Consider the following 112,941-nt stretch of genomic DNA (forward strand, 5'->3'; position numbering starts at 1 on the left):
TTAGGTCGCTTAGACTTGCATGTTCATGATGTCGTGGTAGGCCGAGACCAGCTTGTTCCTCACCTGCACCGTCGCCTGGAAGGTAATGCTGGCTTTCTGCATCGAGATCATGGTGTCGGACAGGCTGACCGAGTCGTCGCCCGCGGCGAAGCGCTTGCCCATGTCGTCGGCCTGGTTCTGGGCCTTGCTGACGTTGTCCAGCTGGGCCTTCAGGGCATCGGAAAAGCTGACCTTCGACGAGGACTCGGCCGCGTCCGCAGCGCCGGCCTTGCCCAGGCCGCCAATCCCGCCGATGCCGCCGGACGCCAGCGCCGAGGCCGCGGAGCCGGCCGAGGGCGTGGCCGGCTTGCTCGCCGCCGCCTTCAGTTGCGCCATCATCGCTTCGATACGGCTGCTGTCGATTCCGCCGATATTCATGTCCGCCTCTTGAGAACAGGTTCATTCAGGCTGTCAGAATATCAGCGCCGCAGCAAGGGTTGGCCTCGAGCAACGCCGTAAACATCCCCCTTTTCGAGGGTTTGAATGTTGCCCCACGGCTTCATAATGGCGTTCAACTACCCCATATCCCCATCCGACCACCACCATGGCAACAGCAGCGGAACCACTCCTCGACGACGACCTCGGCGCCCACGCCGAACCCAAGCCGAAATATTGGGAAACCCCGATGGGCAAGCGCGTCGTGATCGGCGGCGCCATCGCGGCTGCCATGGCCGTCATCGCCGCGATCTGGCTGTGGAGCTCGGCGCCCGACTACAAGGTCCTGTTCTCGAACTTCAGCGACCGCGACGGCGGCGCAATCACCGCGTCGCTCGACCAGATGGGGGTCAAGTACAAGTTTTCCGACGGCGGCACCGCGATCCTGATCCCGGCCGAGCAGGTCCACAACGTGCGCCTGAAGCTGGCCGCCCAGGGCCTGCCGCGCGCCGGCAATGTCGGCTTCGAACTGCTCGAGAACCAGAAGCTGGGCACCTCGCAGTTCGTCGAACAGGTCAACTACCAGCGCTCGCTGGAAGGCGAACTGGCGAATTCGATCCAGTCGGTGTCGGCGGTCGCCTCGGCGCGCGTGCACCTGGCGCTGCCGAAAGCCTCCGTGTTCGTGCGCGAGCAGCAGAAGCCGACCGCCTCGGTCCTGCTCAACCTGCAGCCGGGCCGCGCCCTCGACCAGGCCCAGGTCAGCGCCATCGTGCACCTGGTGGCGTCCTCGGTGCCGGAACTGACCCCGTCCAACGTGACCGTGGTCGACCAGAACGGCACCCTCCTTTCCGACACCAGCGCGAAGAACGGCAAGCAGCTCGACCCGAACCAGCTGAAGTACGTCGAAGCCCTGCAGCAGAACATCGTCAAGCAGGTCGAGTCTATCATCGCGCCCATCGTCGGCCAGAACAATGTGCGCGCCGAGGCCACCGCCGAAGTGGACTTCGCCCAGGTCGACACCGCCGCCGAGATGTACAAGCCGAACTCGCCGCCGGAGCCGCAGGCGATCCGCAGCCAGCAGACCTCGGAGCAGACCGGTCCCGGCAGCCAGAACCCGTCCGGCATCCCGGGCGCACTGTCGAACCAGCCGCCGGGCGTGGCCACGGCGCCGATCGACGGCGCCGCCCCGGCTGGCCAGCAAACCGCGAGCACCGGCCCGACCAGCAAGAACGCCACCACCAATTTCGAAGTCGACAAGACCGTGCGCTTCGAGCAGAAGCCGATGGGCGGCATCAAGCGCCTGACCGTGGGCGTGGTGGTCAACTACCGCCGCTCAATCGATCCGAAGACCGGCAAGGTCGTGATCAAGCCGCTCACCGCTGCCGAAGTTGCGCAGATCAACGAACTGGTCAAGCAGGCGATGGGCTACAGCCAGGCGCGCGGCGACACCCTGAACGTGGCCAACGCCCCCTTCGACGGCATCGACAAGCCGGCCGACCAGGCGCCGGACTGGTGGAAGGACCCGAACAACCTGCCGCTGGCGAAGGACATCGCGAAGTGGGTGTTCATCGCACTGGTGCTGCTGTTCCTTTGGTACCGCATCCTTCGTCCGCTGCTGAAGCCGGTGATGAAGACCTTCGACAAGGCGGTGGAAATGCCGCCGGAGCCGGAACCGGTGGAGCCGGAGCCGGAAGCGGAACCGGACCACGAGGAAATCGCGCGGATCGTCCGCGAAGCGGAAGAACAGAAACAGGTCATCGTCTACAAGAGCAACCTCGAGATGGCCAAGACCCTTGCGCAGAACGACCCGCGCATCGTGGCAAACGTGATCAAGGAATGGCTGGGCGCCGAATAAGACATGAGCGACAAGGACAAAGAGAATATCAACAAGGCGGCGATCCTGATGCTGGCCCTGGGCGAATCCGAAGCGGCCGAGGTGATGAAGTTCCTCGGCCCGCGCGAAGTGCTCAAGCTGGGCGCGGCGATGGCGCAGATGAAGGCGGTGCAGCACGAGGAGGTGACGGCCGTGCTGACCGACTTCCGCGAGCGCGTCGACCTGCAGTCGACCGTCGGCCTGGACTCGGACGAGTACATCCGCCAGGTGCTGACCAAGGCGCTGGGCGACGACAAGGCCGCGGTGCTGCTGAACCGCATCCTGGGCGGCAAGGACGCCTCCGGCATCGAGAGCCTGAAGTGGATGGACTCGCAGTCGGTCGCGGAACTGATCCGCAACGAGCACCCGCAGATCATCGCCACCATCCTGGTCCACCTCGAGCGCGACCAGGCCTGCGAGATCCTGGCCCACTTCACGGACCGCCTGCGCAACGACGCGGTGCTGCGTATCGCGACCCTGGACGGCGTGCAGCCGGCCGCCCTGCGCGAGCTGAACGACGTGCTGACCAAGCTCCTGTCGGGTAACGAGAACATCAAGAAGTCCTCGCTGGGCGGCGTGCGCACCGCGGCCGAGATCCTGAACTTCATGAGCGGCGATCAGGAAAGCTCGGTCATGGAGAACATCAAGAACTACGACAACGACATGGCGCAGAAGATCATGGACGAGATGTTCGTGTTCGATAACATCATCGACATCGATGACCGCGGCATCCAGCTGCTGCTGCGCGAAGTGCAGTCCGAGATGCTGATCATCGCGCTCAAGGGCGCCAGCCAGGACCTGCGCGAGAAGGTCTTCAAGAACATGTCGCAGCGTGCGGCCGAGATGATGCGCGAAGACCTCGAATCGAAGGGTCCGGTGCGCCTGTCCGAAGTGGAATCCCAGCAGAAGCAGATCCTGCAGATCGTCCGCCGCCTGGCCGACGAAGGCCAGATCGTCCTGGGCGGCAAAGGTGAGGACTCGTTCGTCTGATGGTGAACTCGAAAGACTTCCAGCCCATGTTCAAGCGCTGGGAAATGACCTCCTTCGGCGACGAGCGCGCCGGCGCCGTGGCCGAACGCCGCGCTGCCGAAGCAGCAGCCGCCGCCGCTGAAGCGCAAGCCGCCGCCCTGCGCGCGATGCAGCCGCCCCCTCCCCCGCCGGCGCCGACGATCAGCGAGGAAGAGCTCGAAGCGATCCGCGAAGCCGCGCGCCAGCAAGGCTATGCCGAGGGCTTCGCGGCCGGCCAGTCCACCGGCCACGCCAGCGGCTACGACGACGGCATGGCCATGGGTCGCGCCGAGGCGGCCGCCGAGCTGACCCACATGCAGGGCATCGCCGCCACCTTCGGCGACGCCGTCACCCAGGCCGACGAGGCGATCGCGGCCGACGTGCTGGAACTGGCCCTGCACCTGGCGAAGAACATGGTGCGCACCGCTTTCGAGGTGCGTCCCGAACTGATCCTGCCGGTGGTGCGCGAAGCGGTCGACTACCTGCCGAACCTGCAGCAGCCGGCCCTCCTGATCCTGCATCCGGAGGACGCCCTGATCGTCCGCGACAACATCGGCCACGAGCTCGAAAAAACCGGCTGGCGCATCGTCGAGGACGGCAACGTCGCGCGCGGCGGCTGCCGCATCGACACCGCCAGCAACCAGATCGACGCCCAGATCGCCTCGCGCTGGCAGCGCCTGGCGCATGCGCTGGGCCGCGACGTGGAGTGGCTGGCATGACGCTCGCCGGCGAAACGGGCCCGGACCGCCACACGGCGCGCTGGAAGTCCTACCTGAAGGACTGCGGCAATGTGCTCGATTTCGTCGAGCCGATGCTGGTCTCGGGCCGCGTCACGCGCGTGGCCGGCCTGGTGATGGAATGCGTCGGCCTGAAGCTGGCGGTGGGCAGCGCCTGCACGATCCCGGTGGCCAGCGGCGCGCGCATCGAAGCCGAGGTCGTCGGCTTCGAGGGCGAGCGCCTGTTCCTGATGCCGCAGAGCGACGTCGAAGGCGTGATACCGGGTTCGCGCGTGTTCCCGGTCGAGCCGAGCGTGCCGAAGCCCGGCAGTGTCGACCACCCGCGCCGCCGTCCGATGGACCGCGCACGCCACCTGCCGGTCGGCTGGGGCCTGCTGGGCCGCGTGGTCGACGGCGCCGGCCGCCCGCTGGACGGCAAGGGCCCGCTCGACACCCTCGAAGTGGGCCCGCTGAACGCACGCCCGATCAACCCGCTCGAACGCGCACCGATCTCGGAGACGCTGGACGTGGGCGTGCGCGCCATCAATTCCATGCTCACCGTCGGCCGCGGCCAGCGTCTCGGCCTGTTCGCCGGTACCGGCGTCGGTAAATCGGTGCTGCTGGGGATGATCGCGCGCTACACCACGGCCGACGTGATCGTGGTCGGCCTGATCGGCGAGCGTGGCCGCGAGGTGAAGGAATTCATCGAACAGATCCTGGGCGAGGAAGGCCTGGCCCGCTCCGTGGTGGTGGCGGCGCCGGCCGATTCGCCGCCGCTGCTGCGCATGCAGGGCGCCGCGTATGCGACCGCCATCGCCGAGCACTTCCGCGACGAGGGCAAGAACGTCATGCTGATCATGGATTCGCTGACCCGCTACGCGCAGGCGCAGCGCGAGATCGCGCTCGCCATCGGCGAACCGCCCGCCACCAAGGGCTATCCGCCATCGGTGTTCGCCAAGCTGCCGGTGCTGGTCGAACGCGCCGGCAACGGCCATGAAGGCGGCGGCTCCATCACCGCCTTCTACACCGTGCTGTCCGAGGGCGACGACCAGCAGGACCCGATCGCCGACGCGGCGCGCGGTATCCTCGACGGCCACATCGTCCTCAACCGCCGGCTGGCCGAAGCCGGCCACTACCCGGCGATCGACATCGAACAGTCGATCTCGCGTGCGATGCACGGCATCACCTCGCGCGAGCACCAGCAGGCGGCGCGCACGCTCAAGCAGCTGTACTCGCGCTACGAGCGCTCGCGCGACCTGATCAGCGTGGGCGCCTACGTCGCCGGCACCGACCCGGTGCTCGACAAGGCGATCGTCCTGCACGAGCGCATCGAAGCCTTCCTGTGCCAGGAAATCCATGACAACACCGACATGCTGCAGAGTTTGGGGGAATTGACCTCTCTGTTCGGCTGATTGGATGAGCTGCCCGGCCGATATACTCGATCATTATGGCCAATCCATCCGCACTCGACACCCTGATCGACCTCGCCCAGCGCGAGTCCGACCACCGCGCCAAGCGGCTCGGCGCGGCGCTGAAGGCGCTCGAGGAAGCCGAACAGAAGCTGCAGATGCTGCTGGGTTACCGCCAGGATTATGCGGACCGCCTGGACCAGGCCCAGGTGAACGGCATCACGCCCTTCGCCTACGCCAACTTCGTCGCCTTCATGGGCAAGCTGGACAACGCGGTCAGCGGCCAGCAGGAAGTGATCAAGCATGCCCAGTACAAGGCCGACACCGAACGCAATGCGCTGCAGGAGAGCGAGCGCAAGCGCCTCTCCTACCGCACCCTGAACGATCGCGCGGCGGCCCAGGCGCTGGCCGTCGAGACCAGGCGCGACCAGAAAACGATGGACGACTTCGCGGCCCGGACCGCACGATTCAAACGCTAACGCGACGCCGAACGAGATGACGATGCAGACCACTTCCTCCCTTCCGATCCAGCTGAACACCAACAGCCCGGCCCAGCGCAACGGCGCCGCCGCCAACGGCGACGCGGCGCAGTTCAGCGCCGTGCTGTCGAATGAACTGGAGCTGCGCCACGCCGCGCCGGAACCGGCCCCTGCACCGGCCGCGCCGAAAGCGGAAGCGCCGAAGCCGAAGGCCGCCGAGAAGCCGGCCCAGCCCGACGGCGCGGCCGAAGCGCAGCAGGCCGCGAAGCCGCAAGCGGCGGACAAGCCCGCGGCCGCCGACAAGAGCGCCGACGCCAAGGACAGCGACGAGGCCGGCGACGAGGACGGCAAAGCCGACGCGCAGCCGGGCCAGGCCGGCGATCCCGCCAGCGCCATGCTGGCCCTGATGGCGAGCCTGCAGCAGCCGGCCAAGGACGCGAAGGATGCCAAGGCGAGCACTGCCGCCGCCAACGCCTGGGACGCCCTCGGCGGCGCCGCCGGCAAGGGCAAGCGCGGCGACACCGCCCAGCTGGCGGCCCTGCAGGCGGCGATGAAATCGGTGTCGAAGGACGGCGCCGGCATCGCCACCAGCGCCGGCAAGGCCTTCTCCGATACCGCGGCCCTGCGCAACCCGGCCCTGGCCGCCGCCGGCGCCGCCCTCGGCGCGGACGACAAGCCCGCCGGCGCCGACGCCACGGCCAAGCTGGGCGCCGACCTGCGCGCCGCGCTGACGGCCACCAAGGGCGCCGCCGCCACGGGCCAGGGCGAGGCGCAGCTCGATGCGGCCGCACTCAGCCTGCAGCAGGCGCGCGAAGCCGCCGTGCACGAACCGCTTCCCGCGGCGGCCGCCCTGGCCCAGGCCCAGCCGGCCGTGATGGAGGCCGTGCAGGCCGCCGCCGCCGCCGAGGGGCTCTCCGCACGGGTCGGCACCGAAGCATGGGAAAACCAGGTCGGCCAGAAGATCGTCTACATGGCCGGCAGCGAGGAGCAGACCGCTTCGTTGACCCTGAACCCGCCGGACCTCGGTCCGCTGCAGGTGGTGCTCTCGGTGAGCAACGACCAGGCCAGCGTGAGCTTCTCGGCCAACCAGGAAGAGGTGCGCCAGGCCCTCGAGAACGCCCTGCCGCGCCTGCGCGAAATGATGAGCGAGAGCGGCATCACGCTGGGTAACGCCAGCGTCAACGCCGGCATGCCCGACGGCAGCCAGGCCCGGGAGCAGGCCGCGCGCAACAGCGGCGGCTTCGGCAACGGCGGCAATAACGGCCGTGGCCGTGGCAATGGCGGCAATACCGTCGAGGACAGCGTGGCCCGTCCGGTGACCCGCACCGCGATCCTTGGCGACAGGGGCATGGTCGATACCTTTGCGTGATCAGATCGCCATCAAATGCGTCAAGAAACAACGAGATAGCGCGCAATCGCCCTTCTTTTCGGCCATTGCTCCTGCTCACTTTTTCCCGATAATGACATAATGACGGGACGATCCACAGCAGGGACCGAGGTATCTTGAAAGCGAATCCAAAAATGAAGGCTGATCCGAAAGCGGACGCAGCGGCAGCACCGGCAGGCGGCAAGAACAAGTTGTTCATGATGATCGGCGCGGCCGTGCTGGTGCTCGGCCTGGGCGGCGGCGCCGGCTGGTACTTCATGCACGGCAGCGGCAACGCGGAAGCGTCCGAGCCGGCCAGGAAGGAGCATGGCGGCAGCAAGAAAAAGAGCAAGAAGGAAGCGCCGCCGGAGTACCTGGCGATCGAGCCTTTCACCGTGAACCTGCAGCCCGAAAACGGCGACCAGTACCTGCGCGTCGCATTCACGCTGCAGGTCGACGGCGCCGAACAGGCCGAGCTCATCAAGGCGAATATGGCCAAGGTGCGCAGCCGCGTGCTGCTGCTCCTGTCCGGCAAGAAGGCATCCGAGATCAATACGGTCGAAGGCAAGCAGCAACTGGCCGGCGAGATCCTGGCCGTCGTGAAGCAACCCTTCGAGTCGCATGGCGAAGAACAGGAAGTCTCGGACGTCCTGTTCACCGAGTTCATCATCCAGTAAACGGCAGCATGGCTGATAATTTTCTCTCACAGGAAGAAGTCGATGCCCTCCTCAAGGGGGTCAACGGCGATCAGGACGATGTCGCGACGCCTGAAGACACCTCGGGAGTCCGCACCTATAACCTGGCAACGCAGGAGCGGATCGTCCGCGGCCGCATGCCGACGCTCGAGATCATCAACGAGCGTTTCGCCAGGTATCTGCGGGTCGGCCTGTTCAACTTCTTGCGCCGCAGCGCCGAGGTCTCGGTCGGCTCGGTGCGCGTCTCCAAGTACAGCGAATTCATCCGCAACCTGGTGGTGCCGACCAACCTGAACCTGATCCACATGAAGCCGCTGCGCGGCACCGCGCTGATGGTGTTCGATCCGGGCCTGGTGTTCCTGCTGGTCGACAACCTGTTCGGCGGCGACGGCCGTTTCCACACCCGCGTGGAAGGCCGCGACTTTACCCAGACCGAGCAGCGCATCATCATGCGCATCCTCGATGTCGTGTTCGATGCCTATACCAAGTCCTGGGAACCGGTCCACCCGATCGAATTCGAGTACATCCGGTCGGAGATGAACACGCAGTTCGCGAACATCGCCACCCCGAACGAAGTCGTGGTATCTTGCACCTTCACCATCGAGCTCGGTTCGGTGTCGGGCCAGATCCATTTCTGCATGCCCTATTCGATGATCGAGCCGATCCGCGATGCGCTGACCTCCAGCATCCAGGGCGAGGCCCTGGAAGTGGACAAGCGCTGGATCCGCCTGCTGACGCAGCAGATCCAGGTGGCGGAAGTGGAACTGGTGGCCATGCTGGGCCACGGCAAGGCGAACTTCGACGAAATCCTGAACATGAAGGTCGGCGACGTGATCCCGATCTCGGTCCCGGAAGTCATCCAGGCCACCGTCGACGGCGTGCCCGTGATGGACTGCAGCTACGGCGTCTCGAACGGACAGTACGCGCTCAAAGTCGAACGGCTCATCGCCAATAGTGAAACCTTCCATAAAGACGGCGCCCTGCCTGGCAGCGCGGGCGCCGTGCAAGCGTAATACAGGAGCAGACCATGTCCGATACTCAAGACGACCAGAGCAGCCTCGACGATGATTGGGGCGCCGCGATTGCCGAACAGGCCGCTGCGGAAGCCGCTGCGCTGGCCAACCAGCAGCAGGCTGCCAGCGCCGCCGTGTTCAAGGATTTTTCGAACAAGTCCGCGCGCCCGGACACCCCGAACGATATCGACTTCATCCTCGATATCCCGGTACAGTTGACGGTGGAGCTGGGACGCACCAAGATCGCCATCAAGAACCTGCTGCAGCTCGCGCAGGGCTCGGTGGTGGAACTGGACGGCCTGGCCGGCGAGCCGATGGACGTGCTCGTGAACGGCTGCCTGATCGCCCAGGGCGAGGTGGTGGTCGTGAACGACAAGTTCGGTATCCGCCTCACCGACATCATCACGCCATCCGAGCGCATCCGCAAACTGAATAAATGACGACCACCGCCCGCCTGCTGACCATCCTTGCCATTACGCTGCCCCTGGCCGCCTGCGCGGCGCAGCCGGCGGCGCACAGCCAGGACCAGGTCGGCCAGGCGGGCGGCGCCGCCGCGGCGCCCGCTGCTGCAGCGGCCGCGCAGTCTTCTGCCATGCCGTCTTCCACCGCGACGGCGCCGGCGATGGCGCCTCAGCCGCAATCTTCCGATAACGCCCGGACGCAGACCGCCACGCCGGCTGCGCAGCCGCGCCGGTCCGCCGGTGCTGTCGGCGCGCCCCTTGCCGGCACTTCGGCTTCGCCCGCGCCTGCAGCAAGCGCGCCGGCAACGGAGCCGTCTGCCGTCCCCGCCGCGAATGCCCCGGCCATGAACCCGGCCAGCCCCGACGCGCCCGAAACCACGGTCGGCGGCGGCGCCGCGAACCGCGTTCCCGCAAGTCCCGCCGCGGGTCCGGTCACGATGCCCTCCGGCTCGGCCACCGGCAGCCTGCTGCAGACCCTGCTCGCCCTGATCGTGGTGCTGGCCGTGCTCGGCGCCCTGGCCTGGTTCCTGAAGCGCTACGGCCCGAAGGCCGGCGGCGGCAGCGCCAACCTGCGCGTGGTCGGCGCCCTCAACCTCGGCGGGCGCGAACGCGTGCTGGTGGTCGAAGTCGGCAACCAGTGGATCGTGGTGGGCGCCTCGCCCGGCCGCATCAACGCGCTGGCCACCATGCCGAAGCAGGACGGCGTGGACACCGGCGCCGGCGAAGGGCATGCTACCCTTGCTCCGCACGGCGCAAATGCGGCGCAACCCGCGAACAGCTTCGCCGACTGGCTGAAGCAGACCATCGACAAACGTAAGTAAATGCGCAAACAAAGAATCCTGCTGGCGGCGGGCTTGATCGGCCTGTCGCTGGCCGCCGCCGCAGCTGCAATCGCAGCGCCCGCCATCCCCGCCTTCACCACCAGCCCCGCGCCGGGTGGCGGCACCGCGTATTCGCTGCCGGTCCAGACCCTGCTCCTGATGACGGCGCTGACCTTCATCCCGGCGGCGCTGCTGATGATGACGAGTTTTACCCGCATCATCATCGTGCTGTCGCTGCTGCGCCAGGCGCTCGGCACCCAGACCGCGCCGCCGAACCAGGTGATGGTCGGGCTGGCCCTGTTCCTGACCCTGTTCGTGATGGGCCCGACGTTCGACCGCATCTACACCGAAGCCTATGTGCCGCTGCAGGAAAACCGCATCCAGATGGGCGAGGCGATGGACAAGGCCGCCGCGCCCCTGAAGGGCTTCATGCTGAAGCAGACCCGCCAGTCGGACCTGGCGCTGTTCGTGAAGATCTCGCGCACGCCGGCGCTGCAGGGCCCGGAAGACGTGCCGCTGCGGGTGCTGATCCCCTCCTTCATCACGAGCGAACTGAAGACCGCGTTCCAGATCGGCTTCGCGATCTTCATCCCCTTCCTCATCATCGACATGGTGGTCGCGTCGGTGCTGATGTCGATGGGTATGATGATGATGTCGCCGGCGGTGATCTCGCTGCCGTTCAAGCTGATGCTGTTCGTGCTGGTCGACGGCTGGCAGCTGCTGCTGGGTTCCCTGTCTCAAAGTTTCAATTAGCCAGAGCTTCAATTAAGGATAAGAGCATGACTCCGGAAAGCGTCATCGCGATGGGCCGCACGGCCATGGAAGTCACCCTGATGGTGTCGGCGCCGCTGCTGCTGGTGGCCCTGATCATCGGCCTGGTGGTCAGCATCTTCCAGGCCGCCACCCAGATCAACGAGCAGACCCTGTCCTTCATCCCCAAGCTGGTCGGCGTGTTCGTCGCGCTGGTGCTGGCCGGCCCGTGGATGCTGACCGTGATGACCGACTACATGCGAAGCGTATTCACCGGGATCCCCGGATTGATCGGTTGATTTCCTGCATATGATCAGCTTTACCACGACCGAGCTGTATGCCTGGATCGGGGGCCTGCTGTGGCCCCTGACGCGCATCCTCGGCCTGGTGACGGCCGCACCGGTGTTCGGCAATACCGGCGTGCCGATGCTGATCAAGCTGAGCCTGGGCGTGCTGCTGGCGGCGATCGTCGCACCGACCATCCCGAACATCCCTGCGGTCGACCCGACCTCCTGGGCCGGCATCCTGATCCTGGGCCAGGAAACCCTGATCGGCGTCTCGATGGGCTTCGCGATGCGCCTGGTGTTCGCCGCCATCGAATTCGCCGGCGAGGTCGCCAGCTCGACCATGGGCCTGGGCTTCGCCTCCTTCTTCGACCCCGCCACGGCCGGCCGCACCTCGGCCATCAGCCAGTTCCTGGCGCTGGTCGCGACCATGGCCTTCCTGGCCATGAACGCCCACCTGGTGCTGGTGCAGGCCCTGGTCGAGAGCTTCTTTACCCTGCCGATCTCGGCCACCCCGATGTCGCTGGCGGCGCCGCTGGAGATGGTGCGCTGGGGCGGCCGCATCTTCTCGGCCGGCCTGCAGATCGGCATGCCGATCATCGCCGCCATGCTGGTCACCAATATCGCGCTTGCCATCCTGACCCGCGCCGCACCGCAGCTGAACCTGTTCGGCATCGGCTTCCCGATCACGCTGGGCGCGGGCTTCCTGGTGATCAGCCTGACCCTGCCCTACCTCGGCACGCCGCTGCAGAACCTGTTCAACCAGGGGATCGAGGCCAGCCGCAGGATCCCACGCACCGGCGGCGAGCGGCCGGGGCAGCCAAGGCCGCCGGCGCCGCCGGCGTCGCTTGCGCCGGTGGGCTGATCCGGCTAGTGCCGCGCGCGCAGCAGCTCCACGAGCTCGCCCAGCTTCGACTCGATCGCGCGCAGCACGACCATCTGCTCGTCCTCCTTGCCGCCCTGCTGCGGATGGCGCAGGGCTTCGCGCGCCCGCATGATCTGCGCGCGGAAGGCCTGGGCATCGATGATGCCGGTCAGGTGCATGTCCGATGCCTGCCCGGCGCTGTGTCCGGCGGTTTCGAATTTCAGGGTGCTGAGGTTGAAGTGCCGCAGGATCGGCCCCTCGACGAAGGTCACGTCCTGGATATTCTCGAGCGGAATGGTCTTTTCCGTCGTCACCAGGATGCCCTTGCGAAAACGGATGTGGCGCTCGCCCAGCTGGCATTCGAGCCGGTCGAAATAATGCTGGGCCCACCAGCGGCCGACGCCCAGGAACCAGACGATGGCCAGCGGAATGCCGACCACCGTGCACATCATGCTGATGCCAATTTTCATGACCAGGAAGGGTTTGATCAGCGGATTGAATCGCGCGCGAATGACGATGGGATCGGATGTCATGGCTTGGAGAAAAATAAAGTGTTCTCCAGTGTATGCCAGCGGCGGCAAAGCCAGTAGATTAGTCGACTTCGCAGCCACGTTCGGGAAGGACGACTCATGCCTCACTCAGCCATCGCGTCCGCCTGCGACGAACTCGCCGAGCGCCGGATACCGGGCCTGCTGGACGTCATCAGGGAAGCGGGATGCATGTGCAGGCATCTCGAGTTCGATCAGACTCCGCAAAAGCATCTGTACGTGGTCGTCCAACGGCCGGTTGCGGTGCGCTGACGCTGACGCTGACGGGCGCTTCGGCGGGGGCTTCGTCGAATTCATAGGTGCCGGCGTCATGGACCTCCCATGCGCCGTCGCCCATCAGGTGCAGCACGTGGGTGTGGTGGCGCAGCACCGCGGGGCGGTGGGCGATGCTGATCAGGGTGGTGCCGCTGGCGCGCAGGCGGCTGTAGAGCGAGGCTTCGTTGCCGCTGTCGAGCGCGCTGGTGGCTTCGTCCAGGATGACGATCTCCGGCTTGTGCACCAGCACGCGGCCGAAGGCCAGGCGCTGCTGCTCGCCCACCGACAACAGCTTGTCCCAGTCGCGCACGGCGTCCAGGCCACCCACACGCCCGGCCAGGTTCGGCAGGTGCACCTGCTCCAGGATCTCCAGCAGCTGCTCGTCGCTCAGGGATGAATCCGCGCTGGGGTAGATGAGCTGGCTGCGCAGCGTGCCCTGCTGCAGGTAGGGCTGCTGGGGCAGGAAGAAGAAATCCTCCAGCGGCGGATGATGGATGGTGCCGCTGCCGTCATGCCACAGGCCGGCGATCGCCCGCAGCAACGAGCTTTTGCCGCAGCCGCTGTCGCCGGTGATGAGCAGCGCATCGCCCGCTTCCAGGCTCAGGCTCAGTTCCTTGATGAGCACCCGGTCGGATTGCGGCGGATGCAGGGTCAGGGATTCCAGCGCCAGATGCTGGCCCGGACGGGTCTGGATGCGCGCTTGCGCGCCCCCGGTCGCGTCCGCGGACGCCGCCTCCGGCAGGACCAGGTTGGACAGCGCCTTCAGGCGGTCGATGCCGGCGACGAAGCGGCTCAGGCTCTCGAAGTTATCGACGATCACGCCCACCGCGCCGAGCACCGCGGTAAAGGCGCCGGTCGCCTGGATCGCCCGCCCCACTTCGAGCTCGCCCGACAGGACGCCATTCGCCAGGATCACGCCCGGCAGCACCAGGGTCAGCTGGCTGAAGCTGCGCTGGAAGAAGTTCAGGGAGCGCTGTTTCCGGATCAGCCTGGCGAAGTTATTGATGACCTTGTCGAGCTTCCTGTCGATGTGCGCGCGCTCCTGCGCTTCGCCGCGGTAGAACGCGATCGACTCGGCATTTTCACGCACGCGCATCAGGCTGAAGCGGAAATCCGCCTCGCGCCGCAGCTGCCAGAAATTCAGGTGGATCAGCGGCGTACCGAATACCCAGAGGGCGACGACGGTGCCCAGCAGCGCGTACACCGCCAGCACGCCGACCAGCAGGTGGGATATCGACCACAGCACGGCGCTGAAGGCCACCAGCTGCATGAGCGAGCCCAGGAAGATCAGCAGGAAGTTGATGGACCGGCCGGTGAAGGTATTGATGTCTTCGCTGATGCGCTGGTCGGGGTTGTCGATTTCGCTGTCGGACCCGAGTTCGTAGTACTTGCGCCCTTTCAGGTAGCCGTCGAGGAAACGGCCGGTCAGCCAGCGCCGCCACTGGTTGGCGAAGACATCGCGCATGTAGTAGTAGAACGCGTAGGTCGGGACCGCGAACGCCAGGATGAACAGGCAGGCCCGCACCGATGTCCAGAAGCGGCCGCCATCCTTGGCCGCCAGCGCCGAGGTCATTTCGCCCGACTGGTCGTTCAGCATGACGGCCAGCCGGGTGTCGACCAGCATCAGCACGATCAGGAGCAGCAGCAGGAGCCAGGCCTTCTTCCGCTCCTCCCCCAGCCAGTACGGCTTCGCCACATTGACAAATTGCTTCCATGCAGCCAGGGACAAGGGGGCTGTGCGGCGTTTGGCGGTATTCGCTGAAGTCGGCGTAGTCATGCCTCCAGAATACGTCCGCACCCGAGGCCGCTCAGTGCGGCAACAGACATAGCATTCCGGAACGATTAGCTTATGTAATTGAACAACGACAAGCCCGACATCGTCTTGAAGGACATCTGCGCCGCCTGCAGGGTCTGCTGCTGCTGCGAGAACAGCGAGATCGCCTTCACCATGTCCAGGTCCTGCAGGTTGCTCAGGGTGGTCTGGTACTGGACGTTGAGGTCGTCGCCGGTACTGTCGAGGTTGTCGAGTTCCTTCATGCGCGCGCCCACCGAGGCCTGCACGGTCAGCACATTGTCCAGCGCGTTCTTCATGTTCGCACCTGCGCTGGCCAGGCCATTCGCCAGGGCCGCCTTGCCGGTCGCGCCATCGGCCGGGGCGCGCAGGGTGTTGATCAGGTTCGTGATGGTGGTGAACACCGACTGCTTCGCGCTCGGCGCGGTGCTGAAGGTATCGCCATCGGCGGGTGCGCCCTTGATGTCCATCGACATGCCGGCGAAGGCGATGCTGGCGCCTTCGGTGTAAGGCTGGTCCGTCGGCAGGGTCGGGTCCGGCGTCGCCGCCGACGGGTCGGTGACCGAGTAGGTGGTCACCGCGGGGGTGCCGGCCACCTTGAAGGTGATCTGGTAGTCGTGGCCGGTCAATTTACTGCTGTCGACCACCGCGCCCGGCGAAATGATGCCCGCGCCCTTGTTGTTGCTGCCCGCGGCGGTCGTGAAGCTGCCGTTGCCGGTCGGGATGGCTTCGAAGATGGCGCTTCCGGTTTCGCTGATCGCCATCTTGCGCGACGAGCCGACCTGCAGCATGCGCTGGCCCTGGTCGCCCTGGTAGGAAGCGCCGGTCGCGGTCTTCGAGAACGGCTGGGTGGTCGAGGCGTAGCCCGAGAACAGGTAACCGCCGGTGCCGTCGGCGGTGTTGGCCAGGCCCATCAGGTCGGTCAGGCGACCTTCGAGTTCGGTCGCCAGGGCTGCGCGGTTGCTGGCGTCGTAGCCGCCGTTGCCGGCGGTGACGATCAGGGTCTGGATGTCCTGGACCTGCCCGCTCACGTCCTGCAGCGTCTTGTCCACCAGCGACAGCGAGGCGTTCGCATTGCTGCGGTTGGTGCCGAACTGCGTGTTCATCGACTGCGACTGCGTGACCTCGAGCGCGCGCGCGGTCGCGATCGGATCGTCCGCCGCGGTCAGGTTGCGCTTGTTGGTCGACAGCTGCATCTGGGTCTTGGCCATCTGGCTCTGCAGCGTGTTCAGCTGGGTGGTGCCGGCGTTGTAGATCGCGTTGGTGCTGATGCGAAGGACCATGGTTCAAAACTCCCTTATTGCGCGATCTGCAGCAGCGCGTTGAAGATCGTGTCCGCCACCTGCATCACCTTGCCGGCCGCCTGGTAGGCCTGCTGGTACTTCAGCAGGTTGGCCGCCTCCTCGTCCAGGTTCACGCCCGAGACGTTTTCCGCCGCCTTGCTGGCCTGGTCCAGCTGGGCCGCGCTGGCTTCGGAATTGACCTGCACTTCGCGGGTCTTGTTGCCGATCGCGCTGACGACGTGGGCATAGGCCGACTGGTAGGTCGCGCTGCCGTTCTCGAGGATGTTCTTCGACTGCAGGTCGCCCAGCAGGCTGGCGTTGCGGGTGTCGCCGACGCCGGTGTTGTGGGCGATGGTGAAGGTGTCGCCTTCCTGCGGCGCGCCGCTCATCGAAAAACTGATGCCGGCCACCGTATAGGTCGCGCCGTCCTGGAACGGGACCGGGTCGCCGATGGGGATGGGCTGGTCCTTGCCGCCCACCGTCATCGTCACCTGTTGCCCTGCCGGCAGGCCGGTCAGATTGCCCGATACGATCTTGATATCGATCTTGGCGCCGGCGGCCAGCGGCGAGGCCAGGTAGGCCTGGGTGACCGAACCTTCGCTGATCTTGGCGGTGCCGGTGTTGGACAGCGGGATGCTGGTGGCGATCGGCGCGCCGGCCGCGACCTGCGAGACGTCGCTCAGCGCCAGCTTCAGGCCGGCGGCGCCGTTGATGGTCGGGCGTACCAGGAAGTTATCGCCGGCCGCGACCTTGGTCCCGGTGATCGAATAGGACATGCCGTCGATCACCTGCGGATTGGTGGTGATATCGTAGGGCTGGTTATCCGACAGGCGGATCACCTGGTAGTTGGAGCCGTTGTACTGGACCTTGTAGTCGCTGGTGGTCAGCTTGGTGGCGTCGCTCACGGTGGCGACGATCTTGGTATCGGTGGTCGGGTTGTTGTTGACGTTCTTGGTGACCTCGGCCGGCGTCACCGTGAAGAAGTCGCCGCCCGGATTGCCGTTGGCGTCCAGGCCCAGGTGGTGCTGGTCGTTGAAGGTCTGCGCCAGGCCCAGGGCGATGCGGCCCAGCGAATTCTGGGCCAGGTCGAGCGACTTGGTGCGGAATTCCAGTACCCCGCCCAGGGCGCCGCCGGTCAGCGCGCTCTCCGGCAGCGGCGACAGCTTGCCCCCGGTCTCGTAGCCGACCGTGATGCGGGTCTGGTCGGTCGGCGAGTTCATGGCCACCAGCTGGAAGTTGTTCGAACCGACCACCAGCGGCTGGCCGTTGCCGATCGAGACCGTCAGCATATTGTTATCGCCCGGCATGACAGTCGCCTTGACCTGCTTGTTCAGGTCCATGATCAGCTGGTCGCGCTTGTCGACCAGGTCGTTCGGCAGGTTCAGGCTGTCGCCCGCGGACAGCTTGCCGATCTGGTCGTTCAGCTTGGCGATCTGCGAGGCATAGGTGTTGACCAGGTTGACGCTGGAGGTGACCTGGGTGTTCACGCCCTGGCGGATCTCTTCCAGGCGCCCGTTCATGCTCTGGAAGCGCGCGGCCAGGGTGTCGGCCGAGCTCAGCAGCGCGCCGCGCGAGGGCACGCCGGCGCGGTCGCCGGTCAGGTTCTGCACCGCCGAGAAGAAGTCCTGCAGCGCCGGCGACAGGCCGGACGTGGTGTCGGCCAGCAGGTTGTCGATCTGGCTGACCTGGGCTGCGTAGGCATCCAGCCCGCTGCTCGACGCCTGGGCGGTGCGCACCTGGGCGTTCAGGAACTCGTCCGAATAGCGCTTGACCTGGGCGATCTGGGTGCCGGTACCGATGAATCCATTGCTGCCCCCCATCGAGATCGACGTTTCCTGCACCACCGCCTGGCGGCTGTAGCCCGCCACGTTCGCGTTGGTGATGTTGTTGCCGGTCGTCGCCAGCGCCGCCTGGGCGGCGTACAAACCGGACTTGCCGATGCTAAGGAGGGACATGTGCTGTTTTCCTGTCTACTTTATTGTTGTCGGCACAATGCGCAAAAACTTTAAGCCAACGAGTGCTTGATGATCCGCGACAGCTTGGCTGCGTATTGCGGGTCGGTGGCGTAGCCGGCGCGCTGCAGGCCGTGGGCGAAGGCCGAGGCGTCACCGCCGTGGGCCAGCACTTTTTCGTAGCGCGGATTATTGCTGAGCATTTTCGCGTAATCCTTGAACGCTTCCGCATGCGAGGCGTAGGCGCGGAATTTTTCGACGCGGGCGTGCGGCTTGCCGTTCACGTATTCGGTGGTGACGGCGGTGGCGACCTTGCCCTTCCAGCCCGGGCCGGCCTTGATGCCGAACAGGTTGTTGCTGGAGCTGCCGTCGCTGTTGCGGATCACGCGCTTGCCCCAGCCGGTTTCCAGCGCCGCCTGGCCCAGCATGAACTTGGCCGGCACGCCGGTTGCCTTTTCGGCTTCCTCGGCGGCGTCGGCCAGCTTGTCCTGGAAGGCGCGCACGTGGGCCGGCTTGCCGGCATCGCTGGTGCTGCGCGCACTGCCGGTGACGCCGGATGCGGCGGCCGTGCCGTCGGTCGACATGCTGTCGTTGTCGAATTTCAGGTGCGCCGCATTGCTGCCCTGCCCGCCGGCCGGATTGCTGCCGATCGCCAGCGCGCCCGACTGCATCTCCTTGGCCAGCGCCGCGCCGGACTGCTGCGCCGTCAGCTGGCGCACCAGCACGTCGGCCAGGCCGATGCCGCGCTTGGCCAGCTTCTGGCTCATCTGCTGGTCGAGCATCGTGGTGAAGGTCTTGGTCTCCTGGCTGTCCATCATGCCGTCCTGCGGCGTGGCGTCGCGCATGCTCTTCATCATCATGTTGATGAACATGGACTCGAACTGGGTCGCCGCGCCTTTCAGGGCTTCCGGCGAACCGGCCTTGGCGGACTGCTTCAGGTCGCCGAGGCTGTTGGTGTCGAGCGCGAATTTTCCGGACAGGTCAGAGGTCGAGCCAAGCATGGGGGCCTTCATTTTTTAGATGATCTCGAGTTCCGCGCGCAGCGAGCCCGCGGCCTTGAGGGCCTGCAGGATCGCCAGCAGGTCTTGCGGGGTCGCGCCGATCGCGTTCATCGCCTTCACGACTTCGGCCAGCGAGGCGCCGTTGTTCAGCATGATGACCTTGCCGGCATCCTTCTTGACCGAGACCGACGGGTTCTGGGTCACCACGGTGGCGCCGCGCGAGCCGGCGGGCGGCTGGCTCACGGCCGTATCGGCGCCGATCGTCACCGACAGATTGCCGTGCGAGATCGCGCAGCTGTCCAGGGTCACGCTGCGGTTCATCACGACCGAGCCGGTGCGCGCATTCAGGATCACCTTGGCGGCCGCCTCGGCCGGCTTGACGTCCATGTTTTCCAGGATGCCCAGGAAAGAAACGCGCTGGTCGCTCGACGAGGGCACGCGCACGCGGATCACGCGGCCGTCCAGCGCCGTGGCGACGCCCGGGCCGAACTTGTCGTTGACCGCTTCGACCACGCGGCTGGCGGTGGCGAAGTCGGTGGTGTTCAGCTCCAGCTTGACCTGGTTGTCGGCGCCGAGGTTCGACGCGACCGCGCGTTCGACCGTGGCGCCGCTCGAGATGCGGCCGACCGCCAGCTGGTTCACCTGCACCGAAGCGCCGCCGCCCGAGCCCCCTGCCCCGCCGACCAGCACGTTGCCCTGGGCCATGGCGTAGACCTGGCCGTCGGCGCCCTGCAGCGGCGTCATGAGGAGGGTGCCGCCGCGCAGGCTCTTCGCGTTACCCATCGAGGACACGGTCACGTCGATGGTCTGGCCCGGCTGGGCGAAGGCCGGCAGCGAGGTGGTCACCATCACGGCGGCCACGTTCTTCAGCTGGAGCTGGGTGCCGGCCGGCAGGCTGATGCCCTTCTGCTGCAGCATCGCCATGATCGACTGGACGGTAAACGGGGTCTGGGTGGTCTGGTCGCCGGTGCCGTCGAGGCCGACCACGATGCCGTAGCCGGACAGCTGGTTCTGGCGCACGCCGCCGAAGCTGGCGATGTCCTTCAGGCGCTCGGCCTGGGCCGGGGTCGAGAGCATCGGGCCGATCAGGGCAGCGGCCAGGATGAGCAGCTTGCAGTTCATATTCATGTTCTAGTCAGTCGGGGTCAGAGCCCACCCGTGTGAACCGGGATCTGACCCCAAGTCATCAAAATGGCAGCATCGATTGGAAGAAGCGCGACATCATCGAGGTGAACTCGGCGCGGTCGATCTGGCTGTTGGTGCGGTACTCGACGCGGGCGTCGGCCACCAGGGTCGACGACACGACGTTGCCCGGCTGGATCGTGTCCGGGTTGACCATGCCCGAGAAGCGGATGAATTCGACGCCCTTGTTCATGGCGACCTGCTTCTCGCCGACCACGACCAGGTTGCCGTTCGGGAGCACCTCGGACACCGTCACGCCGATCGTGCCGGTGAAGGCGTTCGAGGCGGTCTGGGTGTCGCCGTCGGCGTACTTGTTGGCGGTGCTGGCGGAGACGTTCGCGCCCAGCCTGCCCTGCAACGGCCCCGGGACGCCGAAGCTGGCGCTGCCCGACTTGTTGCCGGTGCTGGCGCCGCTCTTGTTGGCCGAAGTCTTCTCGACGATGCTGACGGTGAGGATGTCGCCGATATGGCGCGCGCGGCGGTCCTCGAACATCGGACGGAAGGTGCTGGCGTTGTAGATCGCGCCTTCGGACGGCGTGCCGGCACCGGCCATCATCGGCCGCACCGAGGTCGGGCCCTTGACGATCGAGGTCGGCGTGGCGGCGCAGCCGGCCACCAGGGCCGAAGTGATCGCCATCGCCGCCCGTGTGCGACGATGGCTTCCCGCGCAGGCGGGAATCCAAGTGCCTTTAAAAACCATTTTCATAACTGTGCCAGCTTCTGCAGCATCTGGTCGGAGGTCGTGATCGCCTTCGAGTTGATCTCGTAGGCGCGCTGGGTCTGGATCATGTTGACCATTTCCTCGACCACGTTGACGTTCGAGGTTTCGACATAGCCCTGCATCAGGGCGCCGGCGCCGTTGGTGCCGGGGGTGTTGGTGTTCGCGGTGCCGGAGGCGCCGGTCTCGACGTACAGGTTCTCGCCGCGCGATTCCAGGCCGGCCGGGTTCACGAACGTGGACAGCTGGATCGAGCCGATCTGGGTCGGCGCGGTCTGGCCCGGGGTGGTCACGGAGACGGTGCCGTCGCGGCCCACGGTCATCGACAGCGCATTGTTCGGCACCGTGATCGGCGGCTGCAGCACGTAGCCGCTGGAGGTGACCAGCTGGCCGTTGGCGTCGCTCTGGAAGGAGCCGTCACGGGTGTAGGCCTGGGTGCCGTCCGGCAGCAGCACCTGGAAGTAGCCGGCGCCGTTGACCATCACGTCCTTGGAGTTGCCGGTCTGCTGCGGGTTGCCCTGGGTGTGGATGCGCTCGGTGGCGACGGTGCGCACACCGGTACCGATCTGCAGGCCCGAAGGGAGCTGGGTCTGTTGCGAGGACTGGGCGCCGGGCTGGCGCACGTTCTGGTACAGCAGGTCCTCGAACACCGCACGCGACTTCTTGAAGCCGTTGGTGCTGACGTTGGCGAGGTTGTTGGTGATGACGTCGAGGTTGGTCTGCTGGGCTTCGAGACCGGTCTTGGCGATGAATAAGGAACGGATCATGGTGGAGTTCTCCTGACGGCGACGGAACTCCATCGCCCACCATGAAATTATGTCCCAGCAGCAATCAACTCAAAGCGAGGATCTGGGTGGCTTTCGCCGCGTTATTCTCGGCGTTCTTCAACAGGCTCATTTGGGTTTCGAAGGAGCGCGCCAGCGAAATCATGTTGACCATCGAGTCGACCGCCGACACATTGCTGCCTTCGAGGGCGCCGCCGGCCACCGTCACGGCCGGATCGGCCTGGGCGCTGCTGCCGTCCTTCAGGCGGAACAGGCCGTCGTCGCCGCGCACCAGGTCGGCCTCGTTCGGATTCACCAGCTTGATCCGGCCCAGCACGGTGGGCGCGGCCGGGGTGGTGGTGGTCGACAGGGTCGAGATGGTGCCGTCGCTGCCGACCGACACGGTCACGTCCGGTGGAATCGTGATCGGACCGCCCTCGCCGGCGATGGTCTGGCCGTTGGCGGTCTGCAGGATGCCGTTCGGGCTGAGCTGCAGTGAACCGTTGCGCGTGTACGACTCGGTGCCGTCCGCGTTCTGGAGCGCGATCCAGCCCTTGCCCTTGACCGCGACGTCGAGGTCGCGCCCCGTCACCTGCAGCGGACCGGCAGAGAAATCGGCGCCGGTCGTGTTGTCGACCACGAAGGCGCGCGTGGGCAGGCCCTCGCTCTGGACCGGCACCGCGCGGAAGGTATCGAACTGCGCGCGGAACCCGGTGGTGCTGAGGTTCGCGAGGTTGTTCGACGTGGTCGCCTGCTGCTCCATGATGTGCTTGGCGCCGCTGGCTGCTGTGTAAATCAAGCGATCCATGATCTCTCTCTGTCTTCCATCAAACCGGGGTCAGACTCCGCTTTTTGGCAACTGATCGTTAGCCATTTCCAAAATCCGGAGTCTGACCCCGGTTTTTGGCAATTAGCTCTTAGCTATTAACGCAGGTTCACCAGCGTCTGCAGCACCGAGTCCTGGGTCTTGATGGTCTGCGCGTTTGCCTGGTACACGCGCTGCGCGGTGATCATGTTGACCAGCTCGGCGGTCAGGTCGACGTTCGAGGCTTCGGTGGCCGAGGACTGCAGCACGCCCAGGCTGCCGGTGTCGGGCGTGCCGACCAGCGGGGTGCCCGAGGCCGAGGTCTCGGCGAAGGAGTTGTTGCCCAGCGGTTCCAGGCCGCCCGGGTTGGTGAAGTTCGCGAGCACGACCTGGCCCAGCGGCTTGGTCTGGCCATTGCTGTACTGGCCCAGGATGGTGCCGTCGGCGGCGGCCGAGAAGCGCTGCAGGTGGCCGGCGGTGTAGCCGTCCTGGGTCGTCTTCTTCTCGCTGGTGTCGGCGCCGTACTGGGTGGTGCCGGCGAAATTCAGCTTGATCGCCAGGTTGTCTTTCGCGCCGGTCGGCGGGTAGATCGGCAGGTTGACCGTCAGCGGCAGGGTCTGCGGGCTCATCAGGGTAGCCGACAGTGCGCCGTTCGAGTCGAAGTTCAGGTGGCCGACCGGCACCGAGGGCACGGAGACGGCGGCGGAGATGTCCTTGTCGATCTGGTCCGGGCTGTAGCCGGCGGTGCCGCCGGCGCTGCTGGCCGCGGCCTTGATCGCGTCGATGGTCACGGTGCTGGCGCCGGCGGCGGTGGCGGCGGCCACCACGGCGCTTGATGCCTTGTCGCCGTAGTCCTTCAGCTTGGCGGCGATGTCGGTCGCATCCGGCGGCACGGCCTTGGTGGCGGTCAGCCAGGCGTCGCGCGCGGCGGTCACGGTGGCGTCCTTCTGTCCTGCCGCAGCCACGTTCACGTTGGTCAGCTCGGTGCCGTCGCTGCCGGCGTACACGTCCCAGGTGCCGGCGCCCGTCTTCACATAGTACAGCGACATCACGTGCGCATTGCCCAGGGTGTCGTAGACGTCGACCGGGGTCTGCTTGTTGTAGGTGGTCGGGTCGTTGGCGTTGAACGGGTAGTTGGACGGCGCATCGACGCGCGAATCCAGGTTCAGCGAGGTATCGACCCTGGTGGTGGCCACCGGCTTCAGGTCGGCGGTGCTGATCTGCAGCGGGGTCGGCGCACCAGCCAGGATCTGGCCGCTCGGGCCGACGCCGTAGCCGGTCAGGCTGGCGCCCTGCGGGGTCACCATGAAGCCGTTCTTGTCGAGCGAGAACTGGCCGTTGCGGGTGTACTGGACCAGGCCCGAGGTCTCGGTGCGGAAGAAGCCCGCGCCGTTGATGGCGATGTCGAGCGGGTTGGCCGTGGTTTCGATATTACCTTGCGTGAACTGCTGGGCGATGCCCGCCACCGCCACGCCGATGCCGGCCTGGTTGCCGCCCGCGCCGTTCAGCGAACGCGCGTAGACGTCGGCGAACACGGTGGACGACCCCTTGAAGCCGACCGTGCTCGCGTTGGCGATGTTGTTACCGATGACGTCCAGCGATTTCGCGGCGCCGTTCAAGCCGCTCAGGCCCTGTTGGAAAGACATGCTCTGCTCCTAGATTTGTCGAATGCGATTACAAGACCTGCTTGACGTCGGCCAGCGTGACCGCGCCCTTGCCGGGCAGGTTCAGCTTGACGCCATCAAGGCCGTTGGTGGTGACCGAGGCCACGCTGTCGAAGGCCAGGCTCTTGGCGTCGCTGACCTTGTCGCCGCCCTTGGTGGCGACGACCTGGAAGGTGTAGTTGCCGTCGGCCAGCGCGACCGGCTTGCCGTCGCTGCCGACATTGCTCGCGTCGGGGACGCCGTCCCAGGCCAGCGGCAGGATGCCGGCTTTTTGCGCGCCCAGGTCCATGGTCTGCACTGCCTTGCCGTTCTTGTCGCTGATGACGACCTGCAGGTTGTCGACGTCGCTGCCCAGCTCCACCCCCAGGATGCCCTTGCTGCCCGACAGGCTCACGTTGCTGCCCTCGACCAGCACGCCGTGGCCGATCAGGCCGGTCGCCTGCATCGCTTCCGAGCTCTGGTAGCTGGACTTCAGCGACTCCAGGGTATCGTTCAACTTGTTCACGCCGGTGACGGTCTGCAGCTGGGCCAGCTGGCTGGTCAGCTGCGCATTGTCCATCGGGTTCAGCGGATCCTGGTTCTTCAGCTGGGTCACCAGCAGGGTCATGAACTTGTCGGTGCTGGCCTGCACGCTTTCGGCGCCGCTGCCGCTTGTCGGGGCCTTGGCGTTCATGGTCGCCATCAGGTCGTTGATGGAGGTGGGCGAACCGGAGGTGGTGTTAACTGTGGACATGGTTGAGGGTCTGGGTGGATTACTGGCCGATGGTCAGGGTCTTGAGCAGCATGGTCTTGGCCGCGTTCATGGTCTCGACGTTGGTCTGGTAGGAACGCGAGGCCGACAGCATGTTGACCATCTCGTCGACCACGTTCACGTTGGGCATGGTGACGTAGCCCTTGTCGTCGGCCAGCGGGTTTTTCGGGTCGTACACCTGCTTCATCGGCGACGGATCCTCGACCACTTCGCGCACCTTGACGGCGGTCGAGCCGGCGGCGACCGGCACGGCCTCGAACACGACCTGCTTAGCGCGGTACGCCTCGCCGGTCGCGCTGGTGGCGCTGTCGGCGTTGGCGAGGTTGCTGGCGGTGGTGTTCAGGCGCTGCGACTGGGCGCTCATCGCCGAGCCGGCCACGTTGAATACGTTAAATAGCGACATGGATTATTGCCCCCCCTGGATGGCGGCAAGCAGGTTATGGATCTGGTGGTTGATCATCGTGATGCCGGCTTCGTAGCGCAGCGCGTTGTCGGCGAACTGGGTGCGTTCGGTATCCATGTCGACCGTGTTGCCGTCGACCGCGCCCTGGCTCACGTTGCGGTACAGGACCGGGGTGCCGTCCGTCAGGGTCTTGCCGTCCGCCGCCGCCGGACCGTTGGCGATATGGCCCTGGGCCGTGGTGGCGAGCTGGCCCGGCTGCTGCGCGGCCTTCGCCAGCGCACCCTGCAGCGCATTCGAGAAATCGATGTCGCGCGCCTTGTAGTTGGGCGTGTCGGCGTTCGCGATGTTCGAGGCGAGCAGCTCCTGGCGCTGCGAGCGAAGGCTCAGCGCGGTTTCGTTGAAACGCAGGTAATCGTCGAGTTTGCCGATCATGCCGCCTCCGGGACACATAACTTATTGGACAGGATCGATCATACGGGCCTGTCGAGTCTTCCAATCGGGCAATAAGGGGTCCCAAACCGGGGCTATTCCGAGTTTCAGTACGGAATCAAGAGACCTAAGATGGCAGGGTCGAATAGGATTTCTGCCCATGAAGCGCTTCATCTCCACCGTTTTCGCCTCTGTCCTGCTGGTTCCGCTGCTCGCCCAGGCCGCCGCTGTCGCACCGCAGTCTGCGTCTGTTGCGCCGGCGCGCCAGGATCCGAACGCGCTGCGCGCCGTGGCCGAGCAGTTCCTGCGCACCCAGGCCGCAGGCCTGCCGGGCGAGGTGTCGGTGAAGGTCGGCGCGGTCGATCCGCGCACCGCGCTGGCGCACTGCCCGGCGCCGGAAGCCTTCCAGCAGCCGGGCGCGCGGGCCTGGGGCAAGACCACGGTCGGCGTGCGCTGCACCGCTCCCTCGGCCTGGACGGTCTTCATCCAGGCCCAGGTGAACGTGAAGGCCGATTACGTGACGGCGGCGGTGCCGCTGGCCCAGGGCCAGCCGGTCGAGCAGGGCCAGCTGGTGTTGGTAAAAGGCGACATCGCGGCGATGCCGAACGGCATCATCACGGACATGGCGCAGGCGATCGGGCGCACCCCGACGGTCTCGCTGGCGGCCGGCACGCCGCTGCGCCTGGACCTGCTCCGCAGCAAGCCGGTGGTGCAGCAGAACCAGGCGGTGCGCCTGGTGTTGAACGGTAACGGTTTCAGCGTATCGGCCGAGGGCCGCGCGATCGGCACCGCCGGCGAAGGCCAGGTGGTGCAGGTGCGCACCCCGGCCGGCACGGTGGTCAGCGGCACGGCGAAGGCCGGCGGAATGGTCGAGGTGGCTTTTTAGCCCTCACATGCTAAAGTTTTCGGCAAGACCGCCGATAACCCTGGCAGATCCCGGGCTTTCTGTTCCGACCTGCAAAGGATGATGCTGTGAAAATCAACGATACCCTCAAGAACAACGCAGGCGTTCAGGCGAATACCACGCCGCCAACGACTGCAAGGACCGCCGACAACGCAGCGGCAGCCGCCGCCAGCGCGTCCACCCCTGCCGCCACCGACACCGTGCGCCTGTCCCAGCAAGGACAGGCCATGGCCGCTGGCAGTACGAATCAAGTGTTCGACAGCAAGAAAGTCGAGCGCATCAAGGCGGCCATCGCGGATGGCCAGTTCCAGGTAAATTCGGAGAAAGTGGCGGACGGCCTGCTGGAAACGGTACGCGACCTGCTGCATTCCCGCAAACGATAGATAACACATGGCCATTGCATCCCCAGGCGCAACGCTGCGCGACGAACAGCAACTGATCGGCTCCATCGTGGCGCTGATGAAAACGGAACAGCAGTTCCTGGTCAGTGCGGACGCCGATGGTCTCGCTACCCTCACCCCCCAGAAGCTGCAGCTGGCCCAGAAGGCGGCCGAGCTGTCGCGCCTGCGCCACCGCGCCCTCGCGGCCGCCGGCTTCCCCGCGCTTGAAACCGGGATGGAACCCTGGCTGGCGGTCAGCGGCAACGACGATCTCCGCAATCAGTGGAACCGCTTGCTGGAACTGACGCGCGAAGCCAAGGAGCTCAACCGCGTCAACGGCATGCTGGTCAACCGGCAGCTGGCCCACACCCAGAACGCGCTGAACGAACTGCGCCCCGCCACGGCCGGCGCCGGCGTGTATGGGCCGGGTGGGCAGGCGATGTCGAGCGGGCCGTCGCGCAGGTTCGTGGTCGGTTAAGGCCGCTCCCGCCAAGCTTGTTTGCGCACCCGCTACCTTAGCTTGCGCCCTTGCGGTTGATCGACGAGCTTGGGTCCCCGCCTTCGCGGGGACGACGTTTCAAGGCGACGTCTACGCTTCCTGCTCCTGCAACAAGGCCTCCACCTTCTCCGCCGTCACCGGCCGGCTGAAGTAATACCCCTGCATCCGCCTGCAGCCATGCGCGCCCAGGAAGTCGAGCTGGGCGGCGCTTTCCACACCTTCGGCGATCACGTCCAGCTTCATCGACTGCGCCAGCGCGATCACCGCCTTGACGATCGCCGCGTCGTCGCCGTCGATGCCGGTGCCGGCGGCGATGTCGGACACGAAGGAGCGGTCGATCTTCAGGCAGTGGATCGGGAAGCGCTTCAGGTTGGCCAGGCTCGAATAGCCGGTGCCGAAATCGTCGACCGCCAGGTGCACGCCAATGCTCGACAGGCGCGCCATGGCCGCGGCGACGTCGGCCGTATTCTCCATCAGCATGCTCTCGGTGATCTCGAGCGTCAGCCAGGACGGCGCGCAGCCGGTGTCGAGCAGCAGGCGCTCGACTTTCGCCGCCAGGTCCTGCTCGCGGAACTGGCGCGCCGACATGTTCACGCTCATGCGCGGCGGCGCGCCGCCGGTGAGGCGGGCGAAGCGGGCCTGCTGGCGCAGCGCTTCCTCGAGCACCCACTCGCCGATCGGCACGATCAGGCCGGTCTCCTCGGCCAACGGGATGAACTCGTCGGGCGCTACCATCGCCCCGCCCTCCGGCTGCCAGCGCAGCAGCGCCTCGACGCCGACGATGCGCCCGCTGGCGGCGTCGACCTGCGGCTGGTAGTGCAGCACGAACTCGTTGCGCAGCAGGCCGCGCTGCAAGCCGTTCTCGATGCGCAGGTGCTGCTCGGCCTTGGTGGCCAGGTCGGCCGCGTAGAAGGCGTAGTGATTGCCGCCGCTGGTCTTGGCGCGGTACATCGCGCTGTCGGCCGCCTTCAGCAGGGACGCGCTGTCGCCGCCGTCGTCCGGGTACATGGCGATGCCGATGCTCCCGGACGGGAACACTTCCTGGCCGCACAGCGGCAGCGGCTGGAACAGGCTGTCGAGCAGCTTGGCCGCGACCAGCGCGGCATCGTCCGGGCCGCCCAGGTCGGGCAGCACCACCACGAATTCGTCGCCGCCCTGGCGCGCCACGGTGTCGCTGTCCCGCAGCGCGCCGCCCAGGCGCCGCGCGATCTCGACGATCAGGCGGTCGCCGGCCTCGTGCCCGAGGCTGTCGTTGACGTGCTTGAAGCGGTCGAGGTCGATGAACATCACGCCCACCTTCCTGCGCGCGCGGTGGGCCTGGGCGATCGCCCGGTCCAGGCGGTCCTGCAGCAGCATGCGGTTCGGCAGCCCGGTCAGGGCGTCGTGGCTGGCCATGCGCAACAGCGCTTCCTCGGCCTCCTTGCGGCGCGAGATGTCCTCGACCGCGACGATCAGCCGGAGCTGGCCGGACGCCGCCTCGCGCATGCTGGAGGCGCTCAGCGCCACCCACACCGTGCGCCCGTCCTGGCAGCGGTAGCGCGTCTCGCGCCGGAAGTCGCGCTCCTCGCCGGCCACCAGGCGCGCGAACTGCGCCTTGTCCTCGTCCAGTTCGTCCGGATGGGTGATCTGGTGAAAGAAGCGCTGCAGCAGGTCGATCTCGGTATAGCCGACGATGCGCGACAGCTTGCGGTTCACACGCAGGAAGCGTCCTTCGCGCGACAGCAGCGCGATGCCGATCGCGGCCTGGCTGAAGATCAGGCGGAAGAACTCCTCGCTTTCCTGCAGGCGCAGCCTGGCCTGGCGGCGGAAGGTGACGTCCTGGCCGATCAGGAGCAGCAGCGCGTCGCCGGCCTGGCGCGTGCGGCGGATGTTGAACTCGAACCAGCGCACGCCGTCGGCGTGACCGTCGACCGGCACCACCACCCCATCCTGCGCCGCGCCGGTCCCCCGCGCGGTCTCCAGCGCGGCCGCCAGCCGCTCGCCCGGCGCGGCGGCCGGGATCAGCGTCTCGAGCGGCGGCAGGCCGGCGAGCGCGTCGTCGGGAATGCCGAGCATGGCGCTCATGGTGCTGTTGATGGAGCGTACGCGGCCTTCGGCGTCGACCACCAGCAGGCCCGCCGGCATGCCGTCGATGACCTGCTGCGCCAGGTCTTCGCCGATCCCGCCGGCAATCGCTTCCATTGAATTATCTGATCCGCTCATGACACCCGTTGCTCGATGAATGCGCCCACGCGCCGTCTGAAGGACCGCGCTGCGGCAGGCGTTGGCGCAGCGGGCCAGGTGCGCCCTCTTCCGAGGCAGCGCATGAGCGATCAGGAGGGAAATTCCGTCGTGAAACTCTTGTGTTCTTCCAGCATCGTCACATTCTAGCGATCGCTACCTGTACATACGAACAATTGATTATAAAAGCTCGTCAATTGTTGCTACAAAGCCTCATCAATAAGCTGGCCTTTTGCGCTTAGGCAATATTCCCTGCGACCGGCCTGCTACAACCGACACCTGGACCAGCACTGGGAGAAAGGCATGAACTGCAAGTCGATCATGGGAGCGGCGCTCATCGTCAGCGCAATGGCCGGAGCGGAGGCCGCGCTGGCCGCCGCCGCGGGCGAAGTCACGGTCAGCGTCACGCCGGAGCGCCAGAACCTGGCGAAGAGCGACGACGTGGTGGTGCGCGTCACCGTCACCAACGCGAGCGCGGCTACCCAATACCTGCTGAAGTGGCAGACCCCGTTCGGCGCGATCGAGGCGCCGCTGTTCGAGGTCACGCGCGACGGCCTGCCGGTGCGCTACCTGGGCATGCAGGTCAAGCGCCCCGCCCCTGGCGCCGCCGACTACGTCGCGCTCAAGCCGGGCGCCTCGCGCAGCGTGCGGGTCGAGCTGTCCGCGCTGTACGACATGGCCATCACCGGCGCCTACAGCGTGCGCTGGCGCGCCGATGCGACGCAGGTGTTCAGCCGGCCCGGCGTGGCGCGCGCGAGCGCCAGGCCGGAGACGGGCCCCGCCGCGGTGTGGATCGATGGCCGCCTGCCGCGCGGCGCGCCCGAGGCGTCGGCAGCGGCGCCCGAGAGCCCGGCTGGCCTGTCCTTCAACCGCTGCTCGAACGCCCAGCAGGAGACGATCGCGAGCGCCGCCCAGGCCGCCCAGGCGATGGCGCAGGACGCCAATCTCTACCTGCAGGCCAAGGCCCTGGGCGCGCGCTACGGCAGCTGGTTCGGCGCAGTCGACGCCGAACGTTCGGCCACCGCGCTGCGCCACTTCCAGGCGATCGGCGACGCCTTCGCGAACAAGCCGGTGACGGTCGACTGCAGCTGCAAGCAGGCCTACTACGCCTACGTGTATCCGAACCAGCCGTACAGGATCTACGTCTGCAAGGCCTTCTGGAGCGCGCCGCCGACCGGCACCGATTCCAAGGGCGGGACCCTGGTGCACGAGATGAGCCACTTCACGGTGGTGGCCGGCACCGACGACCTGGCGTATGGGCAGGCGGCGGCCGGACAGCTGGCGGCCAGCGATCCGGCCCGGGCGCTGAATAATGCCGATTCGCATGAGTACTTTGGGGAGAATACGCCGCATCTCGAACTGCGCTGATGTGTAGGGTGGGCACGCCGTGCCCACGCGGATGTCAACATGGCGTCAACGTCACGCGTGGGCTCGGGGAGCCCACCCTACTAGCACGGCCTCAGCAGCTTTTCCAGCGCACGATTCAGTGCTCTGAGATTTATCAATCGTATATACAACAGTGGCGGATTTCGTTTGCGCGCGCTCATGAATTCTACGAGGATGGTTGCCGGGCTTTGGGGTACGAGCCCATCACTAGAAGCGCTGCTTCGCAGCAATAACGACATCTACGGAGAGCAAACATGAGCAGGAATCAGCTGAAATCGGCCGCCGGCGCCGCCGTGCTGGCAATGTCGATGGCCGCCCAGGCGGGGAACAGCGGCGTCGCCGTCTCGGTCGCGCCCGAGAAGGCTGCGCTGGGCAAGCGCGACGATGTGGTAGTCAAGGTCACCTTCACCAACACCTCGGGCAGTCCGCAGTACGTGCTGAAGTCGCACACCCCGTTCGAGGAAGTCGAAGCGCCGCTGTTCGAGATCACGCGCGACGGCAAGCCGGTGCGCTACCTGGGCGCGATAGCCAAGCGCGGCGCGCCCACCGCCGCCGATTACTTCCTGCTCAAGCCCGGTGCCTCGTACAGCGTGAAGGTCGAACTGTCGGCGCTCTACGACATGGCCACCACCGGCGACTATGCGATCCGCTACCACGTCGGCCGCGAGAAGGACGAGCTGAAGTCGGACGCCGCCACGGTCTGGATCGACGGCCTGCGTCCGCGCGGCTCGACCGAGGAAACCAATTCGCTGGCCGAGATGAAGGCCCAGGCCGGCGTGGTGACGACGGCAGGCGGCGCCCTCTCCTTCAACAAGTGCACGACCTCGCAGCAGTCCGACATCACCAACGCGGTGTCGGCCGCGCTGTCGATGGCAAGCAACGGCGACGCCTACATGGCCAAGGGCACGATGGGCACGCGCTACACGAAGTGGTTCGGCGCGGTCGACACCGGCCGGGTCGCGACCGTCAAGTCGCACTTCGCGGCGCTCAAGGACGCCTTCGCGACCAAGCCGATCAAGGTGGACTGCGGCTGCAAGAAGACCTATTACGCCTACGTCTATCCGACCCAGCCCTACACCATCTACGTGTGCAAGGCCTTCTGGAGCGCACCGATGACCGGCACCGATTCGAAAGGCGGCACCCTGGTCCACGAGATGAGCCACTTCAACGTGGTGGCCAGCACCGACGACTGGGTGTACGGCCAGTCGGGCGCGGCCAGCCTGGCGATCAGCGATCCGGCCAAGGCCATCGACAACGCCGACTCGCACGAATACTTTGGCGAGAATACCCCGGCGCTGCAGTAAAAAAACGTCGTCCCCGCGCAGGCGGGGACCCAAGTTTGCTTGCGTTGTCGGCGGCTCCAAGAAACTTGGATCCCCGCCTTCGCGGGGCGACGACGATTTCGCGGGGACGACGACGATTAGCGCTCCGTGTGGCTGAACATCACTGCATCGGTCTTGATCCCGTTCACTGACCCGAGCTGCCGCACGTCCCCCAGCGCCTCCCCTTCGTAGCGGATCACATAGGTATGCGTGCCCGGCTTGAAGGCGTAGGCATGCGTGATGTCGATGGTATGCGCGTGCGCCGAGTGCGGCGCCAGCTCGACGTAGTCGTCCAGGCCCAGGGGCCCGCGCTTGACCATGCGCCCGGTGTAGGGCACCTGGGCGTCGCCGGGATGCTCGCGCAGGTCGAACAGGCGGCGCGCCAGCTCGGTATCGGAAGCGATCTCCCGCGGCAGGCCGACGCGCCGCTCGCCGCGGTTCTCGATCCTGAAAGTCACCAGCACCTTGTCATGCCTGGCGTCGACGCTCAGGCTCGCATGCACATTCATCGTCTCTCCTTTTTCGGCGCCGGCAGCGCCGGCGGCAAGCGCTGCCAGCAGCACGGCAGCCATTGTGGTTCGTCTAAGTCTGTTCATCGCTGTCTCCGGCCACGTTCACCCCGACCCACTTGCGTACCGTACCGTCGATATTAAACAGGGGGAAGGCGCGGCCCCGGCAGCGTCGCCAGCCGCCGCCCGGGATACGCAGGCGGTAGCCGATGTCGATCGGGCCGCGCCGCGCCACCGCGTTCTTCCATTCCCGCATGACCACGGGACGGTCGTCTGGGTGGAGCGCATCGAGCCAGCCCTCGCCCATCCATTCCTCGACACGCTGGCCGGTGACGTTGCGCCAGCTCGGCGAGTCGGTCACGACCCTGCCCTCGGCATCGGTTTCCCACACGGCCAGCGCCAGGTCGCCGAGCAGCTCGCGCAGGCGGGTCTCGTTCTCGCGCAGCGCCTCCTCGGTGCGCTTCAGGTCATCGATGTCCATCACGACCACCGTCAGCTCGCCGGTGGCGCCGCCCTGGTCGTCGCTGACCGGCGCGGAAGCGACCTGGGTCCAGGTCTCGCGGCCGTCGTCCTGGCGGTACAGCATCTCGATGCCGGGCACCACCCGCTCGCCGCGCATCGCACGTGCGCCGGGAAAATCCTCGAAGGCGACCGGGCTCCCGTCCGCGCGCCAGGCGCGCCAGCGCGGGCCGCGGTCGCGATCGCGCGAGGGCATGAGGCCGGTCGGCAGGTAGCGATGCATGATCCGGTTCGCCATCAGGGCCGTCCCGGCGGCGCTGTAGACCCCGACTCCGACCGGCAGGCTCTCGAACATCGTGTGCAGCCGGGCCTCGCTTTCGCGCAGCAGTTCCTCGTCGCGCTTGCGGCGGGTGATGTCGACCACCGCCCCGAACCATTCGACGATGCCGCCACCGGCGTCGAGCAGCGGGATCGCGCGCGAAAACGTCCAGGCAATGGCGCCATCCTTGCCGATCACGCGGTGCTCGCATTCGAAGGGGCGGCGCCCGGCGATGGCGCGTGCGATCTCGGCCTGCACCCTGGGACGCTCGTCGACGGGGATATAGGTATCGAGCCAGCCGTCGCTGGGCGTGCCGGTGGTGGCCAGGAAGTCCCTGCCTTCCAGGCTGCGCATCTGGCGCCAGTCGGCGCTCATCCGGTACAGCACGTCCGAGCTGGCCGTGACGAACAGGCGGAACCGTTCCTCGCTCTTGCGCAGCGCCTCCTCGGCGGCGCGGCGGCCGGTGATGTCGAAGAAGGTCATCACCGCGCCGTCGATGCGGTGCTCGATGGTGCGGTAGGGATGCACGCGCACGATGTAGTCGCGCCCGTCCTTGCTGCGCACCTCGCGCTCCATTGCCTGCAGGGTGACGAAGACCTCGGCCGCGTCCTCGGCCAGGCGCGGATAGTCGAGCCGGGTGGTGATGTGGTGCAGCGGCCGCCCGAGGTCCGCCGGGATCACGTTGAAGAACCCGGCGACGCGCGGCGTGTAGCGCAGGATGCGCATCTCGCGGTCGAGGAAGATGGTGGCGACGTCGCTCGATGCGACCAGGTTGACCAGGTCGTCGTGGGCCTTGGCGGTTTCCGTGGCGCGGCGCTGCAGCTCGCTATTGGAGGCGCTCAGTTCCTGGTTGGCCGACAGCAGGCTGGCGCGGCTGCGCTCCAGCTCCGCCGCGGAGCTGCGCAGCTCCTCGACCGTGGTCTGCATTTCCTCGCTGTAGAGGCGCATCTCCTTGCCGGCCGTCTCGGCCTGCTCGATGGTCTCGCGCAGCTGCCGGCGGGTCCGGTGCAGCTCCTCGTCGAGCTGGCGCAGCATCGCCTGGTCCTGCGGCGATGCCGGCGCCGCCTGCGGCGCGGCGTCCGGCAGCTCGACGAAGCGGACCAGCACCAGGCCGCCTTCGGCATGCGGATCCTGGAAGGGCAGCACCTGCAAGTCCACCGTGCACGCTTTCCCCGCTCGCTCGCAGCGCAGTGCGCCGGTGGCGGCCTGGCGTCCCGTCTGACGGGCCTGGAACAGGGCGACCCGCAAGGCCAGCTGCAGCTCCGGCGGCAGCAGCCGGGCCAGTTCGCGGGTCGGCTCGCCGCCGGCCTGGCGCAGGAAGTCCACGGCCTGCTCGGAGATGTGCAGGATGTCCCCTTCCGCATCCAGCAGGACGCTGGGCGGGGCCAGCTCGGCCGCCTTGTGCAGGTGGATATCGGCGAAGGAAAACAGGCGCCCGCGCCGCATCGCGGAGGCCGCCGGTTCCGGACCGGCTGGCGGCGCGGCGGGCTGGGGACCGGTTGCCATGGCCGGCGTGGCCGCTGCACGGCGCGGCGCCGGCACGGCCGGTGCGTGGACGACCCGCGCGACATGCCGGGCCCGGTAGATCTTCTGCGCCGCGTCGACCGGCACGAACAGGTCGGTGGCCGCCTCCACCGACTCGGCGCTGCCCAGCATCAGGTAGCCGCCGGGGTTCAGCGCGAAGTGGAACTGCTGCAGCAGATGGCGGTGCATCTCGCGGTTCAGGTAGATCAGGAAGTTGCGGCAGCTGATCAGGTCGAGGCGCGAGAAGGCCGGCTCCTGCAGCAGGTTGTGGCGGGCGAACAGGACATGGTCGCGCAGGCTCTTGCGCACCTTGTATTGCTCGCCCTCGCGGGTGAACCAGCGCTCCAGCTGCGGCGCGGGCACGGATTCGGTGATCGATGCCGGATACAGGCCGGCGCGCGCCACCTCGATCGCATGCTCGTCGATGTCGGAGGCGAACAGCTGCCACTGGCGGTCCTCGTCGCCGTGCGCGGCCTGGCCCGCCAGCAGCATGGCGACCGTGTAGGCTTCCTCGCCGGTCGAACAGGCGGCCACCCAGGCGCGCAGCGGCGCGCGGCCGGTCTGGAACAGGTCCGGCAGCGCCACCCGGTCGAGCGCCTCGAAGGCCTCGCGGTCGCGGTAGAAGCTGGTCACGCCGATCAGGAGGTCCTTCAGCAGCGCGTGCGCTTCGGCCGAATCCTTCCGCAGCAGCTGGTAATAGCCGGCCAGGTCGGGCGCGGCGCGCACCTGCAGGCGCCGCTCCAGCCGGCGCAGCACGGTCGGTCGCCGGTAGTGCGTGAAATCGTGGCCGGTGCGCTCATGCAGCACGGCCAGCACGTCGCGCAGGGCCACCTCGGGACGCGGCCCCAGGTCGAGCGGCACGCCGTCGAGCCGGGTGCCGGCGCTGGCCTTGCGGCGGATCGCCAGCATGGTGTCGCGCAGTTCGACCAGCTTGTGCGGCATCTGGTCCGCCTTCAGCACGAAATCGGCCATGCCGGATTCGATGGCCGAGCGCGGCATGCTGCCGTGTTCTGCGTCGCCCGGCAGCTGCACGATGGTCACGCCGCCCATCTCCTTGATGCGGCCCAGGCCGGCGGTGCCGTCCGAGCCCATCCCGGACAGCACGATGCCGATCGCATACTCGCGGTGCGCCTCGGCCAGCGTGTGCAGGAAGATGTCGATCGCGACCACGCGGCCGCCGCTGCGGTCCAGGCGGTCGAGCACCAGCTCGCCGTCGCGCATGCCGAGGCTGCGGTCGGGCGGGATCACGTAGACCTTGTCGGGCAGCACCGGCATGGTGTGGGTGACCTGCACCACCGGCATGTCGGTCGCGCTCTGCAGCAGGCGGTCGGCGTTGCTCGGCTCGTCCGCGGCCAGGTGCAGGATGACCACCAGCGCCATGCCGGGGCTGGGCGGCATGTTCTGCAGCAGCGTCATCAGGGCCGGATAGCCGCCCGCCGAGGCGCCGATGCCGACCACCGGAAAGGGCACGCGGCCGGGCCGCTTTTCGATCTCCATGCCGTGACATTAACGCAAGCGGCATGGTATCGGGCGCACAGCTCAGTCGCTGCCCGAGCCCGACAGGATGGTGACCGCCACGCGCCGGTTGCGTGCGCGTCCGACCGGGTCGGCGTTCGAGGCGAGCGGCTGGTTGGCGCCGCGCCCGACCGCGGCCAGGCGGCTTTCGCCGACGCCGCTCTCGACGAACAGCCGCACCACGGTGCTGGCGCGCACCGCCGACAGTTCCCAGTTCGAGGGAAAGGCGGCGTTGCTGATCGGGGTGGTGTCGGTATGCCCTTCGACCTCGATCGCGTGCGGATCGTCCTTCAGCAGGCCGGCCACGGTCCGCAGGGTCTCGCGCGCATTGCCGACCAGGGCGGCGTCGCCCTCGTCGAACAGCACGCTGGCGTTGATCTCGACGGTGATGCCGCGCCCGGTCTGGATGATGCGGACCTTCCCGCTGTTGACCAGCGGCGCCAGCACGCTGTTGAGTTTGCGGGCCAGCAGGTCCAGGCGTTCGCGGTCGCGCTTGGCCGCCTCGAGCCGCCGGTGCGCGACGATGTTCGACAGCGGCAGCGCATCGGGGCTGGCCAGCGAAGCCGAGGGGTTGACCGTGCTGGCCGCGCCGTGCCGGCCGAAGGCGTCGCCGAGCGCATCCGACAGCACCTTGTACTTGCCGACGTTGACCACCGAGACCGCATACATCACCACGAAGAAGGCGAACAGCAGGGTGATGAAGTCGGCGTAGGAGATCAGCCAGCGCTCGTGGTTCTCGCTGTCTTCGACAAAGTGCTTGCGGCGCGCCATGTCGGGCCGGCCTCAGTGATGCGCCGTCAGGCAGGCGATGCGTTCCTCGAGTACCCGGGTGTAGTCGCCGGTGGCGATATCGTGGAACACGTCGGTGAGGATCTCGTACTGCATCACGCGCTCGGCGACGATGCTTTTCAGCTTGTTCCCGATCGGGTAGAACAGCAGGTTGGCCAGGCCCACGCCATACACCGTGGAGACGAAGGCGACCGCGATGCCGGCGCCCAGGCGCGACGGGTCGCTCAGGTTTTCCATCACGTGGATCAGGCCCAGCACGGCGCCGAGGATACCGACCGTCGGCGCATAGCCGGCCGCCGATTCCCAGATGCGGGCGGCCTGGCGCTCGCGCATCTCGTAGGCGTTGATCTCGGTTTCGAGCAGGCTGCGCAGCTTGTCGGGCTGGATGCCGTCGACCACCAGGCGCAGGCCCTTCTGGATGAAGGGATCGGCTTTCGCCATGTACTGTTCCAGCGACAGCAGGCCGTCGCGGCGCGCCGACAGGCTCCACAGGTGGATTTCGCGCGCCAGGTCCTGGCGGCGGTCGGGCGGCGGCGCGAACACCCAGCGCACCATGCGCACCCCGCGGATGAAGGCGGATTTCTTCGTCTGCAGCAGCACGGCGCCGAAGGTGCCGACCACCACGATCGCGAAGGCGGCCGGCTGCACCAGGGAAGAGAATTTGCCGCCGTCGAGGGTGTGGCCGATGACGATGCCGGCAATGGCCAGCAGCAGCCCGAGCAGGCTGGCTATGTCCACGCGCGCTCCCGCAGGTAGGAACGCAGGCGCGCCACGGCCTGGCTGTGCAGCTGCGAGACGCGCGATTCGGACACGCCCATCACCGCGCCGATCTCCTTCAGGTTCAGCTCTTCCTCGTAATACAGGCCCATCAGCAGTTTTTCGCGCGGCGGCAAGGCGTCGATGGCGTCGATCACGGCCTGGCGGAAATCGGTTTCCATCAGCGCGCGCAGCGGGTCGTCCTCGTCGACGGCATAGCGGTCGAGCCAGCTGTCGTTGCCGTCCTCGTCGTGGAAATCTTCGTAATAGACCAGCTGGTGGCCGCCGGAATCGCCCAGCATGTCCTGGTAGTCGGCCAGCGACAGCTTGAGCGATTTCGCCACCTCGGACTCGCTGGGCGGGCGGCCCAGCTGCTGCTGCAGCGCGGCCATCGCCTGCTCCACCTTGCGCATGTTCTGGCGGGTCGAGCGCGGCATCCAGTCGCTGCTGCGCAGCTCGTCGAGCATGGCGCCGCGGATCCGCAGCACCGCATAGGTCTCGAACTGGGCGCCGTGGTTTTCCTCGTAGCGTTGAATCGCATCGAGCAGGCCGATCATGCCTGCCTGTACCAGGTCATCGACTTCGACGGACGGCGGCAGCTTCGCCTTCATCTGGTGGGCGAGACGCTTCACCAACGGCATATGCTCCGTCAGTAAATTATTCTTGTCCGCTTTCCCTTTGACCGTGTACATTTTTCTGTTTGTTCGTGTTCGCTTATGCCGCGCGGCCCATGCCAGCCGCAAAACGTCCCGCCAGCCGGCGGAACGCCACCGAGGCCCCCGCCAGCGGGAAGGCGTCGACCACGGCGCGGCCAAGGCGCGCGGCGCGGTGCAGGTACTCGTCGGCCGGCACCGAACCCATGGAACTCAGCGTTACCGCCAAGTAACGAGTTGCTGCCGATGACATATTATCGTATACCACCTTGGCCTCGGCCTCGGTAGCGCCCGTGACAAGGATGCCGAAGGGACGGCGGCCCAGATGCAGGGACAGGCGCTTGATCAGCGCGTAGGCGTTCGTGATCGAAGTCGCGCCGGTCGACACCTGGACCACGATCTCGGACGAGGCCATGATCGGCACCGGGAAGCCGCCCTCTTCGCTGAACTCGCCGTCGACGATGACGATGCTGCCGGCCGACTGCTTGACCAGCACGTCGAAGGCCTTCGCCAGGCGGCGCGTTTCGTCGCCCGTGCGGCCGGCATCCATCTTCACCACCGAAAAACCCTGCGGCGCCGGATGGATCACCTGGTTCAGCGCACACTCCTGGCGCGCCACCTGCAGCAGGCCCGGACCGCGGTCCACGCCCAGGCGCTGGGCCACGCCGTAGTCGCGCTCGCAGGCGTCGACGATCAGCACGTCGTTGCCGCTCTGCGCCAGCGAGGCGCCGAGGTTGATCAGCATGGCGCCCTTGTCGTCCTGCGAGCTCGCCGAGAGGAAAGTCACGATGCGCGGCTTGGGGCCGGCCAGCATCCGGCGCAGGCCCTCGGCCTGGTCGAAATCAAAACTAGCCAAGGTACACCTCGCGCAGCGAACGGTCGTTGTTCAGGTTGCCCAGGCCGGACATCATCAGCGGCAGGTCGGCGTCGCTGTACTGGGCGGCTGCTTCCTTCTTGTTGCGGAAGGCGCGGTCGATCAGCATGGCGCGGTCGGCCAGGTGCAGGTCTTCCGGCACGCGCTGGCCGTTCGAGATGTAGTACAGGTTCAGCTTCTGGCGCACCAGCACGTCCAGCACATTGCCGATCGACGCCGCTTCGTCCAGCTTGGTCATGATGCAGCCGGCCAGGCCGGTGCCCTGGTAGGCGCGCACCACTTCGTTCAGGGTCTCGTTGGTCGAGGTCGCGTTCAGGCACAGCAGGCGCTGCACGTTGGCGCCGCTGTCGGTCAGCATCGCCACCTGCTCCGTCACCATCTGGTCGCGCTGCGACATGCCGATGGTGTCGATCAGCACGGTGTGCTTGTTGCGCAGTTCCTTCAGGGCGATCCGCAGGTCGGCCTCGTCCTTCACCGAATGCACCATCACGCCCAGGATCTTGCCGTAGATGCGCAGCTGTTCGTGGCCGCCGATACGGTAGGCGTCGGTGGTGATCAGGGCCAGCTTTTCCGGGCCATGGCGCATCACGCAGCGCGCGGCTAGCTTGGCGGTGGTGGTGGTCTTGCCGACGCCGGTCGGGCCGACCAGGGCGAACACGCCGCCGCGGTCGAGGATGGCATCTTCATCCGACATGGTGGTGATATTGCGCGCCAGGACAGTCCTGATCCAGCGCATGGATTCGGCGGCGTCCTTGCCGGCCGGGAGCTTGTCGACCAGATAGCGCGACAGGCTGGCCGAAAAGCCGGCCGCCAGCATGTCGCGCAGCACGGCGGCCTTCTGCGGCTCGCGCTGCTGGGTCGTGCCCCAGGACAGTTCGGACAGCTGCGATTCCATCATGCCGCGCATCGCGCGCAGCTCGCTCATCATGCCCTGCATCTCGGCGGCGGCGGCGCTGGCGGCCGACTCCTTCGCCTGGGCAATCGCGGCCGACATCATGGCGGTCATCGCGGCCATGTCGAAGGCGGCCGCTTCCGGCTGGGCGCGGCGGTTGGCATAGGTCTGCGGGCTGGCGAAGGCCTGCGGCTCGTCGAGGTCCTGGAAGGACGGCATGGCCGGGCGCGACATCGGCGCGCGCGGCCGCTCCGCCGATGCAAGCGGCTCGGCCGGGGCCTCGAAGGAGCGTGCGGCCGGCGCGTCGTAGGGACGCGGTGCCCCGGCCGCGTGCAGCGCGCGGGCTGCCGGCGCGGCGGCCGGCTGCGCCAGCCCCTCGTCCAGGTGCTGCAGGTTCGGGCGCGGGGCCGCCATTTCCGACTCCGGCGCCGGCGACGCCAGCGAAGCGACGTCCTCGTTGTCCAGCGCCAGGATCTCGACCACGCCATCCACCGGGCGGTTCGACAGGATGACCGCGTCCGGACCCAGGGCATCGCGCACCTTGCGCAGGGCCTCACGGGAAGTCGGGGCAGTAAATTTCTTCACGTTCATCGTTTGTCTCCGCTCTTGCAGGCAGGTGTTTCGTCTATCGGTCGCTATCGGTACGGCGGGCACAGTGCCCCATTCACGGATAGGATTATTGACGATGCCGTCAGGAAACCATCGGAGGAAAAGGATGGGGAAAAGCACCTATTTCAAACGAGCACTTTTCCCGGCTCATAGCCGCATGTAATTAATTGAACAAGAATTGTGTCCAAATGTAACGCCATCGCCCACGCTCGTGGTAGACTCGACAACAGTATCGAGGGGGCCGGACATGACAAGCAAACGACCGAAACGCGAAACCAGCAAGCTGGGTACGAAAGCCCTTGCCGCACGGCTTTGCGAAGCGCTCGACCATAGCATTCCCGGCCTGCGGACCGTGCTCATGATCGGCGGCCTCGTCGCTGCGGCGGCGCAGGTCGGCAAGGCCGCCGACTTCCTGTTCGTTACCGGTCTGCTGTTCCAGCTGGCGATCTGGTTCGAGAATCTGCAGCTATCAAAGAAGCGGACCGGCTGAGAGGCCAGCGTCCCCGCACCAGCCGGCCATACACGGCCACGTACACCGCCACCTGCACCGCAACGATGGCGGCGCTCAGCAGCGCCGAGGCGCCTGCGGCCACGCTGCCCGCCACGCACGCCGCGACCGCCGGCACGATCACGCAGGCGACGCCCGCGTTGCGCTTCCACGGCCGGCGCGCATCCCGGTCCACATGCCGCGGGACGAAGCGGCGGAATACCAGCGTATGCAGGTGCAGCGCATCGGGGGCGCCGGGACTGACTTTCTGGATCATCCCGCGGCGGTAAATGCTGAACAGGACTTCGATGACCGGATAGGCGCAGATGGCCAGCACTTGCCAGGGGCTCACTGCCGGGTGGCGGACCAGCAGCAGCACCGCCATCTCCGACACCCAGAAGCCGAGGAAATAGGCGCCGCCGTCGCCGAGAAAGAGCTTGCCGAAGGGATAGTTCAGGGCCAGGAAGCCGAGCGTGGCGCCGATGCACAGCACGCCCAGCGAGGCCACGAACACATCCCCGTTCTGCAGCGCGACCGCCGACAGGCCCGCCGCCATGATCACGATGGTGCTGCCGGACAGGCCGTTGAAGCCGTCGATGATGTTGATCGCGTTCGAACCGCCGGCCACGGCGATGGCCGTCAGGAACACGGCGACCGGTGCGACGAGGAGCAGCGCATCCACGCCCCACAGGTCCAGCTTCCTGAGCGTCGCACCGAGCACGGCGCTGGCGATCACGGCGCTCAGCGCGGTTGCGGCGAGGCGCGTCTTGACGGACACGCGCTTGGTCATGTCCTCGACGATGCCGGCGCCGAAGGCCGGCAGGCTTGCCGCCAGCAGGAGAAAAATGTCGCGCACATGGAAAACATGCAGCGCCGCCGGCTGCAACTGCCGGACGAGGAGGAAGCCCAGCAAAATGCCGGCGACGACCGCGAGGCCGCCGATCCGCGGGGCCGCCACGGTGTGCACTTTCTGCACGCCGCTCAGGTCATGGTCGTGCGACAGGCTGCCATGCCATTTTTGCGAAAAGACGATACATGCGCTGACGACGATGCCGATGGCGAAGGCTGCCCACCCGAGCTGCAACAACAGGAATTCCGGCATTGACGTTCACTTCCTCCGCTGATAACGGAGGAAATGTTAGCACAAATCAACATTGTTAATTTTCCTGTTAGGCTGTGCCCACCAGGCTGGTGACGCGGATAGTCTTGGTTTCCGGGATTTCCGAATGCGCCAGTACCTTCAGCTGCGGCAGCGCGCGGCGCAGGAAGCGCGACAGCAGCGTGCGCAGCGGCCCCGGCACCAGCAGCACCGGCGTCAAACCCATCGCTTCCTGCTGCTGGGCCGCATTGGCGGCCTGCTGGACGATGGTGTCGGCCAGGCCCGGCTCGATGCCGGTGCCGTCGCCGCCGGCGTTCAGGGCCTGGACCAGCAGGCGCTCAAGGCGGTTGTCCAGGGTCATCACCGACAGCTCGTTAGTGCCCGGGAACAGTTGCTGCACGATGGCGCGGCCGAGGGCGATACGCACCAGCGCCGTCAAGTCGTTCGGATCCTGGGTTGCGCCGCCATGTTCGGACAGGGTCTCGATGATGGTGCGCATGTCGCGGATGTGCACGCCTTCCTGCAGCAGGTTCTGCAGCACTTTCTGCAGCGTCGACAGCGGCACGACCTTCGGCACCAGGTCCTCGACCAGCTTCGGGGCGTCCTTCGCCAGGTGGTCCAGCAGCGCCTGCACTTCCATGCGGCCCAGCAGTTCCGAGGCGTGGGTGGTGATCAGGTGGTTCAGGTGGGTCGCGATCACGGTGCCGGCGTCGACCACGGTGTAACCCATGCTCTGCGCCTCGTCCTTCAGGCCGGCGTCGATCCAGATCGCCGGCAGCCCGAAGGCCGGATCGGTGGTCACCAGGCCCGGCAGCGTGCCGCTGGCCATGCCCGGGTTGATCGCCAGGAACTGGCCGTTCATCGACTCGCCGCTGCCCACTTCCACGCCCTTGAGCGTGATGCGGTAGCTCGATGGCTTGAGCTCGAGGTTGTCGCGGATGTGCACCGGCGGCGCCAGGAAGCCGACTTCCTGGGCGAACTTCTTGCGGATGCCCTTGATGCGCTTGAGCAGTTCGCCGTTCTGGCCCTTGTCGACCAGCGGAATCAGGCGGTAGCCCACTTCCAGGCCCAGGGTGTCGACCGGCATGACGTCCTGCCAGGTCGCCTCTTCCTGCTCGGCCGGCGTGGTGGCGGCAGCCGCCGCCCCTGCGGCGCCCCCTGCCCCACCGGCCTGGCCGCCAGCGCCCGCCGCGGCCGACGAACCGGCCGGCGGCGCGTTCTTGTTGCGCTTCTCCAGCATCCAGCCGGTGCCGAACAGGGCGCTGCCCAACAGCAGGAACACCAGGTTCGGCATGCCCGGGATCAAGCCCATGCCGCCGATGATGCCGCCGGTGATGTACATGACGATCGGGCGCGAGAACAGCTGGCCGATGACCTGCGCGCCGACGTCCTTGTCGCTGGCCACGCGCGAGACCACCATACCGGCCGCGATCGAGATCACTAGCGAAGGAATCTGCGCGACCAGGCCGTCACCGATGGCCAGCAGCGTGTAGTTCTTGATCGCGTCGCTGAAGGCCATGTCGTGCTGCAGCATGCCGACGATCAGGCCGCCGATCACGTTGATCAGGGTAACCAGGATGCCGGCCACGGCATCGCCGTGCACGTACTTCGAGGCACCGTCCATCGCGCCATAGAACTCGGCTTCCATCGCCACTTCCGAGCGGCGCGCCTTGGCTTCCTGCTCGCCGATCAGGCCGGCGTTCAGGTCGGCGTCGATCGCCATCTGCTTGCCCGGCATCGCGTCCAGGGCGAAGCGCGCGCCCACCTCGGCGATACGGCCGGCGCCCTTGGTCACGACCATGAAGTTGATGATGGTCAGGATGATGAACACCACTAGGCCGACGGTGTAGTTGCCGCCGATAAGGAAGTGGCCGAAGGCTTCGATGACCTTGCCGGCCGCCGCGCCGCCGGTATGGCCTTCGGTCAGCACCACGCGGGTCGAAGCCACGTTCAGCGCCAGGCGCAGCATGGTGGTGACCAGCAGCACGGCCGGGAAGGCCATGAAGTCGAGCGGCTTGACCGTGTACAGCGCGGTCAGCAGCACGATGACGGACATCGCGATGTTAAAGCTGAAGAACAGGTCGAGCGCGAATGCCGGCAGCGGCAGGATCATCATCGCCAGCAGCATGATGATCAGGATCGGCGCCGCCAGCGCGTTGCCGCGTCCCGCGATCGCCTTGGCCCAGCCCGGCAGTGTGAAACCGTTCATTGCTTGATTCCTCGATTACGCTTAATGTTTTTGCTGGGACGCCGGGTTGAACGGGTCCATTTCCGGCGGCACCGGCAGCTTGCTCGGGCGGTCCGGATAGTGGTCGCTGCTGCCCTTGGTGTAGGCGCGCAGCTGGTAGACGTAGGCCAGCACTTCGGCCACGGCCGAGTACAGCGCTTCCGGGATCTCGTCGTCGATGTCGGTGTGCTTGTACAGCGCACGGGCCAGGGCCGGCGCCTCCAGCAGCGCGACCTTGTTTTCCTTCGCGATCTCGCGGATCTTGGCCGCGACTTCGTCGGTACCCTTGGCCACCACGCGCGGCGCGCCCTTCTGGCCGTCGGCGTACTTCAGCGCCACCGCGAAGTGGGTCGGGTTGGTCACGACCACGTCGGCGGTCGGGACGTTGCTCATCATGCGCTTCTTCGCCATCTCGCGCTGCAGCTGGCGGATCTTGCCCTTGATCTGCGGGTTGCCGTCCGATTCCTTGGATTCCTGGATGACTTCCTGGCGCGTCATCTTGAGCTTGTTGGCGTAGTGCCATTTTTGGTACGGACCGTCCAGTATGGCGATGGCGCCCAGCGAGCCGACCATGACCAGGAAGGCCCTGGCGACCAGGCTGCCCAGGTGCGCCACGGCGACGCCCAGCGGCTCGACCGCCAGGCCGATCACGGCATCCTTCTCGCTCATCACCACATACCAGGCGACGGCGCCGACCAGCAGGGTCTTCGCAACCGCCTTCAGCAATTCGATCAGCGCATTGCTCGAGACCATATTGCCCAGCCCGTTCAGCGGATTGAGCTTGGCGAAATTCGGCGTAAAGGATTTGGCGCTGAAATTCCAGCCGCCGATCAGCAGCGGCGACACCACGGCGACCAGCATGATCGCGATCGCCAGCGGCAGGCAGGCCAGCATCACGCCGCCGATGTCGGCGGTGATGCGCTCGATCAGGACGGCCGGGTTGTAGATCTGCTCACGGTCGAGCGACAGGCCGCGCTCCAGCGTGGTGGACAGCTTGTTGATGACGCCGCCGCCCAGCATCCACAGGCCCGCGCCCGCGGTCATCAGGACAGTGAACGTGGCGACTTCGCGCGAACGGGGAATGTCGCCGTTTTCGCGCGCCTGTCTCAAGCGTTTGGGTGACGCTGGTTCTGTCTTTTCTGCGTTGCTGCTTTCTGCCATTTCCTGCCCCTGTTGCGCCGGCTGCGCTACCTACTTTTGCTCAGGGTAGGATTATTCCAGATGTTGCCGTGAAGCTATATACCAAACAGGAGGGGAAATCAGGGTCTTTTCCCTCAGTCGAACAGCTCAACCGCCCCCAGCCCAGCAGCAGCAACATCCTTTACCGCCAGCCGCGGCTCCCCCTCCACCGGCCATTCGATACCGATCGACGGATCCTTCCACAACAAGCTCCGTTCATGCTCCGGATACCAGTAATCGGTCGTCTTGTAGAGGACTTCCGCCGTGTCGCTCAGGGTCAGGAAGCCATGGGCAAAGCCAGGTGGAACCCATAGTTGCCTGCGGTTGTCCGCGCTGAGCAGCGCACCGACCCAGCGCCCGAAAGTGGGCGAGGATTTGCGCAGGTCGACGGCGACGTCGAACACGCTGCCCTGCACCGCCCGCAACAGCTTTCCCTGGGGATGCTGGATCTGGTAATGCAGGCCGCGCAACACACCCTTCGCCGACATGCTGTGGTTATCCTGGACGAACTCGACCTGCAATCCGGTCGCTTCCTGGAAGTCGCGCGCGTTATAGCTTTCGAAGAAGTAGCCGCGCTCGTCGCCGAAGACCTTGGGCTCCAGCAGCAGCACATCGGGGATCGCGGTGGGTGTGACGGTAAAAGGCATGTGTCAGGAGGATTTCAATAACTTCAGCAGGTAGTCGCCGTAGCTGTTCTGTGCCAGGGGCGCGGCCAGCTTTTCGAGCTCGGCGCCGCTGATCCAGCCCTGGCGATACGCGATCTCCTCCGGACAGGAGACCTGCAGGCCCTGGCGCTTCTGCAGCGTGGCGATGAAACTGGCCGCTTCGAGCAGGCTGTCGTGGGTGCCGGTATCGAGCCAGGCCAGGCCGCGCCCCATGATCTCGACGTTCAGCTTGCCCTGGTCGAGATAGGCCTGGATGACGTCCGTGATCTCCAGTTCGCCGCGCGCGGACGGCTTGATGTCGGCGGCGATACTACACACATCCTTGTCGCAGAAATACAGCCCGGTCAGCGCATAGTTCGACTTCGGCGCCGTCGGTTTTTCCACGATGCCGACCACGCGCCGCCCGGCGTCGAATTCGACCACGCCGTAGCGTTCCGGGTCGTGCACGTGGTACGCAAATACCGTGGCGCCGTCGATGCGCGCGTTGGCGCGCTTCAGGTGGCTCGCCAGCTCGTGGCCATAGAAGATGTTATCCCCCAGGACGAGCGCGGACGGGTCGTTGCCGATGAAGTCGCGGCCGATGATGAAAGCCTGCGCCAGGCCGTCCGGCGAAGGCTGGACCGCGTACTGGATGTTCATGCCCCACTGGCTGCCGTCGCCGAGCAGCTCGTAGAAGCGCCCGGCGTCGTGCGGGGTGCTGATCAGGAGGACGTTGCGGATGCCGCTCAGCATCAGCGTGCTGAGCGGGTAGTAGACCATCGGCTTGTCGTAGACCGGCATCAGCTGCTTGCTGACGGCCTGGGTTACCGGATACAGACGCGTGCCGGAGCCGCCCGCCAGAATAATGCCTTTGCGTTGGGGATCAAACATCGTTTTCCCTTGGAAGAATGTGCCGCAGCACCTGGCGTACCCCTTCCTGCCAGGGCGGCAGTCGCAGGCCGAAGGTGCGGCGGAACAGGCTGGTGTCGAGCCGCGAATTGGACGGGCGTTTTGCCGCGGTCGGGTAGGCCGCCGTCTTCACCGGCAGCACGTCCCCGGGACCGGCCCGCAAGAGGCTGCCCGCATCGCGCGCGCTACCGAGCACGAAGCGGGCGTAATCGCACCAGCTGGTCTCGCCTGTGGCCGCGACATGGTAGGTCCCATAAGGGAAGCCGTCCTTGCCTTCACGCGTGTATTGCCGGACCAGGTGGGCCGTCAGGTCGGCCAGCAAGGCGGCGGAGGTCGGGGCGCCGAACTGGTCGTCGACGACGGTCAGGTGGTCGCGTTCGGCCGCCAGGCGCAGCATGGTCTTCGCAAAATTGCCGCCGTGCGTACCCACCACCCAACTGGTGCGCAAGATCAGGTGGCGCGGGCAAGCCTGGGCCAGCGCGCGTTCACCGGCCAGCTTGCTGCTGCCGTACACGCTTTGCGGCGCGGCTGGATCCGCTTCCGTATAGGGCGCCTGCCCGGCGCCGTCGAACACGTAGTCGGTCGAGTAATGGACGACCAGCGCACCGAGGCGCGCGGCCTCCTCGCCCAGGATGCCGGGCACGCGGGCGTTGATCGCAAACGCCGCATCGCGCTCGGCTTCCGCCTTGTCGACGGCGGTGTAGGCGGCCGGGTTGACGATGAGCTCAGGCGCAATGCGGCGCACCAGCGCGCGTAGTGCCTCGGCATCGCCCAGGTCGCAGTCCGCGCGGCCGATCGCGGCGACCTCGCCGAGCGGCGCCAGCGCGCGCACCAGCTCGAAGCCGAGCTGTCCGTCCTTGCCCGTCAACAGGATCTTCATGTATCCCCGCCTTGCGTCCCATACTGCCTGCCGACCCAGTCGCGATAGGCGCCGCTGGTCACCTTGTTCACCCAGTCCTGGTTGTCGAGATACCAGCGCACCGTCTTGCGGATGCCGGTCTCGAAGGTCTCGGCCGGCTTCCAGCCCAGCTCGCGCTCCAGCTTGCCGGCGTCGATCGCGTAGCGGCGGTCGTGCCCCGGGCGGTCGGCAACGAAGGCAATCTGCTCGCGGTAGGACCGGGCATCGGGGCGCGGCTTTAGCTCATCGAGAATATCGCAGAGCGTTGTGACGACCTCGAGGTTGGCCTTTTCGTTCCAGCCTCCCACGTTGTACACCTCGCCGACCTGCCCTGCCTCGAGCACGCGGCGGATCGCCGCACAGTGATCCTTCACGTACAGCCAGTCGCGCCGCTGCTGGCCGTCGCCATAGATCGGCAGCGGCTTGCCGGCCAGCGCATTGTGGATGCACAGCGGGATCAGTTTTTCCGGGAAGTGATAGGGGCCGTAATTGTTCGAGCAGTTCGTGGTCAGCACCGGCAAACCATAGGTGTGGCGCCAGGCGCGCACCAGATGATCGCCGGCCGCCTTGCTGGCCGAGTACGGGCTGTTCGGCTCGTAGCGGCTGGTTTCGCGGAAGGCCGGGGCGTCCTTGCCTAGCGAGCCGTAGACTTCATCGGTCGATACGTGCAGGAAGCGGAACGCCGCCTGCCCCGCCGGCGTCAGGCCGCTCCAGTACGCGCGCACCGCTTCGAGCAGGCGGAAGGTGCCGACGATATTCGTCTGGATGAAGTCTTCGGGGCCGTGGATGCTGCGGTCGACGTGGCTCTCGGCCGCGAAGTTGATGAGCGCGCGCGGGCGGTGCTCGTCCAGCAGGCGGGCCAGCAGCGCGGCGTCGCCGATATCGCCCTGCACGAAGATGTGCCGCGGGTCGCCGCGCAGGCCGGCGAGGTTCTCGAGGTTGCCGGCATAGGTCAGCTTGTCCAGGTTGAGCACGGGCTCGCTGGAACCGGCAAGCCAGTCCAGCACAAAGTTACTGCCGATGAAGCCGGCGCCGCCGGTGGTCAGGATCATGGATGGAGGTTCCTCGCTCTGTCAGCCAGTATTGTACGTGGCGGAAGATGGCAAAGCGCAAAGCATCTGGACCTTGTCTGTGGGATAGATATGAGATGACGAAAATAAAATCCCTTGTCTCTCCTGTCGGCCTGGCGTTTTGCCTGGCGACCGGCGCCTTGCCATTCCCGGCGCATGGCGCGGCCGGCACAGCCTCGCCCGACCTGCTGGCCGCCCAGCGCGACGCCGAAGCCCGCGCCGCCATCGCCGAAGCCGAACGCGCCGAACTCCTGGCCCGCCTGCCGCCCTCCTCCATCAAGCCGCTCCAGGGCAGCATCGACACCCGGCAGTTCGGTGCGGCGGGCCTGGTCAAGGCCTTCGATCTGGCGCGCGAGCTGGCCGTCGAGGTCTGCGCCGCCCTCCCGCCTGAGCGCAAGACCGCCATCTACGAGCCGGCCGCCACCCAGGGCGTGCTGGCCGCGCGCCAGGTGCTGGACGCCATCGAACGGCTGAAGGACGACCTGGTCAAGCAGAACAAGGAGCTGCAGCAGGTCATCGAGGCGCATACGCCGCAGGGCAGCGCCGCCGCCATCGGCCTGGCCGTGCTGACGGCGGTGCCGGCGACGCTGAAGGCCGGCGCCGACCTGTCCGCGCTGTTCAAGACCGACGTCTCGGTGCAGGGCATCGGCTACGGCGACGGCGCCAGGAGCCTGTTCGCGACCTCGCTGGCGCAGCGCTGCCCGGACAGGCTGGCGGGGCTCGGCGCCGGCTACCTGGGCGAGCTGGACGGCAAGCAGGTCGCGTCCCTGCTCGCGCGCGTGCGTGCGCTCGCGGCGCAGCGCGGCGAGCTGGCGCAGCGGGTGGCGGCCCTCGACAGGCTGGCCGATGCCGCCAAGGGCGAGGAGAAGCGCGGCCTGGCGGCGCTGGTGGCGGGCGCCGGCGCGCTGCTGAAGACCGTCGACACCTTCATCGATTCGCTGAAGGCCGGCGAGACCGGAGACCGCAGCCCGCTGTTCAACGCGGCGCGCTACCTGGGCTATGCGGCGCGCACCGAGGGGATGCTGGTGCTGGACTTCGACCTGCGGCTGGAGGGGATGACGATCGTGAAGGATGCCTTGTTCACGGGGCAGAAGCTGCGCCTGTCGGGGGTGGCCTTCCTCTGGTACCGGCTGCACGAGCCGGACGGCACCTTGCGGCGCGCGGATGCGCTGCGCAGAGTGACGAAGCCGGTGGAGGTGGATTTAAGAGGGGATCAGGCAGAACCGGCGTTTTTTGGCGGCGGTAAGTGAACTTGGAGGGATTAGTGCCACCAGCACTAATCCCGCCTGCGCGGGGAGTCGTTTCCGGCAATGCCGGGAACGACGACTATTTTTCCAGGCGCGCCACCTTCTGCTCGATCGCCCCGAAGATCGACTTGCCCTTCTCGTCCAGCATCTCGATGCGGATCGTGTCGCCGAAGCGCATGAACTGGGTGACCGGCTGGCCGAATTCGATCGTCTCCAGGCAGCGCTGTTCGGCGATGCAGGAGTAGCCCTTCGATGCGTCCTTGTTCGACACCGTGCCCGAGCCGACGATGCTGCCGGCGCGCGCGTTGCGGGTCTTGCACAGGTGCGCGATCAGCTGCGGGAAGTTGAAGACCATGTCGACGCCGGCCTCGGGCTGGCCGACCAGGCGGCCGTTCCAGGTCGAGCGCAATGGCAGGTGGAGTTTGCCGCCCTTCCACGCATCGCCGAGTTCGTCGGGCGTCACCGCGACCGGCGAGAAGGCGGTCGCGGGTTTCGACTGGAAGAAGCCGAAACCCTTGGCCAGCTCGGGCGGGATCAGGTTGCGCAGCGAGACGTCGTTGGCCAGCATCAGCAGGCGGATCTGCTGGTGCGCTTCGTCGGGCGTCGCGCCCATCCCGACGTCGCCCGTGACCACGGCCACCTCGGCTTCGAAGTCGATGCCCCACTCTTCATGCGCCAGCACGATGTCGTCCATCGGGCCGAGGAAGTCGTCGCTGCCGCCCTGGTACATCAGCGGCTCCTCCCGGAACGAGGCCGGCATCTCGGCGCCGCGCGCCTTGCGCACCAGTTCGACGTGGTTGATGTAGGCCGAGCCGTCCGCCCACTGGTAGGCGCGCGGCAGCGGCGCCATGCAGCGCGCCGGGTCGAAGTCGAAGGGACGGCGCGCACGGCCGGCATTCAGCTGTTCGTAGAGTTCCGCGAGCTGGGGCGCGATGAAGGTCCAGTCGTCCAGCGCGGCCTGCAGCGTGGGCGCGATGCCATCGGCGATGTGGGCGGTTTTCAGGTCACGCGAGACGACGGCCAGCTGGCCGTCGCGCGATCCGTCGTTGAGGGTGGCAAGTTTCATGTCGGCGCAAAGTGTGTTTGGCCGACATTGTATTAGAAGGTACCCAGCAGTCCTACTCCCAGCACGTTCTGGTAATAGTTGTAGTCGATCAGGCTCTGCCCGTAGCCGGAAAAGTATTGCATGTAGCCCTTGAAGTGGCCCGCCAGCGGGAAGGCCCAGCTGAGCTGGACGGCGCCGCGCCCGGTCGAGAAGTTCCGGCGCAGCAGGGCCGAGTAGTCGTGGCCGTTGCTGCGGTAGGTGACATTCAGGTCGCCGCGGCCCATGTAGTCGACGATGTCCGGATTATCGTCGTCGCTGGCTGTCTCGTTGACGCGCTTCCATACCCGGCCGACCATCGTGAAGCCGGCGCGCTCGAGGCCAAGCTGGGCATAGACCCGGTTCCAGCTGCGCGACAAGGTCGAGGTCTGACCGTTCGACTGGTGCACCATGCCCAGGTTGAGGAAGCTCGCGTGCACCCCCAGCAGGTTGAAATTCAGCGGGGTGACCAGCATCAGCTCGGGCTGGTAATTGGTCTCGCGGAAGGGACTGGACGCCTGGCGGTTGCCGGCCTGCCAGAAGCTGTTCTGGGTGTAGCCGAACCAGAGGTCGACCGGCTTGCTCGCGATGCCCTCGGCCACCTTGGTCTTGAAACTCAGCTGGTACACCAGTTCGTTGTGCGACAGGTCGGTGTTGAAATCCGCCAGCTTGCGGAAAGGCCGGTAAGGCTCGTCGTTCGGGTGCGCGGTGCGCGTGACCATCAGGTAGTTGGCATGGTGCGGGCGAAAATTGAAGATGCCGCGGCGGTGCTGCTGGTCCAGCTCCCAGTGATCGGCCAGGCTGAAGCCGCGGCTCTTCTCGGGCGACAGGTCGAGCGATGCTTCGACCTCGCGATCGACCGACGCCGCCGACGTGGAGGCGGAAGCGGAGGCGGATGCAACCGAGGCGGCCCGGGCCGGCGACTGGTCGGCGCCGGCCAGGCGGTCGTAGCAGGCCAGGCGCAGCGCGCCGTCGGGAATCCGCGCGCAACCGGACAGGTCGGGAGCGCCCTGCTGAGCCAGGGCCGGAATGACTACGAAGAAAGGTAAAAGGGGAAGGAATCGGCGTGGGTTCGTGGGCATTTGTTCTTATCTTGTAAAGTACGATAAGAAGTGTCGCGGAAAAACCTCTTCCACGTCGCACGGCAGTTTAGGGAACCAGCAAATCCAGCTGTGCCTGCTCCAGGAAACACCACTCCCCTTCCTTCAGCCCGAGCGCATCGAGCGTCAGGCCGCCGATCTGCGAACGGTGCAGCGCCACGCAGTGGTTGCCGGCGGCCGCCAGCATGCGCTTGACCTGGTGGTACTTGCCCTGCTCCAGCACGATCTCGAGCTGGTGCTCGCCGCGCTGGACGCAGGTCAGGGCCGCCAGCGGGGCCGGCTCGTCGTGCAGCTGGACGCCGGCCAGCAACTGGTCGACCAGGGCCTGGGTAACCGGCTCCTGGGTGGTGGCCTGGTAGACCTTCGGCACGTGGCGCTTGGGCGAGGACTGGGCGTGGATGAAGGGGCCGTCGTCCGACATCAGCAGCAGCCCGGTGGTGTCGTGGTCGAGGCGGCCGACCGGCTGCACTTCGCGCCAGGTAAATTGCTCAGGCAGCAGGGTCAGCACGCCCGGATGGTGGCTGGGCTTGCGCGAGCATTCGAAATTGGCCGGCTTGTACAGGGCGAGATAGACGCGCTCGCGGTAGACCCATTCTTCGTCGAAGACGGTCAATACGAGGCCGTCGGTCTCGACCGCCGTCTTGTAGCTGTTCTGGACTTCGCCGCCGATCGCGACGTCGCCGTCCTCGATCAGGGCACGGCAGTATTTGCGCGTGCCAAAGCCTTGCGATTGCAGCACGCGGTCAAGGGAAAGTTTGCTCATGGGGCGGGACTTTAACAGAACCCATGTATATGGCAAAGCTCAGCTGGTTCGACGTTTTGAATCCACACCAAGAGCACGTTTGATGCAAGTCAAGCGTACACAGGGTTCTGTTGTTAGACTGAAACCTCGTTAGGAATCGGCCTACACACGATGAGCGTAGGACTACGATCCACCAGCTTGTAGGACTAACGCTCATCGAAACACAACCTGAGAACGAGGTAAAAGTGCACATCCAACAAGAGCAAGACCGACTATGCCGTACCCCTGCCGAGTATGTCGCGGCATTCCCGACCCATCTGGCGCTGGCGCGCTGGACCCGCGGCGGGGATATCCCGCATGTGTTGTCGTCGACCCAGCACGCTCCCATGCGCGCTGCCTGGTATGCCGAGGCCCAGCGCCAGTTTCAGGCATGGCTCGAGGATGGCGGCTTTCACCGCCCCGAGACCATTGCCGACAAATGAAAACGACGGCTTTCGCCGTCGCTTTCTCCCGTCGCGGGATCCAACCTGAGGAATGGAGTTCACTCTAAACCGCACGTATGCGGGTCTGTAGTTGTCAGCTACAAAACAACTATAGTCGACAAGCTGGAAGTTTCAAGGCAAATATTGATATTGATCAGCGTAAGCTCGGCACGGCACCGCGATAGATCGAATGCACGGCGCCGGACCCCACCGAAGCGCCGAATTTCTTCAGCACACGCTCCGGCAAGCCCTCATGGGCGGTGTAGTCGATGATGTCCTCGGCCTTCACCACGTCGCGGGCCACGGTGTCGACGGTGCCGAAGCCGTCGGCCAGCCCCATCTCGACAGCCTTGGCGCCGGTCCAGTACAAGCCCGAGAAGATTTCCGGATTTTCCTTCAGGCGTTTGCCGCGGCCGGCGCGCACCACGGCGATGAATTGCTCGTGGATCTCGTTCAGCATGGCCAGCGCGTGCTGCTTCTGCTTGTCCGACTGCGGGCTGAAGGGATCGAGGAAGCCCTTGTTCTCGCCCGCCGTCAGCAGGCGGCGCTCGATGCCCAGCTTGTCCATCAGGCCGGTAAAGCCGAAGCCGTCCATCAGCACGCCGACCGAGCCGACGATGCTGGCCTTGTTAACATAAATCTTGTCGGCCACCGCAGCGATGTAATAGCCGCCCGAGGCGCAGATTTCGTCGACGACCACGTACAGCGGCTTGTTCGGGTAGCCCTTCTTGAGGCGCTGGATTTCGTCGACGATGATGCCGGCCTGTACCGGGCTGCCGCCGGGGCTATTGATACGCAGCACTACCGCAGCCGATCCAGCATCGGAGAACGCCTTGTTCAGGGACGGGATCACGGTGTCGGCGGCGCCGCTGCCTTCGTCGTCGATGGTGCCGTCGATCTCGATCAGGGCGGTGTGGCGACCCAGGGATTCGATGTCGGAACCGCCGAAGTTAAAGTCGAAATACGCCCAGATCGCGAAAAATGCCAGCAGCAGGAAGGATAGTTTGAAGAAGATCCCCCAGCGCCGGGCAGCCCGCTGTTCGCGCACCGTGGCGAATACGAGCCGTTCCAGGGTAGCGCGCTCCCAGTTGCCGGGGGTGCTTGCGTTGCCGTCGTTCGCGTTCTGACTCTCGTTCCTGTTGTTTTCGCTCATAAATATCTGATTGATTTACTTCGGCAACTGGAAATCGCGGTCCGGCTGCCAATAGACACCGTCCGCGGTTTCATGCACGGCGATCGGCCGCAGCCTGCCGCCACGGCAGGGACCGCCCGTGCAGACGCCGGTCTCCGGCGCATAGGTCGCGCCGTGCGTCGAACACATCAGGTACAGCTTGCTCGACTCGAAGAATTCGCCCTTGAACCAGTCCAGTTCGATAGGAACGTGGGCGCAGCGGTTCAGGTAGCCGTAGACCTTGCCGTCATAACGCACCACGAATCCCGTCGCGTCGTCGCCGAAGGCCCGCACCGGGAAACGCACCCCGGCGCCGCCATCGACCAGGGCATCGGAGCCGCAGATGAAGACCTCGTTCGCGTCGCTCATCCGTTGTCGATCAGCCACTGGTGGAGTTCGGGCACATTCTTTGCCGTGAACACCGGGTGGCATGCCTGCAGTTGCTGCACAGGATGCGCTCCATACTCGACCGCAATGCCGGCGGCGCCCGCATTGTTGGCCATAAGCAAGTCATGCGTCGTGTCGCCGATCATAACGGTACGCCGCATGTCCTGCCCCAGTTCCCTTGTCAATTCTTGCAACATTGCAGGGTGTGGTTTGGAAAATGTCTCGTCCGCGCAACGGGTCGCATCGAAGGTCGACAGCAGGCCGCAGGCGTTCAGCGCACGGTTCAGGCCGACCCGGCTCTTGCCGGTGGCGACCGCCAGGAAATAGCCGAGCTGCGAGAGCTCCTCCAGCATGGCGGGAACTCCCTTGAACAGCACCAGTTCGTGGTCTTTTGTCAGGAAATGGTAGCGATATCGCTCCACCATGCGCGGATACAGGGCCGGATCGATGTCCGGCATCACCGCCTGCATGGCTTCCGACAGCCCGAGCCCGATCACGTGCGCGGCCGCAGCATCGCTAGGGACGCTCAAGCCGAGATCCCGGGCGGCGGACTGTATACATTTGACGATGGTGGCGGTGCTGTCCATCAGCGTGCCGTCCCAGTCAAAGACGATCAGATCGAATTGCTTTCTAGCCATGTGTATGTTTGCTCGTGGGTTGCCCCAAGCTTACCAAGAAACGCTCGCACTCTGGCGGCAATGGCGCCGTCAGGGTCAGCGGTTTGCCGGTTTCGGGGTGCTGGAACGTGATCCGGTAGGCGTGCAGGAACATGCGCTTGAGGGCGCCGCGCGTGTCGTTTGCCTTCTGAAGCTGCTTGTTCAATGCAAAATCGCCGTATTTCTCGTCACCGGCAATGGGAAAGCCACTCGAGGCCAGGTGCACGCGGATCTGGTGCGTGCGCCCGGTCTTGAGCTCGGCTTCGAGCAGGGCAAAGCCCTCCCACTTGCGCAGCAGGTTGAACACGGTATGCGCTTCCTGGCCGCCGGCCTGCACCACCACGCGGCGCTCGCCGTCCCCCGTCGTGAATTTGTGCAGGGGCAGCCTGACGTGCTGGCGCGGGTTCTTCCAGTCGCCGCTGACCAGGGTCAGGTAGCGCTTGTCCGTTTTTCCATCGCGCATTTGCTCGTGTAAATTGGTCAGGGCCGAACGTTTCTTCGCGAGCAAGAGCAGGCCCGAGGTTTCCCGGTCCAGGCGGTGCACCAGTTCCAGGAACTTGGCGTCCGGACGCGCTGCGCGCAGCTGTTCGATGACGCCATAGGACACGCCCGAACCGCCATGCACGGCGACGCCGGCCGGCTTGTCGATCACGAGCAGGTGACTGTCCTCATGGACGATCGCGAATTCCGCGCCCGGCACCGGCGCATTGCCGGCAGCCTTCTCGGCGATGCGGATCGGCGGAATGCGGATCACATCGCCCGTTTCCAGGCGGTATAACTGATCGATACGTCCTTTGTTCACACGCACTTCGCCGGAGCGGAGGATGCGGTAAATATGACTTTTTGGGACACCTTTACAGACGCGCAGCAGGTAGTTGTCGATGCGCTGTCCAGCTTCCTCTTCGGAGATTGTTACAAGCTGGACAGAATTTCTCTCTAAGTCCTTCATTTTGAATATATAATCGACAGGCGGCGGTCAAACCTCTGCAGGTGTAAGAATTAAAACGATATTTTACACAGGGGCGCCTTCGTCGGCCCCGCAATAATGCGAATTCGATGAAGAAAAGAAGGAATCTTACAAAACCGTAGCGAGCGGAAGCAGTATTGACCGAGAAGCGCAGCTGTACGCGAGTACGGCGGGCATCGCAGGCCGGTAATGCGACGCGCAGCAGGTTTGGTGAGATTACAAAATGTGTACGCACGATCTTGTTCGCACCAAGGTTGCACCGCAGTTGTAATCGGGTAGCGCACAGGACTGCAGGATTGGATTGTTTGGAATCATAAGGATAAGTACCGGCAAGCCGGCTTCAGGCTTGGCTCGCCGGGTGATGGCGTCGATAACGCTTGTCGTTTTCGCCCGACCCGATGCAAGGAAGCTGACAATCGTGCCGATCGCAGGTTGTTCATGGTTCCGGCAGGCTTTATCGTGAGAACTTGCAGGCCAAGGCTGATAGATCGCCTGGCCCAAGATCCCGAGATGGCTGCCCTGGTCTGGCTGTGGTCGCTTTTTGCACCCGCCCAGAAGGCCCTGCGCCGCCCTGACCGGGCCGTGCCGGCCGATTGAGGTTGCGGCGTGCGCGCGACAATGACGTTCGATGCCATTTGCGCCCTGTGGCCGGCAATGCCGTGCCACACCCCGGGCATACCACCGCCAACACTCCCCTCCCGCGTACATCCCTGGCATCTACTACGGCCCCCGGGTCGCGGAGTTAATAAAAATGAAACGTATGTTGTTTAACGCTACGCAGCAAGAGGAGCTGCGCGTAGCGATTGTCGACGGTCAAAAACTGATCGACATCGATATCGAGACCGCTGGTCGAGAACAGCGCAAATCGAATATCTACAAAGGTGTCATCACCCGCATCGAACCCTCCCTCGAAGCTTGCTTCGTCAGCTACGGCGAAGACCGCCACGGTTTCCTCCCCTTCAAAGAAGTCGCCCGTTCCTATTTCCGCGACGGCGTCGACGTCCGCAATTGCACCATCAAGGAAGCGCTGCGCGAAGGCCAGGAAATTATGGTCCAGGTCGAGAAAGAGGAGCGCGGCAACAAGGGCGCGGCACTGACCTCCTTCATTTCGCTGGCCGGCCGCTACCTGGTCCTGATGCCGAATAATCCGCGTGGCGGCGGCGTCTCGCGCCGGGTCGAAGGCGAAGAACGCCAGGAACTGCGCGAGACCATGGACAAGCTGGACTTGCCGCAAGGCATGTCGGTCATTGCCCGCACCGCCGGCATCGGCCGCACGGTCGAAGAACTGCAGTGGGACCTGAATTACCTGATGCAACTCTGGCGCGCGATCGAAGGCGCCGGCAAATCGGCCCCGGGCCCCTTCCTGATCTACCAGGAATCCTCCCTCGTCATCCGCGCCATCCGCGATTACTTCCAGCCGGACATCGGCGAAGTCCTGATCGACACCGACGAAATCTACGACCAGGCCCAGCAGTTCATGAGCCACGTGATGCCCGACATGGCGCACCGCGTGAAGCGCTACAGCGACGACGTCCCCCTGTTCTCCCGTTTCCAGATCGAACACCAGATCGAGACCGCCTACGCGCGCACCGTGCCGCTGCCGTCGGGCGGCGCGATCGTGATCGACCACACCGAAGCCCTGGTCTCCATCGACGTCAACTCGGCGCGCGCGACCCGCGGCTCGGACATCGAGACCACCGCCTTCAACACCAACTGCGAAGCGGCCGACGAAGTGGCCCGCCAGCTGCGCCTGCGCGACCTGGGCGGCCTGATCGTGATCGACTTCATCGACATGGAAGTCGCCAAGAACCAGCGCGAAGTCGAACAGCGCCTGAAGGACGCCCTGCACCATGACCGTGCACGTGTCCAGATGGGCAAGATCTCGCGCTTCGGCCTGATGGAACTGTCGCGCCAGCGCCTGCGTCCGTCGCTGTCGGAAGGCTCGCACGTCACCTGCCCGCGCTGCTCGGGTACCGGCCACATCCGTGATACCGAATCCTCCGCCCTGCAAGTCCTGCGCATCATCCAGGAAGAGGCGATGAAGGAAAACTCGGCCGCGATCCACGTCCAGGTCCCGGTCGACGTTGCCGCGTTCCTGTTGAACGAGAAGCGTGGCGAAGTGCTGAAGATCGAGAACCGCCACCGCATCACGGTCATCCTGATCCCGAACAAGCACCTCGAGACCCCGCACTACAAGCTCGAGCGCATCAAGCACGACGACCCGCGCCTGGAAGACGCTGCCTCCAGCTATACCATGGCCGAGTCGGCTGACACCGACATGGCCTACGCCAAGCGCCAGAAGGAAGAAGCCAAGCCGCGCCAGGAAGCCGTGGTCAAGACCATCACCCCGGCCCAGCCGGCCCCGGTGGTGGAGCGCCGTGAACCGGTCAAGGCGGAAGCCGCCCCGGCCGCCGCTCCGGTGCCGCCGGTCGCGCCCCCTGCCCCGCCGGCAGAGGAAGGCTTCTTCACCAAGCTGCGCAATTTCTTCTTTGGCCGTCCGGTCACCGTGACCCCGCCGGCCCCGGCCGCAGCGCCGGTCAAGCCGGCTGAACCGGCCCCGGCAGCCGAACGCGGCGAGCGCGCCGGCCGTGGCCAGCAGCGCAATGGCCGTGGCGGACGCAACGGTACCGCCGGCGGCAAGGGTCGCGAGCGCGAAGACCGCGAACAGGTCGCGAAAGGCGCCCCGGTCGACGAGAGCACCAAGCCGGCGGAAGCCGAAGGCAAGCCGGCCCGTCCGCCGCGCAAGCCGCGTGAACAGCGCGAGCCGCGCGAAGGCCGTGAAACCCGCGACGTCCGCGAACCGCGCGAGCAGGCCGAAGCACAGGCCCAGCCGGCCCCGCGCGCCGAACGTGGCGAGCGTCCGGAACGCGCCGAGCGTGCGGAACGCCCGCCGCGCCAGCCGCGTGAACGTGCCGAGCGCGCACCGGTCGCCGAAGCGAAAGCCGAGGAACTGAACGTGGTGCAAGCCACCACCGCGACCAGCGTCACGATCGCGTCGACCGGCCCGAATGGCGAGCAGGAAATCGTCCAGGAGCAAATCGTCAAGACCGTCACTGCGATCGGTCCGAACGACGAGGACGCCGATCACGGCGATCAAGAGGGAGGCGACGAGCCGCGCCGCCGTCGCCGTCGTGGCGGCCGCAACCGTAACCGCCGCGACCGCGACCAGGCCGACGTCATCGAGAACGAAAGCGGCGAAGAAGGCGCACCGGCATTTGCCCCGGTCGCCGACGAGGAAGCCGCCAAGTTCCAGGCCGAAGCCAAGGCTGCGAAGTCGAAGGGCGCCAAGCCGGCCAAGGGTCAGCCGAAGGGTGAGGCCCAGGGTCCATGGCCCTTCCCGACCGCTGCTTCGGTGAAAGCCGCGGCCGACAAGGCCGCAGCTGAACGGGCTGCCGCCGAGCAGGCCGCCACCCGGGCGCGTGCCGAACAGGCCGCCGCCGCCGCGCTGCAGGCTGCCGCTGCCCAGGCTGCCGCCGAGGCCGCCAAGGCATCGAGCCAGGGTCCGTGGATCTTCCCGACCGCGAAATCGGTCGCCGAAGCTGCTGCCCGCAGCGCTGCCGCCCAGGCGCCGACTGCTCCGGCTCCGGCCCCGGCTCCGGCCCCAGCTCCGGTTGCACCGGCCGCTCCGGCTGCGCCGGCACCGGCTCCGGTCGAAGCTGCCGCTCCCGCGCCGAAGCCGGTCGTGATGCCGGCGCCGGTGGCGCCGGTGGCGCCGCCTGCTCCGGCGCCGGTTCAAGCTGCTGCTCCGGCACCGGCCCCGACTGCTGCCCAGGCCGATCTGGGTGAAGTGCTGGCCCAGGCTGGCCTGCAGCTCGCCGCGACCGATCCGGAAAAGCTGCGCGCCGCCCAGGAAGCGGCCGCCCAGGCCCAGCAGCCGGTCCGTCTCGGCCGCACCCGCAAGCTTGCTCCGCCGCCGGCACAGGAACCGCTGATCCAGGTGGATACGCGCCAGTAAGCTGATCGCGGTGCTCGAACGAGCACCCGCATCTGCTCAAAAAGGAAGCCCTCGGGCTTCCTTTTTTTTTGATCTGGCGCCGCTGCGTAGCCTGCCGGCGCGCGGGAAAGTCTCGACATGGCAGGGCAATCGCCTTCACAATGTGGCAACAATGCCCCTATGATCCCGATGTCCGCCCTGCCCACCCCGATTGCCGCCGCGCCGCCGCCCGCCCTCTCCTTCCGCACCGCCCTCGCTTACTGGCTGAAGCTCGGCTTCATCAGCTTCGGCGGCCCCGCCGGACAGATCGCCATGATGCATGCCGAGCTGGTCGAGCGGCGGCGCTGGATTTCGGAGCAGCGTTTCCTCCATGCCCTGAACTACTGCATGCTGCTGCCCGGTCCGGAAGCGACCCAGCTTGCCGTCTACATCGGGTGGCTGCTGCACCGCACGCGCGGTGGGATCGCGGCCGGGGTGCTGTTCGTGCTGCCCTCGCTGCTGATCCTGATCGGGCTGTCCTGGATCTACATGGCGTATGGCCACCTGCCCGCCATCGCCGGCATCATGAACGGCATCAAGCCGGCCGTGGTCGCCATCGTGCTGGGCGCGGCCTGGCGCATCGGCAGCCGGACCATCCGCAACTGGCTGCTGGCGGCGATCGCCGCCAGCGCCTTCGTCGCGATTGCCGTGTTGAAACTGCCCTTCCCGCTCATCGTGCTGGCCGCCGCGCTGGCCGGGCTGGCGGGCGGACGGCTGCGGCCCGCATTGTTCGTCCTCGGCGGCGCGCACAAGGCCGCCGGCACCTCGTACGGCCCGGCGCTGATCGACGACGACACGCCCACTCCGCCGCACGCGCGCTTTTCCTGGGCCGGCCTGGCGCGGGTGACGCTGCTGGGGGGCGGCCTCGGGCTGGCGGCCTGGCTGCTGCTGGCGGCGCTGTACGGTCCGTCCGGCGCGCTGGCCCAGATGGCCTGGTTCTTCACCAAGGCCGCGCTGATGACCTTCGGCGGCGCCTACGCGGTCCTGCCCTATGTCGTGCAGGGCGCCGTCGAGCACTACGGCTGGCTGAGCGCCAGCCAGATGATCGACGGCCTGGCGCTCGGCGAAACCACACCCGGTCCGCTGATCATGATCGTGGCCTTCGTCGGCTTCGTCGGCGGCTGGACCCATGCGCTGTTCGGGCCGGACGCCCTATTCACCGGCGGCGCGGCGGGAGCGGCGGTGGCGACCCTGTTCACCTTCCTGCCCTCCTTCGTGTTCATCCTCGCCGGCGGACCGCTGGTCGAGTCCACGCGCGGCGACGTGCGCATGACGGCGCCGCTGACGGCGATCTCGGCGGCGGTGGTCGGCGTGATCGCCAGCCTGGCCGTGTTCTTCGGCGGCCAGGTCTTCCTGGCGGGCGGCCAGCCGCAGTGGCAGGCGATCGCGATCGGGCTGGCCGCCAGCATCGCCCTGCTGCGCTTCAAGGTCGGCACGATCCCTCTCATCCTCGCCTGTGCGGCGTCGGGCCTCGTGCTATCGTATTGGCATGTCTGAAAAAATCATCATGCTGGGCGATGCCCGGTCGCCGGCAATGCCGATTCCCGAGACGCTGGCCGAACCGTCCGGATTGCTGGCGGACGCGCTCGGCCGGCCGCTGCACGACCTGCGCATCTCCGTCACCGACCGCTGCAACTTCCGCTGCGTCTACTGCATGCCGAAGGAAGTGTTCGACAAGAACTACGCCTACCTGCCGCATTCCTCGCTGCTGAGCTTCGAGGAGATCACGCGGGTGGCGCGGCTGTTCGTGGCCCACGGTGTCGAGAAAATCCGGCTGACCGGCGGCGAACCGCTGCTGCGCAAGGACCTGGAGCGCCTCGTCGCCCAATTGCGCGAACTCCGGACCGCGTCCGGCCGCCCGCTCGACCTCACCCTCACCACCAACGGCTCGCTGCTGGCGCGCAAGGCCCGCAGCCTGAAGGACGCCGGCCTGGACCGCGTCACGGTCTCGCTCGACGCCATCGACGACGCCGTGTTCAAGCGCATGAACGACGTCGACTTCAAGGTATCGGACGTCCTGGAAGGCATCGATGCCGCGCACGCCGCCGGCCTTGGCCCGGTGAAGGTCAACATGGTGGTCAAGGGCGGCATGAACGACGCCCAGATCCTGCCGATGGCGCGCCACTTCAAGGGCTCGCCGACGATCCTGCGCTTCATCGAATACATGGACGTGGGCGCCTCGAACGGCTGGAACATGGACGAGGTGATCCCGTCCAGCGAAGTGGTGCGGCGCATCGCGGCCGAGATGCCGCTCGCGCCGATCGGCGCCAACTATCCGGGCGAGACGGCGGCGCGCTGGCGCTATGTGGACGGCAGCGGCGAGGTCGGCGTGATCTCGAGCGTGACCCAGGCCTTCTGCCGCGACTGCTCGCGCATCCGCCTGTCCACCGAGGGCAAGCTCTACACCTGCCTGTTCGCGACCCGCGGCCACGACCTGCGCGCCCTGCTGCGCGAAGGCCGCAGCGACCTCGAAATCGCCTCCAGCGTCGCCCTGCTGTGGAGCCGGCGCGCGGACCGCTATTCCGAGACGCGCACCATCAATACCGAAGGCCTGTCGCGCGGCGCCAAGAAAATCGAAATGTCTTATATCGGTGGTTAATCAAATGAATACTGCATCGATCAGCGGCCTGGTCCTGGCCGGCGGACGCGGCACGCGCATGGGCACCGTCGACAAGGGCCTGCAGCCTTTCGGCGCCTCGACCATGGTGGCGCATGTGCTGGAACGCCTGCAGCCGCAGGTGGCGAGCATCGCCATCAACGCCAACCAGAACCTGGACGCCTACGGCGCCTTCGGCGTGCCGGTGTGGCCGGACGATACGCCGGGCTTTGCCGGTCCGCTGGCCGGACTGGAAGCGGGCCTGCGCCGCTGCGCCACGCACTACCTGCTCACCGCGCCCTGCGACTCGCCCTTCCTGCCTGCCGACCTGGCTGCGCGCCTGCTGGCCGGCCTGGAGGCGGCCGGCGCCGACCTCGCGCTGGCGGTCACCGAGGAAAACGGCCTGCGCCAGCCGCATCCCGTGTTCTGCCTGGTGAAGGCCGACAAGGCCGAGGTGCTGTCCAGCTACCTGGCCGCCGGCGGACGCCGCATGGACGGCTGGTACCCGCAGATCAAGGTGACCGAGGTGCTGTTCGAGGACGCCGGCGCCTTCCGCAACATCAATACCCGCGACGAGCTGCAAGCGCTGGATCCGTCCCGCCCGCCGCGCCTGGCCGACGTCGTCAGCTGCCTGTCCAGCTACGACCCGGACGCCCTGCCCGTGCGCGACGCGCAAAAGATCATCCGTGATTTCGTCGCGCCGGTGCGCTCGACCGAACAGGTGGCGCTGCGCGCCGCGCTGGGCCGCGTGCTGGCGCTCGATGTCATCTCGCCGATCAACGTCCCGGCCCATGACAACTCGGCGATGGACGGCTATGCGCTGCGCGGCGAGGACCTGCCTGCCGACGCGCCGGTACGCCTGCGCGTGATCGACACCGTCTACGCGGGCCGCAACTCGAATGCCGTGCCCGGCCCGGGCGAATGCGTGCGCATCATGACCGGCGGCGTGATGCCGGCCGGCTGCGACAGCGTGGTGCCGCAGGAATTCGTGACGGAAGCCGAGGGCATCGTGACCATCGCCCCCGGCACCATCCGCCCCGGCGACAACCGCCGCTTTGCCGGCGAAGACCTGAAGGCCGGCAGCGCCGCGCTGCGCAAAGGGAAGGTCGTGCGTCCGGCCGACCTGGGCCTGCTGGCATCGCTCGGCGTGGCCGAGGTGCCGGTGCAGCGGCGCCTGCGCGTCGCCTTCTTCTCGACCGGCGACGAGCTGCGCTCGATCGGCGAGCCGCTCGACGAAGGCTGCGTCTACGACAGCAACCGCTACACGATCTACGGCATGCTGCAAAGGCTGGGCTGCGACATCATCGACATGGGCGTGGTGCGCGACGACCCGCAGGCGCTGGAAGCCGCACTGCGCGAAGCCTGCGAAAACGCCGACGCCATCATCACCTCGGGCGGCGTCTCGGTCGGCGCCGCCGACTACACCAGGCAGATCATGGCGCGCCTCGGCGACGTGACCTTCTGGAAGATCGGCATGCGCCCGGGCCGCCCGCTGGCCTTCGGCCGCATCGCCTCGAACGGCCACAGCGCCTTCCTGTTCGGATTGCCGGGCAATCCGGTGGCGGTGATGGTCTCGTTCTACTTCTTCGCGCGCGAGGCCTTGCTGCGCATGATGGGGGCGGAGGCGCCCCTGGAACTGCTGCGTGCGCGCTCGGCAGCTTCGATTCGCAAGAAGCCGGGCCGTACGGAATACCAGCGCGGTGTGCTGTCGCGTGGCGCGGATGGGCTGCCCGAAGTGAAGATCACCGGCTCGCAAGGTTCGGGCATCCTGCGCTCGATGTCGGAGGCGAACTGCATGGTGGTCCTGCACGACGAACAGGGCAGCGTGCAGGCGGGCGAGATGGTGGATGTGCTGCTGTTCGAGGGGCTGGTCTGACCCCCTGACTACATTCGGGCGCGGGGCGCCCACCCTGCGTTCATGGCGACTGCCGTTTCAGCTGTCTTATTCGTCGCCGTCCGCCGCAGCCGCCCCCAGCATCAGCTGCGCCGCCTCGCTCGGCAGCGCCTCCACCGACTTCAGCTTGCGCGCCATCTGCCGGCTGCGCACCTCGGCGTTTTCGATGTTCTTGGCGGCGCGCTCGAGCGTGGTCTTGGTCGCGGCCAGCACATCGCCGAACTTGCCGAACTCGGTCTTCACCGCGCCCAGCACCTGCCAGACTTCGGACGAGCGCTTTTCCAGCGCCAGCGTGCGGAAGCCCATCTGCAGGCTGTTCAGCAGCGCCGTCAGGGTCGACGGCCCGGCGATCGTCACGCGCAGCGTGCGCTGCAGGTCGTCGGCCAGGCCGGGGCGGCGCATGACCTCGGCGTACAGGCCCTCGGTGGGCAGGAACAGGACCGCGAAATCGGTGGTCTGCGGCGGCGAGACGTATTTTTCGCAGATCGTTTTCGCTTCGTTACGCACGGCTCGTTCCAGCTCCGCCCCGAAACGCAAGACGCCGTCGGCATCGGCGGAATCAGCCGCCTCGACCAGGCGCTCGTACTGCTCTTTCGGGAACTTGGCGTCGATCGGCAGCCACAGCGGCGGGCCGCCGTCGACCGTGCCCGGCAGCTTGATCGCGAACTCGACGCGCGCATTCGTGCCGGCCACGGTCTCGACGTTCTTGGCGTACTGGTCGACCGTCAGCACCTGCTCGAGCAGCATCTCCAGTTGCACTTCGCCCCAGGTGCCGCGCGTCTTCACGTTGGTCAGCACGCGCTTCAGGTCGCCCACGCCGACGGCCAGCTGCTGCATCTCGCCCAGGCCCTGGTGCACGCGCTCGAGGCGGTCCGAGACCTGGCGGAAGGATTCGGTCAGGCGCGTTTCCAGCGTCGCGTGGAGCTTCTCGTCGACGGTCTGGCGCATCTCTTCGAGGCGGCGCGCATTGTCGTTCTGCAGGTCGCGGATCTTGGTCTCGAGCGTGCCGCGCACCTCCAGCATGCGCTGGGCGTTCGATTCGGTCAGGGTGGCGATCGCCGTGTTCATGCTGTCCGCGAAACGCTTCAGCACGCGCGCCTGTTCCTCGCGTCCGCCGGCGGCGTGCATCTGGATCTGCTGGCGCATGGCGTCGAGCTGCTGGGTGGTCGCGGCCTGGTTCTGGGCCAGGTGGGCGGCCAGCTCCTGGCGCGTGGCCTGGGCGCTGGTCTGCAGCTCGTGGCGCAACTCGCGCTCCAGGCGCTCGAAGGCGTGGGCGGAGCCGTCGCTGCGCCCGCTGCGCGCGAACAGGACGAACTGCAGCCCGAGCACGGCCAGCAGGCCGGCTGCGAGAACGATGAACTCGATCGTGGACATATCAGTGAAGCCGCTTAGTGTGGTCGATTCCGCATCCAGTCGGCGGTCTGGTAGAACGCACCCATCAGACGCAGGCGCAGGTCGTAGTCGTAGCCGAGGTCTTCCAGCGCCATCGCCATGCAGCGCAGCCACTGGTCACGTTCGGTGGTGCCGATCGCGAACGGCAGGTGGCGCGCGCGCAGCATCGGGTGGCCGTAGCGCTCGATGAAGAGGTTCGGGCCGCCCAGCCAGCCGGACAGGAACATGAACAGCTTGTCGCGCGAGCTGTCGTTCGGCACCGGGTGCATGGCGTGGATGCCGGCGAAGTCCCCCTCCAGCTGCATGATGTCGTAGAAGCGGTCGACCAGTTCGCGCAGGCGGCTTTCGCCGCCGATCAGTTCATAGGCGCTGCGTTCGTCCGCGGCTTCCTGGTCTGCTTGGGTATTCTGAGATTCTTGCATCCGTCCATTCTATCTCAGGCTTCCCTCAGCGTCTGCAGGGGTGGCTGCCGCAACACATTCCGCAAGCCCAGCCAGCCGCCGATGAGCGCGCAAACCGCACCGACCACCAGTCCCGCCGCCCATACCTGCGGTTCGAAGTGCCAGGGGAACTTGAACTGGTACTCGGCCAGCGCCCAGCCCAGCCCTGCTGCCCCGGTCGCCGCCAGCAGGCCGGACAGGCCGCCCACCAGCGCGAACTCGATGCGCTGCGCGGTCGCCAGCTGGCCGCGGGTGGCGCCCAGCGCGCGCAGCAGGCCGGCTTCGCGGGTGCGCTCGGCCGTCGATCCCATCAGGGCCGCGTACAGCACCAGCACGCCCGACGCCAGCGTGAACAGGAACAGGAACTCGACCGCGGTCACGACCTGGTCCAGCACTTCCTGCAGCTGCCGGATGATGCCGCTGACGTCGATCACGGTCAGGTTCGGATACTGGCGCGTGAGCGCATTGGCCAGCCCCACACCGCCCGCCGGCAGGTGGAAGGCGGTCATCCAGGTAGTCGGCGCCTCGCGCATCGCGGCCGGGTTGATGATGACGAAGAAATTGGCGCGCATCGAACCCCATTCGAGCTTGCGCAGGCTGGTGATCCTGGCATCGACCAGCAGGCCGCCCATGTCGAAGCGCATCGTGTCGCCCAGCTTCAGGCGCAGGGTCTGCGCAATGCCCTGCTCGACCGAGGCTTCGGCCACGCCGGGTCCGTCGCGGTACCACTGGCCGGCCACGATGTCGTTCCCCTCCGGCAGGTCGTTCACGCTGGAGAGGTTGAATTCGCGGTCCGACAGCGCCTTCGCGCGCTCGCCGGTATAGGTGCTGGCGGTGATCGCATTGCCGTTCACGGCCACCAGGCGGCCGCGGATCATCGGGTACAGCATCGGCTTGTCGACGCCGGCCGCGCGAATGGTCTTTTCCACGCCCGCCTTCTGGTCGGGCTGGATGTTGATGATGAAGCGGTTCGGCGCGTCGGCCGGCGTGGCCAGGCGCCAGGCGCTCATCAGGTCGCCGCGCACCACGGTCAGCACCAGCAGCGCCATCAGGCCCAGCGACAGCGAGACGATCTGCACCACGGTCGCGCCGGGCCGGCGCTGCAGCGAGGTGATGGCGAAGCGCCAGCCCTGGTTCTTCGAGACACCGCGCAGGCCGCGCAAGCCCAGCAGGGCCAGCCAGCCGACCAGCGCGAACACGGCCAGGCCGCCGAGGAAACCGCCGGCGGTCAGCAGCGCCAGTTTGAGGTCGCCGGCCTGCCACAGCAGCAGGCCGACGAACACCGCCGTGCCCAGGCCGTAGGTGGCCAGCGCCATCGGGCGCGGCGCCGCCTGCTCGCGGCGGATCACGCGGTTGTGCGGCACGTTGCGCAGTTGCAGGACCGGCGGCAGCGCGAAGCCGACCAGCAGCAGCAGGCCGGTGGCGATGCCCTGCAGCGCCGGCAATGCGGACACCGGCGGCAGCTCGGTCGGGATCAGGTTGCCGATCAGCGCCAGCAGCACGTAGTGCGCGCCGAAGCCGACCAGCACGCCCAGCACGCTGCCCGCCAGGCCGACCAGTGCGAACTCGATCAGGAACAGCAGCCCGACCTGGTTCTGGGTCATGCCGAGGCAGCGCAGCATGGCCACCGAATCCAGGTGGCGCTGCATGAAGCGGCGCGCCGCCATCGCGACCGCGACCGCCGCCAGCATCGCCGACAGCAGCCCGACCAGGGCCAGGAAGCGTTCCGCGCGGTCGAGCGTCGAGCGCATTTCGGGGCGGCCGTTTTCCAGCGTTTCGATGCGCACGCCCTTGACGTTATTGGCGGCGATGCGTTCGCGCACCCAGCGCTCGTAGGCGGCGACGGCAGCCTGGTCGTTCGGCGAGCGCGCGGCGACCTGCATGCGGTAAGTGATGCGCGCGTAATTGTCGACCAGGCCGGTGGCCTTCAGGTCGGACAGGGCCAGCATCACGCGCGGCGCGAAGTTCGAGAAGGAGGCGCCGCGATCGGGTTCGGTGGCGATCAGGCGGGCGATCCGGAAGCTCTTGTCGCCGAGCTGGATGATGCTGCCGACCTTCGCCTTCAGCGGCGGCAGCAGGTTGACGTCGACCCAGACCGTGCCCGGGCTCGGGGTCGCGCGGGTGATGTCGCCCAGCGCTTCGCTGGCATCGTCGGGGCTGGTGGTGACCTTCAACTGGCCGCGCAGCGGATACGTCGGCGACACCGCTTTCACGGACGCCAGCAGGGCCTGCGAAGCGTCGCCCTGGCCCGCTTGCGCCATGCTCGGGAAGGTGACGGTATCGGCCAGCAGCAGGCCGCGGCGCTGGGCCTCGATACGCCAGTCCTGGGGCAGCGGCTGGTCGGCGTTGATCAGGAGGTCGGCGCCGAGCAGCTGGTGGGCGTCGCGGTTCAATCCCGCGCGCATGCGGTCGACGAAGAAGCCGACGGCGGTGAGCGCCGACACCGCGACCACCAGGGCCACCAGCAGGAAGCGTAGTTCGCCGGCGCGCCAGTCGCGCGCGGTCATGCGCAGGGATTGCGTCAGCATCGATCGGGGCTCACTCAGGGTTCTCGTCGAAGAAGCGGTCGACTTCCGCCAGATAGGCGCGCTTCTGCTCCGGCTCGAGGAAGGCGGCGGCGAAGCTGTTGCGCGCGAGCTGGCGCGCGTGCGAGACGTCGAGCGGCAGCGCCTCGAAGGCGGCCAGGTAGTTATCGTTGACGTAGCCGCCGAAGTAGGCCGGATCGTCCGAATTCACGGTGGCGGCCAGGCCGACGTCGAGCATGCGGCGCAGGTTATGCTGTCCCATCACGTCGAACACGCGCAGCTTGATGTTCGACAGCGGGCAGACCGTCAGCGCCATCTGCTCGCGCACCAGGCGCTCCACCAGTTCGGGATCGTCGAGGCAGCGCACGCCGTGGTCGATGCGCTCGACGTTCAGCACGTCCAGCGCGCTCTCGATGTAGGCCGGCGGCCCCTCCTCGCCCGCATGCGCAACCAGGTGCAGGCCGAGATTGCGGGCGCGCTCGAACACGCGCGCGAATTTTTCGGGCGGGTGCCCGACCTCGGACGAGTCCAGGCCCACGCCGATGATCTTGTCGCGGAAGGGCGTCGCGTCCTCCAGCGTGGCGATCGCCTCCTCTTCCGACAGGTGGCGCAGGAAGCACATGATCAGGGTGGCGTTCACCGGGCTGTCCTGGCAGGCGCGCCAGATTCCCTCGATCACGGTCTTGATCGGGACGCCGCGCGCGGTATGGGTCTGCGGATCGAAGAAGATTTCGGCATGGCGCACGTTGTCGGCTTCCGCGCGGCGCAGATAGGCCGCGGTCATGTCGTAGAAATCCTGCTCGGTCAGCAGCACACTGGCGCCTGCGTAATAAATGTCGAGGAAAGACTGCAAATCGGTAAATGCGTACGCTTGCCGCAACGCTTCCACTGAGGGATAAGCGAGCGAAATGCCGTTTCTTTGCGCTAGCTCAAAAATCAGCTCGGGTTCGAGAGAGCCTTCGATATGGATGTGCAATTCTGCCTTCGGCATTGTCCGCAGGATGCGGCGCAGCTCTTCATTCAGCATGGGGAATTCTCCTAGTGGACAGGCATTTGTCGCCTTCAGGAGCAGTGTAGCGCATGCGCCTGTAAGGCTCCTTTCACTCTGGAATTTTGTAGAAAGCCGGCACCATATGCGTGCGCCACTGCTTAGCAACTTGGTGCAATATTCACTTACCTTTTGAGAAACATGACGTCATCTACCGGGGTCAAAAGCCCTGTCAACATAAGCTCACCAAGAGCCGTTAAAGCGGTGTCGGGATTGAATCGGCAGACGCGTCGGAATGACTGTTTTTTCTTTGTTTACAGACACTTGAAATCAGTGTGATGCAACGCACGACACTGTTTTGACTTCGAGAACTAATAGGCACATAATAAATTTCATAAGCGTAAGAAGACGCTCTCAGCGGGCGCTAACAAAACCGGTCCCCGGGCCGGATGAGAACAAGATATCGCCCTCCGTTTCCAAGTCAGTCCGCCCTGGCCTGACCTCTCGAACACAGACGGCGACCCCACGACAGATATGTCAAACCGGGACCTGGACAGCCGTCTTTTATCGGCTGCCGCGACAGTGATCAGTGTTAGCACATTAAAGGACATTCACATGACCATTTTTGACAACTACGCAGCCCGCTATGAGCGTACCCGGGAAGAGGAATATTCCCTGTCGGAGTACCTGCAACTGTGCAAGAAGGATCCTCTGACTTACGCCAGCGCTCCCGAGCGCATGCTGGCCGCCATCGGCGAACCCACCCTGGTCGATACCCGCCTCGACCCGCGCATGTCGCGTATCTTCGCCAACAAGGTCATCAAGATTTATCCCGCCTTCCGTGAGTTCTACGGCATGGAGGAAGTGATCGAGCAGGTCGTTTCCTACTTCCGCCATGCGGCCCAGGGCCTGGAAGAACGCAAACAGATCCTTTATCTGCTGGGCCCTGTGGGCGGCGGCAAGTCGTCGATCGCCGAAAAGCTCAAGCACCTGATGGAGCAGATTCCCTTCTACGCGATCAAGGGCTCGCCGGTGAACGAATCGCCGCTCGGCCTGTTCAGCGAAGAAGAAGACGGCGCCATCCTCGAAGAGGACTACGGCATCCCGCGCCGCTACCTGCGCAACGTGCCGAGCCCGTGGGCGGTCAAGCGCCTGCACGAGTTCGGCGGCGACATCAACAAGTTCCGCGTGGTGAAGCGCTATCCGTCGATCCTCAAGCAGATCGCGATCGCCAAGACCGAGCCGGGCGACGAGAACAACCAGGACATCTCCTCGCTGGTCGGCAAGGTCGACATCCGCAAGCTCGAGGACTATTCCCAGGACGATCCGGACGCCTACAGCTACTCCGGCGGCCTGTGCCTGGCCAACCAGGGCCTGATGGAATTCGTCGAGATGTTCAAGGCCCCGATCAAGGTCCTGCACCCGCTGCTGACCGCGACCCAGGAAGGCAACTACAAGGGCACCGAGGGCTTCGGCGCGATTCCCTTCGAAGGCATCATCCTGGCGCACTCGAACGAATCCGAGTGGAAGACCTTCCGCAACAACCGCAACAACGAGGCTTTCCTCGACCGTATCTACATCGTCAAGGTGCCCTACTGCCTGCGGGTGTCGGACGAGATCAAGATCTACGACAAGCTGCTGCGTAATTCCTCGCTGGATAAAGCGCCCTGCGCACCGGGCACGCTGCGCATGATGGCGCAGTTCGCGATCCTGTCGCGCCTGAAGGATCCGGAGAATTCCAGCATCTACTCGAAGATGCTGGTGTACGACGGCGAGAACCTGAAGGACACCGATCCGAAGGCCAAGTCGATGCACGAATACGTCGACTATGCCGGGGTGGACGAAGGCATGAACGGCCTGTCCACGCGCTTCGCGTTCAAGATCCTGTCGAAGGTCTTCAACTTCGACAATACCGAGGTCGCCGCCAACCCGGTCCACCTGCTGTACGTGCTCGAGCAGCAGATCGAGCGCGAGCAGTTCGCGGGCGAGACCGAGCAGCGCTACATGTCCTATATCAAGGAACACCTGGCGCAGCGCTACGTCGACTTCATCGGCAAGGAGATCCAGACCGCCTACCTGGAAAGCTATTCCGAGTATGGCCAGAACATCTTCGACCGTTACGTGACCTTTGCCGACTTCTGGATCCAGGACCAGGAATTCCGCGACCCGGACACCGGCGAAAGCTTCGACCGCGAATCGCTGAATGCCGAGCTGGAAAAGATCGAGAAGCCGGCCGGCATCTCGAATCCGAAGGATTTCCGGAACGAAATCGTCAACTTCGCCCTGCGTGCACGTGCGACGAACGGCGGCAAGAATCCGGCCTGGACGAGCTACGAGAAGTTCCGCACCGTGATCGAGAAGAAGATGTTCTCGAATACCGAGGAACTCTTGCCCGTCATCTCCTTCAATGCGAAGGCCAGCACGGAAGATGCGACCAAGCACGCCGACTTCGTGGCGCGCATGGTCGAGAAGGGTTACACGCCAAAACAAGTCAGGCTGTTGTGCGAATGGTACCTACGTGTGCGCAAGTCGTCATAAGGAAACCTGCACGCTTTGAGTCAGCTTCACAAGGGCGCGAGAAACCATAGCGAGCGGAAGTCCAGGTAGCAGAGAAGCAGCCGTACCGACGGTACGGCCGGTCCGCCATAGCGGAGCATCTCGGGCCGCCTGGGCGACGCGCAGCAGGTTTATCACGCCCTCCACCAAAGCGCGTTAATATGGGGGCACGGTGGTATCCGGCCCGCCGCGATTTTGAGCAGGAGGCCTGTTTTGACTTACCTCATCGACCGACGCTTGCAGGGCAAGAACAAGTCTGCGGTCAACCGCGAACGCTTCTTGCGCCGCTACAAGGCGCAGATCAAGGATGCGGTCGGCCGGGCGATCAAGGGTCGCTCGATCACCGACATCGAAAACGGCGAAAAGGTCTCGATTCCCGTCAAGGACGTGAACGAGCCTCACTTCGGGCACGCCCACGGGGGTGTCTGGGAAGTCGTCAACCCCGGCAATACCGAATACCAGAAAGGCGACCAGATCAACCGTCCACGCGGCGGGGGTGGCGGCAGCGGCCGCGGCCGTGCCGGCAACAGCGAGCAGACCACCGAGGATGACTTCATCTTCGAACTGAGCCGCGAAGAATTCATGAATTACTTCTTCGAGGATCTCGAGCTGCCGAACATGATCAAGACGCAGCTGACCCAGGTCGTCGAATTCAAGAACCAGCGCGCCGGCTACAACATCTCCGGCACCCCGTCCAACATCCACGTGCTGCGCTCGCTGCGCGGCGCGCTCGGGCGACGCATCGCCGTCGGCGGGCCGAGCCGCAAGACCCTTGCCAAACTCGAAGAGGAGCTCGAGGAAATCCAGGCCTTGGGCGCGGAAGACGACGACCCGCGCGTCATCGAACTGAAGCACAAGATCCACGCACTGCACACGCGGCTGCTGGCGATTCCCTTCATCGATCCGATCGACCTTCGCTACAGCAACCGGATCAAGGTGCCCAAGCCATCGACCTCGGCCGTGATGTTCTGCATCATGGACGTGTCCGGCTCGATGGACGAAAGCCGCAAGGACACCGCCAAGCGCTTCTTCATCCTTCTCTACCTCTTCCTCAAGCGCGCCTACGAGAAGATCGACGTGGTCTTCATCCGCCACCACACCGCCGCGGCCGAGGTCGACGAAAACGATTTCTTCCACTCGCGCGAATCGGGCGGCACCGTGGTGTCCTCGGCGCTGCACCTGCTGAACAAGATCATCAGCGAGCGCTACAGCAGCGGCGACTGGAACAGCTATGTCGCCCAGGCCTCGGACGGCGACAACTGGGACAACGACTCGGTCCTGTGCCGGCAGATCCTGAGCAACGCCATCATGCCGCGGGTCCAGTACTACACCTATGTCGAGATCACGGATGGCCCGCCACAAAACCTGTGGGAGCAGTATTCCGAGGTCGCGTCCACGCATGCGAACTTCGCGATGCAGAAGATCGTGACCCCGGCCGATATCTATCCGGTGTTCCGCGAATTGTTCAAGAAGCAGCCCAAGTAGACGAGGCCCGCTCATGCCAAGAGATCCGAAAAACCCGCGCGCGTTGCCCGACCAGTCGGAGTGGACCTTCGACCTGATCGAGCAGGCGCACGAGGAAATCCGCCGGGTGGCCAGGAAGTTCGGCCTGGACACCTACCCCAACCAGCTCGAAATCATCACCGCCGAACAGATGATGGATGCCTACACCTCGGTGGGCATGCCGGTGTCGTACAACCACTGGTCCTTCGGCAAGCATTTCCTGACCACGGAAAAGAGCTACCGCCGTGGCCAGATGGGCCTGGCCTACGAAATCGTGATCAACTCGAACCCCTGCATCGCCTACCTGATGGAGGAAAACAGCCTGACGATGCAGGCGCTGGTGATCGCCCACGCGGCCTATGGCCACAATTCCTTCTTCAAGGGGAATTACCTGTTCCGCACCTGGACCGATGCCGACGCCATCGTCGACTACATGGTCTTTGCCAAGAACTACATCGCCGAGTGCGAGCAGCGGCACGGCATCGACGCCGTCGAGGAACTGCTCGATTCCTGCCATGCGATCCAGAACTATGGCGTGGACCGCTACAAGCGTCCGGCCAAGCTGTCGGTGGCGCAGGAACAGAATCGCCAGAAGGAGCGCGAGGAATACGCACAATCGCAGATCAACCAGATCTGGCGCACCCTGCCGCGGCGCGAAGAAACCCGGCAGGACGCGCCGCCGCCGCGCTTCCCGGTCGAGCCCGAGGAAAACCTGCTCTACTTTATCGAGAAGTACGCTCCGCTGCTGGAACCCTGGCAGCGCGAGCTGGTGCGGATTACGCGCAAGATCTCGCAATACTTCTACCCGCAGCGCCAGACCCAGGTGATGAACGAGGGCTGGGCCACCTTCTGGCACTACACGATTCTGCAGGAACTATATAAAGAGGGGATCGTCGGCGACGGCTTCATGCTCGAGTTCCTGCAGAGCCATACCAACGTGGTCTACCAGCCGCCCGCGACCAGCCCTTATTACAATGGCATCAATCCCTATGCGCTCGGCTTCGCGATGATGACGGACATCAAGCGCATCTGCGAAGACCCGACCGACGAGGACCGCGCCTGGTTTCCGGACATAGCCGGCAGCGACTGGATCAAGACGCTCGATTTCGCGATGCGCAATTTCAAGGACGAGAGCTTCATCGCCCAGTACCTGTCGCCCAAGCTGATCCGCGACTTCCACTTCTTCGCCGTGCTCGACGACGACCGCAGCGACAAATTGACGATTTCGGCGATTCACGACGAAGCCGGCTACCGCTACGTGCGCCAGCAGCTGGCCGAGCAGTACAACCTGGGCAACCGCGAGCCGAACATCCAGGTCTGGCAAGTCAATACACGGGATGACCGCGCCCTGACCCTGCGCCATACGCAGTTCCAGCGCCGTCCGCTGAACCAGCAGGCGCATGAAGTGCTCAAACACGTGGCCCGGCTGTGGGGCTTCGACGTCCGGCTGGAAACCGTGGACCCCTCCGGCCGCGTGGTCAGCAGCCTCGAGTGCCGCCGCGAAAAGCGCGCACGCTACTAATATATAGAAGCGCTGCCCGGCGCCTGCAGGCCTGCCTCATTGGGGCAGGCCTTTTTCTTGTGTCAACGCAAAATTCTTTCCACGTGGCTGCTGAGCCATATCAAAGAGGGGTCTGCACATAAGTGCGTCTTATGGCTTTGCCCCTTACCACAAGGGCGAAGCCGTTTCAACAGTACGCCCCCCATTACTGAATCTGGCTATAGTTTGCAGAAACGCCATGAATGGAACATATGATATTTGCCAACTGGCAAAATCGGCATGAAATATTTGGCGAAAAGGGATGGACCGCCTCATTTTCCACACATTAAGAAAGGGTTCGTGCCAATGTTATCCAACTACTAACAATATTCCTCATCATGCACCACATACAAGTCCCTTCCTGATGAGCTTGTTTGCTTGTTTTTACAGGCACTTAGGCCCTCTTTGGAGGTATAAAAATGTATGTGCAAAAAAGAATTCGTAGGTATAATTCGCCGATGTCCCGGATGCGGCTCTGAGTTTTTCGTCGTGTCTTGCGGGTTTGGTAGCAACAAAAAAGGTTGGTATTGGAGAAAGCAGGATGAATTTTTCGCATGAGAAGAACCCCGGGAAAAATATCACTGGTATCGCCATTGTCGTCGTCTTGCACCTGATCGTTGCTTACGGGATCGTTACTGGTCTCGGCAAGCGAATGGTCACCAAGATGGCCGAGGCAGTGGAAACCAAGATTGTCGAGGACGTGAAACCGCCGCCACCGCCGGAAACGCCGCCCCCGCCTCCGCCGCCGGAAATGAAGGCCCCGCCGCCTCCATTCATCCCGCCGGTCGAAGTGCAGGTGCAGACTCCGCCGCCGCAGCAGAATGTGATCGCTAACACGACGCAAGCGAAGCCTGCGACGACGGAAATCAACCGTGCACCGCCGGCTCCGCCAGCGCCGCCGGCGCCGGCAGCCCCGAAGGGCCCGGCAAGAACTGCAGCGGTTGTAGATTTCAATACGTGCTCGAAACCGGAATATCCGAAATCGTCGCTGCGTAATGAAGAAACGGGTGTTTCGACCATCCTGTTCAAGATTGCGGCGGATGGTTCGGTGCAGGGAGCTTCGATTCAAAAATCGAGTGGCTTCCGTGACCTGGACAAGGCCGCAATGGCAGCCTTGAGCAAATGCCGATTCAAAGCGGCAACTGAGAATGGCCAACCGGTAGAATCCTCGCAGCCTGTGCAGTATGTCTGGACGCTGGACTAACCCGAGGCAGTAACATCGTCTCAAACTGTGATTTTCGTTGTCATCTGTTCAGCGAACTGTTCATTTTAAATTTTTGGAGGAAGCATGTTTAAGAATACCCGTTTGTCCGCTCTGCTGGCGGCTGTCCTGTTCTCGGTTACGGCAGCTTCGGCGCTGGTGTCCGCACCGGCCTTCGCCGACGCTCCGGCATCGGCAGCGGCAAGCGCTCCGGCGGCTGACGCAGCTGCACCGGCAGCAGCACCGGCAGCCGACGCCGCAGCTCCGGCAGCAGCAGCTCCGGCCGCAGCCGGCGCGAAACAAGAAGAAGTCGAGAACCCGTACGGCTTCAGCGCGGTGTGGGCTGGCGGCTTCGTGTCGCGCGGCACCCTGATCATCCTGGCCCTGATGTCGATGGGTTCGTGGTACATCATCATCACCAAGCTGCTGGACCAGATGAAGATCTTCAAGCAGTCGAAGGAAACCAACCAGAAATTCTGGAAAGCCCCGTCGATCGCTGCCGGCTCGGCACAACTGACCAATGGCTCGCCGTTCCGCTTCATCGCTGAAACCGGCACCAAGGCAACCCAGCACCACGACGGCGCCCTGCTCGAGCAGATCGACCTGTCGACCTGGACCACCATGCAGATCCAGCGCGCCGTGGACAAAGTCCAGTCGCGTCTGCAAGATGGCCTGTCGTTCCTGGCAACCGTCGGCTCGACCGCACCGTTCATCGGTCTGTTCGGTACCGTCTGGGGTATTTACAACGCACTGATCGGTATCGGTATGTCCGGTAACGCGTCGATCGACAAGGTCGCAGGTCCGGTGGGTGAAGCACTGATCATGACCGCCTTCGGTCTGTTCGTCGCAGTCCCGGCCGTTCTGGGTTACAACTGGCTGGTTCGCCGTAACAAAACCGCGATGGAAGACGTCCGTTCCTTCAGCGCCGACGTGCACTCGGTCCTGATCTCGGGCGCCATGCACACCTCGGAAGCTGCACGTGCCGCCGCTGGTGCTAAAAAGGTGGGTTAAACCATGTCGATGAGTGTCGGCTCCGATAGCGGAGATGAAGATACCGTGATGTCGGAGATCAACACGACGCCCCTCGTGGACATCATGTTGGTTCTCCTGATCATCTTTCTGATCACCAGCCCGGTGGTTCTCAAACTGCAGAAGATCAACCTGCCGCTCGAGATCAACCAGGTTGCCAAGACCACGCCGGAAGACGTGAACATCGTCATCAACAAGGATGGCGAGATGTACTGGAACCAGAAGCGCCTGGCCAACACCGATGAACTGTTCGATTTCCTGAGCAAGGAATCGGTGAAAGTGCCACAGCCGGAAGTGAAGATCCGCGGGGACCAGCAAACTCGCTACGAATTCATCGGCAAGGTGCTCTTCACGGCCCAGCGTGCCGGGGTTCAGAAGGTCGGTTTCATCACCGAAATTCCTGACAAGGGCTAAACCTGATAAAGGCTCAAGCCTTCCGCTCGATGCCGGCAATGCTGGCGATACCGCCGAAAGGCGGTATCGAGCGGTCCCCAAGATTTGAAAGGAAACACCATGTCTATGAGCGTTGGTTCCTCCGGAGCTAAAGGAGCAGATCCGGAACCGATGATGGAAATGAACATGACGCCGCTGATCGACGTCATGCTGGTGCTGATCATCATGATGATCATTACCATTCCGAAGCAAAATCACTCGGTTAACTTGAATATGCCGGTGGGCAATCCGCCGCCGCCGACCAAGGAACCCGTAGTGATCACGATCGACGTGGACTTTGACGGTACTATCCTCTGGGATAACGTCCCGGTCCCCGATCGCGCCACTCTGGAAGCGAAGCTGGCTAACGTTGCCGCGATGGCTGATCAGCCTGAAGTGCACCTGCGTCCGAACAAGCTGGTCGAATACAAGGTTGTCGCTGGCGTGATGGCTTCGGCTCAGCGTCTGGGCGTCACCAAGATCGGTATGGTCGGTAACGAACAGTTCCAGTAATTAGCTTTGGCTATAATGAACACGGCAGGGATTCCCTGCCGTGTCTATTTTGAATGAAAGAATCCCGATAATGATCAAATTCCGCCTCGCACACCTCGGCCTTGCCCTGGCCGCACTCGGTTTCACTGCCGCCGCTCCGGTGATTGGCCTGGCCCCTGCCTACGCCGCCGAGACCCTCCGTCCGGAAATCGGCAAGCCGCTGCAGGAAGCGCAGCAATTGATGAAGTCGGGCAAGAACAAGGAAGCCCTCGCCAAACTGCGCCAGCTCGACAGCGTCAGCGGCAAGTCGGCGAACGAAACCTACCTGATCGAACGCACCCGTGCCGGCGCCGCTTCGCAGGCAGGCGATTACGAGACCGCCGCCAAGGCCTTCGAATACCTGATCGGTTCGGGCAAGCTGTCGGGCGCGGAAAAAGCCCAGTTCTCGGAAGGCCTGATCGGCATCTATATGCGTGCCGGCGACCTGGGCAAGGCGAATGCCGCCATCGAGCGCCAACTGAAGGATCACGACGATCCGAAGCTGCGCGCCTACCTGATGCAGAACTATTACAAGCAGGGCAATGTCGCCGCGCTTGAAAATGAATTGCGCAATGCCGAGAAGCGCGGCCAGCTGAGCGAAGACCAGCTGGGCATGCTCGCCAACGTCCAGCTGAAGAAGAACGACAAGGCCGGCTACGTCAACACCATCGAAAAACTGGCCGCCAACTATCCGAAGGCGCAGTACTGGAGCGACCTGCTGAACCGCGTGCAGGGCAAGCCGGGCTTCTCGGGCCGCCTGATGGTCGACGTCTGGCGCCTGCGCCTGGCCAACAACCTGATGAAGAAGCCGAGCGAGTACATGGAAATGGCCCAGCTCGTGCTGCAGGCGAAGGCCCCGGCCGAAGCCATCAAGATCATCGACAAGGGCTACAAGGCCGGCGCCCTGGGCACCGGTCCGGATGCAGCCCGTCACCAGCGTCTGAAAGACCTGGCCGAGAAGAACCTGGCCGAGCAGAACAAGACCCTGGCCGCCGACGAAGCCCAGATGACCAAGGACAAGGATAACGACGGCCTGGTCGCCCTCGGTTATTCCCTGGTCCAGGCGGGCCAGACCGACAAGGGTCTGAAGATGATGGACGCCGCCATCAAGGCCGGCGGTCTGAAGTATCCGGAAGACGCCAAGCTGCACCTGGGCGAAGCGTATGCCGTGGCCGGCAAGAAGCAGCAGGCCATCAGCACGCTGAAGACGGTGGGCGGCAAGGAAGGCACCGCCGACCTGGCCCGTTACTTCATCATGGCGATCAACAAGCCGGCGGCCTGAGCCCCAGCTTTGCAGTAACATCGCTGAAAAGCGCCGCCCTGCCCTGCAGGCGGCGCTTTTTTCTTTCCCCTGGTCATTCCGGCCATTGCGCTGTGCAACATGCGAGTTGCCGTATAATCTGGTATTTCGCCTCGGAGCACGAACCATCCAATGAAGGTATTTCGCGGACTTCCCAACGACAGGGCGCGCGCCCCATGCGCACTCACGATCGGTAACTTCGACGGTGTCCACCGCGGGCACCAGGCGTTGTTGGCGCACGTGACCGCGGCTGCCCAGCGTCTCGGTCTGGAGTCCGCCGTGATGACCTTCGAGCCGCATCCGCGCGAATACTTTGCCCGCCGCGTGGGCGACCTGTCGAAGGCCCCGGCCCGTATCGCCAATCTGCGCGACAAGCTGGAATCGCTGTCCAACGCCGGCGTCGACCGCGTCATCGTCGAACACTTCAACGAGCACTTCGCCTCGATGTCGCCGCAGGAATTCACGAAAAAGGTGCTGGTCGACGGCCTGCACGTGAAATGGCTGATGGTCGGCGACGACTTCTGCTACGGCGCCCGGCGCGCCGGCAATGTCGCCCTGCTGGCCGAAGCCGGCAAGGAATACGGTTTCGAGGTCCACAGCCTGCCGGCCGTGCTGCACGAATCGACGCGGATCTCGTCCTCGGCCGTGCGCGCCGCATTGGCGGCCGGCGATTTCGACGCAACCCGCGCCCTGCTCGGCCACCCGTATTCGATGTCCGGCCACGTGATCCACGGCGCCAAGCTCGGCCGCACGCTGGGCTTCCCGACCCTGAACCTGCGCGTCGCCCACCGTCCGGCCCTGGCCGGCATCTTCGTGGTGCAGGTGCATGGCCTGGCGGACCAGCCGCTGCCGGCCGTCGCCAGCCTGGGCGTGCGCCCGACCGTCGAAGACGCGGGCCGCATGCTGCTCGAAGTCCATGTGTTCGACTGGACGCAGCCCTGCTACGGCAAGCTGGTGCGGGTCGAATTCCTGGCCAAGCTGCGCGACGAGGAAAAATACGTCGACCTCCCGACCTTGACCGCCGCGATCGAGGGCGACGCCCAGCAGGCGCGGGCCTGGTTCGCCCAGCGTAGAAGCGCCCTCACCGCCACCGACCGAATTTGAACGTGAACGCCCCGGCCATGCCGCCTGCCGCGGTGTGGCGCCACTTCACGCACAACAGCAGTCCACTTTAGAAAAATCCTATGTCCGATACGAAGAACGGCCCGAAAGGCGCCAAACAAGGGGGCAACAAGCCCGACAGCAAATACCCGGTCAACATGACCGACACGGCTTTCCCGATGCGCGGCGACCTCGCCAAGCGCGAACCGGGCTGGGTCAAGCAATGGCAGGACAAGAAGATCTACGAGCGCGTGCGCAAGGCCGCTGCCGGCCGTCCGAAGTTCATCCTGCACGACGGTCCCCCGTACGCCAACGGCGATATCCACCTGGGCCACGCCGTCAACAAGATTCTGAAGGATATGGTGGTCAAGTCGCGCACCATGGCCGGCTTCGACGCGCCCTATGTGCCGGGCTGGGACTGCCACGGCATGCCGATCGAGATCCAGATCGAAAAACAGTTCGGCAAGAACCTGCCGACCGCCGAGGTGCTGCAGAAAGCCCGCGCCTACGCGCTCGAGCAGATCGACCGCCAGCGCGCCGGCTTCATCCGCCTGGGCGTGCTGGGCGAATGGGACAATCCCTACATGACCATGGCCTACGGTAACGAGGCCGACGAGCTGCGCGCCCTCGGCACGCTGCTGGAAAAGGGTTATGTGTACCGCGGCCTGAAGCCGGTGAACTGGTGCTTCGACTGCGGCTCGGCGCTGGCCGAGGCGGAAGTGGAATACCAGGACAAGCGCGACCCGGCGATCGACGTCGGCTTCCCGTTTGCGGAACCGGAAAAGCTCGCAGCCGCCTTCGGCCTCGACAAGCTGCCGGAAGGCGATGGCTTCATCGTGATCTGGACCACCACCCCGTGGACCATCCCGTCGAACCAGGCCCTGAACGTGCACCCGGAAGTGACGTACGCGCTGGTGAAGACCGAAAAGGACGGCAAGCCGCTCCTGCTGATCGTCGCCAAAGAGCTGGCTGAAAGCGTCCTGCAGCGCTACAAGCTCGAAGGCGAGGTCGTGGCCACCGCCACCGGCGAGAAGCTGGGCGGTATCCGCTTCAAGCACCCGCTGCACAAGGCCGACCCGTTCTACGACCGCAGTTCGCCGGTCTACCTGGCCGATTACGTCACCACCGACAGCGGCACCGGCGTGGTCCACTCGGCGCCGGCCTACGGCCTGGAAGACTTCCAGTCCTGCAAGGCGCACGGCATGAAGGACGACGAGATCCTCAAGCCCGTGATGGGCGACGGCCGCTTCGCCAGCACGCTGCCGCTGTTCGGCGGCATGACGATCTGGGAAGCGTCGAAGCCGATCTGCAGCGCCCTGACCGAAGCTGGCGCCCTGTTCGAACTGAAGATGTTCGACCACAGCTACATGCACTGCTGGCGCCACAAAACCCCGATCGTCTACCGCGCCACCAACCAGTGGTTCGCCGGCATGGACCTCACCCCGAAGGACGGCGGCCCGACCCTGCGCGAGACCGCGCTGGCCGGCATCGCCGAGACCGAGTTCTTCCCGGACTGGGGCCAGGCGCGCCTGCACGGCATGATCGCCAACCGTCCGGACTGGACCCTGTCGCGCCAGCGCCAGTGGGGCGTGCCGATGGCCTTCTTCATCCACAAGGAGACCGGCGCGCTGCACCCGCGCACCCCTGCGCTGCTGGAACAGGTGGCCAAGCTGATCGAGGCAAACGGCATCGATGCCTGGCATACGCTCGATCCTCGCACGCTGCTGGGCGACGACGCCGAGATCTACGAGAAGAACCGCGACACCCTGGACGTCTGGTTCGACTCCGGCTCGACCCACCAGACCGTGCTGCGCGGCTCGCACAAGGAGCAATCCGCCTTCCCGGCCGACCTCTACCTGGAAGGCTCGGACCAGCACCGCGGCTGGTTCCACTCCTCGCTGCTGACCTCCTCGATGCTGAACGGCCGCCCGCCCTACAAGGCGCTGCTGACCCACGGCTTCACGGTCGACGAGAACGGCAAGAAGATGTCGAAGTCGCTCGGCAACACGATGGCGCCGCAGAAGATCTCGGACACCCTCGGCGCCGACATCCTGCGCCTGTGGGTGGCCTCGACCGACTACACCGGCGAGCTGTCGATCGGCGAAGAGATCCTGAAGCGCGTGACGGAATCCTACCGCCGCATCCGCAACACCCTGCGCTTCCTGCTGGCGAACACCTCGGACTTCGACCCGGTCAAGAATGCCGTGCCGGTCGCCGAGATGCTCGAGATCGACCGCTACGCGCTGGCCGAGACGGCGCGCCTGCAAAGCGACATCGCCGCGCATTTCGAGCGCTACGAGTTCCACCCGGTGGTCGCACGCCTGCAGAACTTCTGCTCGGAAGACCTGGGCGGCTTCTACCTCGACATCCTGAAGGATCGCCTGTACACCACCGGCGTGGACTCCCTGGCGCGCCGTTCGGCCCAGACCGCGCTGTGGCACATCGCGCACGCGCTGCTGCGCATCATGGCGCCGATCCTGTCCTTCACCGCCGAGGAAGCCTGGGCCGTGTTCGCGGGCGAGAAGGCCTATGCGGAGTCCGACGAGACCATCTTCACCCAGACCCTGTGGACCTTCCCGGCGATCGCGGACAGCGCCGCCCTGCTCGACAAGTACGCCCTGCTGCGCGCCGTGCGCGCCGACGTCACCAAGCAGCTGGAAGAAGTGCGCGCTTCGGGCGCGATCGGCTCCTCGCTGCAGGCGGAACTGGCGCTGAAGGCCGCTGGTCCGAAGTACGAGGTCCTGTCCAGCCTCGACGACGACCTGAAGTTCGTCTTCATCACCTCGCAGGCGAACGTCGAGAAGGTCGAGGATGCAGCCCAGGAAGCGGTGGCCGTGACCCCGTCGACTGCGGAAAAGTGCGAGCGCTGCTGGCACTACCGCCGCGACGTCGGCCATGACCCGGCCCACCCGGGCCTGTGCGCCCGCTGCACGAGCAACCTGTTCGGCAGCGGCGAGCAGCGCCGCTTCGCATAAGGCGCGGCCGAGCGTGTCCGCATCCGGCGCAAGCCGGGTGTGGACGCTGTCCCTCCCCTCATCCCCATCGACATGGCCACCAAAAAGAAATCGTCGTTTACCGCCGTCAAATCCGGCTCCAGCGCCAGTTTGACGCCCTGGCTCGGCATCGCCTTCATCGTGATCCTGCTCGACCAGATCAGCAAGATCACCATCACCCGCACCTTCATGCATGGAGAGGAAAAGCCGATCACCGGCTTCTTCAACCTGGTGCTCGCCTATAACCCGGGCGCCGCGTTCAGCTTCCTGTCGAACCAGGGCGGCTGGCAGAAGTACTTCTTCGCCGGCATCGCCATCGCCGCGGTCATCTTCATCATCTACCTGCTGCGCAAGCATGCCGGCCAGCGCATGTTCTGCTGGGCCCTGGCCCTGATCATGGGCGGCGCGCTGGGCAACCTGATCGACCGCCTGATGTACGGCCACGTGATCGACTTCCTCGACTTCTACCTGCGCGGGGTCGGCCACTTCCCGGCCTTTAACGTCGCGGACACCGCGATCACCATCGGGGCGGTATTGTTCATCTTCGACGAACTGCGCCGGGTGAACAAACACTGACGGAGGGATGACATGAGCATGGACCTGAAGGGCAAGAAGATCGTCCTCGGCCTGTCCGGCGGCGTGGCCTGCTACAAGGCCGCGGAGCTGTGCCGCGCCCTGAGCAAGGAAGGCGCGAGCGTGCAGGTCGTGATGACCGAGGCGGCGACCCATTTCATCGGCCAGGTGACGATGCAGGCCCTGTCCGGCCGCACCGTCTACACCGACCAGTGGGACGGCCGCATCCCCAACAACATGGCCCACATCGACCTGACACGCGACGCCGATGCGATCCTGGTGGCGCCCTGCTCGGCCGACTTCCTGTTCAAGCTGGCCCACGGCGCCACCGACGACCTGCTGTCGACCCTGTGCCTGGCGCGCCCGCACCACGTGCCGCTGCTGGTGGCGCCGGCCATGAATGTCGAGATGTGGGAAAAGCCGGCGACCCAGCGCAACGTCGCGCAGTTGAAGGACGACGGCGTGTGCATCTTCGGCCCGGCCGCCGGCTCCCAGGCCTGCGGCGAGACCGGCATGGGGCGCATGCTGGAACCCAATGAACTGCTCGAGGAGCTGGTGGCGTCCTTCCAGCCCAAGGTCCTGGCTGGCAAGCGCGTCCTGATCACGGCCGGCCCGACCTACGAGGCGATCGATCCGGTGCGCGGCATCACGAATCTCTCGTCCGGCAAGATGGGCTATGCGGTCGCACGCGCCGCGCGCGAGGCCGGCGCCGAGGTCACCCTGGTGTCCGGACCGACCGCGCTGGACACCCCGCACGGCGTGCGCCGCATCGACGTCAAGAGCGCGCAGCAGATGCTGGACGCCGTCCTGAACGGCATCGAAGGCCAGCACGTCTTCATCGGCGTGGCCGCGGTGGCCGACTGGCGCGTCGAGAATGCCAGCGACCAGAAGATCAAGAAGGACGGCAGCGGCACGCCGCAGCTGAACTTCGCGCAGAACCCGGACATCCTCGCGACCGTCGCCGGCACCACCTCGCTCAGCGGCTGGCCGTATTGCGTGGGCTTCGCCGCCGAGTCGGAAAACCTGATCGAATACGGCGCCGCCAAGCGCGAAAAGAAGGGCATCCCTTTGTTGGTCGGCAATATCGGGCCGCAGACCTTCGGGCAGGATGAGAATTCGATCGTGCTGTTCGACGACAGCGGCCACACCGTGCTGCCGCAGGCACCCAAGCTGCAACTGGCGCGCCAGCTGGTTTCCGAAATCGCCAAGCGCCTGGAACGCCGCTCGCTACTCACCTGACACCCACCAACGCATCACTCTCCATGAAACAGATCGACCTCAAGATTCTCGACCCGCGCATGAAGGACTTCCTGCCCGCCTACGCGACCGGCGGCAGCGCGGGCCTCGACCTGCGCGCCTGCATCGACGCGCCGCTGACCCTGGAACCGGGCCAGACGGTGCTGGTGCCGACCGGCCTCGCCATCCACATTGCCGATCCCGGCTATGCGGCGATGATCCTGCCGCGTAGTGGACTCGGCCACAAGAACGGCATCGTTCTCGGCAATCTGGTAGGCTTGATCGACTCCGATTACCAGGGCCAGCTGATGGTCTCGACCTGGAACCGGGGCCAGTCCGCGTTCACGCTGCAGCCGATGGACAGGCTCGCGCAGCTGGTCGTGGTGCCCGTCGTTCAGGTCGGTTTCAAGCTTGTGGAGGAGTTTGCATCGAGCGACCGGGGCGCCGGAGGATTCGGCAGCACCGGCAAACAATAAAAACGGAAACGAGGAGCACATGAGCGCCATCCGCCATCCTGCCATCCGGCTATTGCCCGCAGTGGCCGCCGCCACCGCCCTCTTGCTGACCGGCTGCGCCACCCAGGGTCCGCAACAGCCAGCGGGCATGCCGCGCGTCGTCGAACGCGCCCCCGAAGCGCCCGGCCTGAGCCCGCAGATGGCGGCCGCCGCCGACACCCTGACCAAGATGGCGGACCTGCAGAACCGCCTGTACAAGGTCGCAGCCCCGCTCCTCATCCACAACGCCGAACTGTGCAAGGGCCAGGCGCGCAACCTGCTCGGCTTCACCGCCAAGAACCGCTGGTCCTACCCGGGCGACTACAACGAAGCCGCCCACGTCGCCTTCGGCATGGACGAACGCCTGCAGGTCACCAGCGTGCTGGCCGGCAGCGGCGCCGCGAAGGCCGGCCTGCAGACCGGCGACATCCTGCTCGCCGCGGCCGGCAAGCCGCTGCCGACCGGCCAGCATGCCCTGAGCCAGGCCGGCGCCATCTTCAACAAGATCGTCGCCTCCCAGGCCACGCTGCCGATGACGGTCGAACGCCGTGACAGCGAGCGCCACCTGTCGATCCCGGTCACGCGCGCCTGCGCCTTCGCGATCGAGCTGGGCAACGCCGACAACGTCAACGCCTACGCCGACGGTTCGCGCGTGCTGGTGACGCGCGGCATGATCAACGCCACCCGCAACGACGAAGAACTGGCCTACGTGCTGGCCAAGACCATGGCCCACAACATGCTCGGCCACGCTAGCGCCCAGCGCAACGTCTCCACCATCGGCAGCATCATCGACAATCTCAAGAGCGTCACGCCGGACAACTCGATGCTGATCGGCAGCGGCGGCATCAAGGCGATGCCGCCCGAGATGGACGCCGCCGCCGACCGCCTCAGCCTCTACATGGCCGCGCGCGCCGGCTACGACATCGATGACGCCGACAATTTCTGGAAGCGCCTGAACGAAACCTATCCCCCGACCGTCCTGAACGGCTACAACGCCAACCACCCGGCCCTGTCGGCGCGCCTGGCGGCGATCGCCAAGGCGCAGGCGGAGATCAAGGCCAAGAAGTCGGCGAAGAAGGCGCTGGTGCCGTAAATCCTTGGCTTTTGCACGTCGTCCCCGCGCAGGCGTGGAGTCGTTTCGGGCAATGCCCGAAACGACAGTGGTGTCATTTTTTTTGTATCATTGCCGATTCCGCCCGCTTCCCGATTCAGCAGCAAGAAACAGGAAGCAGTGCGTGCCGGCGCCAGCGCATAATGCCTGACGCCTCATCAAGAAGAACGCAATGAACACCGCCAACCTGCTGCGCCTCGTTTCCCTTGCCGCCATCTGGGGCGGCTCCTTCCTCTTCATGCGCATCAGCGCCCCCGTGCTCGGGCCGGCGGTGCTGATCGAATTCCGGGTGCTGTTCGCCGCGCTGTTCCTGGCCCTGGTCGGCCTGGTGCTGAAGAAGCGCCTCGACCTGCGCGCCAACTGGAAGCATTACTTCATCCTCGGCTTCTTCAACTCGGCCCTGCCCTTCCTGCTGTTCGCGTTCGGCGCGCGCACCCTGTCGGCCTCGGTGCTGTCGGTGCTGAACGCGACCGCCCCGATGTGGGGTGCGCTGGCCGGCGCGGTCTGGACCCGTCATGCCATTGGCCCGCGCACCGCCATCGGACTGCTGCTGGGTACCGCCGGCGTAGCCCTCCTGGTGGGCTTCGACCATGTCTCGAGCAAGCCGGGCGCCGGCATCGCGGTGGTGGCCGCGCTGGCCGCGGCCCTGAGCTACGGCATCGCCAGCCAGTACGCGCGCTCGGCGAAAAGCGTCGAGCCTTTCGCCAATGCGCACGGCACCATGTGGGCGTCGAGCGTGATGGTGCTGCCGGTGCTGCCCTTCTTCCCGATGACGGGTGCGCCCACGCCGGGCATCGTCGGCGCCGTCGTCGCACTGGGGGTGCTGTGCAGCGGCATCGCCTACATCCTCTACTTCCGCCTGATCGAGGAAGTCGGCACGACATCCGCCCTGACCGTGACTTTCCTGAACCCGGTGTTCGGCATCCTGTGGGGCGCGCTGTTCCTGGGCGAGACCATCGGCTGGTACACCATCGCGGGTTCCGCCATTACCCTGGTCGGCACCGCGCTGGTGACCGGCTTCGCGCCGCGCTTCAAGCGTGCCGGCAGCGCCGCCGCAGCGGCGGCCGGCAAGTGAAGCGCTTCGACATCGCCATCGCCCTGCCGCCGGACTACCGCCGCCAGGACGCCTTCGCCTTCCACGGCCGCGACGCCGAAGGCCTGGCCGAACGCATCGAGGGCCAGCGCATCCGCAAGGGCGTGATGGTGGACGGCATGCCGGCGCTGCTCGCCATCGACCTCGGCGCGCAGCCGGACCAGGCCCTGTGCACGGTCGACATCGACAGCCGGGAACTGCCTGCTGCAGTGAAAGACATGCTGCTAAACATGCTGGGCCTGCGCATCGATCCCGCGCCTTTCGAGGCGATCGCCGCCGGCGATCCGCTGTTCGCGCCGCTGGTCCAACGCGAGCGCGGCCTGCGCGTGATCCAGTCCGCCAGCATCTTCGAAGCGCTGAGCTGGGCCATCATCGGCCAGCAGATCAACCTGGGTTTCGCCATCTCCCTGCGCCGCACCTTCATCTCGCTGGCCGGCCGCGCCCACCCCGACGGCTTGTGGTGCTATCCGGAAGCGATCGATGCGGCGCGTCTCGACCTCGACCAGCTCACCGGCCGCAAATTCTCGCGCGCCAAGGCCGAGACCCTGCTGCGCCTGGCGCGCCTGGCCGCGGACGGCGAGCTGGACCTGGAACGCGACGCCGATCCCGGCGCGGTCAGCGAGCGCCTGCTGGCCGTCAAAGGCATCGGGCCATGGACCGTGAACTACGCGCTGCTGCGCGGCTATGGTTTCCCGGATTGCTCGCTCGAGGGCGATGTTGCCGTGCGCACCGCCATCGGCCGCCTGCTCGGCGCGGAACGCCCGAATCTGCCGGCAGCGGCAGCCTTCCTGCAGGCCTACCGTCCGCATCGCACCATGGCGGCTGCGCACCTGTGGGCCAGCCTGAGCCAACCTGCAGGATAAGGGCTGTGACCGGCATCAAAGCGACCTCATCAAATAATAAACAGACTGCTCTCATGAATATTCGAACGATGGTTTGCGCACTGCTGATGGCGTGCGCTGGCATGGCGCAGGCCCAGCGCGCGCCCGCCGACGTCACTGAAGCGCCGGACGACCATGGCGCCTACCTGTCGCTGGTCTTCGGCAACGGCCGCATCCATGGCGGCAACGCCGAGGGCTACCGCTGGATGCGCGGACGGACCTTCGAAGTGCGCGCGGGACGCCAGCAGCGCACCCTGTTCGGCTCGGCCCTGCCGGACAGCCTCAGCGAACGGATCGACTTCGTCCACTACAACGAGGGTCACCCGGACAACAACCACCGCGACGGCTTCGCCGTGCAATGGCTGATGGTCCGCAAGCTGGGCGCGGGCACCGCCTTCGAGCTGGGCGTCGGCCCCTACCTGAGCATGAACACCACCGTCATCGACGGCCGCCAGATCGACGACGCCAAGGTCGGCGCCCTGGTCAGCCTGGGCCTGCGGCTGCCGCTGGGCGCCCTGCCGTCCGGCACCCACCTGCGCATCGGCTACAACCATGTGCAGATGCGCAATGTGCACCGCTCCGATGCGCTGATGATCGGCATCGGGCGCCAGTTCGGCCGCTCCGAGCCCGATCCGGAAACGGACCCGGCCGACGGCCAGACATGGTTCGGCGTCTCGGTCGGCAACTCGATCACGAATATGTCCGGCACCGACGGCGCGATCGCGTCGGTGCTGGAAGTGCGGCGCTACCTCGGCGAGCGGATGGAGCACTGGGCCGTGTCCGGAAAATTCCTGTTCGAGGGCGATGACGGCGCCCGGGTCGACCGCCGCGGCGCCGCGGCCCAGCTATGGTATGTGCAGCGGGTCACGCCGCGCTTCGCGATGAGCGCCGGCCTCGGCCCCTACGTTGCCCGCAACCGCCGCGACGACAATATCACGCATGCCAACCTCTTGATCAGCTTCCAGGCCGAGCACGCCTTGTCGCGGCACCTGCGCGCCTTCATGAACTTCAACCGCGTGAAAACCTTCCGCCAGACCGATGACCGCGACCTGTTCCAGCTGGGCCTGCTGAAGGATTTCTGACTAGTTCCATTGCGGTAGGCCGTCGAACTGCTGGGCGCCCTCGCCGGCAAAGCGGATCAGCTCGGACAGGGGCACGGTGGCCAGGTTGTCGCGCCCATAGTGGCCGCCGAGCGCGCTCGGAATCCTGAGGCAATACTTGCGGCCAGCGCTCAGCGGCCCCAGGGTGGATTCCGCCAAACATACCTGTTCCGGCATGTACCAGTCGTTCAGAAATTCCTGGTTATAGGACAGGGCATCGAGGGCGGCGCGGTCCTCGGCCACCGGTTCGCAGCGCAGGTCCTGCGGCGACAGGCGCCAGTACCTGCCTTCGTCGTCGCGGATGATCAGGTTACCGAAGGCATTCTCCCCCAGCACTTCCTCAGCCTGCAGGCCGACCCAGCCCCAGGCTTCGTTTATCTCGTCAACAGTTATCATGGATAGCCTCCCGCATTCAGCCGTCATGTCTTCGACCGGGCTGGACTGCAGTGGTTGCGACGAAGGGGAGGAGGATTGAGGCGCTTCAGGCGCGCCTGGCGCGGTCGGCACAAATGAAAAGGCCGCTGATCCTGAACAGGATCAACGGCCTTGGAATCTGGTTGCGGGGACAGGATTTGAACCTGTGACCTTCGGGTTATGAGCCCGACGAGCTGCCAGACTGCTCCACCCCGCGTCTGATGGTTCGTATTATACGGGCATTCCGCGGTTTAGGCAATGCCGGGTCCATTTCTCCCCCTGCGTGCGGCACAGTTGGCGCGATACGGTGGTAAAGTAAGGGCAACGTCATTACCTCCTTTCTCCATGAAATTCTGCTCCGAGTGCGCCCATCCGGTGACGGTGGCCATCCCCGAAGGCGACAACCGTCCGCGCTACGTGTGCTCCCAATGCGGCACCATCCATTACCAGAACCCGAAGATGGTGATCGGCTCGATTCCGGTCTGGGAACAGGACGGCGAGCTGCGGGTGTTGTTGTGCAAGCGCGCGATCGAACCGCGCTACGGCTACTGGACCCTGCCCGCCGGCTTCATGGAAAACGAGGAGACCACCGGCCAGGCCGCGGTGCGCGAGACCGAGGAGGAAGCGGGCGCCAACGTCGAGCTGGGCAACCTGTTCACCCTGCTGAACGTCGCCCACGTGCACCAGGTCCACCTGTTCTACCTGGCGCGCCTGCTCGACCTGGATTTCGCGCCCGGCATCGAGAGCCTGGACGTGCAGCTGTTCGCGGAACACGAGATCCCCTGGGACGACCTGGCCTTCCCGACGATCCGCAGCACGCTGGAGCTGTTCTTCGCCGACCGCCGCAAGGTGCTCGAAGGCGGCAGCTACGGTTTCCACAGCCGGGATATCACCCGGCCGATGCGGGCTCCCGTCGAACCCGATTGATCATAGAGAGACGATGATCCCCTGGCTCGAAGCGAATACGCCCTTCCCCGACGTATCCGAGGCACTGACCACCGACGCTCCCGGCCTGCTCGCGGCCGGCGCCGACCTCTCGCCCCAGCGCCTGCTGCAGGCCTACCGCAACGGCATCTTCCCCTGGTTCTCGGAAGGCCAGCCGATCCTCTGGTGGAGCACCGACCCACGCATGGTGCTGTACACCGACCGCTTCAAGGTCAGCGACAGCCTGAAGAAAACCTTGCGCAAGGTCGAACGTTCGCGGCTCGGGGACGGCCCCTGGGTGGTGCGCTTCGACAGCGCCTTCGAATCCGTGATGCGCTCCTGCGCCGCGCCGCGCAAGGACGGTCCCGGCACCTGGATCTCGGAAGACATCATCGCCGGCTACACCGGCCTGCACCGCATGGGCTATGCCCACTCGGCGGAAGTGTGGCTGGACGGCGAACTGGTCGGCGGCGCCTATGGCGTGTGCATCGGCCGCATGTTCTATGGCGAATCGATGTTCGCGCGCGTCACCGACGCCTCGAAGGTGGCGCTGGCCTACCTGGTCGCCTTCCTGCGCAGCCAGGGCGTGCGCATGCTCGACTGCCAGCAGGAGACCGGCCACCTGGCCTCGCTGGGCGCCATGCCGATTCCGCGCAAGGTCTTCCTCGACCACCTGCGCCAGGCCATCGCCGAGCCCGCCATCGAACGCTGGGAAGTTGCGCCACCGTTGACCACCTAACGGTGCGCGGCGCCGTCTTTGGCTACAATGGGTCAAACACGTCGTCTCGAGAGCATTGCATGACGCACTTAAATGACCTGCCCTTTTCCACGCTGCAGTTCTATACCACAGCGCCCTATCCGTGCAGCTACCTTGATGCGCGGCAGGCGCGCTCGCAGGTAGCCACGCCTTCGCACCTCATCAATGCAGACGTGTATTCGGAACTGGTGCGCAACGGCTTCCGCCGCAGCGGCATCTTTACCTACCGGCCGTATTGCGACGGCTGCCGCGCCTGCATTCCGGTGCGGGTGGCCGTGAACGACTTCGGCCCCAACCGCAGCCAGCGCCGCGCCTGGAAGCGCCATGCCGAGCTGTCGGCCACGGTCGCCAACCTGTCGTTCTCGGACGAACATTATGCGCTCTACCTGCGCTACCAGACCACCCGCCACGTCGGCGGCGGCATGGACCAGGACAGCCGCGACCAGTACGCGCAGTTCCTGCTGCAGAGCCGGGTCAACACGCGCCTGGTCGAATTCCGCGAACCGGACGGCCTGCTCCGCATGGTGTCGATCATCGACGTGCTGTCGGATGGCCTGTCCTCGGTCTATACCTTCTTCGATCCCGACGTCGAGGGCGCCTCCTTCGGCACCTACAACGTGTTGTGGCAGATCGAGCAGGCGCGCGAGCTGGGCCTGCCCTACGTCTACCTCGGCTACTGGATCGAGCAGAGCCCGAAGATGGCGTACAAGATCAATTTCCGGCCGCTGGAGGCGCGGATCGACGGGGTGTGGGGCGTGCTGGAAAAGTAGGCAGTGTTTACGCCGAGGCCTGGCCGTACAATGTAGAATGTCGCGAATTCTCACTCACGCGACCATGTCCGGAAAAATCTTGTACGCCCTCGCCCGCCCGCTCCTGTTCACCCTCGACCCCGAAACGGCCCACAACCTGACCCTGCCGGCGCTGCGCCGCGCGAACGCGCTCGGCCTGACCGGCCTGGTCAAGAAACCGGCGCCCGATCCGCGCACCGTAATGGGCATCACCTTCCCGAACCCGGTCGGCCTGGCCGCCGGGCTGGACAAGGACGGCGCCTACATCGACGGCCTGGCGGCGCTGGGCTTCGGCTCGATCGAAGTCGGCACGGTGACGCCGCGCCCGCAGGCCGGCAATCCGAAGCCGCGCATCTTCCGCCTGCCCTCGGCGCGCGGCATCATCAACCGCATGGGTTTCAACAACGGCGGCGTCGACGCCTTCGTCGCCAACGTGCGCGCCTCGCGTTTCTACCTCGAGCAGCAGGGCGTGCTCGGCCTGAACATCGGCAAGAATGCCGACACCCCGATCGAGCGCGCCGCCGAGGATTACCTGCACTGCCTGCGCAAGGTCTACCCCTATGCCAGCTACGTGACGGTGAATATTTCCTCGCCGAACACCAAGAACCTGCGACAACTGCAGGGCGCATCGGAACTCGACGCCCTGCTGGCCCAGCTCAAGGGCGAGCAGTCGCGCCTGGCGGATGAATACGGCCGCTACGTGCCGCTGGCCCTGAAGATCGCGCCCGACGTCGACGGCGACCAGATCCGCGACATTGGCGCCGCCCTGCTGCGCCATGGCATCGACGGCGTGATCGCCACCAACACCACACTGACCCGCCGCGACGTCGAAAACCACCGCCACGGGGGCCAGCAGGGCGGCCTGTCCGGCGCGCCGGTATTCGACCTGTCGAACATCGTGATCCGCGCGCTCAAGAAGGAAGTCGGCGACGCCGTGCCCATCATCGGCGTGGGCGGCATCCTGAGCGGCAGCGACGCCCAGGCCAAGATCCAGGCCGGCGCCCAGCTGGTGCAGCTGTACAGCGGGCTGATCTATCGCGGGCCGGCGCTGATCAAGGAATGTGCGGACGCACTGCGCGCCCCCTAACCCGTCGTCCCCGCGCAGGCGGGGACCCAAGTTTGCTTGTGAACCAATCGGGGGCAGATCCCGGTTTTCTCGGGTGGGCTCTGACCCCGACCGACTAGAGAACTGATATGAAGAAGCATCAACTCGGCCGCACCGACCTCTCCGTTTCCCGCGTCTGCCTCGGCACCATGACCTTTGGCGAGCAGAACACGGAAGCCGATGCGCACAGCCAGCTCGACTACGCGCTGGAACGCGGCATCAACTTCATCGACACGGCCGAGATGTACCCGGTCATGCCGAGCGCCCGCACCCAGGGCTCGACCGAGCGCTTCATCGGCAGCTGGCTGAAGCAGTCCGGCAAGCGCGACCAGGTCGTGCTGGCGACCAAGGCCGCCGGCCCGAACCCGAACATGCACTGGATCCGCGGCGGCAAACAGAACCTGGACGCCGCCAGCGTCCGCGAAGCCCTGCACGACAGCCTGCGCCGCCTGCAGACCGATTACGTCGACCTCTACCAGCTGCACTGGCCGAGCCGCAACGTGCCGATCTTCGGCGCCAACCAGTTCGATCCGGCGAAGGAACGCGAGGCCGTCGCCATCGAAGAGACGCTGGCCGTGCTCGGCGAGCTGATCGCGGAAGGCAAGATCCGTCACATCGGCGTGTCGAACGAAAGCCCGTGGGGGGTGTGCGAGTACATCAAGCAGGCCGAGATGAAGGGCCTGCCGCGCATCGCCACCATCCAGAACCTGTACAACCTGACCGCGCGCGCCTTCGAGACCACGCTGCTGGACGAAGTCTGCTACCGCGAACAGGTGAGCCTGCTGGCCTACAGCCCCCTTGCATTCGGCCAGCTGAGCGCCAAGTACCTCGACGATCCGAAGGCGCATGGCCGCCTGACGATCTTCCCGCCGACCTGGAGCCCGCGCTACCTGCGCCCGCCGGTGCTGGCGGCGGTCAAGGAATATGCGGAACTGGCGCGCGCGAACGGCATGCTGCCTTCGCAGATGGCGCTCGCCTGGTGCTATTCACGCTGGTTCGTGGGCTCGACCATCATCGGCGCGACCTCGCTGGCGCAGTTGAAGGAAAACATCGATGCGGAAAGCGTGACGCTGCCGGACGAGGTGGCGGCGGCGATCGATGCGATTCACGGCCGCTACACGAATCCGGGGCAGTAAACGAAAAACCGTCGTCCCCGCGGAGGCGGGGGCCCAGGTTCGTGGCGGATTACAAAAACTTGGATTCCCGCCTTCGCGGGAATGACCTTGTTTTACGGTGCGGCTGTTCTTACTCCGCCGCCACCGGATGCAGCGCCCGCTCGATATCCGCCCGCGTAAACCCCTGCGCAAACCGCTCGATGAAATCGTACGCGTACGCGCGCAGGTAAGCGCCCTTGCGCACCGCCAGCCTGGTCACGTTCGGCGCGAACAGGTGCGAGGACTCGATCGCCCGCAGGCCGCGGTCGCGCCCGTGGTCGAAGGCCATCGAGGCGACGATCCCGACGCCCATCCCCAATGACACATACTGCTTGATCACGTCCGAATCCATGGCCGTCAGCACGATGTCCGGATTCACGCCGGCGGCGGCGAAGGCGGCGTCGATGTGGCTGCGGCCGGTGAAGCCGACGTCGTAGGTGATCAGCGGATGCTCGGCCAGGTCGGCCAGCCTGATCGGGCTCTGGCCCAGCAGCGGGTGGCCGTCCGGCACCACCACCAGGTGGCTCCAGCGGTAGCACGGGAAGGAGACCAGGTCAGGAAAGGTCGACAGGCCCTCGGTGGCGATGCCGATGTCGGCGCGGCCCGACAGCACCCATTCGGCGATGTGGTCCGGTGCGCTCTGCTGCAGGGCGATGCGCACCCCTGGGAAGGAGGTGCGGAAGGCCTGCACCACCTGCGGCAGCGCATAGCGCGCCTGGGTGTGGGTGACGGCTACCGTGAGCGTGCCGCTGTCCTGGGCCGCGTATTCGCTGCTGGCCTGCTGCAGGTTCTCGGCCTCGACCAGCAGGCGTTCGATGATCTTCAGGATGCCCTTGCCCGGGTCGGTCATGCCGGTCAGGCGCTTGCCGTTGCGTTCGAAGATGACCACGCCCAGCTCATCCTCGAGTTCGCGGATCTGGCGCGACACCCCCGGCTGCGAGGTGAACAGGGCGTTCGCCACTTCCGTCAGGTTGAAATTGCGGCGCGCTGCCTCGCGCACCGAACGCAGCTGCTGGAAGTTCATATGCCATCCCCCTGGTCGACGAACACGTGCACCCGGCGCGGCTTCACCAGCAGGGTCTCGCCATCGCGCAGGCCCAGCTCGCGGTAACGCTCATTCGGGATCACCGCTTCGATCAATTGCGCATTGTCGGCACGCTCGAGGTCGAGCTGGGCCAGCGGGCCGATCGCGTGCGCGCGGCGCAGCTTGACCGCCACGCCCTCGCCGCCCGGCACGAAGCGTTCGACGTCGAGGTCGTGCGGACGGACGTAGGCGATGCCCTCGCCGTTCTGTACGCCGGCATATTGGGGCGCGTGGAAGGTCGCTTCGCCGCTGGCCAGCACGCCGTCGTTGACGCGGCCGTGGAACAGGTTGACGTTGCCCAGGAAGCCGTACACGAAGGGCGAGGCCGGCTGGTTGTAGACGGCGTCCGGGGTGCCGAGCTGCTCGACGCGGCCCTTGTTCATCAGCACCACCTGGTCGGCCACTTCCAGCGCTTCTTCCTGGTCGTGGGTGACGAAGATCGAGGTCACGTGCAGCTCGTCGTGCAGCTGGCGCAGCCAGCGGCGCAGTTCCTTGCGGACCTTGGCGTCCAGCGCGCCGAAGGGCTCGTCGAGCAGCAGCACGCGCGGCTCCACCGCCAGGGCGCGGGCCAGGGCGATGCGCTGGCGCTGGCCGCCGGACAGCTGCGGCGGGTAGCGGTCGGCGATCCAGTCCAGCTGCACCAGCTCGAGCAGCTTCTTGACCTTCTCGCGGATCTGCGCTTCGCTCGGGCGCTCCTTGCGCGGCTTGACCCGCAGGCCGAAGGCGACGTTCTCGAACACGGTCATGTGCTTGAACAGCGCGTAGTGCTGGAACACGAAGCCGACCTGGCGCTCGCGCACGTGGCTGGCGGAGGCGTCGTTGCCGTCCAGCAGCACGCGGCCGGCGTCCGGGAACTCCAGGCCGGCGATGATGCGCAGCAGCGTGGTCTTGCCGCAGCCGGACGGCCCGAGCAGCGCGGTCAGCTCGCCGTCCGCGAACTGCAGCGAGACGTCATCCAGGGCCGTGAACTGGCCGAATTGCTTGCGGATGTGTTGGACTTCGATCGTCATGCTCAGTGCTCCAGGGTATTTGCTTGCATTTGCACGGCCGCCTTGCGGCTCTGGTGCAGGCGCCATTCGATAAAGGATTTCACCGCCAGCGTGACCAGGGCCAGCAGGGCCAGCAGCGAAGCAATCGCGAACGCCGCCGTGAAGTTGTATTCGTTGTAGAGGATCTCGACCTGCAGCGGCATGGTGTTGGTCTCGCCGCGGATGTGGCCCGACACCACCGAGACGGCGCCGAACTCGCCCATCGCGCGGGCATTACACAGGATCACGCCGTACAGCAGGCCCCACTTGATGTTGGGGAGGGTCACGCGGCGGAAGGTCGCCCAGCCGGACGCGCCCAGCACCAGCGCCGCCTCTTCCTCTTCGCTGCCCTGGGCCTGCATCAGCGGGATCAGCTCGCGCGCCACGAAGGGGAAGGTGATGAAGACGGTGGCCAGCACGATGCCCGGCACCGCGAACAGGATCTTGACGTCGTGGTCCATCAGCCAGGGGCCGAACCAGCCCTGCGAGCCGAACATCAGCACGTACATCAGGCCGGCGATCACGGGCGAGACCGAGAACGGCAGGTCGATCAGGGTCAGCAGCAGGCTCTTGCCGCGGAAATCGAACTTGGCGATGGCCCAGGCCGCGGCGACGCCGAACACCAGGTTCAATGGCACCGAGATGAGGGCCGCGATCAGGGTCAGCTTGATGGCCGCCAGCGCGTCCGCATCGACGATGGACTCCTTGTAGGTAGCCCAGCCGTTCTTCAGGGCTTCGGCGAACACGGCGACCAGCGGCACGAACAGGAACAGGGTCAGGAACAGCAGCGCCACCGCGATCAATGCGTAGCGCACCCAGTTCGGTTCCAGCGTGTTGGTGGCCTTGCGCGGCGGACGCAGGACGGCCGGCTTCTCGTCTTTGACGGTATCGAGGACTGCGCTCATTGTTATTTCCCCGCCCGTTTGCGGGTCCAGGCCTGCAGCAGGTTAATCGCCAGCAGCAGGATGAAGGAAGCGACCAGCATGACCACGGCGATGGCGGTGGCGCCCGTGTAGTCGTACTGCTCCAGCTTGGTGATGATGAACAGCGGCGTGATCTCGGACACCATCGGCATGTTGCCGGCGATGAAGACCACCGAGCCGTATTCGCCGGTGGCGCGGGCGAAGGCCAGCGCAAAGCCGGTGAGGAGCGCGGGCACGATGCCCGGCAAAATCACGCGCGTAAACGTCTGCCAGGGGCTGGCGCCCAGGCTGGCGGCCGCTTCTTCCAGCTCGCGCTCGGCATCTTCCAGCACCGGCTGCACGGTCCGCACCACGAAGGGCAGCCCGATGAAGGTCAGCGCCACCACCACGCCCAGCGGCGTGAAGGCGACCTTGATGCCCAGCGGATCCAGGTATTTGCCGATCCAGCCATTGCTGGAGTACAGCGCGGTCAGGGTGATGCCGGCCACGGCCGTCGGCAGGGCGAAAGGCAGGTCGACCAGGGCATCGACGAAGCGCTTGCCCGGAAACTGGTAGCGCACCAGCACCCAGGCGACGATTCCGCCAAACACCACATTGATGGCGGCGCCGATCAGGGCCGCGCCGAAACTCAGGCGGTAGGAGGCCATCACGCGTTCCGAGGTGACGGCGCTCCAGAACGCGTCCCAGCTCATGGTAAAGGTCTTCAGGAAGATCGCCGACAGCGGGATCAGCACGATCAGCGCGAGGTAGAAGATCGTGAAGCCGAGCGAAAGCCCGAAGCCGGGGATCACCCGGTTGGCGCTGCTGCGGCTGGTCACAAGCGTATTCATGGATGGGCCTTATTACAATTTCTTCTAATAACGCGACATAATCGCACCCAGACCACATATTGCAAACGAAGCATTCCTCATTTGCATAGACAGTTCCGCTATTAGGCGGCGTCCGCCTTCACATGACCAGCTTGCACGCCACCAGGGCCAGCGTCATCGCCAGCAAACCGCGCAGGAAAGCTTCCGGCACGGCCTTCGCGGCCCAGGAGCCGAGCGTGATGCCCGGCACCGAACCGACCAGCAGGGTCACCAGCAGCAGCCAGTTGATCGAGCCCAGCCACCAGTGGCCGGCGGCGGCGATCGCGGTCAGCGGCACGGCATAGGCGATGTCGGTGCCCGCCACTTCGGCCGGGCTCAGCTTCGGATACAGCATCACCAGCAGGGTGGCGCCAATCGCACCGGCGCCGATCGACGAAACGGTGACCAGGGTGCCGAGCAGCGCGCCGGACGCGATGGTGGCGGCGGCAAGCGCCCTGCCCTGCAGCTGGCGGCCGGGCCTGGCGTTGACCCAGGCCAGCATCCTGGTGCGGAACAGGATCGCGACCACGGTCATCATCACGGAAATGGCGATCGAATAGCGGATCACCTGGCCGATGGCGGCGTTCAGGGGACCGAGATATTGCAGGGCAAGCGTGGCGAGCAGCGCGGCGGGCAGCGCGCCCATGCACAGGCGGCCGACGATCGGCCACTGGACGTTGCCGCGCGAGCGGTGGGTGACGGTGCCCGCGCTCTTGGTGAGCGAGGCGAAGGCGAGATCGGTGCCGACCGCCACCGATGGCGTGACGCCGAACATCAGCGTCAGCAGCGGCGTCATCAGCGAACCGCCGCCGACGCCGGTCATGCCGACCAGAAGGCCGACGGCGAATCCCGACAGGATATACGTAATGGACATGCTTTACCCCCAGATTGGCTCCAAGGGTAAAGGGCCTCAGCCGTTAATCCAACGACAGCTTCCTTATTTGCTTATGCGGGCCGTGGCTTACTTATTCGGCTGCGGCGTCAGGCGCAGATAAGGACGCGGCGCCGAATAGCCTTTCGGGTACTTCTGCTTGAGCTGCTCCGGATCCTGCACGGTCAGCGGGATGATGACGTCGTCGCCATCCTTCCAGTTGCCCGGGGTCGCGACGGTGTAGCCGTCGGTCAGCTGCAGGGCGTCGATGACGCGCAGGACTTCGTCGAAGTTGCGGCCGGTGCTCATCGGGTAGGTGATCATCAGGCGCACTTTCTTGGCCGGATCGATCACGAACAGCGAGCGCACAGTCGCGGTGGCCGACTGGTTCGGGTGGATCATGTCGTACAGGGCCGAGACCGACTTGTCGGCGTCGGCGATGATCGGGAAGCCGACCACGGTCTGCTGGGTTTCCTCGATGTCCTTGATCCAGGCCTTGTGCTGCTCGGCCGGGTCGACCGACAGTGCGATGGCCTTGACATTGCGCTTGTCGAATTCCGGCTTGAGTTTGGCGGTCAGGCCCAGTTCGGTCGTGCACACCGGCGTGAAGTCCGCCGGGTGCGAGAACAGCACCACCCAGGAATCGCCCGCCCAGTCATGGAAGCGGATGCGGCCGATGGTGGAATCCTGCTCGAAGTCGGGAGCCGTGTCGCCCAGGCGTAAAGTCATCTTCATCTCCTTGAGGTTAAGCAACTGGCGCCAGAAGGCGCCACAAATTAGGGACTTCGATAAACCGTAGCGAGCGGCAGCAATGTTGATCGAGAAGCGCAGCTGTACGAGCAGTACAGTGAGCATCGCAGATCGACAGTGCAACGCGTAGCAGGTTTTGCGAGGCCCCTCAGAAAAAGCGGTTATACAGCACGACAGCCCAGGTCGCGGCGGCCATCGCGATCGCCAGCGCCACCGCTGCGCTGCCCAGGTCCTTGGCCGCCTTGGACAGCGGATGGCGTTCCAGCGAGACGCGGTCGACCACCGCCTCGATGGCAGCGTTGATCAATTCCACCAGCAGCACCAGCCCGAGCACCATGATCAGGGCCAGCTTCTGGAAGCTGGACACCGGCAGCAGCAGCGCCAGGATCGCCGCCGGCCCCGCCACCATCAGCTCCTGGCGGAAGGCGTGTTCGTGCCGCCAGGCCGTCTTGAAACCTGCGATCGAATAGCGCGTGGCGGCGGCGATGCGCGCCAGGCCGCCCTTGCTCTTGAACTCGCTGCTTGGTTGATCCATGGATGTCGTGATTGCTTGCAGGATTGGCATTATGCCGCACGCCGGCCCAACGCGTTAAACACAATTTTCACATTATGGTATAAAGTAGAGAAATATACCGCACTGCACCAACCACAATATGAAAATGGAAACTCTCGAACCGGCGAAAACTTCCATCCAGGTGATCGAGCGCATGGTAGCCCTCCTCGATGTGCTGGCCAGTTATTCGGATCCCGTCAGCCTGAAGGAATTGTCGAAGGTATCCGGCCTGCATCCCTCGACCGCGCACCGGATCCTGAACGACATGGTGGTGACGCGCTTCGTCGACCGCGTCGAGCCCGGCACCTACCGTCTCGGCATGCGCCTGCTGGAACTGGGGAATGTGGTGAAGAGCCGCCTGTCGGTGCGCGAAGCGGCGGTCGACCTGATGCGCGCCCTGCACAACAAGACCCGGCAGACGGTCAACCTGTCGGTGCGCCAGGGCGACGAGATCGTCTACATCGACCGCGCCTTCTCCGAGCGCTCCGGCATGCAGGTGGTGCGCGCGATCGGCGGCCGCGGTCCGCTGCACCTGACCTCGACCGGCAAGCTGTTCCTGTCGGTGGACGAACCGAAGGCGATCCGTGCCTACGCCACCCGCACCGGCCTGGCCGGCCACAACAAGAATTCGATCACCGACCTGGCGCGCCTGGAGCGCGAGCTGACCCTGGTGCGCTCGCGCGGCTATGCGCGCGACAACGAGGAGCTGGAACTGGGCGTGCGCTGCATGGCGGCCGGCATCCACGACGACAGCGGCAAGCTGGTCGCGGGCCTGTCGATCTCGGCGCCGGCGGACCGGCTGCAGGACGAGTGGCTGGAAGACCTGGTGAACACGGCGGCGCAGATTTCCGCGACGCTGGGGCACCGGGTCGGCGCCGGCGTGTAGTTATTGCGCGTGGTTACCAGGTAAATTACTGCGCGCTCGGCCCCACCGGCGCCGCCGCCGACACCGTCACCGGCACCCCTGCCGCCGCCGCCGCCGGAATACTGGCCGGCTTCAAGGCCTCCAGCCATTTGCGCATCCGCCCCGCGTCCGCGGTACGCGACTGCTTCCCTTTCGAATCCAGGAACACCATGATCACGTTGCGGCCCTGGATCATGGCCTGCATCACCAGGCAGCGCCCCGCCTCGTTGATGAAGCCGGTCTTCTGCAGGCCGATGTTCCAGTCCGGCATCGCCACCAGGTAGTTGGTGTTGTGATACGCCATGCGGCGGCCGCTGGCCTCGACCACGTAGTTCGGGTCGGTCGTGTACTGGCGCAGCAGGGGCTCCTGGTGGGCCGTCATCACCAGCTTTGCCAGGTCGCGCGCACTCGACACGTTCTGGCTCGACAGGCCGCTCGAATCCACATAATGCGTGTCGTTCATGCCGAGTTCCTTCGCCTTGGCATTCATCGCGTCGACGAAGGCCGTGATGCCACCCGGATAATTGCGGCCGAGTGCGGCGGCGGCGCGGTTTTCCGAGCTCATCAGGGCGATGTGCAGCAGGTTGCCGCGCGTCATGCGAGCGCCGACGGGCAGACGGGAACTGGTGTATTTGTGGCGGTCGACGTCGGCGTCGGTAATGGTCAGCACCTCGTCCAGGGGCTGCCTGGCCTGGACGACGAGCAGGCCCGTCATCAGCTTGGTGATCGAGGCGATCGGCAGGGCGACGGTGGAATTCTTTTCGAACAGCACTTCCGAGCTGGTCTGGTCGAGCACGTAGGCGACCGAGGAGCGCAGCTCGAGCGGATCGTGGGTCTTGTTCAGGCCGGCGATGTCGCCGGCGCTGAGGAAGGCCAGGGCCGGGGCGGCGCGGCGCACCTGCTGGTAGACCACCCGGCGTTTGCCGTGCACCATCTCGATCCGGCGCACCATGCGCTGGCGGTTGTCGTCGGCGATCACCTTGGCCAGGTCGGTCCGCCTGGCCTTGCCCTTCTTGACGACGGCCGCGTGTCCCTTGTGCTTGTGGCCCGTGGCGGCCTGGGCGGGTTCAAGCACCAGCATCATGGTCATGGCCGCGGCCAACGCAAGCTTGAGCATCTGAAATTCCTTGAACGCAAACTGATGAGCACACATTTAAGTGTAGCGAAAGACGATTGAAGCGCAAGAGAATGTAGCATCTGCGCTCGCATTTTGCTACATCGCAATGTTTCTCACGTTGTAGAAATCTCTTGATAATTCAACAGCTTGCGAACGAGTATACAGAAAATGCTACTCCGCGAAGCGCACGAAGTTCGACACCGGCTCGCGTTCGGTCACCAGCGTGTTCTCGACCTTGTCCGGATCGGCCCAGCCCAGCGCCATGCCGCAGACCAGCATTTCATTGTCAGGCAAGCCCAGCTGTTCCTTGATGATGCGGTGGAACTGGGTGAAGGCCGCCTGCGGGCAGGTGTCGAGCCCGCGTCCACGCGCCGCCACCATGATGTTCTGCAGGAACATGCCATAGTCGAGCCAGGAACCCTGCTGCATCACGCGGTCGATCGTGAAGATCAGGCCGACCGGCGCGTCGAAGAAGCGGTAATTGCGGGCATGCTGCGATGCCATCCCGGCCTTGTTGTCGCGCGTCAGGCCGAGCAGCGCATACAGGTCCCAGCCGACCTTGCGGCGCCGGTCGACGAAGGGCGCCACCCACTCGCGCGGATAGTAGGCGTACTCCTCGGTATGTTCCTTCGACTGCTGCGGATCGCCGTAGGCCGCCAGGATCGCGCTGCCGAGGCGCTCCTTGGCCGCGCCGGTCAGCACGTAGACCTTCCACGGCTGGGTGTTGGTACCGGACGGCGCCCGCGCCGCCACTTCGAGGATGGCTTCGATGTCCTCGCGTGCGACCGGGGTCGGCAGGTAGGCGCGGATCGAACGGCGCGAGGTAATGGCCGCATCGACGGCCTGTTGCTGCTGGCTGGTGATCATCAGGTCTCCTTGGTGATTATTTCTTGACGACGAAGGCCACGCCCGCCACCGCGACCGCCATCCCGACCAGTCCAAGCGGGCTCAGCGCCTCGCCGAACATCAGCCAGGCCATCACGGCCGTGGTCGGCGGGGTCAGGTACAGCAGGCTGGTGACCCTGGTGGCGTCGTTGCGGCTGATCAGTCTGAATAACAGGAAGATGGCGCCGATCGACAGCGCGAGAATCGACCACAGCAGCGCGCCGACGAATTGCGGGGTCCAGTGCACGTTCGCCAGCGCCGGGCCGAAACCTTCCAGCGCGACGGCGAAGGGCAACAGCAGCAGCCCGGAGGCGGTGAACTGGATCAGGGTCCCCGTGCGCAGGTCGAACTGCGGGCAGAAGCGTTTCTGGTACAGGGTGCCGCTGGTGATCGACAGCAGGGCCAGGATGCAGAACAGGATCGCGCCGGCGGATAGGCCGTTCAGGCTGATCTTGGCATACACGACCAGGCCGACGCCGCCCAGGCCGAGCAGCAGGCCCAGCCACTGGCGCGGTGTGACGCGCTCGCCGACCAGGGGCGCGGCGAAAGCGGTCAGGATCGGCTGCATCCCGACGATCAGGGCCGACAGCCCGGCCGGCATGCCGATCTTGATCGCGCTCCAGACGCCGCCCAGGTAGCCGGCCTGCAGCAACAGGCCGGCCACCGCCACGTGCAGGATGCGTCCGCGCGGCCATGGTGCACCGCTTCCGAGCACCAGCGGCAGCAGGACCAGTACCGCGCCCAGGCAGCGCAATGTCAGGAAGCTCAGCGGCGGCGCGTAGGGCAGGCCGTACTTGGCAGCAATAAAACCCGTGCTCCACAAGAAGACGAAAAACAGGGGGACCGGCGACAGCCAGGCCGTATGCGACGGCGCGGCATTGGCGGCCGCGGATAGCGGGACGGCAGTCGGGGCGGGGGATTGGGAAGTATCGGGCCTCATCGGATTGCCAGTCTAGCATGCTGCCGGGGTCCTCGCCGGCCGGCCTTTTCCGGCCTCGACTGTTGTATCGGTGCAAACGGAACACAGCGCAAACGATTGCATGTCTTGATATAAGTCAAAACTGGTATTCTCTCTTGTGCGCCGCATCAAAAGTTCTTGACGCATCATCGAAACCCGGTAAAATCTGTTCATGTTGCGGCGCACAAAAGACCGTTTGAATAAACGCTGCACCGATTACCGAGCAACATCCGGGTCCACCCAAGTTCATTATTAGTCCATTACTGGAGAACTACATGTTTGCATTCCCCGAGCAGTTTTCGAACGCGACCAAAGCCAATCTGGAATCCCAATTCGCCCTGCTGTCGGCCCTGACCTCCAAGACCTTCGAGGGCATGGAAAAGCTGGTGGACCTGAACATCAACACGGCCAAAGCCACGCTGGAAAACTCGTCGGCAACCGCCCGTCAGCTGCTGTCCGTCAAAGATCCGCAGGAGTTCTTCGCCGTGACCGCCGCCCAGGCCCAGCCGAGCGCCGAGAAAGCCCTGGCCTATGGCCGTCAAGTGGCGTCGATCGCCGCCGACACCGGCGCCGAGTTCTCGCGCGCTGCCGAGAGCCAGATCGCTGAAGTCAACCGCAAGGTGATCTCGCTGGTCGACGAAGTGACCAAGAACGCCCCGGCCGGTTCCGAGACCTATGTGTCGGCCCTGAAGACCGCGATCAGCAACGCCAACGCCGGCTACGAGCAGTTCAGCAAGACCACCAAGCAGGCTGCCGAAGCAATCGAATCGAACCTGAACGCCGCCGTGTCGCAGTTCACCGCTGCTGCAGGCAAGGCCGCCAACGGCGCCGCCAACGCTGCCTAAACAAGGCTTCCCTTCGGGGAAGTGAAACGGCCCGGATCGCGTGAGCGGTCCGGGCCGTTTGTTTTACTCGCCCAGGTACGCCGCCTGCACCCGCGGATCGTCCAGCATCTGCCGCGCATCCCCCGTCATGGTGATCGAGCCCGACTCCATCACATAGGCGCGGGTCGCGGCCTGCAGCGCCAGCTTCGCATTCTGCTCCACCAGCAGGATCGTGATCCCCTGGCGCGAGACGTCGCGGATCACCTCGAAAATCTTCTCGACCATGATCGGCGACAGGCCCATCGATGGCTCGTCCAGCAGCAGCAGGGTCGGATGGCACATCAGGGCGCGCGCCATCGCCAGCATCTGCTGCTCGCCGCCGGACAGGGTGCCCGCCAGCTGGCCGGCACGCTCCTTCAGGCGCGGGAAGACCGTGTACCACTTCTCGATGTCGGCATCGATGCCGGCCTGGTCCTTGCGCGTGTAGGCGCCCATCAAGAGATTTTCGTGGATGCTCATGCGGGTGAACACGCCCCGCCCTTCCGGCACCATGGCCAGCTTGTCCTGCACCAGCCTGAACGATTTCGCCTTGTCCAATGTCTGACCCAGGTAGGACACGCTGCCCTCCACCTTGCACGCCGGCAGGGTGCCGGTGATGGCCTTCAGGGTCGTGGTCTTGCCGGCGCCGTTGGCGCCGATCAGGGTCACCAGCTCGCCGCGGTTGACCTCCAGGTCGATGCCCTTGACGGCCTTGATGCCGCCGTAAGCGACCTTGAGGCCGCTGATCTTGAGGATATTCTCGCTCATCAATGAGGATCTTTACGCTGAGCCGGTGCCGAGGTAGGCCTCGATCACCGCCTTGTTCTTCTGGATCTCGGCCGGCACCCCTTCCGCGATCAGCTTGCCGTACTCGAGCACCGAGATGCGGTCGCACAGGCCCATCATGAGTTTCACGTCATGCTCGATCAGCAGGATGGTGACGCCGGCGCCCTGGATCTTCACCAGCAGCTCGCGCAGCGCCAGCTTCTCGGTCGCGTTCATGCCGGCCGCCGGCTCGTCCAGCGCCAGCAGGCGCGGTTCGGTCGCGAGCGCGCGCGCGATCTCGAGGCGGCGCTGGTCGCCGTAGGACAGGTAGCGCGCGGTGCGGTCGCCGAACTGGCCGATGCCGACGAAGTCCAGTAGCTCCCGGGCCCGCGCGCGGATCGCCGCTTCTTCGAGACGCGCCGCCTTGTGGCGCAGGATGGCGCCGAACACGCCCTGGCGCGTGCGCACGTGGCGCCCGACCATCACGTTTTCCAGCGCCGTCATCTCGCCGAACAGGCGGATGTTCTGGAAGGTGCGCGCGATGCCGGCCTTCGCCACCTCGTGCGGGGCGGACGGCGAATACGGCTTGCCGGCCAGCTCGAAGCGGCCCGTGTCCGGCTGGTACAGGCCGGTGATCACGTTGAAGAAGGTGGTCTTGCCGGCGCCGTTGGGACCGATCAGGCCGTAGATCTGGCCCTGCTCGATGCGGATGCCGACGTCGGTCAGGGCCTGCAGGCCGCCGAAGCGTTTATTGACGCCGGAGATGTTCAGCAAAACGTCGCTCATGCCTTGTTCTCTTCGTGTTCTTCCTTCGCGATGGCCGCGGCCGGGCGGTCTTCCTTGCGCGGCGACGGCCACAGGCCGGCCGGGCGGTACAGCATGATGACGACCATGGCCAGGCCGTACAGCAGCTGGCGCAGCACCTCGGCTTCGATCAGCACCTTGCCGAACAGCCCCCGCTGGGCCGGTTCGACCACGTGGCGCAGGATTTCCGGCAGGGCCGCCAGCAGCACGCCGCCCATCACCACGCCGGGGATGTGGCCGATGCCGCCCAGCACCACCATCGCCAGCACGGCGATCGACTCGGTCAGCGAGAAGGATTCCGGCGAAACGAAACCCTGGAAGGCCGCGAACATCGCGCCGGCCACGCCGCCGAAGCAGGCGCCCATCGAGAACGCCAGCAGCTTGACGTTGCGGGTGTTGATGCCCATCGCCTTGGCTGCGATCTCGTCCTCGCGGATCGCCACCCAGGCGCGGCCCAGGCGCGAATGCTGCAGGCGGCTGGTCATGAAGATGGTCACGATGCACAGCAGCAGGAACAGGAAGTAGTAGGCGTTCACCGACGGGATGCCGAAACCGGCGATATACACCGTGGCCCGCGAGCCCGCCTCCCCCGCCAGCGAAACGCCGAAGATACGGATCGGATCGATCAGGTTGATGCCCTGCGGACCGTTGGTGAAGTTGATCGGATCGTTCAGGTTGTTCATGAAGATCCGGATGATCTCGCCGAAGCCCAGGGTCACAATGGCCAGGTAGTCGCCGCGCAGCTTGAGGGTCGGCGCGCCCAGCAGCGCCCCGAAGACGCCGGCCACGATCGCCGCCAGCGGCACGATCGCCCACACCGACAAATGGATGCCGTTGCTGCGGATGTCTTCGCCGAACAGCGCAACCAGGGAATCGCCCAGCGCCGGCGAATAGTTGACGACCGATTCCAGCAGGCTGGCAAACTGCGGCGACGCCAGCAGGCCGGTCAGGTAGGCGCCCACCGCGAAGAAGGCGATGTAGCCGAGGTCGAGCAGGCCGGCGAAGCCGACCACGATGTTCAGGCCCAGCGCCAGCATGATGTACAGCAGGGCCATGTCGAGGATGCGCACCCAGGAGTTGCCGAACTGGCTGGCAACGAAGGGGAAGACGATCATCACCGCCAGCAGCACGCCGATGCTGGCCCAGGACTGGCGCGGTTTGTTGTCGAGGTCGAAGGTCAGGAGAGCCATGGTCTGTGTTCCCTTTCCTCAGGCGCGGTCGGCCACGCGTTCGCCCATGATGCCGGACGGGCGCACGGTCAGCACCAGGATCAGCACGATGAAGGCGAAGATGTCCTGGTAATTACTGCCGAGGAAGCCGCCGGTCAGGTCGCCGATATAGCCGGCGCCCAGGCTCTCGATGATGCCGAGAACGATCCCGCCGATCATCGCGCCATAGATATTGCCGATGCCGCCCAGCACCGCGGCCGAGAAGGCCTTCATGCCGGGCACCGTGCCCATCGCGAACTGGATCGAGGCATAGTTGGCGCCCCACATCACGCCGGCCACAGCCGCCAGCGCGGCGCCGATGGCGAAGGTGGTCACCACCACGCGGTTCGAGTCCACGCCCATCAGGCCGGCCACGCGCGGGTTCTCGGCGACGGCGCGCATGGCGCGGCCCATCTTCGTCTTTTCGACCAGGAACACCAGCGCCATCATGCTGAGCGCGGCCAGCACCAGCAGCAGCACCTGGGTTTGCGAAATCACGGCGCCACCGAGCATGATCGGCTCGGACGACAGCAGCTGCGGGAAAGGCAGCGGGCTGCGGCCCCAGATCATCATGGCGAAGGTCTGCAGCAGGATCGAGACGCCGATCGCGGTAATCAATGGCGCCAGGCGCGGCGCATTGCGCAGGCGGCGGTAGGCGATGCGTTCGATCAGCACATTCACCAGCATCGTCACCGGCATCGCGCCGATGATCGCGAGCGCCAGCTGCAGCCCGCCTGACATGCCCGGGAAGGCGGCCTCGAGGCCCTTCAGGATGCTCAGGCCGACCATCGCGCCGATCATCAGCACGTCGCCGTGGGCGAAGTTAATCAGGTTCAGCACCCCGTAGACCATGGTATAGCCGAGCGCAATCAGCGCATACATGCTGCCCAGCACCAGTCCGTTCAGGATCTGTTGGATGAAAGTTTCCATCGATTACTGTCTCATATAAAAAAACGGCACCCGGTTTGCCGAAGTGCCGCTTTGCTGTTGCATTCACGATTTCCGAGCGTCATCATCATAGCGATGTTTTTGAAAAACTGACATCGGTAATTGATGCGCCGGGCATGCCGGGCCGATTCAGACGTCGCGCAGCGTAATGACAGGCATTGTGAGAGTGCGCTTGCTCTGGAAGAAGGAGATGTCGAACAGCGCTGCCGCGCCCACCACTTCCTTGCCGGCCTGGCGCAGCAGGCTGGCCGCCGCCTCGATGGTGCCGCCGGTGGCCAGCACGTCGTCGACGATCAGCACGCGCTCGCCCTTGATGCGCGCCGGCTGGATCTCGATGGTCGCGCTGCCGTACTCGCGCTGGTAGTCGATGCTGATCGCCTCGCCCGGGAGCTTGCCCGGTTTGCGCGCCATCGCGAAGCCGATCGCACGCTTGTAGGCGAGCGCGCCGGCGATCATGAAGCCGCGCGCATCCATCGCCACGATGAAATCGAAATGCAGGTCGGCAGTGCGCTCGTACAGGGTGTCGATCGCGACCTGCCAGTGCACCGGGTTGTCGAAGATGCAGCCGACGTCGATGAAATTGACGCCGGGTTCCGGATAGTCCTGGAAGAACTCCAGCGGAATCGATTGGAAAGCCATTACGCGGCCGCGTCGCCGGTCAGGCCCTTCGGCAGCGGGAAGGTAACGTGCTCTTCCACGCCCTCGAGCGCGCGCACGCTGGCCGCGCCGAGTTCCTTCAGGCGGTCGATCACGGCCTGCACCAGCACTTCCGGGGCCGAAGCGCCGGCGGTCACGCCGATACGCTTCTTGCCGACGATCCAGCTGGGGTCGATGGCGGCCGCGTTGTCGACCATGTAGGCCGGCGTGCCCATCTTGTCCGCCACTTCGCGCAGGCGGTTCGAGTTCGAGCTGTTCGGGCTGCCCACCACGACCACGACTTCCACCTGCGGCGCCATGAACTTCACGGCTTCCTGGCGGTTGGTGGTGGCGTAGCAGATGTCGCCCTTCTTCGGCTCGATGATGTTCGGGAAGCGCAGCTTGAGCGCGGCGATGATCTCGGCGGTGTCGTCGACCGACAGCGTGGTCTGCGACACGTAGGCCAGCAGGTCCGGATTGGCGACCTGCAGCTTCTCGACGTCCTCGACCGTCTC

Annotated in this window: 106 protein-coding genes and 1 tRNA gene (1 of these 107 only partly in view); 49 read left to right on the top strand and 58 right to left on the bottom strand. The window is 65.6% G+C overall.

Annotated elements, in window-relative coordinates; genetic code table 11:
* Nucleotides 1-9 precede the first annotated feature (9 nt).
* Entirely contained in the window at nt 10-417 is a 408-nt protein-coding gene (gene fliE / locus AM586_RS09605; RefSeq protein ID WP_060567061.1) for a flagellar hook-basal body complex protein FliE, read from the bottom strand.
* A 166-nt stretch (nt 418-583) separates the two neighbouring features.
* On the opposite strand from fliE, the gene fliF reads away from it, so the two are divergent.
* The 13 genes from fliF to fliR all read left to right on the top strand — a co-directional run bounded on the left by fliF (nt 584) and on the right by fliR (nt 12,154).
* Nucleotides 584-2,269: a flagellar basal-body MS-ring/collar protein FliF gene (gene fliF, locus AM586_RS09610; protein WP_060567063.1), complete on the top strand. Its 1,686-nt coding sequence runs from the start codon at nt 584-586 to the stop codon at nt 2,267-2,269.
* A gap of 3 nt (nt 2,270-2,272) precedes the next feature.
* Nucleotides 2,273-3,277, top strand: coding sequence for a flagellar motor switch protein FliG (gene fliG, locus AM586_RS09615; protein ID WP_060567065.1), 1,005 nt, complete (start codon nt 2,273-2,275; stop codon nt 3,275-3,277).
* Nucleotides 3,277-4,014 (top strand): flagellar assembly protein FliH, encoded by a 738-nt coding sequence (locus AM586_RS09620; protein ID WP_047824171.1) that lies wholly within the window; start codon nt 3,277-3,279, stop codon nt 4,012-4,014. Before fliG ends, AM586_RS09620 begins: the two co-directional genes overlap by 1 nt.
* Entirely contained in the window at nt 4,011-5,423 is a 1,413-nt protein-coding gene (fliI, locus tag AM586_RS09625) for a flagellar protein export ATPase FliI (RefSeq protein WP_047824172.1), read from the top strand. The genes AM586_RS09620 and fliI overlap by 4 nt, the downstream gene beginning before the upstream one ends.
* A 35-nt stretch (nt 5,424-5,458) precedes the next feature.
* Nucleotides 5,459-5,899 (top strand): flagellar export protein FliJ, encoded by a 441-nt coding sequence (fliJ, locus tag AM586_RS09630; protein WP_047824175.1) that lies wholly within the window; start codon nt 5,459-5,461, stop codon nt 5,897-5,899.
* Between the two features lie 22 nt (nt 5,900-5,921).
* On the top strand, nt 5,922-7,268 hold the full coding sequence (locus tag AM586_RS09635) for a flagellar hook-length control protein FliK (RefSeq protein ID WP_109370455.1): 1,347 nt from the start codon (nt 5,922-5,924) through the stop codon (nt 7,266-7,268).
* Nucleotides 7,269-7,420: 152 nt separating this feature from the next.
* Nucleotides 7,421-7,942, top strand: a complete 522-nt coding sequence (gene fliL / locus AM586_RS09640) for a flagellar basal body-associated protein FliL (RefSeq protein WP_047824179.1) — start codon at nt 7,421-7,423, stop codon at nt 7,940-7,942.
* An 8-nt stretch (nt 7,943-7,950) separates the two neighbouring features.
* A complete protein-coding gene (fliM, locus tag AM586_RS09645; protein WP_047824181.1) occupies nt 7,951-8,973 on the top strand; it encodes a flagellar motor switch protein FliM in 1,023 nt (340 codons plus the stop codon).
* 14 nt (nt 8,974-8,987) lie between these two features.
* Nucleotides 8,988-9,413 (top strand): flagellar motor switch protein FliN, encoded by a 426-nt coding sequence (gene fliN, locus AM586_RS09650; RefSeq protein ID WP_047824183.1) that lies wholly within the window; start codon nt 8,988-8,990, stop codon nt 9,411-9,413.
* Nucleotides 9,410-10,255, top strand: coding sequence for a flagellar biosynthetic protein FliO (gene fliO, locus AM586_RS28810; RefSeq protein ID WP_229411095.1), 846 nt, complete (start codon nt 9,410-9,412; stop codon nt 10,253-10,255). The genes fliN and fliO overlap by 4 nt, the downstream gene beginning before the upstream one ends.
* Nucleotides 10,256-11,008 carry a flagellar type III secretion system pore protein FliP gene (gene fliP / locus AM586_RS09660; protein WP_047824185.1) on the top strand — a complete coding sequence of 251 codons (753 nt, stop codon included), beginning with the start codon at nt 10,256-10,258 and terminating at the stop codon, nt 11,006-11,008.
* Between the two features lie 26 nt (nt 11,009-11,034).
* Nucleotides 11,035-11,304 (top strand): flagellar biosynthesis protein FliQ, encoded by a 270-nt coding sequence (gene fliQ / locus AM586_RS09665; RefSeq protein WP_047824186.1) that lies wholly within the window; start codon nt 11,035-11,037, stop codon nt 11,302-11,304.
* Nucleotides 11,305-11,314: 10 nt separating this feature from the next.
* The gene (gene fliR / locus AM586_RS09670) at nt 11,315-12,154 is read left to right on the top strand and encodes a flagellar biosynthetic protein FliR (protein ID WP_047824196.1); all 840 of its coding nucleotides are present in this window, start codon (nt 11,315-11,317) and stop codon (nt 12,152-12,154) included.
* Nucleotides 12,155-12,159: 5 nt separating this feature from the next.
* On the opposite strand, the gene AM586_RS09675 is transcribed toward fliR, so the two are convergent.
* The 13 genes from AM586_RS09675 to flgB form a co-directional block, all read right to left on the bottom strand.
* A complete protein-coding gene (locus AM586_RS09675; RefSeq protein ID WP_052233409.1) occupies nt 12,160-12,687 on the bottom strand; it encodes a PH domain-containing protein in 528 nt (175 codons plus the stop codon).
* A 169-nt stretch (nt 12,688-12,856) separates the two neighbouring features.
* Entirely contained in the window at nt 12,857-14,653 is a 1,797-nt protein-coding gene (locus tag AM586_RS09680; protein ID WP_162600535.1) for an ABC transporter ATP-binding protein/permease, read from the bottom strand.
* Nucleotides 14,654-14,799: 146 nt separating this feature from the next.
* On the bottom strand, nt 14,800-16,032 hold the full coding sequence (gene flgL, locus AM586_RS09685; protein ID WP_047824198.1) for a flagellar hook-associated protein FlgL: 1,233 nt from the start codon (nt 16,030-16,032) through the stop codon (nt 14,800-14,802).
* A gap of 14 nt (nt 16,033-16,046) precedes the next feature.
* Nucleotides 16,047-17,987 carry a flagellar hook-associated protein FlgK gene (gene flgK / locus AM586_RS09690; RefSeq protein ID WP_047824200.1) on the bottom strand — a complete coding sequence of 647 codons (1,941 nt, stop codon included), beginning with the start codon at nt 17,985-17,987 and terminating at the stop codon, nt 16,047-16,049.
* A 50-nt stretch (nt 17,988-18,037) separates the two neighbouring features.
* The gene (gene flgJ, locus AM586_RS09695) at nt 18,038-18,985 is read right to left on the bottom strand and encodes a flagellar assembly peptidoglycan hydrolase FlgJ (RefSeq protein WP_047824202.1); all 948 of its coding nucleotides are present in this window, start codon (nt 18,983-18,985) and stop codon (nt 18,038-18,040) included.
* Nucleotides 18,986-19,000: 15 nt separating this feature from the next.
* Nucleotides 19,001-20,107, bottom strand: a complete 1,107-nt coding sequence (locus AM586_RS09700; RefSeq protein WP_269467313.1) for a flagellar basal body P-ring protein FlgI — start codon at nt 20,105-20,107, stop codon at nt 19,001-19,003.
* Nucleotides 20,108-20,171: 64 nt separating this feature from the next.
* Nucleotides 20,172-20,804, bottom strand: coding sequence for a flagellar basal body L-ring protein FlgH (locus AM586_RS09705; RefSeq protein WP_047824206.1), 633 nt, complete (start codon nt 20,802-20,804; stop codon nt 20,172-20,174).
* Between the two features lie 65 nt (nt 20,805-20,869).
* Nucleotides 20,870-21,652: a flagellar basal-body rod protein FlgG gene (gene flgG / locus AM586_RS09710; protein ID WP_047824208.1), complete on the bottom strand. Its 783-nt coding sequence runs from the start codon at nt 21,650-21,652 to the stop codon at nt 20,870-20,872.
* Between the two features lie 64 nt (nt 21,653-21,716).
* A complete protein-coding gene (gene flgF / locus AM586_RS09715; RefSeq protein ID WP_047824210.1) occupies nt 21,717-22,457 on the bottom strand; it encodes a flagellar basal-body rod protein FlgF in 741 nt (246 codons plus the stop codon).
* A gap of 116 nt (nt 22,458-22,573) precedes the next feature.
* Entirely contained in the window at nt 22,574-24,100 is a 1,527-nt protein-coding gene (locus tag AM586_RS09720; protein WP_047824212.1) for a flagellar hook protein FlgE, read from the bottom strand.
* A 28-nt stretch (nt 24,101-24,128) separates the two neighbouring features.
* Nucleotides 24,129-24,851 carry a flagellar hook assembly protein FlgD gene (locus AM586_RS09725; protein WP_047824214.1) on the bottom strand — a complete coding sequence of 241 codons (723 nt, stop codon included), beginning with the start codon at nt 24,849-24,851 and terminating at the stop codon, nt 24,129-24,131.
* Nucleotides 24,852-24,870: 19 nt separating this feature from the next.
* Nucleotides 24,871-25,272 carry a flagellar basal body rod protein FlgC gene (flgC, locus tag AM586_RS09730; protein ID WP_047824216.1) on the bottom strand — a complete coding sequence of 134 codons (402 nt, stop codon included), beginning with the start codon at nt 25,270-25,272 and terminating at the stop codon, nt 24,871-24,873.
* Nucleotides 25,273-25,275: 3 nt separating this feature from the next.
* Nucleotides 25,276-25,704: a flagellar basal body rod protein FlgB gene (gene flgB / locus AM586_RS09735; protein WP_047824218.1), complete on the bottom strand. Its 429-nt coding sequence runs from the start codon at nt 25,702-25,704 to the stop codon at nt 25,276-25,278.
* Nucleotides 25,705-25,861: 157 nt separating this feature from the next.
* Between flgB and flgA the strand changes: the two genes are divergently transcribed.
* The 3 genes from flgA (at nt 25,862) to AM586_RS09750 (ending at nt 27,463) form a co-directional block, all read left to right on the top strand.
* Nucleotides 25,862-26,587, top strand: a complete 726-nt coding sequence (gene flgA, locus AM586_RS09740) for a flagellar basal body P-ring formation chaperone FlgA (protein WP_047824220.1) — start codon at nt 25,862-25,864, stop codon at nt 26,585-26,587.
* Between the two features lie 86 nt (nt 26,588-26,673).
* On the top strand, nt 26,674-26,988 hold the full coding sequence (flgM, locus tag AM586_RS09745; protein ID WP_047824222.1) for a flagellar biosynthesis anti-sigma factor FlgM: 315 nt from the start codon (nt 26,674-26,676) through the stop codon (nt 26,986-26,988).
* Nucleotides 26,989-26,995: 7 nt separating this feature from the next.
* Nucleotides 26,996-27,463, top strand: coding sequence for a flagella synthesis protein FlgN (locus tag AM586_RS09750; RefSeq protein WP_047824224.1), 468 nt, complete (start codon nt 26,996-26,998; stop codon nt 27,461-27,463).
* Between the two features lie 111 nt (nt 27,464-27,574).
* On the opposite strand, the gene AM586_RS09755 is transcribed toward AM586_RS09750, so the two are convergent.
* A complete protein-coding gene (locus tag AM586_RS09755) occupies nt 27,575-29,665 on the bottom strand; it encodes a bifunctional diguanylate cyclase/phosphodiesterase (protein ID WP_229412955.1) in 2,091 nt (696 codons plus the stop codon).
* Between the two features lie 342 nt (nt 29,666-30,007).
* Between AM586_RS09755 and AM586_RS09760 the strand changes: the two genes are divergently transcribed.
* A complete protein-coding gene (locus AM586_RS09760; RefSeq protein WP_047825865.1) occupies nt 30,008-31,072 on the top strand; it encodes a M35 family metallo-endopeptidase in 1,065 nt (354 codons plus the stop codon).
* 272 nt (nt 31,073-31,344) lie between these two features.
* Complete coding sequence (locus tag AM586_RS09765; protein ID WP_047825866.1) at nt 31,345-32,394, top strand: M35 family metallo-endopeptidase; 1,050 nt, start codon at nt 31,345-31,347, stop codon at nt 32,392-32,394.
* A gap of 116 nt (nt 32,395-32,510) precedes the next feature.
* On the opposite strand, the gene AM586_RS09770 is transcribed toward AM586_RS09765, so the two are convergent.
* Genes AM586_RS09770 through flhF form a run of 7 tightly spaced genes read right to left on the bottom strand, consistent with a single transcriptional unit; the run spans nt 32,511 to nt 41,293 of the window.
* On the bottom strand, nt 32,511-32,984 hold the full coding sequence (locus AM586_RS09770) for a hypothetical protein (RefSeq protein ID WP_047825867.1): 474 nt from the start codon (nt 32,982-32,984) through the stop codon (nt 32,511-32,513).
* Between the two features lie 10 nt (nt 32,985-32,994).
* A complete protein-coding gene (locus AM586_RS09775) occupies nt 32,995-36,720 on the bottom strand; it encodes a CheR family methyltransferase (protein WP_052234084.1) in 3,726 nt (1,241 codons plus the stop codon).
* A 42-nt stretch (nt 36,721-36,762) separates the two neighbouring features.
* The gene (gene motD / locus AM586_RS09780; protein ID WP_047825868.1) at nt 36,763-37,509 is read right to left on the bottom strand and encodes a flagellar motor protein MotD; all 747 of its coding nucleotides are present in this window, start codon (nt 37,507-37,509) and stop codon (nt 36,763-36,765) included.
* 12 nt (nt 37,510-37,521) lie between these two features.
* Nucleotides 37,522-38,265 carry a flagellar motor protein gene (locus AM586_RS09785; protein ID WP_047825869.1) on the bottom strand — a complete coding sequence of 248 codons (744 nt, stop codon included), beginning with the start codon at nt 38,263-38,265 and terminating at the stop codon, nt 37,522-37,524.
* The gene (locus AM586_RS09790; RefSeq protein ID WP_047825870.1) at nt 38,256-38,975 is read right to left on the bottom strand and encodes an RNA polymerase sigma factor FliA; all 720 of its coding nucleotides are present in this window, start codon (nt 38,973-38,975) and stop codon (nt 38,256-38,258) included. The genes AM586_RS09785 and AM586_RS09790 overlap by 10 nt, the downstream gene beginning before the upstream one ends.
* Nucleotides 38,976-38,997: 22 nt before the next feature.
* A complete protein-coding gene (locus AM586_RS09795; protein ID WP_047825871.1) occupies nt 38,998-39,792 on the bottom strand; it encodes an antiactivator of flagellar biosynthesis FleN protein in 795 nt (264 codons plus the stop codon).
* Nucleotides 39,785-41,293, bottom strand: a complete 1,509-nt coding sequence (gene flhF, locus AM586_RS09800) for a flagellar biosynthesis protein FlhF (RefSeq protein ID WP_047825872.1) — start codon at nt 41,291-41,293, stop codon at nt 39,785-39,787. The genes AM586_RS09795 and flhF overlap by 8 nt, the downstream gene beginning before the upstream one ends.
* A 265-nt stretch (nt 41,294-41,558) precedes the next feature.
* On the opposite strand from flhF, the gene AM586_RS09805 reads away from it, so the two are divergent.
* Nucleotides 41,559-41,801, top strand: coding sequence for a hypothetical protein (locus AM586_RS09805; protein ID WP_047825873.1), 243 nt, complete (start codon nt 41,559-41,561; stop codon nt 41,799-41,801).
* Here AM586_RS09805 and AM586_RS09810 read toward each other — a convergent pair.
* The 7 genes from AM586_RS09810 to rfbB all read right to left on the bottom strand — a co-directional run bounded on the left by AM586_RS09810 (nt 41,731) and on the right by rfbB (nt 49,806).
* Nucleotides 41,731-42,900 (bottom strand): glycosyltransferase, encoded by a 1,170-nt coding sequence (locus AM586_RS09810; protein ID WP_047825874.1) that lies wholly within the window; start codon nt 42,898-42,900, stop codon nt 41,731-41,733. The two genes, AM586_RS09805 and AM586_RS09810, sit on opposite strands and share 71 nt — an antisense overlap.
* A 67-nt stretch (nt 42,901-42,967) precedes the next feature.
* A complete protein-coding gene (gene flhA / locus AM586_RS09815; protein WP_047825875.1) occupies nt 42,968-45,106 on the bottom strand; it encodes a flagellar biosynthesis protein FlhA in 2,139 nt (712 codons plus the stop codon).
* A 21-nt stretch (nt 45,107-45,127) separates the two neighbouring features.
* Nucleotides 45,128-46,285, bottom strand: coding sequence for a flagellar biosynthesis protein FlhB (gene flhB, locus AM586_RS09820; RefSeq protein ID WP_047825876.1), 1,158 nt, complete (start codon nt 46,283-46,285; stop codon nt 45,128-45,130).
* 113 nt (nt 46,286-46,398) lie between these two features.
* A complete protein-coding gene (gene rfbC / locus AM586_RS09825; RefSeq protein WP_047825877.1) occupies nt 46,399-46,950 on the bottom strand; it encodes a dTDP-4-dehydrorhamnose 3,5-epimerase in 552 nt (183 codons plus the stop codon).
* Nucleotides 46,951-46,953: 3 nt separating this feature from the next.
* On the bottom strand, nt 46,954-47,838 hold the full coding sequence (gene rfbA / locus AM586_RS09830; protein ID WP_047825878.1) for a glucose-1-phosphate thymidylyltransferase RfbA: 885 nt from the start codon (nt 47,836-47,838) through the stop codon (nt 46,954-46,956).
* Nucleotides 47,831-48,736 (bottom strand): dTDP-4-dehydrorhamnose reductase, encoded by a 906-nt coding sequence (gene rfbD / locus AM586_RS09835; RefSeq protein WP_047825879.1) that lies wholly within the window; start codon nt 48,734-48,736, stop codon nt 47,831-47,833. The genes rfbA and rfbD overlap by 8 nt, the downstream gene beginning before the upstream one ends.
* Nucleotides 48,733-49,806: a dTDP-glucose 4,6-dehydratase gene (rfbB, locus tag AM586_RS09840; protein WP_047825880.1), complete on the bottom strand. Its 1,074-nt coding sequence runs from the start codon at nt 49,804-49,806 to the stop codon at nt 48,733-48,735. The genes rfbD and rfbB overlap by 4 nt, the downstream gene beginning before the upstream one ends.
* A 95-nt stretch (nt 49,807-49,901) precedes the next feature.
* Here rfbB and AM586_RS09845 point away from each other — a divergent pair, with 95 nt between their 5' ends.
* Nucleotides 49,902-51,074, top strand: a complete 1,173-nt coding sequence (locus tag AM586_RS09845) for a hypothetical protein (protein ID WP_156328240.1) — start codon at nt 49,902-49,904, stop codon at nt 51,072-51,074.
* A gap of 76 nt (nt 51,075-51,150) precedes the next feature.
* On the opposite strand, the gene AM586_RS09850 is transcribed toward AM586_RS09845, so the two are convergent.
* From AM586_RS09850 to AM586_RS09860, 3 genes are all read right to left on the bottom strand, one after another.
* Nucleotides 51,151-52,137, bottom strand: coding sequence for a fumarylacetoacetate hydrolase family protein (locus AM586_RS09850; protein ID WP_047825881.1), 987 nt, complete (start codon nt 52,135-52,137; stop codon nt 51,151-51,153).
* 32 nt (nt 52,138-52,169) lie between these two features.
* The gene (locus AM586_RS09855; protein ID WP_047825882.1) at nt 52,170-53,234 is read right to left on the bottom strand and encodes a phospholipase A; all 1,065 of its coding nucleotides are present in this window, start codon (nt 53,232-53,234) and stop codon (nt 52,170-52,172) included.
* Nucleotides 53,235-53,301: 67 nt separating this feature from the next.
* A complete protein-coding gene (locus AM586_RS09860) occupies nt 53,302-54,015 on the bottom strand; it encodes a pseudouridine synthase (RefSeq protein WP_047825883.1) in 714 nt (237 codons plus the stop codon).
* A 224-nt stretch (nt 54,016-54,239) separates the two neighbouring features.
* Here AM586_RS09860 and AM586_RS09865 point away from each other — a divergent pair, with 224 nt between their 5' ends.
* Nucleotides 54,240-54,476, top strand: a complete 237-nt coding sequence (locus AM586_RS09865) for a hypothetical protein (RefSeq protein ID WP_047825884.1) — start codon at nt 54,240-54,242, stop codon at nt 54,474-54,476.
* A gap of 154 nt (nt 54,477-54,630) precedes the next feature.
* On the opposite strand, the gene AM586_RS09870 is transcribed toward AM586_RS09865, so the two are convergent.
* The 4 genes from AM586_RS09870 to AM586_RS09885 are packed head-to-tail and all read right to left on the bottom strand — an operon-like array spanning nt 54,631 to nt 57,639.
* Nucleotides 54,631-55,629, bottom strand: coding sequence for a S49 family peptidase (locus AM586_RS09870; protein WP_047825885.1), 999 nt, complete (start codon nt 55,627-55,629; stop codon nt 54,631-54,633).
* Between the two features lie 15 nt (nt 55,630-55,644).
* Nucleotides 55,645-56,016 carry a Rieske 2Fe-2S domain-containing protein gene (locus tag AM586_RS09875; RefSeq protein ID WP_047825886.1) on the bottom strand — a complete coding sequence of 124 codons (372 nt, stop codon included), beginning with the start codon at nt 56,014-56,016 and terminating at the stop codon, nt 55,645-55,647.
* Nucleotides 56,013-56,672: an HAD-IIIA family hydrolase gene (locus tag AM586_RS09880; RefSeq protein WP_047825887.1), complete on the bottom strand. Its 660-nt coding sequence runs from the start codon at nt 56,670-56,672 to the stop codon at nt 56,013-56,015. Before AM586_RS09880 ends, AM586_RS09875 begins: the two co-directional genes overlap by 4 nt.
* Nucleotides 56,665-57,639: an RluA family pseudouridine synthase gene (locus AM586_RS09885; protein ID WP_047825888.1), complete on the bottom strand. Its 975-nt coding sequence runs from the start codon at nt 57,637-57,639 to the stop codon at nt 56,665-56,667. The genes AM586_RS09880 and AM586_RS09885 overlap by 8 nt, the downstream gene beginning before the upstream one ends.
* A 769-nt stretch (nt 57,640-58,408) precedes the next feature.
* Between AM586_RS09885 and AM586_RS09890 the strand changes: the two genes are divergently transcribed.
* From AM586_RS09890 to glp, 4 genes are all read left to right on the top strand, one after another.
* On the top strand, nt 58,409-61,612 hold the full coding sequence (locus AM586_RS09890; protein WP_047825889.1) for an Rne/Rng family ribonuclease: 3,204 nt from the start codon (nt 58,409-58,411) through the stop codon (nt 61,610-61,612).
* Between the two features lie 168 nt (nt 61,613-61,780).
* Nucleotides 61,781-63,127, top strand: a complete 1,347-nt coding sequence (gene chrA / locus AM586_RS09895) for a chromate efflux transporter (protein ID WP_047825915.1) — start codon at nt 61,781-61,783, stop codon at nt 63,125-63,127.
* Complete coding sequence (gene moaA / locus AM586_RS09900) at nt 63,120-64,229, top strand: GTP 3',8-cyclase MoaA (RefSeq protein WP_047825890.1); 1,110 nt, start codon at nt 63,120-63,122, stop codon at nt 64,227-64,229. Before chrA ends, moaA begins: the two co-directional genes overlap by 8 nt.
* 4 nt (nt 64,230-64,233) lie before the next feature.
* On the top strand, nt 64,234-66,102 hold the full coding sequence (glp, locus tag AM586_RS09905) for a gephyrin-like molybdotransferase Glp (RefSeq protein WP_047825891.1): 1,869 nt from the start codon (nt 64,234-64,236) through the stop codon (nt 66,100-66,102).
* Between the two features lie 66 nt (nt 66,103-66,168).
* Here glp and AM586_RS09910 read toward each other — a convergent pair whose 3' ends face one another.
* Genes AM586_RS09910 through AM586_RS09925 form a run of 4 tightly spaced genes read right to left on the bottom strand, consistent with a single transcriptional unit; the run spans nt 66,169 to nt 71,504 of the window.
* Nucleotides 66,169-67,494, bottom strand: coding sequence for a DNA recombination protein RmuC (locus tag AM586_RS09910; protein WP_047825892.1), 1,326 nt, complete (start codon nt 67,492-67,494; stop codon nt 66,169-66,171).
* A 14-nt stretch (nt 67,495-67,508) separates the two neighbouring features.
* A complete protein-coding gene (locus tag AM586_RS09915) occupies nt 67,509-67,934 on the bottom strand; it encodes a group II truncated hemoglobin (protein ID WP_047825893.1) in 426 nt (141 codons plus the stop codon).
* Between the two features lie 14 nt (nt 67,935-67,948).
* Nucleotides 67,949-70,480, bottom strand: coding sequence for an ABC transporter permease (locus tag AM586_RS09920; protein WP_047825894.1), 2,532 nt, complete (start codon nt 70,478-70,480; stop codon nt 67,949-67,951).
* Nucleotides 70,481-70,490: 10 nt separating this feature from the next.
* Nucleotides 70,491-71,504, bottom strand: coding sequence for an adenosine deaminase (locus tag AM586_RS09925; RefSeq protein WP_047825895.1), 1,014 nt, complete (start codon nt 71,502-71,504; stop codon nt 70,491-70,493).
* 576 nt (nt 71,505-72,080) lie between these two features.
* Here AM586_RS09925 and AM586_RS09930 point away from each other — a divergent pair.
* The 17 genes from AM586_RS09930 to AM586_RS10010 all read left to right on the top strand — a co-directional run bounded on the left by AM586_RS09930 (nt 72,081) and on the right by AM586_RS10010 (nt 92,121).
* Entirely contained in the window at nt 72,081-74,003 is a 1,923-nt protein-coding gene (locus AM586_RS09930) for a PrkA family serine protein kinase (protein WP_047825896.1), read from the top strand.
* Between the two features lie 231 nt (nt 74,004-74,234).
* A complete protein-coding gene (locus AM586_RS09935) occupies nt 74,235-75,506 on the top strand; it encodes a YeaH/YhbH family protein (RefSeq protein ID WP_047825897.1) in 1,272 nt (423 codons plus the stop codon).
* 13 nt (nt 75,507-75,519) lie between these two features.
* Nucleotides 75,520-77,046, top strand: a complete 1,527-nt coding sequence (locus tag AM586_RS09940; protein WP_047825898.1) for a SpoVR family protein — start codon at nt 75,520-75,522, stop codon at nt 77,044-77,046.
* 559 nt (nt 77,047-77,605) lie between these two features.
* Nucleotides 77,606-78,268 (top strand): energy transducer TonB, encoded by a 663-nt coding sequence (locus AM586_RS09945; RefSeq protein WP_082439738.1) that lies wholly within the window; start codon nt 77,606-77,608, stop codon nt 78,266-78,268.
* An 84-nt stretch (nt 78,269-78,352) separates the two neighbouring features.
* On the top strand, nt 78,353-79,276 hold the full coding sequence (locus tag AM586_RS09950; RefSeq protein ID WP_197416482.1) for a MotA/TolQ/ExbB proton channel family protein: 924 nt from the start codon (nt 78,353-78,355) through the stop codon (nt 79,274-79,276).
* A gap of 3 nt (nt 79,277-79,279) precedes the next feature.
* Nucleotides 79,280-79,708 (top strand): biopolymer transporter ExbD, encoded by a 429-nt coding sequence (locus AM586_RS09955; RefSeq protein WP_047825900.1) that lies wholly within the window; start codon nt 79,280-79,282, stop codon nt 79,706-79,708.
* Between the two features lie 99 nt (nt 79,709-79,807).
* The gene (locus tag AM586_RS09960) at nt 79,808-80,239 is read left to right on the top strand and encodes a biopolymer transporter ExbD (RefSeq protein ID WP_197416483.1); all 432 of its coding nucleotides are present in this window, start codon (nt 79,808-79,810) and stop codon (nt 80,237-80,239) included.
* 70 nt (nt 80,240-80,309) lie between these two features.
* Complete coding sequence (locus AM586_RS09965) at nt 80,310-81,539, top strand: lipopolysaccharide assembly protein LapB (protein WP_052234086.1); 1,230 nt, start codon at nt 80,310-80,312, stop codon at nt 81,537-81,539.
* A 150-nt stretch (nt 81,540-81,689) separates the two neighbouring features.
* Nucleotides 81,690-82,661 carry a bifunctional riboflavin kinase/FAD synthetase gene (locus AM586_RS09970; RefSeq protein WP_047825901.1) on the top strand — a complete coding sequence of 324 codons (972 nt, stop codon included), beginning with the start codon at nt 81,690-81,692 and terminating at the stop codon, nt 82,659-82,661.
* A gap of 80 nt (nt 82,662-82,741) precedes the next feature.
* Entirely contained in the window at nt 82,742-85,633 is a 2,892-nt protein-coding gene (gene ileS / locus AM586_RS09975; RefSeq protein WP_047825902.1) for an isoleucine--tRNA ligase, read from the top strand.
* A gap of 72 nt (nt 85,634-85,705) precedes the next feature.
* Entirely contained in the window at nt 85,706-86,227 is a 522-nt protein-coding gene (gene lspA, locus AM586_RS09980; RefSeq protein WP_047825903.1) for a signal peptidase II, read from the top strand.
* 18 nt (nt 86,228-86,245) lie between these two features.
* Nucleotides 86,246-87,463, top strand: a complete 1,218-nt coding sequence (gene coaBC, locus AM586_RS09985) for a bifunctional phosphopantothenoylcysteine decarboxylase/phosphopantothenate--cysteine ligase CoaBC (protein WP_047825918.1) — start codon at nt 86,246-86,248, stop codon at nt 87,461-87,463.
* A gap of 23 nt (nt 87,464-87,486) precedes the next feature.
* A complete protein-coding gene (gene dut, locus AM586_RS09990; protein WP_047825904.1) occupies nt 87,487-87,936 on the top strand; it encodes a dUTP diphosphatase in 450 nt (149 codons plus the stop codon).
* 19 nt (nt 87,937-87,955) lie between these two features.
* Nucleotides 87,956-89,047: a M48 family metallopeptidase gene (locus tag AM586_RS09995; protein ID WP_047825905.1), complete on the top strand. Its 1,092-nt coding sequence runs from the start codon at nt 87,956-87,958 to the stop codon at nt 89,045-89,047.
* Nucleotides 89,048-89,237: 190 nt separating this feature from the next.
* Nucleotides 89,238-90,140: a DMT family transporter gene (locus AM586_RS10000; RefSeq protein ID WP_047825906.1), complete on the top strand. Its 903-nt coding sequence runs from the start codon at nt 89,238-89,240 to the stop codon at nt 90,138-90,140.
* Entirely contained in the window at nt 90,137-91,021 is an 885-nt protein-coding gene (locus AM586_RS10005; protein ID WP_047825907.1) for a DNA-3-methyladenine glycosylase 2, read from the top strand. Before AM586_RS10000 ends, AM586_RS10005 begins: the two co-directional genes overlap by 4 nt.
* Nucleotides 91,022-91,074: 53 nt before the next feature.
* Entirely contained in the window at nt 91,075-92,121 is a 1,047-nt protein-coding gene (locus tag AM586_RS10010) for a hypothetical protein (RefSeq protein WP_156328241.1), read from the top strand.
* Here AM586_RS10010 and AM586_RS10015 read toward each other — a convergent pair whose 3' ends face one another.
* Nucleotides 92,122-92,535, bottom strand: a complete 414-nt coding sequence (locus AM586_RS10015) for a T6SS immunity protein Tdi1 domain-containing protein (RefSeq protein ID WP_047825909.1) — start codon at nt 92,533-92,535, stop codon at nt 92,122-92,124.
* A gap of 158 nt (nt 92,536-92,693) precedes the next feature.
* Nucleotides 92,694-92,770 (bottom strand) — tRNA-Met (locus tag AM586_RS10020).
* 128 nt (nt 92,771-92,898) lie between these two features.
* On the opposite strand from AM586_RS10020, the gene AM586_RS10025 reads away from it, so the two are divergent.
* The 5 genes from AM586_RS10025 (at nt 92,899) to AM586_RS10045 (ending at nt 97,263) form a co-directional block, all read left to right on the top strand.
* On the top strand, nt 92,899-93,480 hold the full coding sequence (locus AM586_RS10025) for an NUDIX hydrolase (RefSeq protein ID WP_047825911.1): 582 nt from the start codon (nt 92,899-92,901) through the stop codon (nt 93,478-93,480).
* Between the two features lie 13 nt (nt 93,481-93,493).
* Complete coding sequence (gene aat / locus AM586_RS10030; RefSeq protein WP_060567069.1) at nt 93,494-94,216, top strand: leucyl/phenylalanyl-tRNA--protein transferase; 723 nt, start codon at nt 93,494-93,496, stop codon at nt 94,214-94,216.
* Between the two features lie 59 nt (nt 94,217-94,275).
* Nucleotides 94,276-95,004: an arginyltransferase gene (locus AM586_RS10035; protein WP_047825910.1), complete on the top strand. Its 729-nt coding sequence runs from the start codon at nt 94,276-94,278 to the stop codon at nt 95,002-95,004.
* A gap of 64 nt (nt 95,005-95,068) precedes the next feature.
* A complete protein-coding gene (locus tag AM586_RS10040) occupies nt 95,069-96,109 on the top strand; it encodes a quinone-dependent dihydroorotate dehydrogenase (protein ID WP_060567071.1) in 1,041 nt (346 codons plus the stop codon).
* Nucleotides 96,110-96,216: 107 nt separating this feature from the next.
* Nucleotides 96,217-97,263, top strand: a complete 1,047-nt coding sequence (locus AM586_RS10045) for an aldo/keto reductase (RefSeq protein ID WP_047826851.1) — start codon at nt 96,217-96,219, stop codon at nt 97,261-97,263.
* A 109-nt stretch (nt 97,264-97,372) separates the two neighbouring features.
* On the opposite strand, the gene AM586_RS10050 is transcribed toward AM586_RS10045, so the two are convergent.
* The 7 genes from AM586_RS10050 to AM586_RS10080 form a co-directional block, all read right to left on the bottom strand.
* The gene (locus AM586_RS10050) at nt 97,373-98,305 is read right to left on the bottom strand and encodes a CysB family HTH-type transcriptional regulator (protein ID WP_047826850.1); all 933 of its coding nucleotides are present in this window, start codon (nt 98,303-98,305) and stop codon (nt 97,373-97,375) included.
* Nucleotides 98,302-99,375, bottom strand: coding sequence for a sulfate/molybdate ABC transporter ATP-binding protein (locus AM586_RS10055; protein ID WP_047826849.1), 1,074 nt, complete (start codon nt 99,373-99,375; stop codon nt 98,302-98,304). The genes AM586_RS10050 and AM586_RS10055 overlap by 4 nt, the downstream gene beginning before the upstream one ends.
* A gap of 2 nt (nt 99,376-99,377) precedes the next feature.
* Complete coding sequence (gene cysW / locus AM586_RS10060) at nt 99,378-100,298, bottom strand: sulfate ABC transporter permease subunit CysW (RefSeq protein WP_047826848.1); 921 nt, start codon at nt 100,296-100,298, stop codon at nt 99,378-99,380.
* 2 nt (nt 100,299-100,300) lie between these two features.
* Nucleotides 100,301-101,146, bottom strand: a complete 846-nt coding sequence (cysT, locus tag AM586_RS10065) for a sulfate ABC transporter permease subunit CysT (protein WP_047826847.1) — start codon at nt 101,144-101,146, stop codon at nt 100,301-100,303.
* A gap of 118 nt (nt 101,147-101,264) precedes the next feature.
* Complete coding sequence (locus AM586_RS10070) at nt 101,265-102,038, bottom strand: sulfite exporter TauE/SafE family protein (protein WP_047826846.1); 774 nt, start codon at nt 102,036-102,038, stop codon at nt 101,265-101,267.
* Between the two features lie 87 nt (nt 102,039-102,125).
* Nucleotides 102,126-102,764, bottom strand: a complete 639-nt coding sequence (locus AM586_RS10075; protein ID WP_047826859.1) for a peroxiredoxin — start codon at nt 102,762-102,764, stop codon at nt 102,126-102,128.
* 169 nt (nt 102,765-102,933) lie between these two features.
* Entirely contained in the window at nt 102,934-103,320 is a 387-nt protein-coding gene (locus tag AM586_RS10080) for a diacylglycerol kinase (protein ID WP_109370456.1), read from the bottom strand.
* A 118-nt stretch (nt 103,321-103,438) separates the two neighbouring features.
* Between AM586_RS10080 and AM586_RS10085 the strand changes: the two genes are divergently transcribed.
* Nucleotides 103,439-104,224 (top strand): IclR family transcriptional regulator, encoded by a 786-nt coding sequence (locus AM586_RS10085; protein WP_047826844.1) that lies wholly within the window; start codon nt 103,439-103,441, stop codon nt 104,222-104,224.
* A gap of 25 nt (nt 104,225-104,249) precedes the next feature.
* Here AM586_RS10085 and pbpG read toward each other — a convergent pair whose 3' ends face one another.
* The 3 genes from pbpG to AM586_RS10100 form a co-directional block, all read right to left on the bottom strand.
* Complete coding sequence (gene pbpG / locus AM586_RS10090) at nt 104,250-105,359, bottom strand: D-alanyl-D-alanine endopeptidase (RefSeq protein WP_047826843.1); 1,110 nt, start codon at nt 105,357-105,359, stop codon at nt 104,250-104,252.
* A 171-nt stretch (nt 105,360-105,530) separates the two neighbouring features.
* Entirely contained in the window at nt 105,531-106,226 is a 696-nt protein-coding gene (locus AM586_RS10095; protein WP_047826842.1) for a nitroreductase, read from the bottom strand.
* A 16-nt stretch (nt 106,227-106,242) separates the two neighbouring features.
* Nucleotides 106,243-107,184 carry a DMT family transporter gene (locus AM586_RS10100; protein ID WP_082439739.1) on the bottom strand — a complete coding sequence of 314 codons (942 nt, stop codon included), beginning with the start codon at nt 107,182-107,184 and terminating at the stop codon, nt 106,243-106,245.
* Nucleotides 107,185-107,477: 293 nt separating this feature from the next.
* On the opposite strand from AM586_RS10100, the gene phaP reads away from it, so the two are divergent.
* Nucleotides 107,478-108,047: a TIGR01841 family phasin gene (phaP, locus tag AM586_RS10105; RefSeq protein WP_047826841.1), complete on the top strand. Its 570-nt coding sequence runs from the start codon at nt 107,478-107,480 to the stop codon at nt 108,045-108,047.
* Nucleotides 108,048-108,110: 63 nt separating this feature from the next.
* Here phaP and AM586_RS10110 read toward each other — a convergent pair whose 3' ends face one another.
* The 6 genes from AM586_RS10110 to ispH form a co-directional block, all read right to left on the bottom strand.
* A complete protein-coding gene (locus AM586_RS10110) occupies nt 108,111-108,833 on the bottom strand; it encodes an ABC transporter ATP-binding protein (RefSeq protein ID WP_047826840.1) in 723 nt (240 codons plus the stop codon).
* A gap of 12 nt (nt 108,834-108,845) precedes the next feature.
* The gene (locus tag AM586_RS10115) at nt 108,846-109,616 is read right to left on the bottom strand and encodes an ABC transporter ATP-binding protein (protein ID WP_047826839.1); all 771 of its coding nucleotides are present in this window, start codon (nt 109,614-109,616) and stop codon (nt 108,846-108,848) included.
* Nucleotides 109,613-110,824: an ABC transporter ATP-binding protein gene (locus tag AM586_RS10120; RefSeq protein WP_047826838.1), complete on the bottom strand. Its 1,212-nt coding sequence runs from the start codon at nt 110,822-110,824 to the stop codon at nt 109,613-109,615. Before AM586_RS10120 ends, AM586_RS10115 begins: the two co-directional genes overlap by 4 nt.
* Nucleotides 110,825-110,842: 18 nt before the next feature.
* Entirely contained in the window at nt 110,843-111,772 is a 930-nt protein-coding gene (locus AM586_RS10125) for a branched-chain amino acid ABC transporter permease (protein ID WP_047826837.1), read from the bottom strand.
* Between the two features lie 147 nt (nt 111,773-111,919).
* On the bottom strand, nt 111,920-112,429 hold the full coding sequence (locus AM586_RS10130; RefSeq protein ID WP_047826836.1) for an adenine phosphoribosyltransferase: 510 nt from the start codon (nt 112,427-112,429) through the stop codon (nt 111,920-111,922).
* Nucleotides 112,429-112,941 carry the 3' portion of a 4-hydroxy-3-methylbut-2-enyl diphosphate reductase gene (ispH, locus tag AM586_RS10135; RefSeq protein WP_197416517.1) on the bottom strand. It continues 429 nt past the right edge of the window, so only the last 513 of its 942 coding nucleotides appear in the window; its start codon lies beyond the right edge, outside the window; its stop codon occupies nt 112,429-112,431. Before ispH ends, AM586_RS10130 begins: the two co-directional genes overlap by 1 nt.

Source organism: Massilia sp. WG5 (assembly GCF_001412595.2).
Classification (GTDB): domain Bacteria; phylum Pseudomonadota; class Gammaproteobacteria; order Burkholderiales; family Burkholderiaceae_D; genus Telluria.

Excerpts from the sequence above, each read along its gene's own strand:
- fliE (WP_060567061.1), bottom strand. The coding sequence starts at position 417 with ATGAATATCGGCGGAATCGACAGCAGCCGTATCGAAGCGATGATGGCG.
- fliF (WP_060567063.1), top strand. The coding sequence starts at position 584 with ATGGCAACAGCAGCGGAACCACTCCTCGACGACGACCTCGGCGCCCAC.
- fliG (WP_060567065.1), top strand. The coding sequence starts at position 2,273 with ATGAGCGACAAGGACAAAGAGAATATCAACAAGGCGGCGATCCTGATG.
- AM586_RS09620 (WP_047824171.1), top strand. The coding sequence starts at position 3,277 with ATGGTGAACTCGAAAGACTTCCAGCCCATGTTCAAGCGCTGGGAAATG.
- fliI (WP_047824172.1), top strand. The coding sequence starts at position 4,011 with ATGACGCTCGCCGGCGAAACGGGCCCGGACCGCCACACGGCGCGCTGG.
- fliJ (WP_047824175.1), top strand. The coding sequence starts at position 5,459 with ATGGCCAATCCATCCGCACTCGACACCCTGATCGACCTCGCCCAGCGC.
- AM586_RS09635 (WP_109370455.1), top strand. The coding sequence starts at position 5,922 with ATGCAGACCACTTCCTCCCTTCCGATCCAGCTGAACACCAACAGCCCG.
- fliL (WP_047824179.1), top strand. The coding sequence starts at position 7,421 with ATGAAGGCTGATCCGAAAGCGGACGCAGCGGCAGCACCGGCAGGCGGC.
- fliM (WP_047824181.1), top strand. The coding sequence starts at position 7,951 with ATGGCTGATAATTTTCTCTCACAGGAAGAAGTCGATGCCCTCCTCAAG.
- fliN (WP_047824183.1), top strand. The coding sequence starts at position 8,988 with ATGTCCGATACTCAAGACGACCAGAGCAGCCTCGACGATGATTGGGGC.
- fliO (WP_229411095.1), top strand. The coding sequence starts at position 9,410 with ATGACGACCACCGCCCGCCTGCTGACCATCCTTGCCATTACGCTGCCC.
- fliP (WP_047824185.1), top strand. The coding sequence starts at position 10,256 with ATGCGCAAACAAAGAATCCTGCTGGCGGCGGGCTTGATCGGCCTGTCG.
- fliQ (WP_047824186.1), top strand. The coding sequence starts at position 11,035 with ATGACTCCGGAAAGCGTCATCGCGATGGGCCGCACGGCCATGGAAGTC.
- fliR (WP_047824196.1), top strand. The coding sequence starts at position 11,315 with ATGATCAGCTTTACCACGACCGAGCTGTATGCCTGGATCGGGGGCCTG.
- AM586_RS09675 (WP_052233409.1), bottom strand. The coding sequence starts at position 12,687 with ATGACATCCGATCCCATCGTCATTCGCGCGCGATTCAATCCGCTGATC.
- flgL (WP_047824198.1), bottom strand. The coding sequence starts at position 16,032 with ATGGTCCTTCGCATCAGCACCAACGCGATCTACAACGCCGGCACCACC.
- flgK (WP_047824200.1), bottom strand. The coding sequence starts at position 17,987 with ATGTCCCTCCTTAGCATCGGCAAGTCCGGTTTGTACGCCGCCCAGGCG.
- flgJ (WP_047824202.1), bottom strand. The coding sequence starts at position 18,985 with ATGCTTGGCTCGACCTCTGACCTGTCCGGAAAATTCGCGCTCGACACC.
- AM586_RS09700 (WP_269467313.1), bottom strand. The coding sequence starts at position 20,107 with ATGAACTGCAAGCTGCTCATCCTGGCCGCTGCCCTGATCGGCCCGATG.
- AM586_RS09705 (WP_047824206.1), bottom strand. The coding sequence starts at position 20,804 with ATGGCGATCACTTCGGCCCTGGTGGCCGGCTGCGCCGCCACGCCGACC.
- flgG (WP_047824208.1), bottom strand. The coding sequence starts at position 21,652 with ATGATCCGTTCCTTATTCATCGCCAAGACCGGTCTCGAAGCCCAGCAG.
- flgF (WP_047824210.1), bottom strand. The coding sequence starts at position 22,457 with ATGGATCGCTTGATTTACACAGCAGCCAGCGGCGCCAAGCACATCATG.
- AM586_RS09720 (WP_047824212.1), bottom strand. The coding sequence starts at position 24,100 with ATGTCTTTCCAACAGGGCCTGAGCGGCTTGAACGGCGCCGCGAAATCG.
- AM586_RS09725 (WP_047824214.1), bottom strand. The coding sequence starts at position 24,851 with ATGTCCACAGTTAACACCACCTCCGGTTCGCCCACCTCCATCAACGAC.
- flgC (WP_047824216.1), bottom strand. The coding sequence starts at position 25,272 with ATGTCGCTATTTAACGTATTCAACGTGGCCGGCTCGGCGATGAGCGCC.
- flgB (WP_047824218.1), bottom strand. The coding sequence starts at position 25,704 with ATGATCGGCAAACTCGACGATTACCTGCGTTTCAACGAAACCGCGCTG.
- flgA (WP_047824220.1), top strand. The coding sequence starts at position 25,862 with ATGAAGCGCTTCATCTCCACCGTTTTCGCCTCTGTCCTGCTGGTTCCG.
- AM586_RS09750 (WP_047824224.1), top strand. The coding sequence starts at position 26,996 with ATGGCCATTGCATCCCCAGGCGCAACGCTGCGCGACGAACAGCAACTG.
- AM586_RS09755 (WP_229412955.1), bottom strand. The coding sequence starts at position 29,665 with ATGGAAGCGATTGCCGGCGGGATCGGCGAAGACCTGGCGCAGCAGGTC.
- AM586_RS09760 (WP_047825865.1), top strand. The coding sequence starts at position 30,008 with ATGAACTGCAAGTCGATCATGGGAGCGGCGCTCATCGTCAGCGCAATG.
- AM586_RS09765 (WP_047825866.1), top strand. The coding sequence starts at position 31,345 with ATGAGCAGGAATCAGCTGAAATCGGCCGCCGGCGCCGCCGTGCTGGCA.
- AM586_RS09770 (WP_047825867.1), bottom strand. The coding sequence starts at position 32,984 with ATGGCTGCCGTGCTGCTGGCAGCGCTTGCCGCCGGCGCTGCCGGCGCC.
- AM586_RS09775 (WP_052234084.1), bottom strand. The coding sequence starts at position 36,720 with ATGGAGATCGAAAAGCGGCCCGGCCGCGTGCCCTTTCCGGTGGTCGGC.
- motD (WP_047825868.1), bottom strand. The coding sequence starts at position 37,509 with ATGGCGCGCCGCAAGCACTTTGTCGAAGACAGCGAGAACCACGAGCGC.
- AM586_RS09790 (WP_047825870.1), bottom strand. The coding sequence starts at position 38,975 with ATGTACACGGTCAAAGGGAAAGCGGACAAGAATAATTTACTGACGGAG.
- flhF (WP_047825872.1), bottom strand. The coding sequence starts at position 41,293 with ATGAACGTGAAGAAATTTACTGCCCCGACTTCCCGTGAGGCCCTGCGC.
- AM586_RS09805 (WP_047825873.1), top strand. The coding sequence starts at position 41,559 with ATGACAAGCAAACGACCGAAACGCGAAACCAGCAAGCTGGGTACGAAA.
- AM586_RS09810 (WP_047825874.1), bottom strand. The coding sequence starts at position 42,900 with ATGCCGGAATTCCTGTTGTTGCAGCTCGGGTGGGCAGCCTTCGCCATC.
- flhA (WP_047825875.1), bottom strand. The coding sequence starts at position 45,106 with ATGAACGGTTTCACACTGCCGGGCTGGGCCAAGGCGATCGCGGGACGC.
- flhB (WP_047825876.1), bottom strand. The coding sequence starts at position 46,285 with ATGGCAGAAAGCAGCAACGCAGAAAAGACAGAACCAGCGTCACCCAAA.
- rfbC (WP_047825877.1), bottom strand. The coding sequence starts at position 46,950 with ATGCCTTTTACCGTCACACCCACCGCGATCCCCGATGTGCTGCTGCTG.
- rfbA (WP_047825878.1), bottom strand. The coding sequence starts at position 47,838 with ATGTTTGATCCCCAACGCAAAGGCATTATTCTGGCGGGCGGCTCCGGC.
- rfbD (WP_047825879.1), bottom strand. The coding sequence starts at position 48,736 with ATGAAGATCCTGTTGACGGGCAAGGACGGACAGCTCGGCTTCGAGCTG.
- rfbB (WP_047825880.1), bottom strand. The coding sequence starts at position 49,806 with ATGATCCTGACCACCGGCGGCGCCGGCTTCATCGGCAGTAACTTTGTG.
- AM586_RS09845 (WP_156328240.1), top strand. The coding sequence starts at position 49,902 with ATGACGAAAATAAAATCCCTTGTCTCTCCTGTCGGCCTGGCGTTTTGC.
- AM586_RS09850 (WP_047825881.1), bottom strand. The coding sequence starts at position 52,137 with ATGAAACTTGCCACCCTCAACGACGGATCGCGCGACGGCCAGCTGGCC.
- AM586_RS09855 (WP_047825882.1), bottom strand. The coding sequence starts at position 53,234 with ATGCCCACGAACCCACGCCGATTCCTTCCCCTTTTACCTTTCTTCGTA.
- AM586_RS09860 (WP_047825883.1), bottom strand. The coding sequence starts at position 54,015 with ATGAGCAAACTTTCCCTTGACCGCGTGCTGCAATCGCAAGGCTTTGGC.
- AM586_RS09870 (WP_047825885.1), bottom strand. The coding sequence starts at position 55,629 with ATGAGCGAAAACAACAGGAACGAGAGTCAGAACGCGAACGACGGCAAC.
- AM586_RS09875 (WP_047825886.1), bottom strand. The coding sequence starts at position 56,016 with ATGAGCGACGCGAACGAGGTCTTCATCTGCGGCTCCGATGCCCTGGTC.
- AM586_RS09880 (WP_047825887.1), bottom strand. The coding sequence starts at position 56,672 with ATGGCTAGAAAGCAATTCGATCTGATCGTCTTTGACTGGGACGGCACG.
- AM586_RS09885 (WP_047825888.1), bottom strand. The coding sequence starts at position 57,639 with ATGAAGGACTTAGAGAGAAATTCTGTCCAGCTTGTAACAATCTCCGAA.
- AM586_RS09890 (WP_047825889.1), top strand. The coding sequence starts at position 58,409 with ATGAAACGTATGTTGTTTAACGCTACGCAGCAAGAGGAGCTGCGCGTA.
- chrA (WP_047825915.1), top strand. The coding sequence starts at position 61,781 with ATGTCCGCCCTGCCCACCCCGATTGCCGCCGCGCCGCCGCCCGCCCTC.
- moaA (WP_047825890.1), top strand. The coding sequence starts at position 63,120 with ATGTCTGAAAAAATCATCATGCTGGGCGATGCCCGGTCGCCGGCAATG.
- glp (WP_047825891.1), top strand. The coding sequence starts at position 64,234 with ATGAATACTGCATCGATCAGCGGCCTGGTCCTGGCCGGCGGACGCGGC.
- AM586_RS09910 (WP_047825892.1), bottom strand. The coding sequence starts at position 67,494 with ATGTCCACGATCGAGTTCATCGTTCTCGCAGCCGGCCTGCTGGCCGTG.
- AM586_RS09915 (WP_047825893.1), bottom strand. The coding sequence starts at position 67,934 with ATGCAAGAATCTCAGAATACCCAAGCAGACCAGGAAGCCGCGGACGAA.
- AM586_RS09920 (WP_047825894.1), bottom strand. The coding sequence starts at position 70,480 with ATGCTGACGCAATCCCTGCGCATGACCGCGCGCGACTGGCGCGCCGGC.
- AM586_RS09925 (WP_047825895.1), bottom strand. The coding sequence starts at position 71,504 with ATGCTGAATGAAGAGCTGCGCCGCATCCTGCGGACAATGCCGAAGGCA.
- AM586_RS09930 (WP_047825896.1), top strand. The coding sequence starts at position 72,081 with ATGACCATTTTTGACAACTACGCAGCCCGCTATGAGCGTACCCGGGAA.
- AM586_RS09940 (WP_047825898.1), top strand. The coding sequence starts at position 75,520 with ATGCCAAGAGATCCGAAAAACCCGCGCGCGTTGCCCGACCAGTCGGAG.
- AM586_RS09945 (WP_082439738.1), top strand. The coding sequence starts at position 77,606 with ATGAATTTTTCGCATGAGAAGAACCCCGGGAAAAATATCACTGGTATC.
- AM586_RS09950 (WP_197416482.1), top strand. The coding sequence starts at position 78,353 with ATGTTTAAGAATACCCGTTTGTCCGCTCTGCTGGCGGCTGTCCTGTTC.
- AM586_RS09955 (WP_047825900.1), top strand. The coding sequence starts at position 79,280 with ATGTCGATGAGTGTCGGCTCCGATAGCGGAGATGAAGATACCGTGATG.
- AM586_RS09960 (WP_197416483.1), top strand. The coding sequence starts at position 79,808 with ATGTCTATGAGCGTTGGTTCCTCCGGAGCTAAAGGAGCAGATCCGGAA.
- AM586_RS09965 (WP_052234086.1), top strand. The coding sequence starts at position 80,310 with ATGATCAAATTCCGCCTCGCACACCTCGGCCTTGCCCTGGCCGCACTC.
- AM586_RS09970 (WP_047825901.1), top strand. The coding sequence starts at position 81,690 with ATGAAGGTATTTCGCGGACTTCCCAACGACAGGGCGCGCGCCCCATGC.
- ileS (WP_047825902.1), top strand. The coding sequence starts at position 82,742 with ATGTCCGATACGAAGAACGGCCCGAAAGGCGCCAAACAAGGGGGCAAC.
- lspA (WP_047825903.1), top strand. The coding sequence starts at position 85,706 with ATGGCCACCAAAAAGAAATCGTCGTTTACCGCCGTCAAATCCGGCTCC.
- coaBC (WP_047825918.1), top strand. The coding sequence starts at position 86,246 with ATGGACCTGAAGGGCAAGAAGATCGTCCTCGGCCTGTCCGGCGGCGTG.
- dut (WP_047825904.1), top strand. The coding sequence starts at position 87,487 with ATGAAACAGATCGACCTCAAGATTCTCGACCCGCGCATGAAGGACTTC.
- AM586_RS09995 (WP_047825905.1), top strand. The coding sequence starts at position 87,956 with ATGAGCGCCATCCGCCATCCTGCCATCCGGCTATTGCCCGCAGTGGCC.
- AM586_RS10000 (WP_047825906.1), top strand. The coding sequence starts at position 89,238 with ATGAACACCGCCAACCTGCTGCGCCTCGTTTCCCTTGCCGCCATCTGG.
- AM586_RS10010 (WP_156328241.1), top strand. The coding sequence starts at position 91,075 with ATGAATATTCGAACGATGGTTTGCGCACTGCTGATGGCGTGCGCTGGC.
- AM586_RS10015 (WP_047825909.1), bottom strand. The coding sequence starts at position 92,535 with ATGATAACTGTTGACGAGATAAACGAAGCCTGGGGCTGGGTCGGCCTG.
- AM586_RS10025 (WP_047825911.1), top strand. The coding sequence starts at position 92,899 with ATGAAATTCTGCTCCGAGTGCGCCCATCCGGTGACGGTGGCCATCCCC.
- aat (WP_060567069.1), top strand. The coding sequence starts at position 93,494 with ATGATCCCCTGGCTCGAAGCGAATACGCCCTTCCCCGACGTATCCGAG.
- AM586_RS10035 (WP_047825910.1), top strand. The coding sequence starts at position 94,276 with ATGACGCACTTAAATGACCTGCCCTTTTCCACGCTGCAGTTCTATACC.
- AM586_RS10040 (WP_060567071.1), top strand. The coding sequence starts at position 95,069 with ATGTCCGGAAAAATCTTGTACGCCCTCGCCCGCCCGCTCCTGTTCACC.
- AM586_RS10045 (WP_047826851.1), top strand. The coding sequence starts at position 96,217 with ATGAAGAAGCATCAACTCGGCCGCACCGACCTCTCCGTTTCCCGCGTC.
- AM586_RS10050 (WP_047826850.1), bottom strand. The coding sequence starts at position 98,305 with ATGAACTTCCAGCAGCTGCGTTCGGTGCGCGAGGCAGCGCGCCGCAAT.
- AM586_RS10055 (WP_047826849.1), bottom strand. The coding sequence starts at position 99,375 with ATGACGATCGAAGTCCAACACATCCGCAAGCAATTCGGCCAGTTCACG.
- cysW (WP_047826848.1), bottom strand. The coding sequence starts at position 100,298 with ATGAGCGCAGTCCTCGATACCGTCAAAGACGAGAAGCCGGCCGTCCTG.
- cysT (WP_047826847.1), bottom strand. The coding sequence starts at position 101,146 with ATGAATACGCTTGTGACCAGCCGCAGCAGCGCCAACCGGGTGATCCCC.
- AM586_RS10070 (WP_047826846.1), bottom strand. The coding sequence starts at position 102,038 with ATGTCCATTACGTATATCCTGTCGGGATTCGCCGTCGGCCTTCTGGTC.
- AM586_RS10075 (WP_047826859.1), bottom strand. The coding sequence starts at position 102,764 with ATGACTTTACGCCTGGGCGACACGGCTCCCGACTTCGAGCAGGATTCC.
- AM586_RS10080 (WP_109370456.1), bottom strand. The coding sequence starts at position 103,320 with ATGGATCAACCAAGCAGCGAGTTCAAGAGCAAGGGCGGCCTGGCGCGC.
- AM586_RS10085 (WP_047826844.1), top strand. The coding sequence starts at position 103,439 with ATGAAAATGGAAACTCTCGAACCGGCGAAAACTTCCATCCAGGTGATC.
- pbpG (WP_047826843.1), bottom strand. The coding sequence starts at position 105,359 with ATGCTCAAGCTTGCGTTGGCCGCGGCCATGACCATGATGCTGGTGCTT.
- AM586_RS10095 (WP_047826842.1), bottom strand. The coding sequence starts at position 106,226 with ATGATCACCAGCCAGCAGCAACAGGCCGTCGATGCGGCCATTACCTCG.
- AM586_RS10100 (WP_082439739.1), bottom strand. The coding sequence starts at position 107,184 with ATGAGGCCCGATACTTCCCAATCCCCCGCCCCGACTGCCGTCCCGCTA.
- phaP (WP_047826841.1), top strand. The coding sequence starts at position 107,478 with ATGTTTGCATTCCCCGAGCAGTTTTCGAACGCGACCAAAGCCAATCTG.
- AM586_RS10110 (WP_047826840.1), bottom strand. The coding sequence starts at position 108,833 with ATGAGCGAGAATATCCTCAAGATCAGCGGCCTCAAGGTCGCTTACGGC.
- AM586_RS10115 (WP_047826839.1), bottom strand. The coding sequence starts at position 109,616 with ATGAGCGACGTTTTGCTGAACATCTCCGGCGTCAATAAACGCTTCGGC.
- AM586_RS10120 (WP_047826838.1), bottom strand. The coding sequence starts at position 110,824 with ATGGCTCTCCTGACCTTCGACCTCGACAACAAACCGCGCCAGTCCTGG.
- AM586_RS10125 (WP_047826837.1), bottom strand. The coding sequence starts at position 111,772 with ATGGAAACTTTCATCCAACAGATCCTGAACGGACTGGTGCTGGGCAGC.
- AM586_RS10130 (WP_047826836.1), bottom strand. The coding sequence starts at position 112,429 with ATGGCTTTCCAATCGATTCCGCTGGAGTTCTTCCAGGACTATCCGGAA.